112 protein-coding genes, 4 tRNA genes and 2 pseudogenes (1 of these 118 running past the window's edge) are annotated in these 115,343 nt (G+C 44.8%); 60 read left to right on the forward strand and 58 right to left on the reverse strand.

Annotated elements, in window-relative coordinates; all coding sequences use genetic code 11:
• Nucleotides 1-311, reverse strand: a 311-nt coding sequence (locus tag CBI30_RS11060; protein ID WP_143744371.1) for an IS3 family transposase, incomplete at its 3' end; no start/stop codon positions are given.
• 65 nt (nucleotides 312-376) lie between these two features.
• Nucleotides 377-889, reverse strand: coding sequence for a helix-turn-helix domain-containing protein (locus CBI30_RS07340; protein ID WP_088527665.1), 513 nt, complete (start codon nucleotides 887-889; stop codon nucleotides 377-379).
• On the opposite strand from CBI30_RS07340, the gene CBI30_RS07345 reads away from it, so the two are divergent.
• The 5 genes from CBI30_RS07345 (at nucleotide 882) to CBI30_RS07365 (ending at nucleotide 5,932) form a co-directional block, all read left to right on the forward strand.
• Nucleotides 882-2,090 (forward strand): type I secretion system permease/ATPase, encoded by a 1,209-nt coding sequence (locus CBI30_RS07345; protein WP_161492281.1) that lies wholly within the window; start codon nucleotides 882-884, stop codon nucleotides 2,088-2,090. The two genes, CBI30_RS07340 and CBI30_RS07345, sit on opposite strands and share 8 nt — an antisense overlap.
• Complete coding sequence (locus CBI30_RS07350) at nucleotides 2,087-3,214, forward strand: HlyD family type I secretion periplasmic adaptor subunit (protein WP_240553530.1); 1,128 nt, start codon at nucleotides 2,087-2,089, stop codon at nucleotides 3,212-3,214. Before CBI30_RS07345 ends, CBI30_RS07350 begins: the two co-directional genes overlap by 4 nt.
• Nucleotides 3,214-4,872, forward strand: coding sequence for a TolC family outer membrane protein (locus tag CBI30_RS07355; protein WP_088527667.1), 1,659 nt, complete (start codon nucleotides 3,214-3,216; stop codon nucleotides 4,870-4,872). Before CBI30_RS07350 ends, CBI30_RS07355 begins: the two co-directional genes overlap by 1 nt.
• Nucleotides 4,873-5,093: 221 nt before the next feature.
• Nucleotides 5,094-5,405, forward strand: coding sequence for a hypothetical protein (locus CBI30_RS11225; RefSeq protein ID WP_206075607.1), 312 nt, complete (start codon nucleotides 5,094-5,096; stop codon nucleotides 5,403-5,405).
• A gap of 155 nt (nucleotides 5,406-5,560) precedes the next feature.
• Nucleotides 5,561-5,932 carry a PilZ domain-containing protein gene (locus CBI30_RS07365; protein WP_088527668.1) on the forward strand — a complete coding sequence of 124 codons (372 nt, stop codon included), beginning with the start codon at nucleotides 5,561-5,563 and terminating at the stop codon, nucleotides 5,930-5,932.
• Between the two features lie 59 nt (nucleotides 5,933-5,991).
• On the opposite strand, the gene CBI30_RS07370 is transcribed toward CBI30_RS07365, so the two are convergent.
• A complete protein-coding gene (locus CBI30_RS07370) occupies nucleotides 5,992-6,690 on the reverse strand; it encodes a response regulator (protein WP_088527669.1) in 699 nt (232 codons plus the stop codon).
• Between the two features lie 480 nt (nucleotides 6,691-7,170).
• Between CBI30_RS07370 and CBI30_RS07375 the strand changes: the two genes are divergently transcribed.
• A complete protein-coding gene (locus CBI30_RS07375; protein ID WP_088527670.1) occupies nucleotides 7,171-10,617 on the forward strand; it encodes an Ig-like domain-containing protein in 3,447 nt (1,148 codons plus the stop codon).
• 32 nt (nucleotides 10,618-10,649) lie between these two features.
• Here CBI30_RS07375 and CBI30_RS07380 read toward each other — a convergent pair whose 3' ends face one another.
• The 19 genes from CBI30_RS07380 to CBI30_RS07470 all read right to left on the reverse strand — a co-directional run bounded on the left by CBI30_RS07380 (nucleotide 10,650) and on the right by CBI30_RS07470 (nucleotide 33,152).
• Nucleotides 10,650-11,741: an alginate O-acetyltransferase AlgX-related protein gene (locus tag CBI30_RS07380; RefSeq protein WP_088527671.1), complete on the reverse strand. Its 1,092-nt coding sequence runs from the start codon at nucleotides 11,739-11,741 to the stop codon at nucleotides 10,650-10,652.
• 39 nt (nucleotides 11,742-11,780) lie between these two features.
• Nucleotides 11,781-12,892 (reverse strand): IS3 family transposase gene (locus tag CBI30_RS07385; protein WP_088527672.1). Its coding sequence is split into 2 segments (ribosomal slippage): nucleotides 11,781-12,646 and nucleotides 12,646-12,892, totalling 1,113 coding nucleotides; the frame shifts between segments, so codons are not numbered across the junction.
• Nucleotides 12,893-13,273: 381 nt separating this feature from the next.
• Complete coding sequence (locus CBI30_RS07390; protein WP_088527673.1) at nucleotides 13,274-14,113, reverse strand: sialate O-acetylesterase; 840 nt, start codon at nucleotides 14,111-14,113, stop codon at nucleotides 13,274-13,276.
• The gene (locus CBI30_RS07395) at nucleotides 14,110-15,288 is read right to left on the reverse strand and encodes an alginate O-acetyltransferase AlgX-related protein (RefSeq protein WP_161492282.1); all 1,179 of its coding nucleotides are present in this window, start codon (nucleotides 15,286-15,288) and stop codon (nucleotides 14,110-14,112) included. Before CBI30_RS07395 ends, CBI30_RS07390 begins: the two co-directional genes overlap by 4 nt.
• Nucleotides 15,288-16,550 (reverse strand): MBOAT family O-acyltransferase, encoded by a 1,263-nt coding sequence (locus tag CBI30_RS07400; protein ID WP_240553531.1) that lies wholly within the window; start codon nucleotides 16,548-16,550, stop codon nucleotides 15,288-15,290. Before CBI30_RS07400 ends, CBI30_RS07395 begins: the two co-directional genes overlap by 1 nt.
• A gap of 177 nt (nucleotides 16,551-16,727) precedes the next feature.
• The gene (locus CBI30_RS07405) at nucleotides 16,728-17,408 is read right to left on the reverse strand and encodes an alginate O-acetyltransferase AlgF (protein ID WP_088527676.1); all 681 of its coding nucleotides are present in this window, start codon (nucleotides 17,406-17,408) and stop codon (nucleotides 16,728-16,730) included.
• On the reverse strand, nucleotides 17,408-18,043 hold the full coding sequence (locus CBI30_RS07410; protein ID WP_240553532.1) for an SGNH/GDSL hydrolase family protein: 636 nt from the start codon (nucleotides 18,041-18,043) through the stop codon (nucleotides 17,408-17,410). The genes CBI30_RS07405 and CBI30_RS07410 overlap by 1 nt, the downstream gene beginning before the upstream one ends.
• Before the next feature lie 122 nt (nucleotides 18,044-18,165).
• Nucleotides 18,166-18,825: an SGNH/GDSL hydrolase family protein gene (locus CBI30_RS07415; RefSeq protein WP_088527678.1), complete on the reverse strand. Its 660-nt coding sequence runs from the start codon at nucleotides 18,823-18,825 to the stop codon at nucleotides 18,166-18,168.
• A 29-nt stretch (nucleotides 18,826-18,854) separates the two neighbouring features.
• On the reverse strand, nucleotides 18,855-22,136 hold the full coding sequence (locus tag CBI30_RS07420) for a cellulose biosynthesis protein BcsC (RefSeq protein ID WP_088527679.1): 3,282 nt from the start codon (nucleotides 22,134-22,136) through the stop codon (nucleotides 18,855-18,857).
• Nucleotides 22,115-23,344: a cellulose synthase complex periplasmic endoglucanase BcsZ gene (gene bcsZ, locus CBI30_RS07425; RefSeq protein ID WP_088527680.1), complete on the reverse strand. Its 1,230-nt coding sequence runs from the start codon at nucleotides 23,342-23,344 to the stop codon at nucleotides 22,115-22,117. Before bcsZ ends, CBI30_RS07420 begins: the two co-directional genes overlap by 22 nt.
• Nucleotides 23,341-25,488, reverse strand: coding sequence for a cellulose biosynthesis cyclic di-GMP-binding regulatory protein BcsB (gene bcsB, locus CBI30_RS07430; RefSeq protein ID WP_276207148.1), 2,148 nt, complete (start codon nucleotides 25,486-25,488; stop codon nucleotides 23,341-23,343). The genes bcsZ and bcsB overlap by 4 nt, the downstream gene beginning before the upstream one ends.
• 198 nt (nucleotides 25,489-25,686) lie before the next feature.
• Nucleotides 25,687-27,867 (reverse strand): UDP-forming cellulose synthase catalytic subunit, encoded by a 2,181-nt coding sequence (bcsA, locus tag CBI30_RS07435; RefSeq protein WP_240553533.1) that lies wholly within the window; start codon nucleotides 27,865-27,867, stop codon nucleotides 25,687-25,689.
• Nucleotides 27,864-28,655 carry a cellulose biosynthesis protein BcsQ gene (gene bcsQ, locus CBI30_RS07440; protein ID WP_161492284.1) on the reverse strand — a complete coding sequence of 264 codons (792 nt, stop codon included), beginning with the start codon at nucleotides 28,653-28,655 and terminating at the stop codon, nucleotides 27,864-27,866. The genes bcsA and bcsQ overlap by 4 nt, the downstream gene beginning before the upstream one ends.
• The gene (gene bcsR, locus CBI30_RS07445; protein ID WP_088527684.1) at nucleotides 28,652-29,113 is read right to left on the reverse strand and encodes a BcsR/BcsP family cellulose biosynthesis protein; all 462 of its coding nucleotides are present in this window, start codon (nucleotides 29,111-29,113) and stop codon (nucleotides 28,652-28,654) included. Before bcsR ends, bcsQ begins: the two co-directional genes overlap by 4 nt.
• Before the next feature lie 50 nt (nucleotides 29,114-29,163).
• Nucleotides 29,164-29,634 carry a cellulose biosynthesis protein BcsD gene (gene bcsD / locus CBI30_RS07450; RefSeq protein WP_088527685.1) on the reverse strand — a complete coding sequence of 157 codons (471 nt, stop codon included), beginning with the start codon at nucleotides 29,632-29,634 and terminating at the stop codon, nucleotides 29,164-29,166.
• Nucleotides 29,635-29,890: 256 nt separating this feature from the next.
• Nucleotides 29,891-30,907, reverse strand: coding sequence for an AraC family transcriptional regulator (locus CBI30_RS07455; protein WP_088527686.1), 1,017 nt, complete (start codon nucleotides 30,905-30,907; stop codon nucleotides 29,891-29,893).
• A gap of 165 nt (nucleotides 30,908-31,072) precedes the next feature.
• On the reverse strand, nucleotides 31,073-32,092 hold the full coding sequence (locus tag CBI30_RS07460; RefSeq protein ID WP_088527687.1) for an AraC family transcriptional regulator: 1,020 nt from the start codon (nucleotides 32,090-32,092) through the stop codon (nucleotides 31,073-31,075).
• A 116-nt stretch (nucleotides 32,093-32,208) separates the two neighbouring features.
• Nucleotides 32,209-32,607 carry a hypothetical protein gene (locus CBI30_RS07465; protein WP_143744373.1) on the reverse strand — a complete coding sequence of 133 codons (399 nt, stop codon included), beginning with the start codon at nucleotides 32,605-32,607 and terminating at the stop codon, nucleotides 32,209-32,211.
• Nucleotides 32,608-32,651: 44 nt separating this feature from the next.
• The gene (locus CBI30_RS07470) at nucleotides 32,652-33,152 is read right to left on the reverse strand and encodes a hypothetical protein (RefSeq protein ID WP_088527689.1); all 501 of its coding nucleotides are present in this window, start codon (nucleotides 33,150-33,152) and stop codon (nucleotides 32,652-32,654) included.
• Nucleotides 33,153-33,587: 435 nt separating this feature from the next.
• Between CBI30_RS07470 and CBI30_RS07475 the strand changes: the two genes are divergently transcribed.
• From CBI30_RS07475 to CBI30_RS07510, 9 genes and pseudogenes are all read left to right on the forward strand, one after another.
• On the forward strand, nucleotides 33,588-34,229 hold the full coding sequence (locus CBI30_RS07475; protein ID WP_240553534.1) for a helix-turn-helix domain-containing protein: 642 nt from the start codon (nucleotides 33,588-33,590) through the stop codon (nucleotides 34,227-34,229).
• A gap of 294 nt (nucleotides 34,230-34,523) precedes the next feature.
• Nucleotides 34,524-34,922 (forward strand): annotated as a pseudogene (locus tag CBI30_RS11440) (PAS domain-containing protein); the annotation flags it as partial.
• Nucleotides 34,923-36,002 (forward strand): sensor domain-containing diguanylate cyclase, encoded by a 1,080-nt coding sequence (locus tag CBI30_RS07480; RefSeq protein WP_240553535.1) that lies wholly within the window; start codon nucleotides 34,923-34,925, stop codon nucleotides 36,000-36,002.
• 32 nt (nucleotides 36,003-36,034) lie between these two features.
• Complete coding sequence (locus CBI30_RS07485; RefSeq protein WP_143744374.1) at nucleotides 36,035-36,307, forward strand: HD-GYP domain-containing protein; 273 nt, start codon at nucleotides 36,035-36,037, stop codon at nucleotides 36,305-36,307.
• Between the two features lie 39 nt (nucleotides 36,308-36,346).
• The gene (locus CBI30_RS07490; protein WP_161492285.1) at nucleotides 36,347-36,655 is read left to right on the forward strand and encodes an HD domain-containing phosphohydrolase; all 309 of its coding nucleotides are present in this window, start codon (nucleotides 36,347-36,349) and stop codon (nucleotides 36,653-36,655) included.
• 175 nt (nucleotides 36,656-36,830) lie between these two features.
• Nucleotides 36,831-37,688, forward strand: a complete 858-nt coding sequence (locus tag CBI30_RS07495; RefSeq protein ID WP_161492286.1) for a phosphate/phosphite/phosphonate ABC transporter substrate-binding protein — start codon at nucleotides 36,831-36,833, stop codon at nucleotides 37,686-37,688.
• Between the two features lie 94 nt (nucleotides 37,689-37,782).
• Nucleotides 37,783-38,970 (forward strand): HD-GYP domain-containing protein, encoded by a 1,188-nt coding sequence (locus tag CBI30_RS07500; protein WP_088527695.1) that lies wholly within the window; start codon nucleotides 37,783-37,785, stop codon nucleotides 38,968-38,970.
• A gap of 147 nt (nucleotides 38,971-39,117) precedes the next feature.
• Complete coding sequence (locus tag CBI30_RS07505) at nucleotides 39,118-39,903, forward strand: formylglycine-generating enzyme family protein (RefSeq protein WP_088527696.1); 786 nt, start codon at nucleotides 39,118-39,120, stop codon at nucleotides 39,901-39,903.
• Between the two features lie 3 nt (nucleotides 39,904-39,906).
• On the forward strand, nucleotides 39,907-41,232 hold the full coding sequence (locus CBI30_RS07510; protein ID WP_088527697.1) for an ATP-dependent DNA helicase: 1,326 nt from the start codon (nucleotides 39,907-39,909) through the stop codon (nucleotides 41,230-41,232).
• Nucleotides 41,233-41,438: 206 nt separating this feature from the next.
• Here the strand turns inward: CBI30_RS07510 and CBI30_RS07515 are convergent.
• The 4 genes and pseudogenes from CBI30_RS07515 to CBI30_RS07530 form a co-directional block, all read right to left on the reverse strand.
• Nucleotides 41,439-43,029, reverse strand: a pseudogene (locus CBI30_RS07515) (gamma-glutamyltransferase family protein).
• 47 nt (nucleotides 43,030-43,076) lie between these two features.
• Nucleotides 43,077-44,069, reverse strand: a complete 993-nt coding sequence (locus CBI30_RS07520) for a Bug family tripartite tricarboxylate transporter substrate binding protein (protein ID WP_088527698.1) — start codon at nucleotides 44,067-44,069, stop codon at nucleotides 43,077-43,079.
• 175 nt (nucleotides 44,070-44,244) lie between these two features.
• Nucleotides 44,245-44,970: an LrgB family protein gene (locus CBI30_RS07525; RefSeq protein ID WP_088527699.1), complete on the reverse strand. Its 726-nt coding sequence runs from the start codon at nucleotides 44,968-44,970 to the stop codon at nucleotides 44,245-44,247.
• A complete protein-coding gene (locus CBI30_RS07530; RefSeq protein ID WP_088527700.1) occupies nucleotides 44,967-45,320 on the reverse strand; it encodes a CidA/LrgA family protein in 354 nt (117 codons plus the stop codon). Before CBI30_RS07530 ends, CBI30_RS07525 begins: the two co-directional genes overlap by 4 nt.
• Nucleotides 45,321-45,477: 157 nt before the next feature.
• On the opposite strand from CBI30_RS07530, the gene CBI30_RS07535 reads away from it, so the two are divergent.
• Genes CBI30_RS07535 through soxA form a run of 6 tightly spaced genes read left to right on the forward strand, consistent with a single transcriptional unit; the run spans nucleotide 45,478 to nucleotide 50,283 of the window.
• Nucleotides 45,478-45,927 (forward strand): (2Fe-2S)-binding protein, encoded by a 450-nt coding sequence (locus CBI30_RS07535; RefSeq protein WP_088527701.1) that lies wholly within the window; start codon nucleotides 45,478-45,480, stop codon nucleotides 45,925-45,927.
• Between the two features lie 9 nt (nucleotides 45,928-45,936).
• Nucleotides 45,937-48,192, forward strand: a complete 2,256-nt coding sequence (locus tag CBI30_RS07540; protein WP_088527702.1) for a xanthine dehydrogenase family protein molybdopterin-binding subunit — start codon at nucleotides 45,937-45,939, stop codon at nucleotides 48,190-48,192.
• Nucleotides 48,193-48,223: 31 nt separating this feature from the next.
• Nucleotides 48,224-48,673 carry a sulfur oxidation c-type cytochrome SoxX gene (gene soxX / locus CBI30_RS07545; protein WP_088527703.1) on the forward strand — a complete coding sequence of 150 codons (450 nt, stop codon included), beginning with the start codon at nucleotides 48,224-48,226 and terminating at the stop codon, nucleotides 48,671-48,673.
• 16 nt (nucleotides 48,674-48,689) lie between these two features.
• On the forward strand, nucleotides 48,690-49,175 hold the full coding sequence (locus CBI30_RS07550) for a SoxY-related AACIE arm protein (protein ID WP_088527704.1): 486 nt from the start codon (nucleotides 48,690-48,692) through the stop codon (nucleotides 49,173-49,175).
• Nucleotides 49,172-49,501: a thiosulfate oxidation carrier complex protein SoxZ gene (locus CBI30_RS07555; RefSeq protein WP_088527705.1), complete on the forward strand. Its 330-nt coding sequence runs from the start codon at nucleotides 49,172-49,174 to the stop codon at nucleotides 49,499-49,501. Before CBI30_RS07550 ends, CBI30_RS07555 begins: the two co-directional genes overlap by 4 nt.
• The gene (gene soxA / locus CBI30_RS07560) at nucleotides 49,498-50,283 is read left to right on the forward strand and encodes a sulfur oxidation c-type cytochrome SoxA (RefSeq protein WP_240553536.1); all 786 of its coding nucleotides are present in this window, start codon (nucleotides 49,498-49,500) and stop codon (nucleotides 50,281-50,283) included. The genes CBI30_RS07555 and soxA overlap by 4 nt, the downstream gene beginning before the upstream one ends.
• A 9-nt stretch (nucleotides 50,284-50,292) precedes the next feature.
• Here soxA and purU read toward each other — a convergent pair whose 3' ends face one another.
• The 4 genes from purU to CBI30_RS07580 form a co-directional block, all read right to left on the reverse strand.
• A complete protein-coding gene (purU, locus tag CBI30_RS07565; protein WP_088527707.1) occupies nucleotides 50,293-51,147 on the reverse strand; it encodes a formyltetrahydrofolate deformylase in 855 nt (284 codons plus the stop codon).
• An 86-nt stretch (nucleotides 51,148-51,233) separates the two neighbouring features.
• The gene (locus CBI30_RS07570; protein WP_088527708.1) at nucleotides 51,234-51,671 is read right to left on the reverse strand and encodes a hypothetical protein; all 438 of its coding nucleotides are present in this window, start codon (nucleotides 51,669-51,671) and stop codon (nucleotides 51,234-51,236) included.
• Nucleotides 51,652-52,059, reverse strand: a complete 408-nt coding sequence (locus CBI30_RS07575) for a surface-adhesin E family protein (RefSeq protein WP_088527797.1) — start codon at nucleotides 52,057-52,059, stop codon at nucleotides 51,652-51,654. Before CBI30_RS07575 ends, CBI30_RS07570 begins: the two co-directional genes overlap by 20 nt.
• 80 nt (nucleotides 52,060-52,139) lie before the next feature.
• Nucleotides 52,140-54,605 (reverse strand): penicillin acylase family protein, encoded by a 2,466-nt coding sequence (locus CBI30_RS07580; RefSeq protein WP_088527709.1) that lies wholly within the window; start codon nucleotides 54,603-54,605, stop codon nucleotides 52,140-52,142.
• Nucleotides 54,606-54,738: 133 nt separating this feature from the next.
• On the opposite strand from CBI30_RS07580, the gene CBI30_RS07585 reads away from it, so the two are divergent.
• Nucleotides 54,739-54,826: transfer RNA gene (locus tag CBI30_RS07585), tRNA-Leu, on the forward strand.
• Nucleotides 54,827-54,967: 141 nt separating this feature from the next.
• Nucleotides 54,968-55,294, forward strand: coding sequence for a hypothetical protein (locus CBI30_RS07590; RefSeq protein WP_206075608.1), 327 nt, complete (start codon nucleotides 54,968-54,970; stop codon nucleotides 55,292-55,294).
• On the opposite strand, the gene CBI30_RS07595 is transcribed toward CBI30_RS07590, so the two are convergent.
• The 5 genes from CBI30_RS07595 to CBI30_RS07615 are packed head-to-tail and all read right to left on the reverse strand — an operon-like array spanning nucleotide 55,291 to nucleotide 59,468.
• A complete protein-coding gene (locus CBI30_RS07595; protein ID WP_088527710.1) occupies nucleotides 55,291-55,704 on the reverse strand; it encodes an ExbD/TolR family protein in 414 nt (137 codons plus the stop codon). The two genes, CBI30_RS07590 and CBI30_RS07595, sit on opposite strands and share 4 nt — an antisense overlap.
• Nucleotides 55,705-55,706: 2 nt before the next feature.
• Nucleotides 55,707-56,399: a MotA/TolQ/ExbB proton channel family protein gene (locus CBI30_RS07600; protein WP_088527711.1), complete on the reverse strand. Its 693-nt coding sequence runs from the start codon at nucleotides 56,397-56,399 to the stop codon at nucleotides 55,707-55,709.
• Nucleotides 56,400-56,404: 5 nt separating this feature from the next.
• Nucleotides 56,405-57,097 (reverse strand): energy transducer TonB, encoded by a 693-nt coding sequence (locus CBI30_RS07605; RefSeq protein WP_088527712.1) that lies wholly within the window; start codon nucleotides 57,095-57,097, stop codon nucleotides 56,405-56,407.
• Entirely contained in the window at nucleotides 57,094-57,903 is an 810-nt protein-coding gene (gene murI, locus CBI30_RS07610; RefSeq protein ID WP_088527713.1) for a glutamate racemase, read from the reverse strand. The genes CBI30_RS07605 and murI overlap by 4 nt, the downstream gene beginning before the upstream one ends.
• Nucleotides 57,904-57,944: 41 nt before the next feature.
• Complete coding sequence (locus CBI30_RS07615) at nucleotides 57,945-59,468, reverse strand: fumarate hydratase (protein WP_088527714.1); 1,524 nt, start codon at nucleotides 59,466-59,468, stop codon at nucleotides 57,945-57,947.
• A 167-nt stretch (nucleotides 59,469-59,635) separates the two neighbouring features.
• Here CBI30_RS07615 and acs point away from each other — a divergent pair, with 167 nt between their 5' ends.
• The 8 genes from acs to nadB all read left to right on the forward strand — a co-directional run bounded on the left by acs (nucleotide 59,636) and on the right by nadB (nucleotide 70,041).
• Complete coding sequence (gene acs / locus CBI30_RS07620) at nucleotides 59,636-61,609, forward strand: acetate--CoA ligase (protein ID WP_088527715.1); 1,974 nt, start codon at nucleotides 59,636-59,638, stop codon at nucleotides 61,607-61,609.
• Between the two features lie 59 nt (nucleotides 61,610-61,668).
• Nucleotides 61,669-61,759: transfer RNA gene (locus CBI30_RS07625), tRNA-Ser, on the forward strand.
• Nucleotides 61,760-61,992: 233 nt separating this feature from the next.
• Complete coding sequence (locus CBI30_RS07630; protein WP_088527716.1) at nucleotides 61,993-62,565, forward strand: phasin family protein; 573 nt, start codon at nucleotides 61,993-61,995, stop codon at nucleotides 62,563-62,565.
• Between the two features lie 98 nt (nucleotides 62,566-62,663).
• A complete protein-coding gene (locus CBI30_RS07635) occupies nucleotides 62,664-62,966 on the forward strand; it encodes a YciI family protein (RefSeq protein ID WP_088527717.1) in 303 nt (100 codons plus the stop codon).
• Nucleotides 62,967-63,091: 125 nt separating this feature from the next.
• On the forward strand, nucleotides 63,092-63,316 hold the full coding sequence (locus CBI30_RS07640) for a hypothetical protein (protein ID WP_088527718.1): 225 nt from the start codon (nucleotides 63,092-63,094) through the stop codon (nucleotides 63,314-63,316).
• A gap of 217 nt (nucleotides 63,317-63,533) precedes the next feature.
• The gene (locus tag CBI30_RS07645) at nucleotides 63,534-65,348 is read left to right on the forward strand and encodes an NAD(P)H-dependent oxidoreductase subunit E (RefSeq protein WP_088527719.1); all 1,815 of its coding nucleotides are present in this window, start codon (nucleotides 63,534-63,536) and stop codon (nucleotides 65,346-65,348) included.
• Nucleotides 65,349-65,389: 41 nt separating this feature from the next.
• On the forward strand, nucleotides 65,390-68,284 hold the full coding sequence (fdhF, locus tag CBI30_RS07650; RefSeq protein ID WP_088527720.1) for a formate dehydrogenase subunit alpha: 2,895 nt from the start codon (nucleotides 65,390-65,392) through the stop codon (nucleotides 68,282-68,284).
• Nucleotides 68,285-68,379: 95 nt separating this feature from the next.
• Nucleotides 68,380-70,041 carry an L-aspartate oxidase gene (gene nadB / locus CBI30_RS07655; RefSeq protein WP_088527799.1) on the forward strand — a complete coding sequence of 554 codons (1,662 nt, stop codon included), beginning with the start codon at nucleotides 68,380-68,382 and terminating at the stop codon, nucleotides 70,039-70,041.
• A gap of 18 nt (nucleotides 70,042-70,059) precedes the next feature.
• Here the strand turns inward: nadB and nadC are convergent, their stop codons facing one another.
• From nadC to pgi, 4 genes are read right to left on the reverse strand one after another with little or no spacing between them, the layout of a single operon-like run.
• A complete protein-coding gene (nadC, locus tag CBI30_RS07660; RefSeq protein ID WP_088527721.1) occupies nucleotides 70,060-70,917 on the reverse strand; it encodes a carboxylating nicotinate-nucleotide diphosphorylase in 858 nt (285 codons plus the stop codon).
• Between the two features lie 12 nt (nucleotides 70,918-70,929).
• A complete protein-coding gene (gene nadA, locus CBI30_RS07665) occupies nucleotides 70,930-72,048 on the reverse strand; it encodes a quinolinate synthase NadA (protein WP_088527722.1) in 1,119 nt (372 codons plus the stop codon).
• Between the two features lie 50 nt (nucleotides 72,049-72,098).
• Nucleotides 72,099-73,484, reverse strand: coding sequence for a phosphomannomutase/phosphoglucomutase (locus tag CBI30_RS07670; RefSeq protein ID WP_088527723.1), 1,386 nt, complete (start codon nucleotides 73,482-73,484; stop codon nucleotides 72,099-72,101).
• 59 nt (nucleotides 73,485-73,543) lie between these two features.
• Nucleotides 73,544-75,034: a glucose-6-phosphate isomerase gene (gene pgi / locus CBI30_RS07675; protein ID WP_088527724.1), complete on the reverse strand. Its 1,491-nt coding sequence runs from the start codon at nucleotides 75,032-75,034 to the stop codon at nucleotides 73,544-73,546.
• Between the two features lie 143 nt (nucleotides 75,035-75,177).
• Here pgi and CBI30_RS07680 point away from each other — a divergent pair, with 143 nt between their 5' ends.
• Nucleotides 75,178-76,314, forward strand: coding sequence for an NAD(P)/FAD-dependent oxidoreductase (locus CBI30_RS07680; RefSeq protein ID WP_088527725.1), 1,137 nt, complete (start codon nucleotides 75,178-75,180; stop codon nucleotides 76,312-76,314).
• A gap of 19 nt (nucleotides 76,315-76,333) precedes the next feature.
• Nucleotides 76,334-76,423 (forward strand) — tRNA-Ser (locus CBI30_RS07685).
• A gap of 126 nt (nucleotides 76,424-76,549) precedes the next feature.
• On the opposite strand, the gene CBI30_RS07690 is transcribed toward CBI30_RS07685, so the two are convergent.
• On the reverse strand, nucleotides 76,550-77,857 hold the full coding sequence (locus tag CBI30_RS07690) for a type II toxin-antitoxin system HipA family toxin (protein ID WP_088527726.1): 1,308 nt from the start codon (nucleotides 77,855-77,857) through the stop codon (nucleotides 76,550-76,552).
• Entirely contained in the window at nucleotides 77,857-78,231 is a 375-nt protein-coding gene (locus CBI30_RS07695; protein WP_240553537.1) for a helix-turn-helix domain-containing protein, read from the reverse strand. Before CBI30_RS07695 ends, CBI30_RS07690 begins: the two co-directional genes overlap by 1 nt.
• Before the next feature lie 345 nt (nucleotides 78,232-78,576).
• Here CBI30_RS07695 and CBI30_RS07700 point away from each other — a divergent pair, with 345 nt between their 5' ends.
• Nucleotides 78,577-78,828 (forward strand): helix-turn-helix transcriptional regulator, encoded by a 252-nt coding sequence (locus tag CBI30_RS07700; protein ID WP_088527728.1) that lies wholly within the window; start codon nucleotides 78,577-78,579, stop codon nucleotides 78,826-78,828.
• 138 nt (nucleotides 78,829-78,966) lie between these two features.
• Here the strand turns inward: CBI30_RS07700 and CBI30_RS07705 are convergent, their stop codons facing one another.
• Nucleotides 78,967-79,548: a hypothetical protein gene (locus CBI30_RS07705; protein ID WP_143744375.1), complete on the reverse strand. Its 582-nt coding sequence runs from the start codon at nucleotides 79,546-79,548 to the stop codon at nucleotides 78,967-78,969.
• 240 nt (nucleotides 79,549-79,788) lie between these two features.
• Between CBI30_RS07705 and CBI30_RS07710 the strand changes: the two genes are divergently transcribed.
• The 5 genes from CBI30_RS07710 (at nucleotide 79,789) to CBI30_RS07730 (ending at nucleotide 85,029) form a co-directional block, all read left to right on the forward strand.
• Nucleotides 79,789-80,172 carry a DUF1924 domain-containing protein gene (locus tag CBI30_RS07710; RefSeq protein WP_088527730.1) on the forward strand — a complete coding sequence of 128 codons (384 nt, stop codon included), beginning with the start codon at nucleotides 79,789-79,791 and terminating at the stop codon, nucleotides 80,170-80,172.
• A 5-nt stretch (nucleotides 80,173-80,177) separates the two neighbouring features.
• A complete protein-coding gene (locus tag CBI30_RS07715; RefSeq protein WP_240553538.1) occupies nucleotides 80,178-80,645 on the forward strand; it encodes a diheme cytochrome c in 468 nt (155 codons plus the stop codon).
• Between the two features lie 20 nt (nucleotides 80,646-80,665).
• Nucleotides 80,666-81,340 carry a cytochrome b/b6 domain-containing protein gene (locus CBI30_RS07720; protein WP_088527801.1) on the forward strand — a complete coding sequence of 225 codons (675 nt, stop codon included), beginning with the start codon at nucleotides 80,666-80,668 and terminating at the stop codon, nucleotides 81,338-81,340.
• A gap of 48 nt (nucleotides 81,341-81,388) precedes the next feature.
• Complete coding sequence (locus tag CBI30_RS07725; RefSeq protein WP_088527731.1) at nucleotides 81,389-82,831, forward strand: sensor histidine kinase; 1,443 nt, start codon at nucleotides 81,389-81,391, stop codon at nucleotides 82,829-82,831.
• A 95-nt stretch (nucleotides 82,832-82,926) separates the two neighbouring features.
• Nucleotides 82,927-85,029, forward strand: coding sequence for an alkyl/aryl-sulfatase (locus tag CBI30_RS07730; protein ID WP_206075609.1), 2,103 nt, complete (start codon nucleotides 82,927-82,929; stop codon nucleotides 85,027-85,029).
• 75 nt (nucleotides 85,030-85,104) lie between these two features.
• Here the strand turns inward: CBI30_RS07730 and CBI30_RS07735 are convergent, their stop codons facing one another.
• Nucleotides 85,105-86,319 (reverse strand): CaiB/BaiF CoA transferase family protein, encoded by a 1,215-nt coding sequence (locus tag CBI30_RS07735; protein WP_088527803.1) that lies wholly within the window; start codon nucleotides 86,317-86,319, stop codon nucleotides 85,105-85,107.
• 78 nt (nucleotides 86,320-86,397) lie between these two features.
• Between CBI30_RS07735 and CBI30_RS07740 the strand changes: the two genes are divergently transcribed.
• Nucleotides 86,398-87,396: a Bug family tripartite tricarboxylate transporter substrate binding protein gene (locus CBI30_RS07740; protein ID WP_161492287.1), complete on the forward strand. Its 999-nt coding sequence runs from the start codon at nucleotides 86,398-86,400 to the stop codon at nucleotides 87,394-87,396.
• A 72-nt stretch (nucleotides 87,397-87,468) separates the two neighbouring features.
• The gene (locus tag CBI30_RS07745; protein ID WP_088527733.1) at nucleotides 87,469-88,272 is read left to right on the forward strand and encodes an enoyl-CoA hydratase/isomerase family protein; all 804 of its coding nucleotides are present in this window, start codon (nucleotides 87,469-87,471) and stop codon (nucleotides 88,270-88,272) included.
• Nucleotides 88,273-88,288: 16 nt separating this feature from the next.
• On the opposite strand, the gene hemW is transcribed toward CBI30_RS07745, so the two are convergent.
• The 3 genes from hemW to rph are packed head-to-tail and all read right to left on the reverse strand — an operon-like array spanning nucleotide 88,289 to nucleotide 90,811.
• Nucleotides 88,289-89,497 (reverse strand): radical SAM family heme chaperone HemW, encoded by a 1,209-nt coding sequence (gene hemW / locus CBI30_RS07750; protein WP_420812048.1) that lies wholly within the window; start codon nucleotides 89,495-89,497, stop codon nucleotides 88,289-88,291.
• Entirely contained in the window at nucleotides 89,472-90,062 is a 591-nt protein-coding gene (gene rdgB, locus CBI30_RS07755) for an RdgB/HAM1 family non-canonical purine NTP pyrophosphatase (RefSeq protein ID WP_088527804.1), read from the reverse strand. Before rdgB ends, hemW begins: the two co-directional genes overlap by 26 nt.
• Before the next feature lie 17 nt (nucleotides 90,063-90,079).
• The gene (gene rph, locus CBI30_RS07760) at nucleotides 90,080-90,811 is read right to left on the reverse strand and encodes a ribonuclease PH (protein ID WP_088527735.1); all 732 of its coding nucleotides are present in this window, start codon (nucleotides 90,809-90,811) and stop codon (nucleotides 90,080-90,082) included.
• 65 nt (nucleotides 90,812-90,876) lie between these two features.
• On the opposite strand from rph, the gene CBI30_RS07765 reads away from it, so the two are divergent.
• From CBI30_RS07765 to CBI30_RS07780, 4 genes are read left to right on the forward strand one after another with little or no spacing between them, the layout of a single operon-like run.
• On the forward strand, nucleotides 90,877-91,818 hold the full coding sequence (locus CBI30_RS07765; RefSeq protein WP_088527736.1) for a YicC/YloC family endoribonuclease: 942 nt from the start codon (nucleotides 90,877-90,879) through the stop codon (nucleotides 91,816-91,818).
• Nucleotides 91,819-91,839: 21 nt separating this feature from the next.
• A complete protein-coding gene (gene gmk, locus CBI30_RS07770) occupies nucleotides 91,840-92,490 on the forward strand; it encodes a guanylate kinase (protein WP_088527737.1) in 651 nt (216 codons plus the stop codon).
• Nucleotides 92,491-92,534: 44 nt separating this feature from the next.
• The gene (gene rpoZ, locus CBI30_RS07775; protein ID WP_088527738.1) at nucleotides 92,535-92,738 is read left to right on the forward strand and encodes a DNA-directed RNA polymerase subunit omega; all 204 of its coding nucleotides are present in this window, start codon (nucleotides 92,535-92,537) and stop codon (nucleotides 92,736-92,738) included.
• Between the two features lie 60 nt (nucleotides 92,739-92,798).
• Nucleotides 92,799-95,099: a RelA/SpoT family protein gene (locus CBI30_RS07780; RefSeq protein ID WP_088527805.1), complete on the forward strand. Its 2,301-nt coding sequence runs from the start codon at nucleotides 92,799-92,801 to the stop codon at nucleotides 95,097-95,099.
• A gap of 16 nt (nucleotides 95,100-95,115) precedes the next feature.
• Here CBI30_RS07780 and greB read toward each other — a convergent pair whose 3' ends face one another.
• A complete protein-coding gene (gene greB / locus CBI30_RS07785; RefSeq protein ID WP_088527739.1) occupies nucleotides 95,116-95,616 on the reverse strand; it encodes a transcription elongation factor GreB in 501 nt (166 codons plus the stop codon).
• 18 nt (nucleotides 95,617-95,634) lie between these two features.
• Here greB and CBI30_RS07790 point away from each other — a divergent pair.
• The 7 genes from CBI30_RS07790 (at nucleotide 95,635) to CBI30_RS07820 (ending at nucleotide 102,275) form a co-directional block, all read left to right on the forward strand.
• Nucleotides 95,635-95,711 (forward strand) — tRNA-Arg (locus tag CBI30_RS07790).
• Between the two features lie 608 nt (nucleotides 95,712-96,319).
• Nucleotides 96,320-97,000, forward strand: coding sequence for a GntR family transcriptional regulator (locus tag CBI30_RS07795; protein ID WP_088527740.1), 681 nt, complete (start codon nucleotides 96,320-96,322; stop codon nucleotides 96,998-97,000).
• 133 nt (nucleotides 97,001-97,133) lie between these two features.
• On the forward strand, nucleotides 97,134-98,069 hold the full coding sequence (locus tag CBI30_RS07800; protein WP_240553539.1) for a Bug family tripartite tricarboxylate transporter substrate binding protein: 936 nt from the start codon (nucleotides 97,134-97,136) through the stop codon (nucleotides 98,067-98,069).
• A gap of 24 nt (nucleotides 98,070-98,093) precedes the next feature.
• Nucleotides 98,094-99,236 (forward strand): mandelate racemase/muconate lactonizing enzyme family protein, encoded by a 1,143-nt coding sequence (locus CBI30_RS07805; RefSeq protein ID WP_088527741.1) that lies wholly within the window; start codon nucleotides 98,094-98,096, stop codon nucleotides 99,234-99,236.
• A gap of 9 nt (nucleotides 99,237-99,245) precedes the next feature.
• A complete protein-coding gene (locus CBI30_RS07810) occupies nucleotides 99,246-100,157 on the forward strand; it encodes a fumarylacetoacetate hydrolase family protein (RefSeq protein WP_240553540.1) in 912 nt (303 codons plus the stop codon).
• Nucleotides 100,150-101,106, forward strand: coding sequence for an NAD(P)-dependent oxidoreductase (locus CBI30_RS07815; RefSeq protein ID WP_088527742.1), 957 nt, complete (start codon nucleotides 100,150-100,152; stop codon nucleotides 101,104-101,106). The genes CBI30_RS07810 and CBI30_RS07815 overlap by 8 nt, the downstream gene beginning before the upstream one ends.
• 11 nt (nucleotides 101,107-101,117) lie before the next feature.
• Nucleotides 101,118-102,275 (forward strand): mandelate racemase/muconate lactonizing enzyme family protein, encoded by a 1,158-nt coding sequence (locus tag CBI30_RS07820; RefSeq protein ID WP_088527743.1) that lies wholly within the window; start codon nucleotides 101,118-101,120, stop codon nucleotides 102,273-102,275.
• Nucleotides 102,276-102,867: 592 nt separating this feature from the next.
• Here the strand turns inward: CBI30_RS07820 and CBI30_RS07825 are convergent.
• Nucleotides 102,868-103,107 carry a helix-turn-helix domain-containing protein gene (locus tag CBI30_RS07825; protein ID WP_088527744.1) on the reverse strand — a complete coding sequence of 80 codons (240 nt, stop codon included), beginning with the start codon at nucleotides 103,105-103,107 and terminating at the stop codon, nucleotides 102,868-102,870.
• Between the two features lie 262 nt (nucleotides 103,108-103,369).
• Between CBI30_RS07825 and CBI30_RS07830 the strand changes: the two genes are divergently transcribed.
• Nucleotides 103,370-103,909, forward strand: coding sequence for a retropepsin-like aspartic protease family protein (locus CBI30_RS07830; RefSeq protein WP_088527745.1), 540 nt, complete (start codon nucleotides 103,370-103,372; stop codon nucleotides 103,907-103,909).
• 251 nt (nucleotides 103,910-104,160) lie between these two features.
• On the opposite strand, the gene CBI30_RS07835 is transcribed toward CBI30_RS07830, so the two are convergent.
• The 4 genes from CBI30_RS07835 to CBI30_RS07850 form a co-directional block, all read right to left on the reverse strand.
• A complete protein-coding gene (locus tag CBI30_RS07835; protein WP_088527746.1) occupies nucleotides 104,161-104,652 on the reverse strand; it encodes a Dps family protein in 492 nt (163 codons plus the stop codon).
• A gap of 27 nt (nucleotides 104,653-104,679) precedes the next feature.
• Nucleotides 104,680-105,105, reverse strand: a complete 426-nt coding sequence (locus tag CBI30_RS07840; protein ID WP_088527747.1) for an organic hydroperoxide resistance protein — start codon at nucleotides 105,103-105,105, stop codon at nucleotides 104,680-104,682.
• A gap of 727 nt (nucleotides 105,106-105,832) precedes the next feature.
• On the reverse strand, nucleotides 105,833-106,159 hold the full coding sequence (locus CBI30_RS07845) for a hypothetical protein (RefSeq protein ID WP_072584036.1): 327 nt from the start codon (nucleotides 106,157-106,159) through the stop codon (nucleotides 105,833-105,835).
• 23 nt (nucleotides 106,160-106,182) lie between these two features.
• Nucleotides 106,183-106,368 (reverse strand): hypothetical protein, encoded by a 186-nt coding sequence (locus CBI30_RS07850; RefSeq protein WP_072584037.1) that lies wholly within the window; start codon nucleotides 106,366-106,368, stop codon nucleotides 106,183-106,185.
• A 353-nt stretch (nucleotides 106,369-106,721) separates the two neighbouring features.
• Here CBI30_RS07850 and CBI30_RS07855 point away from each other — a divergent pair, with 353 nt between their 5' ends.
• From CBI30_RS07855 to CBI30_RS07870, 4 genes are all read left to right on the forward strand, one after another.
• Nucleotides 106,722-107,285, forward strand: coding sequence for an RrF2 family transcriptional regulator (locus CBI30_RS07855; RefSeq protein ID WP_088527748.1), 564 nt, complete (start codon nucleotides 106,722-106,724; stop codon nucleotides 107,283-107,285).
• Between the two features lie 72 nt (nucleotides 107,286-107,357).
• Nucleotides 107,358-107,912: a demethoxyubiquinone hydroxylase family protein gene (locus tag CBI30_RS07860; protein WP_088527749.1), complete on the forward strand. Its 555-nt coding sequence runs from the start codon at nucleotides 107,358-107,360 to the stop codon at nucleotides 107,910-107,912.
• A gap of 42 nt (nucleotides 107,913-107,954) precedes the next feature.
• Nucleotides 107,955-108,563, forward strand: coding sequence for a DsbA family oxidoreductase (locus CBI30_RS07865; RefSeq protein ID WP_088527750.1), 609 nt, complete (start codon nucleotides 107,955-107,957; stop codon nucleotides 108,561-108,563).
• Nucleotides 108,564-108,694: 131 nt separating this feature from the next.
• Nucleotides 108,695-109,114, forward strand: coding sequence for a CHRD domain-containing protein (locus CBI30_RS07870; protein ID WP_072584040.1), 420 nt, complete (start codon nucleotides 108,695-108,697; stop codon nucleotides 109,112-109,114).
• Nucleotides 109,115-109,156: 42 nt separating this feature from the next.
• Here CBI30_RS07870 and CBI30_RS07875 read toward each other — a convergent pair whose 3' ends face one another.
• Together CBI30_RS07875 and CBI30_RS07880 are read right to left on the reverse strand one after the other, a co-directional pair.
• A complete protein-coding gene (locus tag CBI30_RS07875) occupies nucleotides 109,157-109,789 on the reverse strand; it encodes a class I SAM-dependent methyltransferase (protein ID WP_088527751.1) in 633 nt (210 codons plus the stop codon).
• Nucleotides 109,790-109,808: 19 nt separating this feature from the next.
• Complete coding sequence (locus tag CBI30_RS07880; RefSeq protein WP_088527752.1) at nucleotides 109,809-110,375, reverse strand: YceI family protein; 567 nt, start codon at nucleotides 110,373-110,375, stop codon at nucleotides 109,809-109,811.
• 222 nt (nucleotides 110,376-110,597) lie between these two features.
• Between CBI30_RS07880 and CBI30_RS07885 the strand changes: the two genes are divergently transcribed.
• Nucleotides 110,598-110,798, forward strand: coding sequence for a hypothetical protein (locus CBI30_RS07885; protein ID WP_088527753.1), 201 nt, complete (start codon nucleotides 110,598-110,600; stop codon nucleotides 110,796-110,798).
• A gap of 38 nt (nucleotides 110,799-110,836) precedes the next feature.
• Nucleotides 110,837-111,217 (forward strand): VOC family protein, encoded by a 381-nt coding sequence (locus CBI30_RS07890; RefSeq protein WP_088527754.1) that lies wholly within the window; start codon nucleotides 110,837-110,839, stop codon nucleotides 111,215-111,217.
• Between the two features lie 45 nt (nucleotides 111,218-111,262).
• On the opposite strand, the gene CBI30_RS07895 is transcribed toward CBI30_RS07890, so the two are convergent.
• Nucleotides 111,263-112,813, reverse strand: coding sequence for a cryptochrome/deoxyribodipyrimidine photo-lyase family protein (locus tag CBI30_RS07895; protein WP_088527755.1), 1,551 nt, complete (start codon nucleotides 112,811-112,813; stop codon nucleotides 111,263-111,265).
• 353 nt (nucleotides 112,814-113,166) lie between these two features.
• Here CBI30_RS07895 and CBI30_RS07900 point away from each other — a divergent pair, with 353 nt between their 5' ends.
• Entirely contained in the window at nucleotides 113,167-113,814 is a 648-nt protein-coding gene (locus CBI30_RS07900; RefSeq protein ID WP_158009068.1) for a glycosyltransferase family 2 protein, read from the forward strand.
• 4 nt (nucleotides 113,815-113,818) lie between these two features.
• Here CBI30_RS07900 and CBI30_RS07905 read toward each other — a convergent pair whose 3' ends face one another.
• The 3 genes in view from CBI30_RS07905 to CBI30_RS07915 are tightly spaced (at most 22 nt apart) and all read right to left on the reverse strand, a layout consistent with a single transcriptional unit that may run on beyond the window.
• Nucleotides 113,819-114,214: a dihydroneopterin aldolase gene (locus CBI30_RS07905; protein WP_072584047.1), complete on the reverse strand. Its 396-nt coding sequence runs from the start codon at nucleotides 114,212-114,214 to the stop codon at nucleotides 113,819-113,821.
• Nucleotides 114,215-114,236: 22 nt separating this feature from the next.
• Nucleotides 114,237-114,920, reverse strand: coding sequence for a GTP cyclohydrolase I (gene folE / locus CBI30_RS07910; RefSeq protein WP_072584048.1), 684 nt, complete (start codon nucleotides 114,918-114,920; stop codon nucleotides 114,237-114,239).
• A gap of 20 nt (nucleotides 114,921-114,940) precedes the next feature.
• Nucleotides 114,941-115,343, reverse strand: partial view of a glutathione peroxidase gene (locus tag CBI30_RS07915; RefSeq protein WP_088527757.1) — the 3' portion only. It continues 71 nt past the right edge of the window; only the last 403 of its 474 coding nucleotides appear in the window; the start codon falls outside the window, past its right edge — the gene reads right to left on this strand; its stop codon occupies nucleotides 114,941-114,943.

Consider the following 115,343-nt stretch of genomic DNA (forward strand, 5'->3'; position numbering starts at 1 on the left):
GTGACCCACTTTTGATTGGGCTTGGTAGCCACAAAGTTACGCTCCAGTAGATTGGGGGCTGTTTTACCCACAGACCCCTTATAAGACTGATAGCGCTTAGGGCGTACAAGAGACTTTAGTCCTAGTTGGCCCATGAGCTTTTGCACGGTCTTGTGGTTTAGGTATTGCTGTTGATTGCGTAGCTCTAGTAGCACCCGTCGATAGCCATAGCGGCCCTTGTGGCGATGGTAGATTGCGCTAATTTGAGTCTTAGCATCCAGATAGGGATCGGGCTCATGATGACTACTGGCTGCTCGCCAGTAGTAATACACGCTCTTAGCCAGTTTGGCGATCAGCAGTAAGTCTAATAAACGGTAATGCGGCCTTAGCTCAGTAATTACTTGGGCTTGTTCTCTTTTGCTGCTTTGCTCTGAGCTAAGGCTTCTAACTTTTTTAGGTAGGCAGCCTCCGCTTCGGCGTACTCCAAACGTCGTCGCAACTCTGCAGGTGTGAGTTCCGAGACAGGCTTTTTGAGTAATGCTTTGATATTAAATTGGGACATAGGCTGTTGTCCTCTCTGTCGATTGGCAAGGGCTGTAATACCGCCCTCATTGTAGAGTTTTTGCCATCGCAATACAGTGCTCATGCTGCGGATGCCAAAGTGGGCCGCAGCTGGTCTGGCCGATACTTGGTGTTTGGTCATGTACTGCAGCACTTCAAGCTTGAACTGGGGAGGGTGACGTTGGTGGTCTGGAGTAAGGCCACCAGGGCCATGCGCTTGATAGGCCAAAAACCAGTCTCGGACCTGCGAGTGATTAACCGCAAATAGGTGAGCAACCCGCCTTTGACCACCTGACTTTAAAAACTCTTTAACTACCTTTAGCTTGAACTGCTTGCTGTACTTGCTCATAAAACAAAACCCCCTTGGTTGGACTTGGCGTCCAACTTTTGGGGGTCAGTTCACATACGCGGTTCAATCGGGAGCCATTGCTACTAATAGCTTAAGGCATGCAGAGACCATTCAGGCGATGGGAATGGTCTCTGCTATCCGAGAGCGTTGGCTTAACTTGCATCAGAAATTTTTGGAAGCCCAGGCCGATGGCAGCATGCGATCAGGGTACATTTCTTCTATTAGCAAATTTTTTCGTTTGGCAATGCAATCGCTCATTTTAGGCCTGGGCGCTTATTTAGCTATCAAGCATGATATTTCTGCCGGAATGATGATTGCTGGATCAATTCTTTTGGGTAGAGCTTTGGCTCCAGTCGATCTGTTGATTGGAGTGTGGAGGCAATGGGGCGGTGTTGTCAGTGCCTATGAGCGGTTAAATCAGTTGCTAGCAGAAAATCCAGAAAATTCTAATCCCTTAACCTTGCCTAAGCCGGCTGGCAATATTTCAGTTGAAAACATCGTGGTGCAATTTGATGGTGTGGAGCAGGCAACCCTAAAAGGCATTCAATTTACTATCAAGGCTGGAGAGTGCATGGCCTTAATTGGGCAAAGTGGTGCAGGAAAATCAACCTTAGGAAAACTACTGGTGGGCCTTATTAAGCCGGACTCAGGGAGTGTCAGAATTGATTCGGCTGATATTTCGTCTTGGAATTTGGATGATCTAGGTAAACATATGGGTTATGTACCCCAGCGGCCGACATTATTTGCTGGAACGATTGCCGAAAATATTTCTCGATTTGGTAAATTAGATTCCGATGAAATTATTCGGATAGCCCATTTGGCAGGGGTTCATGAATTAATTTTGCATTTACCCAAGGGGTATGAGACTTCGGTGGGTGATGGTGGTGAGGGCCTTTCAGGTGGACAGATACAGCGAATCGCACTGGCCCAAGCCTTGTACGGAGATCCTGCACTCATTGTTCTTGATGAGCCCAATTCCAATCTAGATCAGTTTGGTGAAGTTTCGTTAGTGGAGACCTTAAGAAAATTAAAGCAAAATAAACAGACGGTTGTCTTTATTTCCCACAATCTCAATCTCATTCAGCATTCCGATAAATTGATGTTGATAGAAGATGGCACAATCAAATTTTTCGAGCCAACAAAATCCGCATTAGAGCGCCTTGGATCTAGACCAAAGCCAATCACTAACCCTAACCTATGAACTTATTCATAGCCGCCTTCCGATATATTAAAAATAGGTCAGTAGAGTTTGGCCATTTTATTTTGACAAAGATGTTGAGGGCGGAGACCGTTCTATTTGGATTGGGTTCTCATAGTGATTTAAGTCCTGAAATGGTGTACGCCAAAAAGGGTATGCGTATTTTGTTGTATGGACTCTTTGGTTTTTTACTTTGGGCAAGTTTGGTTCCTTTGGATAAGGGCGCTCCAGCAAGCGGTATTGTCGTTATCGAAGGAAACCATAAGCTAGTTCAGTACTTAGCTGGTGGGATCGTCGATGAGATTCTGGTTAAAGATGGCGATATAGTAAAAGCAGGACAATTGCTGGTCAAGATTAACCCCACATCAGCATTGGGTCAAGCCAATGCAATGCAAGAGAATATTGCTGGACTAGAGGCGCAGAGCCGTCAAAATAAACTCTCCATTGATTCAAAGAAGAGTCAGCTTCACATTCTCTCTAGGCAGCTTGAGGGATTACGTAATCTCGATAAGGATGGATACATACCCAAAAATAAACTGTTAGATCAAGAGCGAGAGTATTTTCGGATTCAGGATGCCTTACAGGCAGATCAAGGTCAATTTGAAAAGACCCAACGTCAAATTGCAGAGCTAAATGAAAAGCTCGGTATTTTGAACTTTGATTTATCAAACACAGAAATTAAAGCCCCTGTTAGCGGCACAGTAGTCAATCTTTCTGTGTTTACCGAGGGCGGCGTAGTATCGCCTGGAGCGAAATTAATGGAGATAGTGCCATTAGAAGATCCCCTTATGGTAGATACGCAATTGCCAACTCAATTGATAGATAAGGTTTACCCTGGGCTTGATGTGGAGTTGATGTTTACTGCATTCAATCAGAATAAGACCCCCAAAGTATATGGTACGGTTGTGATGGTATCGGCAGATCGCCTCATCGAGGAGAAAAGCAATTACCCATATTACAAAGTTCGCGTGCAGGTAACACGCGAAGATATGGGCAAGCTCGCTAAATACACCATTAGACCAGGCATGCCGGTTGAGGTCTTTATCAAGACTGGCGAGCGTACTTTGCTGAGTTATCTCTTTAAGCCGGTAATTGATCGCATGAAAACGGCTTTAAGGGAGGAGTAATGCTTTTTGAATCAGCATTTATTTCTCTAGGCTGGCAAATCCGCTTCCGGCATCCTGTATTTACAATTCAGGTATGTGGCTGGCTTTTAATTTGCTGGCTTTTTATGCCTTATACAGAAGCAAAACCGTTTCTAGTTCAAGATTTTCTTATAGAGCCAGACCCAGCTAATGTAAGCGTCAGCATCAGCCCAGGATATACCCCCCCAATATCAAAAGTAGGAGCTCAAGTTGAAGTAAAGCCAGCTCCACCCACCGAGGTAAAGTCAACTCCAGCTAAGGAAGTAAAGCCTGTCGCCATTGTAGAGGCTACACCTATTCTCAGTGCTATAGCGATCCCTAGAATTATTGATAGTAAAGTAAATGCGAGTTCATCTATCTCGGGACGGACATTGCTTGATTCCTATAATCAAGCCTTAGCAAACGATCCCATTTTTAAGGCTGCAATTAAGGATCAAGAAGCTACTGCTGCTAATCTTACGATTGGTCGATCTGCAGTGCTACCAAAACTGAGTGCAAGCTCTTTTATGTCGACCAATAGGTTGACCAATACGTATACCGGAGGGGTTTCTCAAACATTTGATAACTACCCTAGTAGTAATAATTACATTCAGATTCTGCAGCCCTTATTTGATATGAGTAGCTTTGCTAAGTATCGCCAGGGTATGTACCAAAAGAATTTTGGAGACGCGAAATTTGAAGCCGATACTTATGACTTGTTGGTGAGGGTGACGCAAGCGTATTTAAATGTGCTGTATTCCGAAGATTTAATTACTTTTCTCACTTCTCAACGTGATTCTTATCAAGCACAGATGAATGTGGCAAAAAAATCATTTCGCTATGGGGAGATGAGTAAGATCGATTATCTTGAGGCTAAATCAGCCTATGAAAACTCGCTTTATCAGTTGCTTGACGCTGAACAGCAATCTAAGGATGTCAAAAGAAAGCTGGGAGTTCTAGTTGGGGAGGGCGATATCAATTTACTGAAGATTAATAAATTGAGTGCTGGTAAAAAGTATTTAGTAACAGTACCAGGCACATTCCAGCAATTATTAGATACCGCACTCATCCAGAACCTAGAGCTCATTGCTGGAAAGCATAAGCTGGATTTTTCCAAAGAGGAAATCAATAAGACCTCAGCCAATTACTACCCCCAAATTAGTGCTGTCGCTAACTGGAGTCGTCAGAATTCTTTTAGTGTTAATACCGTCAATGTCATTTCGAATCAGGCGCTAGCGGGGATTCAGGCATCTTGGCCCATTTTTAGCAGTGGGGAGACGCTAGGGCAAACACGCCAAGCGGCCGCTTTGTATGAAAAAGCAAAGGAGGAGTACGAAGGCCTCAAGCTCAATACTGGGGTAGAGCTAGAAAAATATTACGATCAGATGAATTTATACAACAGTAAGATCGTCATACTGGAATCTACACTACAGTCTTTGCAAGAGGCTAAAAAAGCCACTGTCTACGGGGTGGCAGCCGGGATACGTTCAAATTTGGATGTTCTAGTTGCTATCAAAAATATATTCAATACCCAAAAAGACTTAGCGCAAGCGCGGTATTCCTACATCATTTCCTGCGTCAAAGTATTGCAGTTATCTGGACTATTGAAGATTAAGGACTTGGAAAATATTTCAGCACTTTATTTCTCTGGAAAGCCTTAATTTACATAGATAAAGCGGGAAGTTGACTTCCTAAATCCTTGCTTGGATATGCATTCAGGGTACCCATTTACCGCAAGAAAGATCTAAAAAATGCAAAATTTATGTATTAAGAGATTATTCATTGAATTAGGGTCTTTTTATGAGTATTTTTCTAACCAAGGGAAGCTTTCTTATAAAAATCACAAAGTTTTTATCCTCATTTACTAATAGATTAAGAATTTATGCAAACTACAATTTACGCCGATGGTATTGCTAATACCCAATTGATTGATGGGGTCGTGCGCTTTGATCTGATCAAAATGACTCCAGTTACAGAAGAAAAAATGACTGTCCAGACATCAGGCGCTATTGCTATGTCTTTGCCTGCATTCTTGCGTGCTTATGACCAATTAGGTAGTTTAATTAATGCGTTGGTGGAGAAAGGGCAGATTCAGAAGACTGCCCCCAAGGAGATTGCTTCAAGCGATTTACCAGAAACAGTTAAATCTACTAAATCTACATCCTTAAAAGATGTGTTGAAAAAAACGCAATAGGCTTTTTGTGTATCTACTGATATGTGAATAAATTGGAAAGACTGCATTTGCCAAAATCATTGACTACATGTTTATAGTCAAACATACTAGAAATTTAGTGCTAAATCAGTACTAAAACACCATTCCGAAATACATCGATTTTGCTATATTGATGTATGGTTAAAATGACTCCCTCCGAAGTGGCGCCTAAAGGTGACTTAGTTGCTCTCCGTGGTGAGGATGTATTTTCGTCGCCTACTGGCTGTGAGGGTATTCGTCGCGCTGATGCTCGTATCAATGGCTCCCTACCTGTAACGGTAAATGGTATTGCTGGTATGGCCCGCGATATTAGCGCCTCTGGTATTTTCTTTGAAATTGACGAGTGCGCTAATAATCTTGGCTCTTTAATCCAGCTTTCCGTGCAACTTGATACACCAGGCGGAGGGATTAATTTACTTTGTGAGGGCAAAGTAGTGCGCATAGAAAAGCGCGATGGCAAGCTGTGCATTGCCGCAAAAATCATCTCGCAGACAATGCAAAGCCTCTGAGAATGTATGTAAACCAATAGCCTGCTGAGATTCAGACGGCTAAGATTTATGCAGAAAACCTATGCAGCAATAACTTCAGGCGGCATATATTTGTTACAGAATACGTATAACTCTAAGCGGTTACGTACTTCAATCTTTAGGTAAATTGAGGCTAAGTGATTGCGCAGAGTGTGCTCGCTGATATGGAGTTTTTCTGCGACTTGCTTCAAGGTTTTTTCACTACTGCTGTACATTATATAAAGCACTTTTTGCTCTTTAATCGTTAAGCTGGACAAGCGTTTCTCTTGAATAGTTATCTCTTTTGGAGCATTAGCAGCAGCAATTTGCATCAATATCCTCGATGTGGCATTGCGGTTAATCCAAAGCTCACCCTCATGGATTTTTACAATCGCCTTGAGAAGGGTTTCTGGTGCCTCCATTTTAGTTAATACGCCACGCGCACCTCGCACCACCGCAAGATCATGAATGCTTAAATCACGCAAGGAAGTCAGCACAATAATTTTTGCGCCTGATTGTTCGATTAATTTGGGGATCAGATTCAGTCCATTTTCATTACAAAGATCAGGCTCTAAGATAATTACATCTGGTCTGTGTTTTAAGGCTTGTGTTAAGGCATCATTGGTGTTTGTTGCGGAGCCGCAAACATTGAAGCGCTCATCCTGATTAATGAGTGTTTGAACACCCCATGAGCTAATTTGATGTGAATCAATCACCAGAACACTAATTGGATTGAATTGGGGATTATTTTTGGTAGCCATGTACTAAATTGTATTTTATTTATTGCACTAAACAATTTTTATTTCTGCGCTAACTAAATGGGTAGATATCCTAATCCCCAGTACTGATTGCCAGATCTCTATATCGCATTATGGCGTTGTGGTCGTATGAATATGGGTGATTGGTTTCTTGGAAATCTCCTCAATGAAAAGTTGGATAATGATTTACATTCCCCTAGTGTGCGGTGCTGGATACTACATGGGGCTGCTAATAAATTTCTTGCAAATTGAGGGACACAAATACAGTAATTAGTGTATAGAAATCAATTGATTGTGATCTAATAATGGGCGATGAGGCTATATTAATTTACTCTTAAGTACTAGATAAGCCTAGTCGAAACATACTATAAATGGCGCTAAATGCATGTTGCTAACAACTAAGAAAATAGGAAGAGCAAGGCTATATATTTATTGATAGTTGATGAATATTCTTTAGTTGTCTATTAATTAGGAATTTTCTGTATGTCTGATAACAAAAATAAACCAGTCATTATTGCTATCTCTCAAATCTCAAGCAATGTAACGAATACAGTGGCTAAGGCCGGTGATGTTATTACGGAAACATTTACATCTACTGCTTCGACTCTTGAAGTCAGGATTAATGGCAAGTCAGCAACCGTCGTGCGTGGTAGTGGTAATAACTATACTGCCGTGTACACCGTTCAGGCGGGTGACGACAATGGCACAGCTGAAGTAGTAATTAAAGCCAAAGATGCGGATGGTCAGACCGCCGAAATTTCCCAAGATGGAACGGTAACGGTCGATACCAGATCCCCCACCATTAAAGCTATTACCGAAATCTCAAGTAATGCAACACAAACATTGGCTAAAGTCGGTGATGTGATTACGCAAACCTTTACCTCTACTGATGTAGTTACCAGCGTTACAATTAATGGCAACGCTGCAACCGTCGTGCGTGGTAGTGGTAATAACTATACTGCCGTGTACACCGTTCAGGCGGGTGACGCCAATGGCGCAGCTAATGTAGTAATTATTGCCCAAGATGCAGCCGGTAATACGACTACTATTACCCCAAGAGCTTCGGTAACGGTAGATGCAGATACCGTAGCGCCAATCGTAGCCATTACTTCTGCTGCTGGTTTAACTAATCAGCTCAATCAAACTATTACCGGTACGGGCCAAGCAGGTACGACTGTCACCGTATTGGATGGTGTAACTGTTTTAGGAACCGCTACAGTTGCCAATGATGGCACCTGGAGCAAAGCCGTTACTTTAGCCAATACGCAAGGCACTCATGCCATTACTGCAAGCAATGTGGATGCGGCGGGGAATGTAGGTAGCAGTGCTACTGCGAGCTTTACGGTCGATACCGTAGCGCCAATCGTAGCCATTACTTCTGCTGCTGGTTTAACTAATCAGCTCAATCAAACTATTACCGGTACGGGCCAAGCAGGTACGACTGTCACCGTATTGGATGGTGTAACTGTTTTAGGAACCGCTACAGTTGCCAATGATGGCACCTGGAGCAAAGCCGTTACTTTAGCCAATACGCAAGGCACTCATGCCATTACTGCAAGCAATGTGGATGCGGCGGGGAATGTAGGTAGCAGTGCTACTGCGAGCTTTACGGTCGATACCGTAGCGCCAACAGTGACGGCTATCTATGAACTTTCAAACAACTCAACACAAACCTTAGCTAAAGCTGGGGATGTTATTACTGAAAGCTTTACCGCTACTGATGCTGTGACTAGTGTCACGATTGGCGGCCAAAACGCAACTGTCGTCCATGGCAGCGGTAACAACTACACCGCTACTTACATGGTTAAAGCAGGCGATACCAACGGCCCGGCCAATGTAGTGATCAATGCGCAAGATGTGGCCGGCAATGCTTCTATATTGAATCAGGTAGGCTCAGTCACAGTCGATACCATCACTCCTGCGGTAGCTATTACTTCTGTCGGTGGTTTTACCAATCACATTAATCACACCATCACTGGCACGGGTGAAACTGGTGCTGCCATTACAGTATTTGATGGCAATACCGTATTGGGAACCACCACGGTTGCTAGCAATGGTACATGGAGTGATACCATTACCTTTACCAATACACAGCAAGTAGCTCACACTATTACGGCTACTAGTACAGATGCTGCAGGCAATGTAGGTACCAGCGATTCAGAAATACTCAACTTTACCGTTTTGATGGCTACAGGCAATAATCTAATGGACTACCAGCCTGCTGGCTGGACTACCCTGACACCAAGCATTCTTAATGGCTTGGTTAGTATTACCGATGCTGCTGGCGTTGATATAACGCAATATCGTATTACGGATACCAATGCTCCCAATCACCTGAGTTGGTATGCCGATGGTTTTATTGCTGCAGGACAATCGGTAACCTTTACTGCCAGTCAACTAGCCAATGGCCACGTGATGTTCAATGGCCTGAGTGCCGGTACCGATACGCTTTCTATTCAAGCTTTTGATGGTCAGAGTTGGAGTGCGGCAGTTAGTGTTAATGCAGTAGTTCGCCCAGCCGATCTACCAATGACAATCGTGAGTAACAATATCATTGCCGCAGATGAAGGCCATGCAAATGGCGGCACCCCATTGAGCAGTTTAATTACGATTGCTGATGCAGATACTGAGCAGTATGGCGATACCGTACAAGGCCTGATGTTATTGGGCACAGGCACCAATGGAGGCTACTTTACAGTTAATGGTCACAAAGAGACCAACAACACTATTATTAAGGTAGCTGCGGCCGATGTGGCCAGTGTGAAGTACTACTCAGGCACCAATAGCGCGAGTGAGCAGCTCTATGTAGCGGCCTATGATGGTTACCAATGGGACAATTGGTATGCTTGGAATCAAGCTAGTGGCCATGCCCACAATACTGCTCCACTCGTTACCGCTACGGGCAATAGCCTATCTGACTACCAGCCTGCAGGTTGGACTGCTTTGTCCACGAGCGCCTTTAATGATCTCGTAAGCGTGAGTGATGCTAATGGCGATGCGATTACCCAATATCGTATTACTGATACAAGCGCTACCAGTCATCTAAGTTTGTATGTCAATGGTGTTGTTGCTGCAGGACAAACGGCCACCTTTACCGCGAGCGATCTGGCTAATGGTTGGGTCATGTTCAAGGGTCTGAGTGCTGGTACGGATACCTTATCCATCCAAGCCTTTGATGGTCAAGACTGGAGTGATGCTGTTACGGTTAATGCAGTCGTTCGTCCAGCTGAGCAGCCCATCACTATTGCCGATAACCATGCTATTGCAGCTTATGAAGATCACGCTAGTGGAGGTACTGCATTAAGTTCATTAGTCAATATTAGCGGTGGCGCTGTTCAAGGCCTGATGCTATTAGATACTGGTGCCAATGGCGGCTACTTTATGGTTAACGGCGTGCAGCAGGCAGCCAATGCGATCATCAATGTGGGTGCTGCTGATGTCGCTAGTGTGAAGTACTATTCTGGCCCTAATGGCAGCAGTGAGCAGCTTTATGTTGCAGCCAACAATGGTTACCAATGGAACAATTGGCATGCTTGGAATCAGGGCAGTGGGCATGAAAATATCCTCAGTTTGTTAACCGATATGAGCACTCCTACAATGCTGAATGGTGTGGGTAATACCACTACGGGATCCATCCCTACGCTAGCGAACTTTTTTGAAGGTACTAGCCCACGGATTAATCTGGACTCTAAAGCCTTTAGCGCATTACTGGGAGATATCAACGGCAATGTGCAGGCCGATCAGTTTGCTTCGGGATCAGGGTCAGCAGCGGTCAAAGCGCTCTTAAGCGGTACCGTGCATCTTGCATATGACACCAGCGATGGTGCGCTGTATTACGAAGCCTCCGCTGCAAGCACCCCAATTGAAATTGCCATCATTGGTCAGGGAGCGAGCCATAACCTGCATGCTGCTGATTTGCATTTAGTCTAGATCTTTGAAGGGCGCATCTCAATAGTTTAAATTCAGAATGACCCCTTCAGTATTTTTTCATCATGATTTCGGTCCATTTCGAGTACTCGTTCAGGTATTTCCCAGATGATGAGTTTGGGCGGGGTATCTTTAAAGGCTGGACTAGTGAAGTAGGCTGTTGCTGCACCTGAAAAATCACCGCCATCAAGAGCAAAATTTCCTATTTTGGCATCTAATTGCATCTCTAAATACGGAATAAATTCCGAAGTTCTGGAGAAGGATGTTCCAATTAAGGCAATGTTGGGCAAGTTAGCATCCCCAAATAAATCATCCATACTTTTTGACTTTTCATTAGAGGGTATAGGTACAGATTTAAAGCTATTATATCTAGCCGACTCTGGCGCTGGCTGCAGACGCGTTGGTAACCAATCAATTCCCGCTAATTTCACTAAATCACCAGGTCGTATTTTGTCGACTTGAGCAACAATCTGGGTGGATTGCGCTGGGGAGGGCGTAATTTTGAGGGATTGAATGCTTTTAGCGACAGCCTTTGCGGCAATTTCTGCGCCTGGTTCGGACCAATGTGTATCTGTGCGCAAAAAGGGTGTGATACCACCCTGTTTGGCGCTATTAAGGGCACCCGTTAAATTAATGACATGAATTTCATTGTGAGTAAGTTGTTTTTCAAAATCATTCACTCTAGTTGAAAATACTGTGGCGCGATATTGCGAGCCTAAATACTCTGATTCAATGCGCGACTTGTCAGGCACCAGAACAATCAGCAGTTCAATTCCCTGGTTGGCTAGTTGATGTCCAACTTCAATTATCTCTTTAACCCTCGATTCTGCATTTAGTACTCGGCCCTGGTGTACTACTAGTTCATCATTTAAAAATAGCCAGTCGTTTTTCCCTTCTCGAACTCGTGGCCCTAAATCACGTGTAACAAGCCAACTTAAGCCACGCTCAAACTTCGCTGCATTATCTGGAAAAGGAGCATTTGCTAAGGACTTTGCAATTCCAGAAGAAACATCTCCATTGAGAAATGTAGACCAGGATATCTCTTTAGGAATTAAATTGAGGTTTTGACTAACCAGTGCATAGCCAGTGGTGACGATACCTCCAATCAGAAAGAGAGAAAAGCAAATTCCAGCAAATGGACTCGTGCTTCGGTAATCCCCCCATTTTTAACTAGGCATAAAAGTAGAAGCTGGTACTGCAAGTGCTAGTTTTTGCTTTGGTGTAATTCCACCTAAGCCCATGTTCGGTCTTTCATGATTGTATGTCCACATCCAATCGGTAGCAAAGTCTTGAACTTCATCAATCGATTCAAAGAGGTATTGATTAAGCCAATCGTAGCGTACGGTACGGTTGTATCTTTCAATGTATGCATTTTGTTGTGGCTTACCAGGTTGGATATAAGTTATCTCTATTTGATGTTTCGCAGCCCACTGCATGAGCACGCTACCCACTAGTTCCGGCCCATTATCGCAACGTATTCTTAAAGGCTTGCCACGCCACTCAATGACTTGATCTAGTGAGCGAACCACCCTGGCTGCTGGCATGGAAAAATCAATGTCGATGGCCAAAGCTTCCCGATTAAAGTCATCAATCACATTAAACAAGCGGATAGACCTGTCATCGTGCAACTGGTCATGCATAAAATCAATGGACCATGTGTCATTAATATCTTCAGGCACTGCCAATGGCACAGGCTTCTCGCGAACCAAGCGTTTATGGGGCTTGATCCGAAGGTTTAACTCTAACTCCCGATAGATGCGATAGACCCGCTTATGGTTCCAGGTAAAGCCTTTGACGTTACGCAAGTACAAAAAGCAAAGCCCAAAACCCCAGTTCCTTTGATTTTGGGTGAGGCGCACCAGCCAATCAGCAATGAGGGCATTGTCAGTCGATAGCTTCGGGTGATAGCGATAGCAAGTCTGACTAATGACAAAGGTATCGCAAGCTAAACGGATACTCATTCGCCCACTTTGAACTTGTTGGCTGGCCATCTCGCGCCTACCAGATGGCCGAGTTACTTTTTTTGTAAGACTTCTTTAAGGACATCAGCTTGGAGCTGAACCTCCGCATACATCTTCTTTAATCGAGCGTTCTCTAGCTCAAGCTCTTTGACGCGAGACATTAGTGAGGCATCCATACCGCCATACTTGGCGCGCCACTTATAAAAGCTAGCGATGCTAATGCCGTGTTCACGGCATAGCTCTGGGGCTGGCATGCCAGCTTCGGCTTGCTTAAGGATGGCCATGATTTGGCTATCGGTAAAACGGGAGGTTTTCATAGAATTTCTTTTAAATCAAACAACTTAGAAATTCTACTTTTAAGTCACATTAAGGGGTGGGGGTATTACCGAATAAGCCCCCTTAAATTAATATTTCTATTCTATTACAACATTACCCCATCAAAACGTTTAAGTAAATTATTTTTTATATACCTCAAATAGATTAAGTAATTTTTTCATTTTTTTTAGCCTATTTGCGTTATCTGGATATCTCTACCAATACTAATGATTTAATTTGAAGAAATAGGTTTGTGTTTATAAGATATCAAACATATAAATGCTTTGTAAAATAAGGCCACAATCCAGATCTATTATTAACAATCACCCTGTTGATTGTTCGACCGTAGACGATCTGCGCTAGTAAAAGTCAATTAAAACCTATTATTTTGAATACTTTAAGAACGCTTCATAATAAGATTTAGCGATTTTTAATTGTCCAGATCCCATTAAATGACATTCATCAGGAGTTCTGTCTTCGCTGTCTAGAAGTTTGTCAGAGTTAACTCCAAGAAATATCTTTTTATTATCAATCAATAAGTTCTGTGCTGTTGAAATGGGATTATTGTCAATCCAATTTGGACCACATTTGCTTGATATAGATATGAATATCGGAGCGCGAATCTTTTTCGATAGCAACGCATTATAGAGCGAATAAAAAGAATTGATATAAGCTGTAGTAGTTGTATTTTCTAGATAGTCGCTCTCACCTTGTTGCCAGATAATTTGGGTAATTTTATAAGTACTACTGAGTTGATCTATTGTTTTAGAGACCATTGTATGGAGATCTCCTTTTGCTTGCCACCGATTAATGGCAGTGCCGCCAATCCCAGTTGAAATAACAATGACGGTTTTGTATTTCTTAGATGCAATTAATAAGTCAGCAAGTGCGGTTATAAATTCACCATTCTCTCCTGTTGCCCCTAAGAGTGGAGAATTGGAGGCATAGCATTTTCCGTTAAAGTAATTAATCGCCGATTGGGGATATTTTGTACTGAACTTCTCTGATGACTCATTTGTAGAAAGTGATTGCCCCATCACTAAAATTACAGCAGTAGATTTATTTTGAATAGGACATACTACCTCCACCTTTCCATTGATAGAGGTAAGCCTACCAAAGGAGTCGAACTCTGCAGCAGTGGCGGGTAAGCTAAAAATCGATAAAGAAATTAAAACTAAGAGTAGGCCCCTATTCAAAATCGCTCGGCTATTTTGATTATTCAAGTCGGCGCGGATCCTTGTAGTATTTTCATATCATTAGTACGGTCCATTTCAATGACGCGCTCTGGTATTTCCCAAATAAGAAGTTTAGGGGGGGTACTCTTAAATGCTGGGCTATTGAAGTAGGCTCTTGCCGCACCTGAAAAATCTCCTCCATCAAGAGCAAAATTTCCTATCTGGGTATTTAACTGCATTTCTAAATAAGGGATGAATTGCGAGGTTCTAGAAAACGATGTCCCAATCAAGGCAATATTCGGTAAGTTGTTATCTCCAAATAAGTCATTTGCTGCTATTGGAGTTTTACCAGATGACATGGGCATGGATTTGAAAGTACTTATTTTTGCCGCCTCTGGCATGGGTTGAAGACTTTTAGGTAGCCAATCAATTCCGGCTAATTTGACTAAGTCGCCAGGACGGGTTTCATTCGCTTCACTTGTAATCCGGGTTATTTGTGCCGGAGATGGTGTGAATTTAAACAATTGAACTTTTTGAGCTACTGCTTTTGCAGCCACTTCAGCTCCCTGCTCATTCCAATGGGTATCAGTGCGCAAAAAGGGTGTGCCACCGTCTTGTTTGGCTTGATTGAGCCCATCGGTTAAATTAATGACATTAATTTTATTGAGGCTCAGTTTTTTTTCAAAATCTGCCACTCTAGTAGTAAAAACTGTCGCTCGATGTTGTGATCCTAAAAACTCATGCTCAATACGAGACTTATCAGGCACTAGTACGACGAGGAGTTCAATTCCTTGACTGGCTAGTTGATGTTCAACATCGATAATCTCCTTAGCCCGTAAATCGGAGTTGGATAATCGATTTGGGTGAATAACTAATTCATCATTTAAAAATAGCCAGTCATTTTTTCCTTCGCGAACCCGGGGCCCTAAATCGCGTGCAACAATCCAACTAAAGCCACGCTCAAACTTTGCTGCATTATCCGGAAATGGGGCATTTGCTAAAGACTTTGAAATTCCAGAGGAAACGTCACCATTGAGAAAGGTAGACCATGATATTTCTTTAGGGAATAAATTCAGGTTTTGACTAATCACAGCATAGCTAGTAGTAGCAATGCCGCCAACTAAAAATAGAGCAAAGCAAATTCCAGCAAGTGGGCTTGTTAATCTATCAAGATGATTAACTGGTCTTGGCTCTGATTCGGGATGTTGAGATTTTTTTTTCATTAGAACTGAAAATAGAGAAAGGGAACGGCTCCACGACTTGCAATGAGAGCAAAAGATAGCAGGAAGCCTAATACTGGCCATGCAGCCCCAGATACAATCACTAACGGGTTGATATGGCGATTCACATAAGGGATTAGTAATGGCGCAAGAATGCAAGTAACCCCCAGGAATGCAGCCAGCCAATGTACAGGCCTGATTAAATTGAGCATAGCGTCACTCAGATTAAAGTAATCAAATCCGTTCATGCCTAATTGGCTAGCATACATACGCAGTGCGTCATCAAATGAATGGGCTCGGAAAATAGTCCATGCCAAAAAGACAAATAATAGGGTTAGTATTCTTGAAATGGTAATTGAGGGTTGTGGTAAGCCAGTATGTGGCCATATTCTTGCGGTGCAAAGGGCGATGCCATGGGCAACTCCCCAAATTAAAAAATTCCAACTATCTCCGCCATGCCACAGACCTGCAATCGACATAGTCAATAAGAGATTGATATATGTATGTACCTCCCCCCCTCGATTTCCACCTAAGGGAATGTATAAGTAATCTCGCAACCAAGTTGATAAGGAAATATGCCAGCGGCGCCAAAAATCTTGAATGCTATTGGAGAGATAAGGATGATTAAAGTTTTCTGGGAAACGAAAACCCAACATCATGCCAAGGCCTATTGCCATTACGCTATAGCCTGCAAAATCAAAAAATAACTGCAAGCTATAAGCAAGACAACCAATCCAAGCATCTGAAAAACTAGGGTTTTGCAATGAAAAAGCGAGATCAACCACTGGTGCTAAGGTATCAGCAATCAGCACCTTCATACTCATGCCAATCATAAAACGACGAGAGCCGAGACAAAATTGAGACCAATCAAAGGGTCGAGAGATCAGCTCTTTTTTAACCCAGTCATAACGAATGATTGGGCCAGCAATTAAGTGAACAAACATGGATTGGTATGCAGCAAAACTAACAAAACTATGATCTACCGGAACTGTTCGTCTATATACGTCAATTAAATAAGAAATCGACTGAAGGACAATAAATGAAAGGCCAATCGGAAGAATAATCTTCTCCCAGGCAATACTTAAAGTGCTAACACCGCCCAAAGCATAGTTAACAGTCTGAACTGCAATATTAGAGTATTTAAACCAGCATAAAATACATATGCTAATGCCGATAAATAAGGCTAATGTCCAACCGCGCGCTTTCTCGGTGGATGTGCGCCCAATAGCTAAACCACCAACCCAACCCATTACTGCTAGGAACATAAACAATACTAGATAAATAGGGCTCCACCAACCATAAAAAATCCAGCTGCAGACAAGCAAAATGCTATTGCGACGCGATGCCCCTCCAAATCCATACAACATAAAGAAGAGAGGTAGAAAAAGGGTGAGAAACTCTAGAGAGGCGAAGACCAATTCAGTTAGCTTTCAGCAAATAAATTAACGGGCAATAGTATCTACTGCAAAGAAAATTCGGGGGCTATCCGATGCGGGTACGGCAAAAACACTGTAGCGCTGTCCTGCCTGTAGGAGTCCAAGATCGAGAACTTTGCCTACTGGTTTAGAACTACATGTCAGTTGCACTGAGAGACTGACAGGATTAATCAGTCGCCGTTGTAAAGTCCCGTCCTTAACCTTCTCAAATAAGGAAACAGCGCGATCGACTACTAATAAACCTGCTGATGCGCAGCCTGCAGAGCTTAGGTTATACAGCGCCAAGGAGGATTTAAGAGCATTAAAGTCATCTGGCTGCTCTTTAACGATCACTTGCTTTAGGTTGCTGCCGTTCGCTAAGGCTACTACTGTTGCGAACTCACTTGGTTTAACGGTTAAAGAAATGGGGCTAGATACTTTTCCATTGCTAAATTCACCAGTAATTTTTGCCTTAGAACCAACTGGATAGTATTTACTAGCAGGCTCATTTACACTCAGTGCAATCTTTGCTTTAGTTTCTCCTGCCATAACACTGAGATTTTCATCCATCCCATTAATAAATCGGACAAAGGCAGAATCTTGGCTTGGACCGGTTGGATATAGGGCAATATCAGCTGCGTAAGCGGTGTAACAAAAGCTTGACGCAGTAATACTAATGATCAAAGTGAAAATATTAGGTAGTTTCATTATTTTTTAGCCTGCTTAATATTGGGTAAGTTAACAATAGACTGGGTAATTGCTGCAGCCCAAGCATCATAGCCTGCGGTCGTAAAGTGCTGACCGTCAAGTGTTGACCATTGTTTTGGTTGTGAAAACTTTGTTGAGTCGATGTAGGTGCATGGTGCAACATTTTTAGCTAAAAAATTAGACATAAATTGCACTCGGTTATCAGGCTTGGCGAATTTATTGCTTTGTCTTCCGACTTCACTCCCCCATGGCGGACCAACCCAGATGCAAGCGGTTTTTGTACTTGCAATTTCTTTGGTCAACTTAGTCACATTTTCCCATGCCCAAGCCTGAGGAAAGGCTTTGCCATATGAGGCCATCGTATCGCCAATGATGACAACTACAACATCCGGTTTGTCTTTGGCAATTAATTCGGCAATAGGGGTAGTGGTTGTTTCTCCACGAATAAATACACCCTTGTCATTCCCTGTTCGTTCAGCACCACAAGGCACTGTTTTTTTTATCAGCCAATCACCCGCGCTAGCACCGCAGGCGCCGACAGAAAAGACTTTAGCCCCCTGTTTGGTTAAGTCATCATGAAGCGGATTGATCAAATACGATGAAAGAGACATATGACTCTCTCCAATAACAAGCATGGTTAGTCCAACTAGGGAAGCGGTACTCATATAAATATCTCTAAAAAGGTGGATTAAATGCAACTTATTTATTTTTTAATTCGTAGTACTTAAATAGCTGGGCGGTCGCAGTTAGGGTTAAATCAATTCTTTCTATTCTTGATAGTAGGCAGATTAAGAACGGAGTTAGTAATTGCACTACCCCAGGCTTTATAACCAAGATCGGTGAAATGTTGGCCATCTTTTGTCGCCCAAACCCCAGGCTTTGACATCGATAAAGAATCAATGTAAGTACAGGGCCCCACGTTCGAAGATAAAAAAGATGAAACCATTTCTACTCGCGCAAATGTTTTTCCATACTTACCATTTTCAGTACCCCAAGCCGGCCCTACCCATGCGCACGGCGTTTTAGTAGAGGAAATTTCCTGCGTGAGGGAAGACACTTGTTGCCATGCCCAGGCTTTTGAAAAATTTTGCTTGTAATTAGCCATCGTATCGCCCATTACGACTAAAACTAAATTGGGCTTATCTTTTTCTATTAAAGTTTTAATACCCGTCGTGCTGGCGTTTTGACCCATAAGAACCACTGGAGCTTTACCTACTCGACTAGCTCCCCCGCATTTACCAGCTGGTGAGGGTGCAAGCCAGTCCCCGGGATTGGAGCCACAAATTCCAATCGTGTGTACATTAGCACCCTGTTGAATCAGGTTGTCTTGGAGAGTATCGACAAGGTAGCCGGGTGAAGCTAAATGACTGTCACCGATGATTAATACTGTGAGTCCTACAAGTAAGGCATTAGACATAAATTTTTTAAAGCAAGTGAATGAGTGAATTACAAACCATAAGGCGATGTAAATGATTTAAGAGGCAGTGGCATTAGGCCATTGATGGATTCAAAGCTATAGCGCAAGTAAATTCCGGCACCCCATTGACGGTATGTTCCGGTAGCAGTGTTGTCTGTTTGCGCAGTTCCTCCTAAGAAGAATTTGGGAGCAACTTGATACTCGCTTCCAGCAGCTAAGTTATAAGCTGCACCACTCGATGTTTGACTTGCATACTTGAGATTGCCGCTCGCAGCTTGCAATGCTCCATTGGTTGGGAAGTAATTTGACGAGTCTTGGGAGTAGCCTTGATAGCCAACTGCAGCTTTAAGTTGATAGCTTAGCTTCTCAGATATAGCCGACCATATAATTGGAATTGTTGCAGCATTATATTGTTGTGGACTAAAGTAGCCTCCTTGACCATAGGTAAAGTTGCTTAAATTTTGTTGATAACTGAGATTGCTTAAGTTCAAACCAGCAGTTAGCTCCGCATCTGGTCGTTTATAGATATTGATGTAACTACCCGCAGAAAAGTCTCTACGGTTATTAGACGCAACATTGTGACCGTTAACTGCGTAAAACCCAGCAGAGCCATAAAATCCATAACCGCCTAAATCTTTTGATAATCCAAATCGACCACCGCTGGCCATCACGCCGCCCCATTGATTACCAGAGCCATTTGCTTTGGTACCTGCAAAAGATAAGAGACTATCCGTTACCGGCCGACTTGATACATTTACCAAATAAGATAGCGTTTTTGCGTCATCTACTGCCCCGTCTACTTTAACGCCACCTGTTAAGTTGCTATATGTAAATCCAATTGGTGTTGTACCCACATCTACGGCAACCCCCTTTGTTACATAGCCAACAGCTACACCTACACCTGTAGCTGTTTGAGATTGCGAAGTGATATTGTTAGTGCCAAAAGGGGTGGGGCTGGAGAAACTCGCATTAACTGAACCTGCATTGAGGGAAACAGGGGTTACTTGCACAATCGCTTTGCCATCACTTGCTGGAATACGGATTTCAAGCGGTGTCTCAATATCTGTTAATTTACTTGTTCCTGAATTTCCGTTTCGGCTGCGGATCTGTGTGCCCAATGTAGCAGTCGCACTACGCTCTTGTTTTATTTCATTCAGGTCTGCCATTACCAAACGTTGGGATTCTGACGTGACAGAGCCTTGATAAAAAACAGTATCAGTATTTGATGAATTATTAGATGATGCCGTTACACTTGAAGCTGGCAGTGGCACAGTTGAATCTTTTACTGTTGGTACTGAGTTACCTGTAAATTGCTTGGTGCCCAGTTGCTGATTTAGATTTGCTGCAAGGGAGTTATTTGCTGATGCAGTCATCAAAGAGAGGGAGCGCTCAAAAAGAGCTTCTGCTTCTCGGGTCTTTCCTTCGTCACGATAAATGCGAGCTACTGATGCAATAACATCTGGATCTTTTGGGGCAAGCGTGAGAACTTTTTGCAAACGCGCGTTAGCATATTCAGAATTATTCATTTGTAAAGCGAGGCGGGCGGCACTTAACTGAATATCTATGTTAGATGGATTCTTCAGAATGAGCTGTTGATATAAGTCGAGAGCTTTTTTATTCTGACCTGAAGATTGATATACCGCTGCTAATGATCCGACTACTAGTGGATCATTTGGGCGTTGAATAAGCAAGGGTGCAAGCCTATCTTCAGCGGCAACTAGGTTACCTTGAACTCGAAGCTGATCAGCCTGTTGGAGGGAATACGTAAACAAGAGATCATTAAAGCTTGAACGTTCTGCTACAGTTAATTTACGTTGTTGTAAGGTAGCTAGGACAGTGGCAGCCTCTGCATCCTCTTTAGTCCTGAGTAAAATTGCCACATATGCTAAAAGATCATCAGTTTTAGGTGGATTGTTTTTGGCAACAGCCTGACGTATTAGTCTGAGGCTTCGGTTAGGCTCATTTAATTCAACATAAGCATTTGCAAGCAAGGTTAACAAAGCTGGGTTATTTAAATCTACTGGCTCTATTTGATTCAGGAGCGCTAATCCGGCTGGTTTATCTCCTTGTTTTGAGAGGGTAAGTGCATTATCAATTTGCTCACGCACCTGAAAGGAGCTTTGTAAATCCTGCATGTCTTTTGTGCGATCTTTGCTTGGTATTTTGCTTAAAAATACTTGAGCTTGCTTCCAATTTTGTAAATCAGTGGAAAAGATGGCTGATGCAAAAAGAATATTTGCCTGATCATTGGAGCTGCGATATGGCATCGTGTACATCAAATCTTTCGCGGCTCTCTCTTGTCCAGACTTGATGTAAAGACGTGCAAGAGCAAGTCTAGCCCATGGATTATCGGGATTTAATTTAAGTGATTTATCTAGAGCAGCACGAGCGCCAACATCGTCTCCGTTTGCTAGAGATTTTTTAGCAAGTTCAAATGCATCCGAAGCTCGTAAACTACTATCGTCACCGCCTCCTACTCCCTTATTATTTTGAGCTGTGGCTACGTTAGATGATTGTTCTTTGATGCCTGCATTCAGTAGCGCCCGAACTTCAGCATCATCTGGATAAGCTTTTAAATAGGCTTCAAAAATAGGGAATGCATTTGATCTTGGCACTTTATACCAAATCAATCCCGTCCTCCACCATTCGTTGGCTTCAGAACCAACAGAAGGATCTTTTGATAATTTGGAGAGCTGCACTAATCCATCAAGGCGTGAATTCTCTTTCAAAACCATTAATTTTGCTAATTGCAACTTGATTTCAACATTATTTGGGGACTGTTTTGAGATTCGCTCTAAACCTGCTATTGCATTTGACCAGCCGTTATCGGTATAGCCTAAGCGCATGTAATATTCGAGAGCAAGATTACCCTGAGGTACTCTTCCATTTAAGAGAAGGTTATATTGAGCTACGCTTTCATCTATTTTTCCTTCTTCCCCAAGAAGTCTAGCTTTTTCTCGAAGTTGAACATTTGTCTTGGAGCTTAAATAAATATCTTGCTCTAAAAGGGCTGTAAAGCGACTGTTAGGGTCTAGCTTTTTCAATTTATCAAGTGATTCATTGACTCCAGTAATATTATTTTTTGCGAGTTGACCCAGGGCAACCCCATATAGAGCCTCGACTTCATTTGGGTTGCTCATTAATGCCCTACTCCAAACAGTAGCCGCCCGCGCATAATTTTCTTTAGATTGCCAGTAGCGAGCGCTTTCAATGAGTTTTTTACTGGCCTCGTCTTGCCCTTGTGCCATTACAAACACGGGCATAAGACTAGCAGCCAATCCCAATAGTACTAACTTATTTTTGGGGTACATACTGGATTCCAATTTAAATTAATTTGACCATTGCTTGAAAATCGATAGCGATTCTCAATCCATCCCATACCGAATAAACTCAGCACATAGTCGTAGTAGATGGGTGGAGGGCTTAAATACTGCAAGAGCTGTGCTCGCTCTGTTTGTGATTTCAATAAAACATTTTTCTTACTGGCCTTAAGAAAGGGAGCTACAGCAGCTGAAAACCCGAGCGGTGCGATACCTGAGCTACTGCCCGTTAAGGTATTCACCTTCTCAGGTGGGTTACCGCTGACCTGAATAATTTTATTCATTCCAGCAAGGGAATTTATTATTGAATTTGCAAGTGGATCTTGTGAGGAGGTCATTCCTGCCCACAAATACACTCGAATAGCGTCATAGCTTCCAAGGTCACCCTTGGTGGCATCAATGATAAATTTCCCTGTATCAGCTGATTGCGCTTGGTAATCTATCCAGTCGGGTACAAGCCCCTTTGGACTGGAAGCTGTAATCATCTTGTCTGTATTGATTGCAATCTCAGACCAGGGCCCCTTGTTATTATTTAGAGCGAGCCTTCTTAAAACGGGGATCGGCAGGTAACTAGGGTTGAGTTGCCATTGATCCGAGGAGAGGGTAAATCCAAAGGGTCCTGGCAGCAGCATCTTGCCGAGTCCCGGCAGGATAACGATGGATTTATTTTCAACTAGGGCCAATATTTTGTTTGCATCAGCTATATAGTCGCTACGCTGCCAAAGTCGGCCGGCCTCTAATAATGCATAGGCATACCAAATATCTGCATCAGATGCGGAGTTTTCATCAAGTATTTTCCATGTGCCATCTTCTGCTTTCCCCCAAGTCCAAGCAGGCAATCTAGAGTCAATATTATTGTTGGCTAAGTTCACCATGCTCCAGCGCCATAGTAGATCGAAGGTTTTCGGATCATTAGCAATTAAAGCGAAGACCATTGCATAGGATTGACCTTCTGAAAAACTCTGAAATTGTGGAGCGGCTCCTGCTATAACTCGTCCGTCTGCTTCAATAAATGAATTCTTAAAGCTATTCCAGAGAGCCCAAGAAACTGGCTCACAATTCAGTGCGGCCGAGACAGTAGGGCTTTGTAATACGCCAAAAATGAATAAGCCTATAGATAAGCATCTTTTAGCAATCCAGAGATTGCGCTTAGCCTTCAAAGGCAAAGTTAGAAAGGGTGCGCTAAATCGAGATATCATGATTGCAGACGCTTTCTTCGCACGGCTTTTAATGCTGCGTACATTAATAGTGACAGTATTAGAGCTGCTATCACACTAAATAGTATGAATAAAGAGAGATATTCCGATAAGAGCCAAGAGAGATAGTTTGCCCAAGGTAAGGACCCTGAATGGTAATTCTGCTGATCAGAAACCAGTTCTATTTGGTCTTCATTTAGGCGCACCAAACTTCCAAAAATAGGACCCATTGACCCATCTAAAGATGCAGCGATAGCTGTTAGCTTTTCAGGGTTAAAGCTGGAAATTAAAACAACACTACGGCTACTTTGTAATGGTGATTTGAATCCTGCAATAAAGGTATTTTGGTAAATATCAAAGTGAGTATTAGAGCTAAACCAGCCTCCAATATCTTTTAAACTGTTCGGTATTTTGAAAATACTGTGATTGTTGATTGGAATACTGCTTTCCCATTGCTTGAGGAGTGGCTGACTTTCACTTCCAGAAGTGATGACCAAAAGATCTTTCTCTTTTACAGAACCGATTTCACCAATGCTGGTAACGGTTATCGACGTTCCTGGGTAGCCAGTTAGTCTTCCAGTGCGACCTAATGCAGCAAGATAAGCGGAGTAGTCGTATACATTGGGATTATCCGGCAGAACAACGGCAGTTTCAGATAGATCCGCTAGACGAGAAAAAGGGAAGCCGCTATTACTAAATGCCGCTAAATTTGGCATCCGAATGAAATGCTGCATTCTTGAGATATCAATCATAGAATTGGGATTGATAGTTGCATCAATTTTTCCTTGATCGCTCGTGTCAGAACAGTCATATCGTTTGCTGGAAGACTGGGCAAATTCAGTAAGTAGAAATGATGCTACATTCGCTTGATCATTATTGACGATCGATTTTTCCGCGGGGCTTGGATAAATCATGGCTTGCGGAATAAAGACAGTGGATTTTTTTGTAATCAAACTATCAGTTTCTATGGGTAAGCCTATAGTTTGAGCCAAAGATTTGATTGCACTACTGATTTTAGATGTCCACTCACCTTGCATTGGGAGCGCAATCGTTTTTACAAGCTGAGATTTGTAAGTAACTGATAAGACGGCATTATTGTTGCCAGCTTGATTTTGATAGCTAAAATCCAAATGAAGCGGAATACCTTTCCCATTGGTGCTATATAGGGCTGGTGGAATTTGGACATTAGATGAAGTAGTGGTTTTCTCAGACTGCGGCTGATCTGCTAATGACTTCGTATCACCATTAAGTTTGCTTAATTGAACTGGACCATTAGAACTCAACCAATTTGGCGCATCATAGGACTTACGAATGGGTAGAGTAGTCGCCGGTATTAAGGCGCTAGATTGCCCCGCTAAATTTTGGCCGCCAAGAGCTAGAGCAATACTTGCTTGCTTTAGTTCAGCGCTATCTCTTCCCATGACAAATAGCAATTTTCCATACTGGTCTTTTGGATTGCTGGTAATAAATACCATTGGGCCAGTAATAACGGGCAAAGCGATACCAGGCATCGATAAGGGGGATTCAACAAAAATTACAGCATTCCCAGTGCTGGGAATATTGTTCATTGCTACTGGAAATTGGGATTCGGATTGGTTTGAGATTGAACCAAACCATGAGGAGAGGATGCCAGCCGCCTCTAATGTGGTGTTGCTTGGTTTTGCAGTAAAAATAAAAGGCAAAACCAGTTTTCTTGAATCATTTTTACTGGCAAATGGGATTGGAAAATTCGCAAGCTCATTTGGAAGGGTTAAGGGTAAAGTAGTTACCCTTAGTGTGCTCTGATTGCTGATGTTAGCCCATAATTTTGGACTTTTTGGATCTTCGCAATCTGATGCGTAGTGCCCAATAAGCTGAAAAGTAAATTGGTTATTTTCAGAAAAGAGCTCTGGCGGTATGGTAATAACAGCCTCTAAATCTTGATTGCCTTGACCTTTAGATATCTCAATAGCACTTAATGACTCTCCATTAAGATAAATATTAATTTGAGATTGTTCTGGCAATAAATCAGGAGAATACTTATAGGAAATCTTGAGTTTTGCTTCTGATACCACTTCATTATTTCGAACATTAAAATTGATAAAATTTCGACCGTCTTGACCTAATAATTGGATGGCATTTGGTGCTCCTAGTTGCTTCAAACTCAAAGTAGTAGAGTTAACTTGCTCGTGAACAATAGGGACGATATCTTTAGTTTTTTTTCCTAGAAACTACTGGGCTTGCATACGAGACACTCGCCGATAAGGTGGGGCATAGCATTGTAATGACAAGCGCTAAAGCTGGGATGCGCTTTCCAAATGGGAGCTTTCGTGACCCTGTAATTTTATTGACCATGGGTTCTTTCACTAAGCTTTGAGTTTGATGCGAGTTGACCTTGCGCGTATCGCTAGATAAATGTCTCTACTGGCATCTCTTAACAATGGCGCTAAATTAAAGACGCCATAGGTCAACACTTCTCTTAATGAGCGCAAAGGGGCATCTTTTGCGGCTTGTCCCCAGGCGTTTACCCAGTTATCTGCCCGACAAAATGTCATTTGGGTGAGCTCGCGTTGCTGCTCTACTGATAGGTTTTCAAATAAGACCCCAATAGACTTGCCCCCTTTGGAAACGGTCCCAGGGAGCACAGCCTCTTTATCCCCCCTGAAAATAGAAACCCATATTTGCTCGCCTACCGGAATTTCTACGGCTGTTAGTGGTTTTAAGCCAAGACCGTTTCGAGAGAAATCACTTGTTTCGCAAACAATGGTCTTGCCATTGGAAAGTAGGATAGTGGCTGGTAAGCTAGCATTAACACGGGGAGTTGCGCGTAGCTGTCGCGTTTCTTTCGCAACGTTGGCACTAGCGCTAATAACGATGATGTTGTAAGTTACCCATACCAAATTGATAACGAGGGTTCCAGTATCTCCATCATTCGTGGCTAATTTAATTACACCAGCCAAAAATCCCATCAGATTTAGCGCAAGCAAGAATATATAGGGCCTAGCTAATTTCCAGTCGACATATTCTTCTTCAACAATTCCGCCTTTAGAGGTTGCGTTAAATGCACCAAATTTAGGATTAATCATCGCTAAGGTAACAGGGAGAAAAATATACCAAGCTAGAGCGGTTTCATAAACCTCGCTCCAGAAGGAATGTCTAAATCGCCCCTGGATTTTTGAGTTGGTCATACTCGCGACAGCAATGTGCGGCAAAGCATAAGCTACCACCATAATGGCAGTTGAGCTAAATACTTCGGCGCCCATCAGTAGGTAGGCTAATGGCGCCGTTAAAAATACGAGACGAGGCAAGCCATAGAAAAAATGCAGCATGGCATTGGTGTAACAAAGGCGTTGCCAAATAGTTAAGCCCCGACCTAGCAAAGGGTTATCTACCCGAAATATTTGAGCCATACCACGCGCCCAACGAATTCGTTGAACAACATGTCGTGAAAGACTCTCTGTTGCTAAGCCTGCAGCTTGGGGAACTGCTAAATACGCTAAGTTGTATCCCTTACGACTTAACTTTAAAGCGGTATGGGCATCCTCAGTCACGGTTTCAATCGCAATACCACCAACTTCCATGAGGGATTCACGCTTCAGAACAGCGCAAGACCCACAGAAGAATGAGGCATTCCATAAATCATTGCCATCTTGTACTAAGCCATAAAACAGTTCGCCTTCATTAGGAACGATGCGATAGGTATCGAGATTTTTCTCAAAGGGATCGGGTGAAAAGAAGAAGTGGGGCGTCTGAACCATTGCCAACTTCGGATCTTTGAGGAACCAGCCCATTGAGAGCTGTAAAAAAGATCGAGTGGGAATATGATCACAATCAAAAATGGCCACATATTCCCCATTGATCTGACTTAATGCAGCATTGAGATTGCCCGCTTTATTATGATGATTGTTTTCGCGTGTCAGGTAAATTGCACCCACTTCATGACAAAATTCACGAAACTCTTCACGGCGACCGTCATCCAAAAGATAAATTCGCAGCTTGTCAGCTGGCCAATCCATCGATAGTGCGGCCAAAATAGTCAGCCGCACTACGTCTAGATCTTCGTTATACGTCGGAATCAACACATCAACAGTGGGCCAGTGGGTTTGATCGGTTGGCATCATCACTGCATTGCGTTTTAAGGGCATTGCAGTTTGTACATAACCCAATATCAAAACAATCAAGGCATAGATTTCTGCTAATACCAAGCCCCAACCTAAAAATGCATCGAGTGCTGTATCAAAATCGACGGAACTGGTTAAGCGCCAGTACATATAACGCAGAGACATCATTAGAGAGATGACAATCATGAGGATGATGCCTGCCTGCCCCCAAGGTAAGGTGCGAATCACTAATGCGATGCCAAATGCGAGAATTGCAAAAACGGCTTGCTCAGATAGGGTGAGGGGTGTGCTAATGACGATATAAATAGCAAATGCGCCAAACAAGGCAATGCTATAAGTGGCTATCCGATATTTCCAAAGTCGTAACTCTAAAACATGATTGCCGAGTCTTTTTAGAATAGAGGATGAATTGACAAAATTATTCAAGATAATTTCTCATTCTTTGGTGCGCGATATCCATCATTTAGAATGGTATTGATTAGCATAGCAAAATCAATGAGGTCATGTGCACCTTGACTCTCAGGCGCATAAGCTAATGCATCTTGATTGCAAGCAAGCGCCTCTGGTATAGATTGATCTTGGTGGACAATGGAAATATTTTTATTGGAAAACTGTAGAGCCATGATGTCTGCAACATCACTGGAAAGTTGCCGTGAGCGATTGAGTTGACTAATAACATACAGATAGTCAATAAAGTCGGCACGATTGAAGCAGTACTGCTCAATCAAACTATCAATCATGGGAATAGTTGCATAACTAGCTGCATCTGCCAAAGTGACCACAATGGCAATATTGGCGACTGATAAGGCTTGCTTTAAGTAAACTGAAGGCCCTGGCGGCGTATCGATAATGACAATGGCATCTTGAGGTAAACCGAGCGACCTCAATTGTTGGTCAAGTAGGAGGGGGTCTTTAGAAAGCGCACTCTCAAAAGTAATACGCTCACTTTCGCTAACGTGACCAAAGGGCAGAACAACGCACCCTGTATTACCCTGAACCATTGCCTTTGCCCAATTGCTAGCACTAAGCGTGCTTAATGCTACCCCCGCATGATGCGATGGGGGAATGCCACAATGTAAGCGCAAGGAATTTTGAGGATCTAAATCGAGGGCAAACACTGTATGACCCCGACTTCGTAGTGCTGAACAGAGATTGGCACTGATGGTTGTTTTTCCGACCCCACCCTTAGCAGAGACAATAGATAGTATTTTCACGAACGTTTCAACCTTTTGAATAGAGAGCTAATGCTTTCAGATGAGGCTGATTTAATATGGGCGGTATCCACTACTAAGGCATTCAGTGCCTTATTTAATTGGACCGGCTTAATCGCTTGAGTCTCTAAAATTGGACTTACTGGTAGAGGCTGAGTAGCTAACGGCTCAACGGCCATCACTTCTTCATCCGTAGTCACCCTAATCTCTTCTTTTGTAGTCAAAACTGTTTGAGTGATGATTTGCTCCACTACACGTTGGGGTACTTGTGCAGACTTTATGGCCGCTTTGGGATGGATTGTGTGGGCTTCCTTAGAATTATCCATTTCGTGAATTGCGGAGATTAGGGGCCAGCGCCCAAGAGACAGATTAGCTTGTTCAGTCTTAACTATCTCCTGATAGCCTTCTGGATTTTGTTCAATCGTCTTATATAAACTCTCAACATCACTTATTTGTTTCATGGGTAATTCCTTTTGCGGGGCTCAAATATATTCGATGTATCCGTGGAAAACTACATGCTGAGCTGGTATTCCGTACTTCCGAATTCATCGGTTTCTGAGATTTGACGAACGCACAAAGAGTCATTAGCGCCCATTGCGGCAAGCCATTTTTGATAGGTACCTTCTAAAAATGCTGTGACCCACAATGGGGTTTCAGAACCAAATGCACCGTTGCGTAAATTGCCATTAGTTGAGCTGTGATGGGTAATTCTTAAAGTGCCATCGTTTTCCTCAAGCTCCACCCAACCCCAGTCCATGTCCTGCCATACTGAGCACATGGCTGCTTGTAAGTCACCTAAGGTTTCGCAGGCGGGTAATGTAGTTTGCGAGCCAAATTGCATGCCAATACCATGCATTACAGCGTGGGGATTTTTTAATTCTGTCAGGCTGGATAAACCATGGGCTGTAGCAGCCAATAGGCTACGCCATTGCCTTGCAGATTGACGCTGAATTCGATAATCAATTTTTTTGGGGGATACCATGATTTATTTCTCCAAGTTGGCAAACATTGTTTTTAAAATGGACTTCAGTTTCTTAAGAACAAGCTTTTTTAGCGACCTTAAAAATGCAGTACATATCTAAAAAGTGCAAAATTACTTTTAATAAATACATATAAGAAACGTCATTTCTATGTCAAATCAGTTAGGGTGCTATATTTAATTGTGTTGAAGGTAGGTTTTTTGTAACTCCTAATAAACGAAAAAGTGTGTCTAAAAATGCACATTTTCTCTGTAATCTCTATCGGGCAAGCGTGCGCGCCAAGGTTGTTGAAGGCAGTTCACCGAAATGCTGTTGGTAATAGGCTGCAAATGCGGCCGGCTTGGTAAATCCACAGGAAAGGGCGATAGCGGTAACGGTAGTACCAGGTGGGGCACTGGTGAGGTGGTTATTCGCCATCATCAAGCGCTCCGTACGAACCCATCTCATGGGCGTAGTGTTATAGCGTTTTAAAAATGCGTAGTGCAGGTTGCGAGCGGACATGTTGCTTACACGCTCTAATGCGCTCAGAGTAATGGGTTGGTTTAAGTGGGCTTGCACGTAATCACAGACCCGATCGAGTAAGCGCCTTGCATATTTTCGGCTTGGGGTGCTACTTAACTCATCTAGAAATAATTCGGGTTGTAACATGACTATCAAATTACGATAAAAGTTGTCATCTATTGCTGTTTGATTCAGTAATTCTGGCTGCAGTGAAAATTGGTCTAGTAAGTTAGCCAATTGCCTAAAAACCGTTTCAAAAGATAATCGACCAACCTGCAGACTGAGTTTTCGGGGGGCATGTAAATCCAATATATTTTGAGAATGTTGGTTCATGCCTAGCATGCTGCGCGCAATTGACTCTAATTTTTGGGGGTTAATATTGAGCATGAGTACTGATTGCAAAGCGCTTTCACCGCTCCCAGTGCTATTAGGCAGTAATAATGCGTTTACACCAGACTGCCAATGGATTAGCCGCCCATCAATGATGAAGTTTCCTTGCCCGTAAAATGGAATCATGAGGGTGGTGTCCTCATTCGGATTGATCTTAAATCTGACAGGGGTGCTTGCTGTTGCGACCATTTTCATGCCGTTGACATTGAGCAAGCAGGATTGATGTTGAAATACCCCATGATCGGCAATGGACTCACACTCCTTCAAACCAGAAATCACTTCGTGAAGACGATCCTCCATCTCATTTACAGAGTCGTCAATTTTTGCAGAGCGCCCTCCAAAGACTAGGGGCGGCAATAAACAAGATAATTTTTTCCTATGCATTAAATTGGCAATACACTTTACAGAATAGAAATTGGCAATCAATCAAGGAAAGATATTCTTGATTGAGCTTTAAAAACTAGCCTTAATTCTGATGGGAGGCTTGAGGGGTGGCGACCTTAAAAGCGCAAGGATGCGCTTAAAAATGCAAAATGCTGGGTATTGGGATTAGCGTGCTTGGGCGCGCGCGAGCGTTGCCGATGGCATCTCACCAAATCGTGTGTTGTAGTAATCTGCAAAAGCAGCTGGCTTATTAAATCCGCAGTCTAAAGCAATAGTAGTTACCTTATCCCCCGGGATGCCACGGTTCAGTTGGTTGTGTACTAATGCCAAGCGTTCGGCTCTAACCCACTGCATGGGCGTGCAGTTGTAACGCTTAAGGAAGGCGTAGTGCAATTTACGCCTAGACATACAACTGACCCGCTCTAGATCAGTGAGGTTAATGGGTTGATTTAAGTGCGCCTGAATATATTGGCAGACTCGATCGAGCAAGCGCCTAGCATATTTGCGGTTGGGGGTTGAGGTTGATGCGTCTAAAAATAGGTTAGGGCACAACATCATGGCGATGTTTCTATAAAAAGTATCATCAATGCCAGATTGATTTAGTAATTCTGGCTGTAAAGAGAACTGATCAAGCAAGTTGGCCAATTGCCGAAAGACTGCTTCAAAGGAGACGCGACCTACCTGCAAGTCGATTTCTCGTGGAATATCTAAATTCATCAAGGATATAGAGTCAGGACTGACCCCCAGCATGGTGCGAGCAACCTTCTCAAGTCTGATGGGATCAAGATCGACCATAAGAACAGATCGGTTTGTGCTCTCAGAGCTCCCCCCGCAATTTGGTAAAAAAACTGCTTTACTGCTGGCGCGCCATTGAAGAGCACGGCCATTTACAATCAGTTCGCCCTCCCCTGAAAGAGGGATGATGAGGGTTGTTTTATTTGTTTTTCCTACCTTAGAGCGTATGGGGGTGCTGGCAGTAGCAGCAATTTTCATCCCATTGATAGTGAGTAGGGATGAATGATGACGAAATAATTTGTCGTCAATGAGGGATTCATATTCTATGAGCCCAGTGACAATGAACTTTAATCGCTCCCGCATATCGTAAACGGACTCATCGATGTGCGTTGACCGATCACCAAAAGCTAAAGCCGATAAATGAGATTTTGAGTTTTGAATAAGCTGCATTAGTAAATTAGAATGGTCTTTATATTCAAGTCAGACACATTAAGACGGGGGTAATAGTATTCGGATAAAAAAATATACTTAGCTTTTTTGGCATAGCAATCATCAGGTTAATTTTCCTATGCCAGTTTTTCTTCTAAGAGTTGAACTTCCTTCATGAGCACTTGTAAGGCATCTTTAATGGATTTGGTTGTATTAATAAATTCTTCTTGTTTTTCGAAGGTACTACCTTTTAATTCAGCATTTCTCTTTTCCACCGCCTCAACGCTGGGCATCCCCAATGCATTTAAGTCCAGATCTAACCAAGATCTCAGCACCAATAGCTTATCCAGTTCAGGGATTGCTAGGCCTCTAAGCCAGCGTCGGGCTGACTCTTGGGTGATAGGCTCTGATGTAGATGTGCGTAGATTAAACTCCTTGGCTACAAAAGCAGCTGAAGGTATTTCTCGGTATCGCAAGGCAAGGGCATTCACGAGGGACAGTGAAAAAGAATCTCGCAACGCTTGTTTCGGGGGCATAAAAAATTCGGATTTTTAAGTGTTCTGAACTATTGGAAGCGTCATTAGCTTAAACTATTTTTTATGCGAGCAGATCTGGCTACATCAGTAGCTAGGTTTGACAATTTAACGGCTTCAGCCGCTGCCTCTGTCGCAATTTTCGTCGCTTCTGCAGCTTGAGCTGAGGCTATTAGGCAGGATTCCTCGGCTTGTTCGGCTACACTAGCTGCTGCTGCTGCACTTGCCGCCGCTGCTGCTGCAGCTGCTTCGATCGCAGATTCGGCGGCGCTTGCCGCTGCATCTGCCGCTGCATCTGCCGCTTTTAAAACTGATAGAGCCGCCGCTTCAGTGGCCGCAGTAGATGCATTTCTGGCTGCATCTGCCGCTTTGATAGCCGCATTAGCAGATCGTTTGGCTGATTCCGAGGCGTGGCCAGTGAGCTCTTTAAGGGTTGTCAGCGCATTGGTATAACGCCGATTAATGATGATGTAGCCTTGACGTAAGTCACTCACCTCAGTTTCAAGTAAAACAAGCTTGGATTGAATTAGTTTAATTTCATCAGTCATGGCTACCTTGTATAAGAGTCCACATTTAGTGTGGTTTTTAATATTATTTCATATTAAGGGGGGGGCTCTCTGTAGCATACACGCTCAAAGTGTAACTATATTATTTATTGCACTTTAAAGGTGTGAAAATACATCATCATTCAGAGCGTATTTAAAATCAACGTGAGTTGGATGGGCGGGCAAGCTATTCCCAATGAAGTTTGTCGAAAGATGGCTTCTCTCATTACATTTATTAAGCCCTTTTTGCAGTATTCGGATAGCCAATCCATGGGAATGCATTAAATATTAAGTCAAATTTCAATCTAAGCAAGTTAGGCTCGTTCAATGGATATGCTGTCAACTGCCCGCCTTGGGATGGGCTGCTCGACTTGTGTGCTCACACAATTTTGTTTGCCAGCGGGCATTGCAATTGAAGGTCTGCCTCGAGTAGATGATATGGTTAAAGAGCGCATTCATTTAAAAAAAGGGGAATATCTCTATCGGCAAGGGGAGGAATTTAATTCTATTTTTAGCGTGCGATTTGGGTCAATAAAGACGGAGTATTCCTTAGTAAACGGTCGGCATCAAGTGATGGGATTTTATCTTCCAGGAGAAGTGCTTGGTTTAGAAGGTATTGATGAGAGCAGCTATCAATCAAATGCCATCACGCTTGAGGATAGTGAAATTTGCATGATTCCATTTGCAGAGTTTCAGGCCCTCACTACTCAAATTCCCGCTTTACAAGGTCAATTTCATCGAATTTTAAGTCGTGGACTCACTCAAGATCAGCGCCACTTTCTTAATTTGGGTAGTCTGTATGCAATAGAGCGGTTGGCGGGATTTTTAATTCATTTGTCATTAAGGCTTGCATTGCGGGGCTATCAAGACAGGCAATTTATTTTACCAATGGGTCGTGAAGAAATTGCTAGCTATCTTGGGGTCAAGATTGAAACAATCAGCCGAGCACTTACCAGATTTTCAGATGCAGGCTTAATTCAGATTCATCAGAGGTTCATTACTTTAGTTGACATGGGCGGACTATATGATATTGCCGGTCAAGCAAAACCCGGCTACCTCTATCTATCTGAAGCAGCTTAAGTCAGGGAAATGGGTCTAAATGAATGTGCTGATCCGCATTTATTTGATTTCCCCACTTTAAAGTTGTAATTTTATTATGTATACCACTTTATAAGAGGATGGCGGGAGGGGGTGAGCTAGATATAGTGAGCTATGAACTGTGGGGGCGTAATTAGACTCCCGTCCTATATTCAAGATTGCTTTTTTTTAGTCTTCATTAGCAGGATTTAGCTTGGACTTATCTAAATCATTATTCATGATTGTCTAAGTAGATTATTAACTTAACTTACTTTCACCTTTTCATTTCGGTTACTTATGGATGATCTTCAGCATAATCAAATAGCTCTTAAGCTTGCTCTAGAGGTCATCAATTCTTCCAGTGACATTATTGTGATTTGCGAAGCTAGTCCCATCGATAAACCAGGACCTCGAATTGTTTATGTCAACGAGGCCTTTGTCAGGGAAACGGGGTATAGCGTAGAAGAGGTAATTGGAAAAACCCCACGAATTTTGCATGGACCTAAAACAGATCAAGCAACTTCAAAGCGGATTCGCGCTACTTTAGAAAAGTGGCAACCCATTTGTGAAGATGTACTCAATTATAAAAAAAATGGAGAGGCATTTTGGCAGTCCCTCAATATTTTCCCAGTAGCCGATGAAAGTGGGTGCTTTACCCATTGGGTAGCTATCCAGCGCAATATTACTGAGCGTAAATTGGCTGAATTAGCTAACTCAAAGATGCAACAGTCCTTTGAGGTGGCCATGCAAGCAGGCGGTATTGGAATTTGGGAATGGGACATAGTAAATGACGTTTTGACCTGGGACCATGGGATGTATCAGCTCTATGGGATATCTGAGCAGAATTTTCCCAATGTTTATGATGCTTGGCAAGCAGCAGTCCACCCCGAAGATCGCTTAAGAGCTGATGAGGATATCCGTAATGCCATCGAGATTGGAGTATTTAATTCTGAATTTAGGGTAGTTTTGCCAAATCAAACCATTCGAGATATTTGTGCACATGCCATAGTGATTAAAGATGCTTTGGGTGTTGCTAAAAAGATGATTGGAACCAATTGGGACATATCCAAAATTAGAGCACGTCAAGCTAACATCGAAAAAATTGCTTTTTTTGATGATTTGACTTCATTGCCTAACCAGCGCCTATTTATGGATCGCTTGAGCCAAGCGATGCTGATCAGTTCGCGCAAGAAAAATTATGGAGCCCTGATATTTATTGATCTAGATAAATTTAAAGTGATTAATGATGAATATGGTCATTTAGCGGGGGATTGGTTGCTGGTAGAAGCCTCTAAACGGATTAAAAAATGTTTGCGCCAAACAGATACGGCATCGCGATACGGTGGGGATGAATTTATTGTATTGCTAGGAGATCTAAGCGCCAATAAAGACGACGCGAAAATGGAATTGCAAAAGATAGCAGAAAACATCAGAGATTCTTTAAGTGCTCTCTATAGTGTTCCTATTTTTGATGGCAAAACTAAAGGTAATTTCATTCGGTGTGGCTGTAGTGCAAGCTTAGGCTCGAGCTTATTTTTTGGTCAGCAGCCTGATTCAATCGAGCTTATATATCAGGCTGACGCTGCAATGTATGAGGCTAAGTCCAAGGGTGGAAATCGAGTTAAGTTTAGTAAGTCAAATTTACTGATGACCACTGAGGATGCAGGGCTAGTTGAAGATAGTTTAGAAGCAGGAAAAATACTTCTTAATACATCCAATAATCAATTAAAGTTAGCCGAAAGAAGGTATCAGAAACTGAAAAACAAATTAACTTAAGTCAAGATGAAACGATTGACTTGCTAGTTGCTTTGGCCGCATCTCGTGATGATGAGACTGGTGAGCACCTCATTAGAACCAAAAAATATAACTTGGCTTTAGTAACTCGCTTATTACAGATAGGGTTTTATTTAGATCAACTGGATGATTCTTTTATTGAGAATATGTGCCGGGCTGCACCATTGCATGATATTGGAAAAGTGGCTATACCCGATTCCATACTTAGAAAACAAAGTTGTTTAACGGAGGTAGAGTGTGCAGTCATGAAGACACATACTTCAATTGGCTCTAGCATTTTGCAATGAAACATGAGGAATGGTAAATTCCAAAATGAGGCCATTAGGATGGCAGCAGATATCGCAGTCAGTCACCATGAGAAATGGAATGGTAAGGGTTATCCAGCAGAATTATCAGGCGAGTCTATCCCACTTTCTGCTCGAATTATGGCGATTTCCGATATGTATGACGCCTTGGTATTTGTTCGTCCTTATAAAAAATCTTGGACACATGAACACGCAGTAGAAGATATTATTAGAAATAAAAATATTGCTTTTGATCCGCCGATCGTAGAAGCGTTTGTATTGGAGAGTGAAAATTTCAAAGAAATTAAAAATATGTATCGAGATAGTTGGACCATTTTTTATCTGCATTAGGATTTTGCTGCTGATGCGGGTTTACTTAACTGGGCGGCCGCACAAGGTCTGATTCAGAGTGTGTTGTCTTGCTAATGTATTGCATTTAGCATGCTTATTTTGCAGTATTCAGGTCGTCATTTCACTATAGACGAGTCATTATGCGATGAGACAGCAATGCAATTTAAATAGTGATATGAAAAAAATTTGTTTTAACTTCTTTGTAGTACTCGTTTTATGGACTCCATTCTTGACCCATAGTGAGTGCATTGGAGATATAGTAGCTAAAAAATCATACTCGGTTTATGTTGTTCCTCAAACGGCGATATCACAGCTCTACAGCTATTGGGTTCCGCTGTTAGAGTCTTTAGGTAAAAGATCAAACCAGTGTTTTGAGTTGATTGTGCCAGCAACTATTCCTATATTCGAAAAACAGTTACTAAATGGAAAAGCGGATTTTGCATTTGTTAACCCATACCATGCGGTCATGGCATTTAAAGCTCATCAATATGTCCCTTTGATTGCTGATGGAAAAAATAAATTAGATGGCTTAATTGTTGTGAGGGCGGATAGCAAGATCAATGAATTGAAGGATTTAAATCATTCGAAAATAGCATTTCCTGCACCCAATGCCTTTGCTGCCTCCTTATTAATTCGGTCTTTCTTAATGCAAAAGGGGATTAAATTTGAGCCAATATACGTTAAGTCACATAAAAATGTGTATTGGTCTGTCATGACTGGTGATGTTCCTGCAGGAGGCGGTGTAAACAACACCTTTTTTAGGGAGCCGGATGAAATAAAAAATCAGTTGAGAATTTTATATAAAACGCCCATGTTTATGCCTCATCCATTTATTGCCAATCCCCGAGTGCCACCTAGTGTCCAACAAGCTGTTCAGAATGCATTTCTTTCAATGAAAAATGATCCGGCTTTAACAGAGATATTAAATAATGTGCAAATTCCAGATCCTATAGCTGTCGACTACCGTAAAGACTATATGCCGATTGATAAATTGATATTAGAAAAGTTTGCCGTTAGTAGTGAAAACCAGTAATCAGGATACTCAGCCGCCCCCTTACCCTAAATTATTTATTTGGCTGGGCTTGTGCGTTCTTACATTAATCCTTGCCAGCAGTTTTTGGACCTCGATGAGCATTAATCAGGTTATTGAAAGTTCATTTAGGGAGTCTGGGGTAAATATTTCTGAGGGGCTGGCTAATGCCGTAGCAGAAAATCTTATTACTAAAGATTATGCCGCTCTTGAGGTTAACCTTCGTTATGCCCTCTCCAATAGCAATCTCCTTTCTGCTGCAATAACAGACAAGACTGGAAAAGCGATTATCAATTTGAAAAGGGCGGGTATTGGAATGCGTCACAATCTAGACTTTGGTAGTAAGTTCGCGACCCTAGAGGATGGAGCAGTCAAGCCATTCAATGAGAGCGAGGCAATTGGTTTAGTTTCTTGGTACCCAATTATTCGAGGTATTCATATTGGATGGGTGAGGGTAGAAGCCTCCAAAATAGACTCACAGAAAATATTAAGCACTTTGTCATTGAATGCGCTCATCATCCTTTTCTTATCACTTTCCCTAATTGTTTTATTTAGCATCTGGAAGCTACGAAATTATTTTTCTAATATCAGTACTTGGAATAAAAATATAATTGATGCAAATAAATTAAAAGAGCGCGAAGTAATTCACTCCCACATCATGATGATGGAAGCGCTGGGGCAGATGGTCGCTAAAAGGGATTCTGAAACTGGCGCGCATAACTACCGAGTAACCTATGTCGCTATTCGAATCGCTGAAGAGATGGGATATGCAGGGACTGCAATGCAGTCTCTCATTACGGGAAGTTTCTTGCATGATATTGGCAAAGTCGCTATTCCAGATTCTATCTTGCTCAAACCAGGGGCATTGTCAGATGCTGAGTGGGAAATCATGAAAACGCATGTTACTCATGGTGAGCAAATGGTAATACATATCGGATGGCTCTCCAAAGCCCAAGAGATCGTTGCTAATCATCATGAAAAATGGGATGGAACTGGATATCCCAAGGGAGTTAGCGGCTCCGATATTCCAATGTCCTCCAGAATATTTATGGTGGCAGATTCCTTTGATGCGCTGTGCTCTGAAAGGCCCTACAAAAAAGTCTTTGATTATGAAACATCAATGAACATCATTTATCAAGAAACCGAAACGCATTTTGATCCTCAAGTCGTTCATATTTTTTCCTCGATCTCAAAAGAAATTTATGAGGAGCTGGCTAGGTTAAGTCCAACTGAAATTAAGGAATTGGTAGCTAGCAGAGTAGATTTATTTTTTTATAATTACTAAGGTGCTTTTTCACTATTTGAACTCTTGTTAGGATTCAGTTATCACTATGACCTGCATCGATCTTTATTAATGTAGCCGGTCTTTTCCCATCGTATACTCTAATTTAAGACTCTTAGTACGGAGTTTTTTATATCTGAGGTGTTGTTGATGAAAAAGTTCGATATCGTTTCCATTTTCTTTGGTCTTATGCTGACAGCGATTGCGGCGTATTTCATGTTGAGGTCTTCACCTAGCCAAAGTGCTCCTGCATCATCTATACCAACAGTGCAGATTGGTAATCTCATCTGGGATCAAACCGAGATGACCATTGCTGACGTAAAGACTTTTTCAAATTCCACTGGATTTATCAGCCAAGCTGAGAAGAATGGAGGAGGTCTCTCTTATGAGTCTGGCTTTATAAAGAAACCGGGCTGGACTTGGAAAACTCCTTACGGCGTTCTTGCAAAAGATGCTGAGCCAGCAGTTCACCTCAATCAATCTGAAGCCACATCTGTCTGTCGTTATTTTGGGAAGCGTTTACCTACCGATGGAGAGTGGACAGCAGCCGCATTTGTTGAACAAAGAGCTAATCCGCCTGCGGGTTTCGTTAAAGGACAACGATACCCATTTCCGGGTGGCAGTACTGCGGCAGTTTCTCATTGCTTAAGTGGCTGTGGTGACTACAAGGGCCTTGCTCCTGTTGGCGCCCTAAACCGCGGTACAGGTCATGTAACATCCAGCACTACTAAAGCAGGTGTCAATGGTCTATTGGATATGGGCGGCAATGTATGGGAGTGGACCTCCACTGAGCGCAATGGCGGATACATTACTCGCGGGGCATCTTGGTGGTATGGCCCTGATAGACAACAGGAGGCTGATATAGAATCAAAGCTGGGGGATATTGCCGTGGTCTATATTGGATTTCGGTGTGTTGCTGATGTCATGAAACAATAAGGCATGACTACACCTGTTGTTGATCTCTCACAAATTGAAATCACCCCTGAGTACCAAGCTGTAATTGACGCCATTGAGCGTCGTGACCCCTATATTTTTGTCAGCGGTAAAGCGGGCACCGGAAAGACGACCTTAATTGGCTATCTTCGAGAAAACATCCCTGGCAATGTCGTCGTAGTTGCACCAACCGGTGTAGCAGCATTGCAAGTGAAAGGCGTCACGATTCACTCTTTTTTTCGTTTGCCTCCACGTCTGATCTTTCCAGAAGAGGATATCAAGCCCCTCAAAGACAAGCGGCTTTACAAGGATATTCGCCTACTCATTATTGATGAGATTTCCATGGTGCGCACTGATGTTGTTGATGCCATGGATTTATTTCTGCGAGCCAATGGCCCACATAAAAGCCAGCCTTTTGGTGGTATTCAGGTGATGTTTGTAGGGGACTTATTTCAATTGCCGCCAGTAGTGTCGAGTAGTGATATGCAGGTACTCGCTGATCGGGGTTACGAGGGCCCTTATTTCTTTTGCGCCATGGCGCTGCATCGTAAAGATGTCACGATGGTGGAGTTATCCAAAATCTTCCGCCAGAAAGATGCCCATTTTGCAGCCTTACTTAATCAGATTCGGATTAATGAAGATATCGATGAAGCGCTCGTTACCCTCAATGCCATTTGTTATGAAACTAAGAAAGAGGCTGATGATCAAACGATCACTCTGACCACCACCAATGCTAGAGCCGATCAAATCAATAATGCAGGCTTGCGCGCCTTAACTACTGAGCCGAAGATTTATCCTGGACAAACTACGGGTAAGTTCAATATTGATGAGCGTAATCTTCCGTCGCCTAATAATCTGGTGCTTAAGGTAGGTGCTAAGGTGATGTTTACTGCAACTGATAGTAATTTTCCCAAGCGTTGGGTGAATGGCACGATTGGTATTGTTCGAGAATTGTTACCCAATACCGTCAAGGTGATGGTGCAAAACGGACCTTACTCCAATACAGTGGAAGTGAAAGGTCATCAGTGGGAGTCCTATCGCTACGACCATGACATGATGTCGGGGCGGATTTCACCAAACATTATTGGCACCTTTGTACAAATTCCTTTAATGCTCGCTTGGGCGGTCACTATTCACAAGAGCCAGGGCAAGACCCTCGATAAGATCAAAGTGGATCTATCGTCTGGTGCCTTTGCATCGGGGCAGGTCTATGTGGCTCTCAGTCGCTGTACCTCCATCGAGGGTATTTCGCTAGAGCGACCCATTTCACCAAGGGATGTGAGTTGTGATCAAGAGGTCAAGCGCTTTTATATGAACTGCTTGCCTAGTTAGATTATTCCTCTAATTTGATAATTCGCTTCATATAATCTGCAAATAATGGTACGGTAAATACAGTATCTCCATGTGATGGGTTATAAATCATCCCCTTCCTTCTTCATAGTCGTGGCGATATCCCCTGATCTTGGTGCTGGCGAGTCAATTTCCGCCATTGCTCTTAAGTAGTTTATCTCCATTGGCGTGCAGCGATCAAAGCGAAACTAAAACCCTGCCGCCAAGCCATCGCGGCGATGATCGCTCCCAGCGATATAGGCATCTTGAATATTTTCACCTAATAAAGCAATCGCTTGGGCGCTACCAAAGTCTAGGCTATTGGCTGGCATGACTGTGACTTCATGACCCATGCTCTTGAGGCCTTCTACTGCTGCAGTAGGCATCGATGCCTCTACCGTAAGCTTACCCAGATCGTCAATTCTCCAGCGTGGCGCATCTGAGCAGGCTTGTGGATTGAGATACTCATCGACAAAGCGCATCACAAATTGAATATGGCCTTGTGGCTGCATATTGCCACCCATGACGCCAAATGCCATAGTCGGTTTATCACCTTTTGTTAAGAAAGCAGGAAGGATGGTGTGGAAGGGGCGCTTGCCTGGGCCCACTTGATTAGGATGGCCGTCAATTAAGCTAAAACTCATACCGCGATTATGAAAAGCAATGCCACCAGGAGCTACTACGCCTGAGCCAAAGCCTTTGAAGTTGGATTGAATGTAAGAAATCATCATGCCGGATTCATCTGCGGCGCACAGATACACAGTGCCACCAGCATGTGGATCGCCAGCGCTATAAGTTCCAGCCTGCTGATGATCAATCAATGCGGCACGTCCCGCTAAGTAATCCCTATTGAGAAGCGCCTCGGTAGTGACATTCATCGTGCTGCACTCAGAGACATAGGCATAGGCATCTGCAAAAGCCATGCGCATGGCTTCTACTTGCAAATGAATACGCTGCGCAGAATTGGCAGGATATTGTTTGACATTCGCTGCTTGCAAAATACCCAAAGCCATTTGCGCAGCTATACCTGATCCAGTTGGGGGGGATTTCATGGAGAGTGTAATCGCCATAATCGAAGGCCAAAGGCTCTACCCATTCAGGTTTGTTTGCCGCAAAGTCAGCCATCGTGAAACAACCGCCTGTGGCTTGTGCAAAGTCGACCATGCTTTTGGCTAAGTCACCCGAATAAAAGGACTCTCCTTCAGAATCAGCAATAGCACGTAGTGTCTTTGCTTGTGCAGGGTAGCGCCAGATTTGACCAGCAGTAGGGGCTTTGCCATCGATTAAGAAAGACTCGGCAAAGCCAGGTTGATTTTTGAGAATCGGGATGGCTTCACGCCATTGACGTGCGATCACGGGCGAAACAGGAAAGCCATTTTCCGCATAATCAATTGCGCGCTTAAAGAGTTGGGCAAAAGGCAGTTTGCCAAACTTGCGCGATAGCTCAATCCATCCTGAAACCATGCCCGGTACCGTCGCGGTATTCCAGCCAATCAGATCCATTGCTGTTTTGCCAGCAAAATACTCTGGAGTCCATGCAGCGGGTGCGCGACCGGAGGCATTCATACCATGGAGTTTTTTGCCATCCCAAATCAATGCAAAGCCGTCGCCACCTAAGCCATTCATGGTGGGCTCTACAACTGTCAGCGTGATCGCAGTAGCTAGGGCAGCATCAACGGCATTGCCACCATTTTGCAAAGCTTCAATGCCCGCTTGTGTGGCTAATGGCTGTGAACTGGCAACCGCGTTCTTGGCAAGGACTGGGGCACGGCCGCCACCAAAGGGAGGGGAAATCAACATGGATCTAATCTATTCAATAAGAGGGTGTACTTCAAGACAATGGTTACTTAGTCAATTTTAACGTTGGCAGCCTTAACGATCTTCGCCCATTTGTCTTGCTCGCTTTGGGTAATGATGGAGAGTTGCTCAGAATTAGCAAACTGTGGATGTATCCCTTGGTTTGCTAAGCGAGTTTTAAAGTCTGGATTAGTCAAAATCTTCCGGATTTCTCTTTCTAGTCTTGCGGTAATGGCGGGAGATGTTCCCTTAGGCGCATAGATTGCATACAGGTTCTCCACATCAAACTGTTTCATTCCATCTTGACCTAAGGTGGGTACATTAGGCATTAATGGTGAACGCTCTGGCGCGGCAATCGCGATTGGACGTAACTTACCGCTCTGAATATGCGGCAGGGATGCAGTCACGCTATCAAACATCATGAGGGTATTGCCGGCAATTAAATCGGGCAAGGCAAACGCACTACCTTTATAGGGGATATGTGTACCGCTCGCACCGATACGCTGCATGAACAAGGTAGATTCTAAGTGGGAGAGACTGCCATTGCCTTGGGATGCGTAATTGAAGTCACCCTTTTTGGATTTAATAAACGCAATCAGCTCTGGTAAGTTTTTGGCCGGCACGGAAGGGTTGACCACAATCAAATGCGGAATGCTGCCAACTAAGGCAACCGGTACAAAATCCTTCGTCAAATCTGCTGGAGGATTTTTAAAGAGTGAGTAAGAAATCGATTGATTTGTCAGTGCACTAAAAAGCAAGGTATATCCATCGGGTGAAGCCTTAGCAGCAGCACCTAGAGCAATCATTCCACCTGCGCCGGGCTTGTTGTCAATGACCACAGGCTGGCCTAAGGCCTCACCAAGAGGTACGCCGATTGATCTGGCAAACACATCAGTAGAGCCCCCAGCAGGAAACGGCAGAATGGCGATGATGGGTTTTTTAGGCCAATCAGCATCCGGCGCTGCAAATGCAGGAGTGCCAAGACCTATTGAAAACAGCAGGGCTGTGAGAAGGTGGCCATAGAATTGTTTGGGTATGTTCATTTCAATATTCTTTAAGTGATAGGTCTATCGTATTGGAAAAGCACTAACCAGGTGAGCTTAGATGATTGGTGCTAATAGATATTAGCTAGCATGATGCGAAATCAGGATTTGGTGCTCGCTATTAGTGCATGATGCCCAAGGTGAGGTCATATTCAATGCAAGTGGAGCATGTTTGCTAATTAAACAGGTGGTACAGAATCGGAATAGCCACCGCGCTGATCACGCCATTCATCCCCATGGCAAGACTGGCATAAGTTCCCGCCTCAGGATGAATGCTAAATGCACGTGAGGTTCCAATCCCATGTGCCCCAATACCAATCGCAAAGCCCCTTTGCCACCATGCTTTCATACCCAGCGCATTGAGAATAAATGGCGCCAAAATTGCGCCCAGTATTCCCGTGATAACAGCAAAAATAGCGGTTAATGTTGGGGAGACGCCAATGCGCTCTGCAATACCCATCGCAATTGGCGCGGTAACCGATTTGGGATACATAGCGCCGGTAATGCTGGCGTCAGCGCCAAATAACTTGGCAATATTGACTGCGCTGATGATCGATACCAGCCCGCCGGCAACCAAGGATGCCAGTAGGGGAAAGGAGCGACCCTTCAGACTAGCAAGCCCTCTATAGATAGGAATGGCTAAAGACACTGTCGCAGAGCCCAATAAGAAGTGAATAAATTGCGCACCTTCAAAATAGGTGGAATAGGGCATCTCAACGAATTGAATAATGCTGGCTACCAAGATGATGGCAATTGCTACTGGATTGGCGAGGGGGTTTTGCTTGGAGGTCTTGTAGACCCAAAGCCCAATTTGATAGGCGGCTAAAGTAATAAAGAGGGCAAATAAAGGGCTTCCAGAGAGATAAACCCAAATCTCGACGATGGAATGTTTCTCGCTCACTGATCCACCTCTTTGGGCTTGGAGCTGAAAAAACGTACCACCACAGCGCTAGTGGCGATGGTCAGAATCACACTGCCTACCAAGGCGCTCACAATTGCTAGAGCATTGGCTTTGAGTTGTGGCAGGAATAGCACCACCCCAACAGCTGCCGGCACAAATAAGAGGCCAAAGTACTGGCTAAAGCCATCGGCAACGCTGGCTAATTCAGGGTTAATCCCTTTGCGCAGTACCAGCCAAATAATGAGGAGTACTAGGCCAATCACGGGGCCGGGCAAGGTAGGCAGGGCGAATTTAGAAATAAGCTCCCCTAGACTTTGAAATAAGAGGATTTGGACGAGACCGGAGATCATGTCTTGATCTTACTGCCGAGCAATATATGTTGCAATGCAATAAATGAATTCTTGTTTAATATAAGCTCAACAAAAGCAGGATATAAAAATTATAAAAAGCTGGGGGCCATTACTGAGAAGTAAAACCCTCAAACATAAAACCAATAGGAGAGCACACATGGCTGACTTAAACGTCAATGGTAAAAAGTACAAGGTAGATGTTGATCCGGACACCCCATTGCTTTGGGTGATTCGTGACCATGTGGGTTTAACTGGCACCAAGTATGGTTGCGGTGTCGGTCAATGCGGTGCTTGCACCGTTTTGTTTGATGGTCAAGCCATTCGAAGCTGTGCGATTCCAGTTAGTGCTGCAGAAGGAAAAAAGATTGAAACCATTGAGAGCTTGGAAAAGAATGGCCAGCTCTCCAAAGTTCAAAAAGCCTGGGTCGACAATCAGGTGCCTCAGTGTGGTTACTGTCAGTCTGGCATGGTCATGGCTACCACTGCGCTGTTACGCAATACCCCAAAGCCGAATGATGCACAAATTGATGCTGCGGTCACCAACATCTGCCGTTGCGGAACCTTCCAACAAGTGCGTGATGCAATTCATGCTGTGAGCAAGGCATAAGGAGCGATCATGACTAAAAAAATTAAAACAGCAACTAACACAGCCACCAATACAGCAGCTACGAGTACTTCACGTCGCCACTTTATTGTTGGCTCTAGCGCCATTGCAACTGGATTGGCCATTGGCTTTGATTTCTCATTTATTTCTGTGGCGAATGCTGCTATGGGCACTGGCACCACTGCCATGACTCCTTTGGCGACACCTGAGATCGGTGTTTGGGTAGTAGTAAAGCCAAACGATGACGTCGTTGTGCGTATCGTGCGCTCCGAGATGGGCCAAGGAACGATTACTGGTCTAGCACAAATGGTTGCCGAAGAATTACAGTGTGACTGGAAAAAAGTCTCTTATGAGTATCCATCACCAGGTGAGAGTCTCAAACGCAAACAAGCTTGGGGAAGTTACTCTACGGGTGGCAGTCGCGGTATTCGCACTTCAGAGCAGTATGTTCGTAAAGGTGGTGCAGCTGCACGCATGATGTTGATTCAAGCTGCCGCTAATCAGTGGAATGTTCCCGTATCAGAGTGCGTAGCTAAAGACAGTGTGATTACCCATACACCATCTGGACGTAAAACTACTTTCGGTAAAGTTTCTGTTGCCGCATCTCAGTTAGAAACCCCAAAAGAAATTCCTTTAAAAGATCCTAAAGAGTGGACTTTGATTGGTAAGTCAGTCAATCGTATTGACGGCACTGCTGATAAGGTCACTGGTAAGCAGGTATATGCGATTGATTTAAAGATCCCAGGCATGTTGGTTGCGACGATTAAAGAATCTCCAGTATTTGGCGGCAAAGTCAAAAGCTTTGATGCTTCTAAAGCCTCCAGCATGAAGGGTGTCAAGAAAGTTGTGCAAGTAGGTGATTCAGCAGTTGCGGTAGTAGCTGACACTTTCTGGCAAGCTAAGACCAGCTTAGATGCAGTCAATATTATTTGGGATAACGGTGCTAATGGCGATGTCTCAAGCGCTTCTATCAAGAAGATGCTGGAAGAGGGGCTTACTGCGAATGAAACTTTTGTGGGCAACTCCAATGGTGATGTGAAGGAAGCAATTGCTAAGGCGTCTAAAACTATTGAGGCCACCTATTTCTATCCATTCTTAAATCATGCCACTTTGGAACCACAAACAGCTACTGCGAAGTGGACGGCAGATTCTTGTGAGGCTTGGGTGCCAACTCAAGACGGCGAGGCATCTTTAGCTGCTGTGATCGCTGCCTCTGGATTGCCGGCTGAAAAGTGCAACGTCTACAAGGTGAACCTCGGTGGTGGATTTGGTCGTCGTGGCGCATTCCAGGATTACACAACGCAAGCAGTCAATATTGCCAAGCAAATGCCGGGCACTCCAATCAAATTGATTTGGACTCGTGAAGAAGACATGACCCAAGGGCGTTATCACCCAGTGATGATGTGCAAAATGACTGCGGCAATTGATGACAAGAAAAATATCACTGGTCTCAATATGCGTTTATCAGGCCAGTCTATTTTGGCAGCAGTCCGTCCAGCAGTGGTAGCGGCTAATAAGGGTAAAGATCCCGTTGTGTTTCAGGGGCTAGATGCTGCTGGTGAGCATGGCATTACTTATAGCTTCCCAAATTTGATGATTGATCATGCCATGCGCAATACGCATGTGCCGCCGGGCTTCTGGCGTGGTGTGAACGTCAATCAAAATGCGATCTTTATTGAAACCTTTATGGATGAGATGGCAGAAGCAGCAGGAGTGGATGCAGTCGAGTTCCGTCGTAAGCACATGGAGAAGTACCCACGGGCCATCGCAGTTCTCAATGCAGTAGCTGATGGTATCGGTTGGACCAAGCCGGCTAAGCCAGGTGTATTCCGTGGCGTTGCGCAGATGCGCTCCTTCGGAAGTTACGTGGCCGCTGCTTGTGAACTCTCAGTCACAAATGGCAATGAAGTGAAAATTCATCGGATTGTGGCTGCAACTGATCCGGGTTATGTGGTCAACCCAGATCAAGTGGCCCGTCAAGTATCCGGTTCTTTTGTCTATGGTTTATCTGCTCTCTTTGAGGAGGAAATTACGATTGAGAAGGGCGCAGTTGTCCAGAAGAACTTTGATACCTTTAACTCCATTCGTCTCTCACAGATGCCTAAAGTTGAAACGATCATCATTCAAGGTGGTGGTAAAGACTGGGGTGGTGTCGGTGAGCCAACGATTGCAGTAGCAGCGCCAGCAGTACTCAATGCGATTTACCGAGCCACTGGTAAACGTTTGCGTACAGTGCCCTTGAAAAATAGCGGTATCAAGTTGGTATAAGTTCGATGTTTATGGGATTGGGTAAGGGGTAATGAGAAGCATACTGGTGGCGGTATTACTGGGAATGTCGATCGTTTCTCTTGCCAACCAAACCCAAGCGCAAACTTGGTCGGGGGATTCTATTGTGAACCCCCTTACTTCTTCTCCTGGGGATGCAACTAAAGGTCGAATGATTGTGGCGAGTCGTCAAACAGGCTTATGCCTACTTTGTCATAGCGGACCCTTTCCGGAGGAGCGCTTTCAGGGCAACTTGGCTCCCGATATGGGGGCTAGTGTCGGGCACCTCAGTGAGGCGCAATTGCGAGCCAGAATAGTAGATCCCAGTCGCTTTAATGCCGGCACCATCATGCCTTCTTATTACCGCACCGAAGGGCTTAATCGCGTGGCACCCAAGTTTGAAGGTCAATCTATATTAAGCGGGCAAGAGATTGAGGATGTCGTGGCCTTTCTAGTTAGCCTGAAGGTAAAAACTGTTCAATGAAATACGAAATATCACTATGACTTCATTAAAAGTAAGTTCCACTTCTCCCAATTTGACTCGAAGGCTATATTTGTCTGCACTGGGTATTTTGGGTTTGTCGAGTTGGCTTACCCCTCTCTCAGCAGGTGCTAAGCAGCCCGAAGCAATGGAGGCTATTGCAAAGATAGTGGGCTCAAATGCCATTCAGAATGGACGGGTCAAGCTAGTGATTCCACCATTAGTGGAGAGCGGTAATTTGGTGGTACTCAAAGTGGCTATCGAGAGTCCAATGTCTTCTATTGATTACGTTAAGGCCGTCCATATTATTTCTGAAGCAAATCCATTGCCTAATATTTTTACAGCGTATTTCACCCCGCGCTCTGGTCGCGCAGAAGTTACTACACGGGTGAGGTTGGCGGATTCCCAGCGCGTATGGGCAATCGCCCAAATGAGCGATGGTGGTTATTGGCAGGGTTATGCCGATACCTTGGTGACTTTGTCTGCTTGTACGGAGATGATATGAGCAAGACCTCCCGTACTGGTCTTACCGCCCCCGCGAACGCAAAGAAGGATTCGATTATTGAGATCCGAGCGATTGCTCAGCATGACATGGAAACTGGCTTTCGATATACGGAAGATGGCAAGCGTATTCCCCGGGACATTATTCGTTTGTTTACCTGCCGCTATAACGATGAAGAAGTCTTTAAGGCTGATTTTTACCCAGGCATTGGCGCTAATCCTCTCATCATATTTACTACCATTGCGGTCGCATCAGGCACGATTGAGTGCAAGTGGACGGGTGATGATGGTTATGAAGCGATCAATCAAGTAAAAATTACTGTCTCGTGAAAGCTTGGCCACTTCGCAATCGGTGGCGATTTATATTGCTTGGACTCATGATTGCGCATGTTGGATTTGCGGCTGACATTCCAAAAGATAGCCGCCAATCGAGTTATCAATTGATGACGACTGAAAATCAAGCCATGCAAGATGATCCCAACTTAAACCCTGCTCTGTTTTGGGTGATGGATGGCCACAGTCTCTGGAAGGAAAAGACGGGAAATAAGAACGTCTCTTGTGGGTCTTGTCACGGCGATTCTGGAAAAAAGATGGCTGGTGTTGCAACCCAATTTCCAAAAGTCATTAAAGGAAGACTGCAAACTTTAGAGGGGCAAATTAATCAATGCCGCTCAGCGCAGCAAGAGGCACCAGCACTTGCTTATGAAGGTAAAGAGCTTTTAGCATTAACGACATTTGTGGCCACTCAATCAAAAGGGATGCCAATCACTATTCAAGAAACACTGCAAAATAAGAAGGATCTGCAACAAGGCAAACTGTTCTTTAATGAAAGAATGGGGCAACTCAATTTATCCTGTGCTCAATGCCATCAAGACCGTGCTGGCTTGAAATTGGGTGGCAGTCTTATTCCGCAAGGGCATCCTACTGCCTACCCAATTTATCGAATTGAGTGGCAAACCATGGGATCTTTGCAAAGACGTCTTCGTAATTGCATGAGTGGGGTGCGAGCTAAGCAGTTTGAGTACGGCTCTACTGAAATGGCTCAGCTTGAGCTCTATCTCATGTGGCGGGCCAGAGGAATGCCCCTGGAAACTCCAGGGGTGAGGCCCTAAAGATCCAGGTTAATCTGAGAAGACTACAGAAGTAGCGCCATTAATCAATACGCGATCATGCAAGTAATAGCGTAGAGCGCGCGACAGGACGGTACGCTCCAAGTCACGACCTTTACGAACCAAGTCTTCTGGTGTATCGCCATGCGTTACGCGTGTCACGTCTTGCTCAATGATCGGTCCTTCATCTAGATCGCTAGTCACGAAGTGCGCAGTAGCGCCAATGAGCTTAATGCCGCGAGCATGAGCTTGATGGTATGGCTTAGCGCCTTTGAAACTTGGCAAGAAAGAATGGTGAACATTGATACAACGTCCCGATAATTTAGTGGATAAATCATCTGAAAGAATTTGCATGTAGCGCGCTAAGATCACCATATCCACTTTGGAGTCATCAACAATCTGCAGCAACTTCGCCTCTTGAGCGGATTTAGTATCTGGAGTGACGGGCAGGTGATAAAACGGTATATCCGCAAAATCAATGCTGGCATACACCTCACGTGGGTGATTAGAAACAATCCCGCAGATCAGCATCGGCAATTCACCGATGCGCCAGCGATAGAGAAGGTCTACTAGGCAATGATCTAGCTTCGAAGCCATGATCAGTACGCGTTTTAAATCTTTAACGGCGCGCAATTCCCAGGTGAGATCAAAGCGTTTGGCAATATCTACAAAGCCCACTTTAAGAGTTGTGGCATCGCTATCGCAACTAAAGCTGACGCGCATGAAAAAGCGCTTTGAGGCCTTGTCATCGAATTGCTGAGCCTCTTCAATATCGCCACCCAATTCAAAGATATAGGTTGATACGGCGGCAACAATGCCCGGACGGTTAGGGCAGGTAAGTGTGAGGTAGTAATTTTCTGTGGTCATGGCTTCAGTATGGAAAAGATGGCTGATAAGGTGTAATTTTAGACTGCTTATGCGAGGGGTTTAAAAAGGAAGCTTCAGCCCGCCGATTATTGCTGGGCTTTGGGTGCCGCGATATCGGCTGGACCCAGATAGGATTCACTCATATCTTTTACTGTAGGCAGGGGGATATCCACGCAAATGGGTTTTGGTCCTAATGCATTCAGAAAGTTGCAATCTTGCTTGGTGGCCGCCGAGGCAGCATGCTCTAGGGGTGATTTTCCGGTTGTTGCAGTAGAGATCGCGCTGGCTGCAGTTGTGGGGTTGGCTACGGCTACTGAGACAGCTGCAGTGCCTGCAGTGCTAGCTACGGTAGTGGCTGAGCTTCCCAATGCTAGCAATGGCGCAGCACATCCACTCAGATTGAAGCAAAGAGCTAGACCACCCAGGGCTATGCTCACATAAAACAAAAAAGCAGACCAGCCTGATGGGCTTGATCTGCTCAAAGAGATCGTCAAGGCGATGTGTTTATTTGCGTTGGCAAACAACGTTAAAGACTCCAGCTGCCCAAGATTCGCTTACAACTGGCTCGAATTCACTTTTTGGGGTTTTGTTGTCAGATACCACTTTGCCAGAACCCTTATTGCCAGAGAACTCTTTGTATTCAATCGGGCGGTAGCTGATGGCGGGGCAGTTGTATTCATTAATGCCGATGATCGAGTTAACTGGCTCCTTTGTTTTTGGATTCACGCCAGGCTTTTTAAAATCTAACATCGATAGGATTTGCGCTTTTTCACCAGAATCACTAATAGTGTCCAGATCCACATAAACCACCATGACCTCATTTGCCCCCAGCTCTTTCCAGGCGGCAAAGCTATTAGAGAGTGGCAACAGGGAGAGGGCGGTAAAGATAGTGAGTGCGTGTATTTTTTTCATAATAGGGAGCATGTAATTATTGTCATTAAAGTGGATTTTGCCCTACTGGGGCTTGCATGAGTCATTTTAAACTCCTCGGCTTATTTTTCCTTAATATTTAGATCCAGCTGCCGGTTTACTTTCCCAGGCTTCATTTGCAGGGGGAGATATTCATTTTGAGCCCAAAGTGCACTCATATTCCGGTAGAGCTTGCTCTGAACCCAGCCTGATTGCCCAGTTTGATAAATAAAGAGGGATTGCTCTAAATCCGAAAGATCGTAGAGCGCGCGTAGGCTAGCTGCTTGCTTCGTCTCAAAGGGATTATCGGCTCTGAGGAGTTCAAGTCTTCCCACATTAATCGTGAAGCTATCCCCCGGAAATGGCTGCGTCAAATTAAAGAGACTTCCCAGTAAGGGGGCTTTGCTAAGAGGGCGATGTTCTGAGACCGCAATATGCGCACTACCCCAGGTCCAATTTTTAGGGTTGCCACCCCACTGCGCACTCAGTTGCTCTAGCGCTTTATCCAATGCGGCATTGGAAGCATCGGCACAGCTCTCGATCTGTTCGGTTTGATGGTTATTGCACCATGGGCTACTGGGGTTTTGTACCTGCAGTGTTAAGGCTTGTCTGAACTCGCGTGGACCATAATTTTCTGTGAACAGGTAGCTCAAACGAGAAAAGAGTGTGCGTGTGAGTTGATCAGCCCAAGCATTAAAAATGAGTGCGCCAGTACTGTCTACTTTCATATCGCCATCAAAGTTTCTGATGACTTCGGAGGTTTGCTGAGCTAAGGGATGTTTTGATTGAGCAGATTTAAATAAGTCCAATAATGGGGTAGCACCCAAAGAGACGGTGTCAGCCTGCATCGATTTCATAGAAGCAAGATCATGGCTCGATTTGCCTTTAATTAACTCCACGATTCTGTTGTAACGAGTTGGTAGCTCCCAGTCGCCCGTTAATGGATTGGGATCGTTACTGGCTACTAATTTTTGATTGGCTGTAGCAATCCAGTTGGAGTCTGGGTTATTGCTACTGGGCAATTGCTCGAAAGGCACATAGCCAGTCCAGTCATATTGCTTCTCCCAGCCTAGTGCTGGCGCTACTCCATAAAGACCTTGATGTAAGGTGCGCTTAGGTGCAATGCCCGCCGTCTGAAAGGAAATATTCCCTTCCACGTCGGCCATCACTACGTTTTGCATTGGCGCATAGTTCTTGCGAAGCGCCTGCTTGAAGCTGTCTAAATCTTTGGCGTGATTCATATCTAGCAGACCTGCGACAGATTGATTTTCAACATCTAAGGCAGTCCAGCGCAGTGCTAAGACAAAGCGATCCGTATCAATTGCTCTTTTAGCGCGTGCATATGACTCCGAAATCACTGGGCCATGTCGTGTTTCTTTGACTAAAAAACGTAGCGGTGGCTCACCTTTGATGTCGATGATTTCTTGGCGAACTTTAAAGGGGAGCGGGCCCTCCGGACCGCGATAGACATCTGGTTTTTTAGGGTCTAGTTGTTCAATATATAAATCCTGTACATCTGGTCCGGTATTCGTGAAGCTCCAGGCAAACTTGTCGGTCCTACCTAAAACTACTGCTGGAATACCGGGAAGGGTGGCGCCAATGACATTGAGGCCTGGCGCCTCTAAGTGGGCCATATACCAAATAGCAGGGGCAGATAGACCCAGGTGAGGATCGTTTGCAAGCAAGGGCTTACCAGATGCCGTCAGCTTGCCATTGAGCGCCCAATTATTGGAGCCGATACCGTCTTTTCCGCCCAGCAATTCGTCGACAGCTAATTCAGTTGCGGGAAGCTTCTTGGATTTTTGATCCCTCGCCAGTGGGTTTGGATTGAAGACATTGATGTCGCGATACAGTTTGGCAAAGTCGATATTGCTCACGGGCTCACCTGGCGTATAAGCCGGCATTACTTCCCACACTTGCTTAGTCGTTAAAAATTGCGACAACTCAAGGCGCTGTAATTCTTTCTGCCAATTTCCCCCAAGATCCAAGGCCATCATCAGCATCCATGCAACGCTGTCAGTCGGCGACCAATGCCCTGGTTTGGATCCTGTTAAAAAATATTCAACAGGAAGCGCCCAGCCCAAGTGCGCATTCCCAGCATTGACGCCATCTGCATAGGATTGAAGTAATCGTTTGGTAGCAATAGGGTAGCGGTCGAATTGTTTTTCAGCGGCATGCTTAATGCCTAGCGTACGAATAAAGCGATCGATCGAGACCGTTTCTTTTCCTAGGATTTCAGAGAGTCTGCCACTCGCTAGTCGACGATTTACTTCCATTTGCCAGGAGCGTTCACTAGCATGCAAGTAGCCCAAAGCAAACAGCGCATCACTGGAACTCTTTGCCTGAATATGGGGTATATCGCTCTCGTCAAAAGTAATGGCAACGGAGTCGCCCAAACTTTTGATTACCCGCTTCCCAGAAGGATAGGTATGAGCTGAGATGAGGTAGATTATTCCGGCGGCGATGCCCAAGACAAGGGCTGCAGAACCAAGCCAAAAGATGCCCTTAAAGAGGGTTTTAAGACCTGAGCCTGGAGTGGAAATTTTCATGGGAATAGTTTAGTGGGTTTACCCCAATTTCAGCCGAACCCAGATGAAAACAGGCTTCCCGTCACCAATAGGGCTTGCATGCTAAAATTTTGCTTGTCTTGATTTATTTAGTACGACTTTATTGCTCGTGCGAGCCCGAATGGTGAAATCGGTAGACACAAGGGATTTAAAATCCCTCGCCCTAAACAGGCGTGCCAGTTCGATTCTGGCTTCGGGCACCAATCGATTGATTCTAGACATCCTTGAAATATCTCCATATTCTTTTTCTATTTCTTTGTGCTGCCCCTGCTCTAGCGGCAGAGCCTCTTATTTTTCATTGTGAGCGCACGGAGAAGAACTACACCGAAGTCTACGAATTAAAAATGAACTCTGCTTCCAAAACGCAAAAGGCTAAAGTCTTTATTGATGGCCGGGATTTGGATCGGTCGGATGAGTTGGGTCGCCAATCCATTAAAAATGTACTGATTACTGAGGCGACCGTTTTGATTTCCATGGAGGCATACTTTGCTCCAGAGCGTTTCGATGGGGTTCAGTATGGAGTGGGGTCGGTAGTCACCGTGACTACGATTAATCGTTCAAGCGGCCAGCTCAGAAAATCCGAAACTATTCAAGGCGGAATTCTCTCTGCTACAGTGGGCGAAGGAACAAAGAGTTACCAAGAGCAATGCACCGCCCTTGCAAAGCCTTAATTAGGTTCCGTTACAAATCCCAACTTAGTTAAGCCGGCACGACGTGATGCAGCCAATACTTGAGCAACGTATTCATATTTAACGGACTTATCCGCACGCAAATTAATTTCTGGTTGCGGTTCTTTCTGAGCTGCTTTTTCTGCATAGCCATCAAACGTCTTTAAATCAATCGGCGTGCTATTCCAAAAAATTTGACCTTTAGCATCAATCGACAGCTGAACGGATTCAGGTTTAACTTCATTGCGTACGCTATTGGCTTTGGGGAGCTCAACCTTGACGGCCTGCTGTATCACTGGCAGGGTAATGATAAAAATAATCAAGAGCACCAACATAACGTCCACCATCGGAGTCATGTTGATTTCCGCCATGATGGCGTCCTCGTTCTGATCGTTTTGTAGATGGAAGGACATATTTATTCTCCGGACTTCACGCGAGCGCCAGTCACAAAGTAAGCGAGAAGATCATTGCCAAAGCGATTGAGATCGGCAACTAGTAATTTATTGGCGCGATTAATGGCGTTAAAGCCCAGCACTGCTGGAATTGCGACAGCTAAACCTAGGGCGGTCATGATGAGTGCCTCACCAATCGGACCGGCAACTTGATCAATTTGCGCGCTGCCGGAGCTACTGATCGCAATCAAGGCATGATAAATACCCCAAACCGTTCCGAACAATCCAATAAATGGAGCAGTTGCGCCTGTAGAGCCAAGGAAGGTGAGCCCTTTTTGAAGTTGCGCTGCAACACCATCAATATTGTTCTTCAAGCTTCTGGCCATCCACTCGGAGTAGTTGAGTGTTTGCAAGAGTTCGCGATGATTGGTAGATTGACTCTGATGGTGAGTAGATGCAACACTCGCCGCTGTAGCAATCTGATAGTAAGGATTGTTCGCATGGTTAGTGAACACGTTCAGACCTTGGTCATAGGATGTAGCGCGCCAAAATTGATCTATCTGTGGGATCAGTTTGCGTAGATTACGCAAATCCCAAAAGCGAGCAAGTAGGATGACCCAAGTCACGATGGAGCAGGTGAGTAGGGCGAGTGCTACAAAGCGAGTGATGGCATCGCCTTCAAGCCACAAATTTGCTAAGCCAAATGGTGTATTCATAATGATTAATTCTTTAAATTAAATTTAATTAAAAGGTTGGTGGATATTCTAGCGGGAGCGCCATTGACTAAAAACGGTTTAAAGCGATAACGACGACCAATCTCACTGGCTGCTCGATCTAGTCGTGGAAATGAGCTAGAGCGCAACAAGGCTACATCTTCAACGCTTCCTGATTCATCAATAATCAATCTGACGACCACTTCACCTTGCTCTCCAGAGCGCTTGGAGAACGAGGGGTAGTAGGCATCCGCATCGGGTTGATATACGACGACCAGTTTACCAATATCGGTTTGAATTGGTGTGCCGCTAGACCCTGATGTGGTTGCGGGTGCAACTGTGGCATTGGGCGCCTGGGATTCGCTTTTAGATTGGGGCGCTGGCGGCGTTGGAGCCTGCTGTTGGGTTTGAGGTGGGGTTGGTGCTTGAGTAGACTTCTCATCTACGGTTTTCTTCTGCTGCTCTTGCTTTGGTTTTGGTGGTGGCGCGGCTGGCGCTGCTTGAGGCTGCTTGGCGGCTTCGGGACTCACTAAATTGGCCATCACCCGCGTATCGTCGAGATTATTCTCGTTATCTGGCTTCATGCCACTCTGAAAGCCAATTAAAAAAAGAAGGTGCAAGGCAATGACGATGCCGATGATGATGCGTTCGGTTTTATCGAAAGGCAGGCGAGCACTCATTTGAGTTAAGAAATTACTCATCTAAAGGCGCTCACTAACTGAGATTCAATGTGGTGGGAACTCAGATCGGATTGAATTAATTCTTGCGCCATTTGATGCAAGGTGTCTGCATCTTTGCTGCTAATCAATCGAATGGAGCCGCACTTGCTGTCATCGAGGTGCTTGCCTTGCGTTTCCAATTTTCGCTTCAGTTGTCGTACTACCGCTTCGCTGGTATCTATGAGGTTAATGGAGTCACCCAGAAGCTTGCGAATCGCTTTTCTCAAAAAAGGGTAATGTGTACATCCAAGAACCAGGGTATCGGCCCCCGCATCCTGAATAGGCTCAAGATGTTGGGCAAGCAACTCTAGCGTTTCTTCGCTGTTGGCTTGGCCTGCCTCAATCAAGGAAACCAAACCAGCGCCTGCTTGTTTAATAAATTGACAGTCATTCGGTAGTGTTGCGAGTAAGGCATTGAACTTATCGCTTTTGAGCGTGGCCTCAGTGGCAAGGACACCCACGATACCATTGGTCGATTGCATGGCTGCAGGTTTAATGCCGGGCTCTACGCCAATAATCGGAATGTGATGAAGTTCAGTGCGAATATGCGCTATCGCTTGGGCGGTAGCGGTATTGCAGGCCACCATGATTGCATCGCAACCTTGAGCTGCTAGATACTGGCAGAGCTCCATGCTGCGGGAGGCAATCCACTCACTCGATTTTTCTCCATATGGCGCATTAATGGAGTCAGCCAAATAAATATAGTCATGCTCGGGAAGCTGGCGCAGAGCCTCATCCAAAATGGATAAGCCTCCAACGCCAGAATCAAATACTCCGATGAGTGCCAAGTAAGAGTCGCTTAACTAGATATCGCTATTGAGATTTTGCTTTAAACAATCGTGACGGGAATGCCGCCAATCTTGGCTTGCCATTCTTTTGGGCCAGTCTCATGCATTGAGATGCCAGCAGAGCTCACGGCTACGGTAACCGGCATATCCTTGACATCGAATTCATAAATAGCTTCCATGCCTAAGTCAGCAAAGCCAACCACTTTGGCTGTCTGAATTGCTTTGGATACTAAGTAAGCGGCACCACCAACAGCCATCAAATAAGCAGATTTATGTTTTTTGATTGCCTCAATTGCAGTAGGCCCACGTTCCGCTTTACCAATCATCGAGATTAGGCCTGTCTGTGACAGCATCATTTCTGTGAACTTATCCATCCGAGTCGATGTTGTTGGGCCTGCTGGACCAACTGCCTCGTTACCCACTGGGTCCACTGGGCCCACGTAATAGATCACGCGATTCTTAAAACTGACAGGCAGCTCTTCGCCTTTGGCGAGCATGTCTTGGATGCGTTTATGTGCGGCATCGCGACCGGTCAAGATCTTGCCATTGAGAAGGAGTGTTTCGCCTTCTTTCCAGCCAGCAACTTCTTCGGCTGTCAGGGTATCTAAGTTCACGCGCTTGGATTTTTTGGTATCTGGAGTCCAGGTGACATCTGGCCAATCAGATAATGAAGGTGCCTCGAGTTTTGCTGGACCATCACCATGGAGATGGAAATGCACATGGCGAGTGGCCGCACAGTTTGGAATCATTGCCACTGGCAAGGATGCTGCATGAGTTGGATAGTCCATGATCTTGATATCGAGAACGGTGGTTAAACCACCTAGACCTTGGGCGCCGATACCCAGCTTATTGACCTTGTCGAAAATCTCTAGACGCAGTTCTTCAATGCGGTTTTGTGGGCCACGAGCAATTAACTCTTGAATATCTACAGGGCCCATTAAAGACTCTTTGGCCATCAGCATGGCTTTTTCTGGGGTTCCACCAATACCGATACCCAAAATGCCAGGAGGGCACCAGCCCGCACCCATGGTGGGTACAGTTTTGAGGACCCAGTCTACGATGGAGTCGGATGGGTTAAGCATGGCCATCTTGGCTTTGTTCTCAGAGCCACCGCCTTTGGCGGCACAAATGACTTCAACATCGTCACCTGGAACAATTTCGTAATGAATAACGGCAGGGGTGTTATCACCCGTATTTTTGCGTTTACCTGCTGGATCGGTCAAAACCGAAGCGCGTAGCGGGTTATCTGGGTTCATGTAAGCCCGGCGAACACCTTCATTCACCATCTCGGTGACGCTCATGGTGGCATCGCCCCACTGGACATTCATACCGATTTTCAGAAAAACGACCGCAATGCCCGTGTCCTGACAAAGAGGGCGATGACCTTCTGCGCACATGCGGCTGTTCGTCAAAATCTGAGCGATCGCATCCTTTGCAGCGGCACCCTGTTCTAGCTCATAAGCCTTACCCATAGCGGAGATGAAATCCTTAGGGTGGTAATAAGAGATGAACTGAAATGCGTCAGCAACGCTTTGAATAAGATCGTTTTGTTTGATATTTGTCATAGTTTTGAACTTAATTAAGTAAGGTTTTTTCTATTTTAAGGGTTTGCCATAGAGCAAATCTAGCGTGTTTTCACTTATCTTATTAGCTCTTGGAGATGCGTTTCCCTGATTCTGCGTTATTTTCGCAGAAAAAGACGACTGATTATTGAATAGAAGGGCTGTGAAGCATGGAACCATTAATGCAAGAAAACCGCGTATTTAACCCGCCCGCAGATTTTGTTAAGGGGGCTGCTATTCCAGGAATGGAAGCTTATTACAAGCTCTGTGCTGAAGCTGAGAATGATTACGACGGTTTTTGGGGGCGTCTTGCAAAAGAAAACATGTTTTGGAAAAAGCCTTTTACTAAAGTGCTCGATGAATCTAAAGCGCCTTTTTATAAATGGTTTGAAGATGGCACAACGAATGCCTCCTATAACTGTTTAGATCGTCAGATCGAAAATGGTCTTGGTGACAAGACTGCGATTATTTTTGAAGCAGACGATGGCACTGTTACTAAAGTAACTTATCAAGAACTGCTTGAGCGCGTTTGCAAAATGTCAAATGCACTGCGAAAAATGGGCATCAAGTCTGGTGACCGCGTCATTATTTATATGGCAATGACCATTGAAGGCATTGTTGCTATGCAAGCCTGTGCCCGTATCGGCGCAATCCACTCTGTAGTGTTTGGTGGCTTTTCAGCTCAAGCCTTGCGAGATCGAATTATTGACGTAGGTGCCATTGCAGTGATTACTGCTGATGGACAGTTCCGCGGTGGCAAATCATTGCCATTAAAAGCGATTTGCGATGAAGCTCTTTTAACTGGCGAATGCGGCAATGTAAAGCATGTCATCGTGAGCAAGCGTACTGGTATTGATGTCACCATGACCGCAGGTCGTGATGTGTGGATGCAAGAAATTGCTGCCAATGAAGCTACTGCTTGCGAACCAGAGTGGGTCAGCGCTGAGCACCCACTGTTTATTCTTTATACATCTGGCTCAACAGGTAAGCCAAAAGGCGTACAACACTCTACTGGTGGTTACCTCTTGTGGGCAATCCTCACAATGAAGTGGACCTTTGACATTAAGCCAAGCGATGTGTTCTGGTGTACTGCCGACATCGGCTGGGTAACAGGTCACTCCTACATTACATATGGCCCGCTCGCCGTTGGCGCCACAGAGATCGTGTTTGAAGGTGTTCCAACTTATCCTAATGCTGGACGTTTCTGGGACATGATCCAAAAACACAAAGCAACGATTTTCTACACTGCACCAACTGCTATTCGTTCTTTGATCAAAGCATCAAGCAATGATGAGGCGATTCATCCAAAGAGCTATGACCTATCTTCATTGCGTCTCTTGGGTTCAGTAGGCGAACCAATTAATCCTGAAGCATGGATGTGGTACTACGAGAATGTCGGTGGCTCACGTTGCCCAGTTGCAGATACCTTCTGGCAAACAGAAACTGGTGGCCATATGATTTCACCATTGCCGGGTGCAACACCAATGATTCCAGGTTCTTGCACATTGCCATTGCCAGGCATCATGGCGGCGATTGTGGATGAAGCGGGTGCAGATGTGCCAAATGGTCAAGGCGGTATCTTGGTTGTGAAGCGTCCATGGCCTTCCATGATTCGTACGATCTGGAATGATCCTGATCGTTTCGTGAAGTCGTATTTCCCAGAAGAGTTGGGTGGTACTTTGTATCTGGCTGGTGACGGCGCAATCCGCAACAAAGATACTGGTTACTTCACCATTACCGGTCGTATCGATGACGTGTTGAACGTTTCCGGTCACCGTATGGGAACGATGGAAATCGAATCTTGCTTAGTTGCTAACCCATTGGTTGCTGAGGCTGCAGTAGTTGGTCGTCCTGACGATATGACTGGTGAAGCTATTTGCGTATTCGTGGTTCTGAAGGGTGGTCGCCCAACAGGTGATGAAGCCAAGAAGATTGCGACTGAGTTGCGTAACTGGGTCGGTAAGGAGATCGGTCCGATTGCTAAACCGAAGGATGTGCGTTTCGGTGATAACTTACCTAAAACCCGTTCCGGCAAGATCATGCGCCGCTTGCTGCGCGTAATTGCAAAAGGTGAAGAAGTTACTCAAGATACTTCAACCCTTGAGAATCCAGCGATTTTGGATCAGCTCAAAGAGTCTGTTTAAGCTCTCTATAAGGATTTGAGGCAAAGCCCTTTCGGCAAACGTATAATCAACGGTTGTACGGAAGGGTGGATGAGCGGTTTAAGTCACACGCCTGGAAAGCGTGCGTAGGTTTATAGCCTACCGCGGGTTCGAATCCCGCCTCTTCCGCCAGTAGTTTGAAACCACCTTCGGGTGGTTTTTTCATGGTTTTTTGCTTAAATTTGTCTCAATTTAGCACTGAAATGCATGCTATCGTGGGGCACAACCCCCTGTTTTTAATCAAAAAATGGGGTTTTCTATATTTTTGTTGCATTGCCGCAAATAATTCTTGCAGTGCAATAAAAAACTTTTTACAATAGTGCATCGCAATAAATTTTATCCACTTAAAAAGTTAGGAAAACATCATGTTCCAGAATCAATTAAACGACCAACTCTCACAAGCTCAAACTAAAGCTGTTGAAAACGCAAAGTATTTGGCACAAGTTGCTGTTGAAAGCGCGCAAGAATTAGCTGAAATCAACCAAGCTGCTGCTAAAGATGCTTTAGTTGCTGCTCAAGAAGCTAGCGCTCAATTGTTGGCAATCAAAGATCCACAGCAATTGACTCAATTGGCTCAATCAGAAGCTGCTCAAGAAGTTGCTAAATATGCTGCTGCTTACCAAGCTAAAGTAAACAAAGTTGTGCGTAACGGCAACAAAGAAGTAGCTCAAGTAGTTGACGCTTCTATTGATGACACACGTGCTGAAATGCTTAAGTTTGTTAAAGAAGCTACTAAGACAGCTCCTGCTGGTTCTGAGGCATTTGTATCTGCATTCAAAACTGCATTTGAAACTTCACTCCAACAGTTTGACCAAGTTCGCGCTACAGCAACTGATGCTTTCGCAAACTTTGAGAAAAGTGTTGACGCTGCATTGGCTAACGTTCAAGGCCAATATGTAGTTGCTAAGCCAGCTGCAAAAAGCCGCAAAGCTGCTTAATTAGCCTTTACTGCTTTAGACGAGAAACCACCTTCGGGTGGTTTTTCACTTTCTGGTTGCCGTAATATCTCTGTACTAAAACAAAAACGGAGATAAATATGATCTTTGCAATCTTACTAATGGATCGTCCTGGTACAGCGGAGTTGCGTATTCAAGTTCGCCCAGAACATCGCGCCTATTTAGGGCAACAGGCTGATCGCATGGCTTTTGCGGGACCTTTGACATCGGAAGATGGCAAGACAACTGTCGGTAGCTTGTTGGTAATGGACTTCCCAAGCAGTGCAGACGTAGAGGCCTGGTTATCTGACGAGCCATTCACCAAGGCGGGTGTTTATGAAAAGCCCATCATTCATGTATTTACCAATAGTTGGCCGCAGAAGGTCGGGTTTCCGCCGGCATAAGGCGATATACATTCACGGCGAGATGTTTTTGTTTGGACTCCAGGGTCTGCTTTGTGGTGAAAAATAATCTCAACTTTGCCGGTTGCGTTGTCTAGTGCAGGGTCAGAATCAAGTAGACTTGAGGTATGAATTCAACTACATTGCGCCCCTTAGCTATTCTTGCTGTTACTGCCACTTTTGCCTTATCTGGCTGTGGCTCAATTGAGTCTGCAGCCCAAGATGATTGCACCTCTATTGGCTGGCAGATTGGCAGCAAGGGCTATCAGGATTGCTTTAAGGCTAGGGTCTATGAGCGTAAGTTGGATTATTCACTCCCGCCGGGCGATAAACCTTCTCCATCCGTGATCTAAATTTAGGGTTTACCCTTAGATTCATTCACTTGAGCGCCGTCAAGGACTTGGGGGCAGAAATAACCCAAAATCATTTAAGATTTTGGGAATTTCCTATATAAAGCGAAATAAAGCATTTCTGCTTATTCAGGCATTCTCAATTTAAGTATTCGGCAACATTTAACTAGATAAAAAAATAGCAGCAATCATTGCGACTAGAAATTAGAGACTACATACTATGAATCACCCAAAACCCTCTGGAGAAATCAAGGCTGTTGCGGTAGCAACTGCAGATGATTTAAGGGAAACCATTCGTCGCAAAAGTAAGTTGAAGGGTCGTCAAGCCGATGATGTTTCATTGGCAGAGGTTCGTCAACTTGTTGGCGCAGCTGTACATCGCCGTGATTTGCTGATTGAAAATTTACACAAACTCAATGATGAGTACCGTGCTTTGCATGATCGTCATTTGGTTGCTTTGGCAAAAGAAATGAATTTGCCGATGGCTGAAGTCTATGAAGTAGCAACCTTCTATCACCACTTTGAAGTGGTACGCGGTAATGATCCGGTAGCAGATATCACTGTACGTGTGTGCGATGGTATCGCCTGTGAATTGGCTGGTGCGCAAAACTTATTAGCCAAATTGCCAGCGATCTTAGGTAACCCCAATGTCAAAGTAATTGCAGCTCCCTGTGTAGGTCGCTGTGAGCAAGCTCCGGTGGCTGTAGTGCACCAGTACCCCGTTTTATTTGCAACTACCGATAAAGTTGCTGCAGCAGTCAAAAACAATCTGACTACTCAGCCAGCGGCTAAAGATAGCGCTAACTTTGATCCAGCGGCTTTGGCTGAAAAAGGCATATCTCCTCAGGGCGAAAATCAGGCGGTCTCACCTGATTATGTTGGCTACGAGTCCTATTGTGCTCAGGGTGGTTACGCCTTGGCAAAAGAAATTGTTGAAGGTAACAAAGCAAATTCGCGCGATGCAGAAAGCATCATCAAGATTATGGAAAGCTCCGGTCTTCGCGGCTTGGGCGGTGCAGGCTTTCCGGCAGGGCGTAAGTGGCGCATTGTGAAGGATCAAGTGGCTCCGAAGTTGATGGCAGTGAACATTGACGAAGGTGAGCCAGGCACATTCAAAGACCGTACTTATTTGGAGCGTGATCCCCATCGTTTCTTAGAGGGTTTATTGATTGCTGCCAATGTAGTCGGCATTGATGCTTGCTACATCTATTTGCGCGATGAGTATCACGGCTGCCGTGAATTACTCGAAACAGAGTTGGCCAAGCTTAAAGCCAACCCCCCATTTAAATTACCTTCGATTGAATTGCGTCGGGGGGCTGGTGCTTACATCTGCGGCGAAGAGTCCGCGATGATTGAAAGTATCGAAGGCAAGCGTGGTGAGCCACGCATGCGCCCTCCGTACATTGCGCAAGTAGGTTTGTTTGGCCGACCAACCCTCGAGCACAACTTTGAAACTCTCTATTGGGTGCGCGATATTGTTCAGCGCGGTCCAGAATGGTTTAGCTCGTTTGGCCGTCATGATCGCAAAGGCTTGCGTAGTTTTAGCGTCAGCGGACGCGTCAAAAATCCTGGTGTGAAGTTGGCCCCAGCGGGTATCACTATTCAAGAATTGATTGATGAGTACTGTGGCGGCATGCAAGATGGCCACAAGTTCTATGGCTATCTTCCTGGTGGCGCATCAGGCGGCATCTTGCCAGCGACGATGAACGACATTCCACTCGACTTTGATACCTTACAGCCCTATGGTTGCTTCATTGGTTCGGCTGCGGTGATGGTGTTCGGGGACAAAGACAAGGCCCGTGATATGGCTTTGAACGTGATGCACTTTTTTGAACATGAGAGTTGTGGTCAGTGCACACCATGCCGTGTCGGTACAGGTAAAGCAGCTAAGTTAATGCTGGCTCAATCTTGGGATCAAGAAATCTTAGAAGATTTGGCTACTGTGATGGTGGATGCCTCCATCTGTGGTCTAGGCCAAGCAGCACCAAACCCGATTCGCTGTATTCATAAATATTTCCCGAATGAAGTTGCATAAGGCAGTTGCTTAATAAGAGATCAGGAAAAGACGAGACCAATATGAATGCACCAGTAAATCCTAAAGAACTTGAATTACAAACAGTTGAGTTCAAGTTAGACGGACAAACCATCGTTTCTTACGAAGGTGAAACTATTCTCAAGGCTGCTAAGCGCCACGGTATTGATATTCCACACCTATGCTTCAAAGATGGCTATCGTCCTGACGGTAATTGTCGCGCATGCGTAGTAGAGATCAATGGTGAGCGTACCTTGGCGCCGAGCTGCTGTAGAAGCGCCACACCTGGCATGGAAGTCAAAGCCAATAGTGAGCGTGCCCTCAAGAGTCAAAAACTGGTACTCGAGATGTTGTTATCCGATATGCCTGATGAAGGATTTAAGTGGGTGGGCGACAGCAAGGAAGAAGAGCAACAAAATCAGCACGGTGAACTGAGTACTTGGGCAGCTCGTATGGATGTGACCGTACGCCCAGAACTCAAAGCCTTGCGCCGTGAAAAAGTGACAAGTGACATCTCCCATCCCGCAATGGCGGTGAACTTAGATGCCTGTATTCAATGTAATCGTTGTGTGCGCGCTTGTCGTGAAGAGCAAGTCAATGATGTGATTGGCTACGCAATGCGAGGTGGTCATAGTGAGATCGTATTTGACCTAAATGACCCCATGGGTGACAGTACTTGCGTGGCTTGCGGAGAGTGTGTGCAAGCTTGTCCGACTGGTGCTTTGATGCCTAAGGGCTTGATTGGCTCGCAAACCGTTGATCGCAAGGTTGACTCTGTTTGCCCATTCTGCGGAGTAGGTTGCCAGATCACTTACAACGTCAAAGATGAAAAGATTGTCAGTGTTGATGGTCGCGATGGCCCAGCCAATCACAATCGTCTCTGCGTTAAAGGCCGTTTTGGTATGGACTATATCCATAACCCACAGCGCTTAACTAAGCCACTCATTCGTAAGGCGGGCGTTGCTAAAGATGAGTCCTTATTAGAAGGTAAGCAAGACTGGTCTGAGATCTTCCGCGAAGCAACCTGGGAAGAGGCTTTAGAGGCTGCAGGTGGCGGCCTGAAGAAGCTCAAAGATCAATACGGCAATAAAGTATTGGCTGGCTTTGGCTCTGCAAAAGGCAGTAACGAAGAAGCTTACTTGTTCCAAAAACTCGTACGCACTGGTTTTGGTAGTAATAACGTTGACCATTGCACGCGCCTTTGCCATGCGTCATCTGTTGCTGCGTTATTAGAGGGCGTAGGATCTGGTGCAGTTAGCAATCAGGTGAATGACGTTGAGCACTCTAGCTTAATTATGTTGATTGGATCGAATCCAACTGCCAACCATCCCGTTGCTGCGACTTGGTTTAAAAACGCCGCTAAACGTGGCGCGAAAATTGTATTGTGCGATCCTCGCATGACAGAGATCAGCAAGCATGCCTGGCGTACGATGCAGTTCAAGCCAGATACCGATGTGGCTATGCTCAATGCAATGATCTATACGATCATTGAAGAGGGATTAGTTGATCAAGATTTCATCAACAATCGCTCCAATAATTTTGAAGCACTTCAAGAAAATATCAAAGGCTATAGTCCGGAAACAATGGCACCACTCTGCGGTATTCCGGCAGAGACTTTGCGTGAAGTAGCGCGCGAGTTTGCTACCACTAAATCAGCGATGATTTTGTGGGGTATGGGTATAAGTCAACACGTTCACGGTACGGATAACGCACGCTGCTTAATTGCCTTAGTGAGTATTACTGGCCAAATTGGTAAGCCAGGTTCTGGTTTGCATCCTTTGCGCGGACAGAACAACGTGCAGGGCGCTAGTGATGCTGGCTTAATTCCAATGATGTTCCCGAACTATCAACGTGTAGATAATCCAGAAGCACATGCGTGGTTTGAGAAATTCTGGGATACCCCGTTAGATAAAAAGCCTGGCTATACCGTGGTGGAGATCATGCACAAGATCACTGCGCCAGATAGCGATCCAGATAAGATTCGCGGTATGTATATCGAAGGTGAGAACCCAGCGATGAGTGACCCCGATTTGAATCATGCTCGTCATGCCTTGGCATCTTTAGATCTTTTGGTTGTCCAAGATATCTTCATGACCGAGACGGCTTTGTTGGCTGATGTCGTATTGCCAGCTAGTGCATGGCCAGAGAAGGTCGGTACAGCAAGCAATACTGACCGTATGGTGCAGATGGGTAAGAAGGCAATCAATCCGCCTGGAGATGCTAAGCCTGATCTGTGGATTATTCAGCAGATTGCTAAGCGTATGGGCCTCAACTGGGATTACCAAGGCGCTGATGATGGTGTTGCTTTAGTCTATGACGAGATGCGTCAAGCAATGCATGCAGCCATTAACGGTATTACTTGGGAGCGTCTTGAAAAAGAATCTAGCGTGACTTACCCGTGTTTGTCCGCAGAAGATCCAGGTCGCCCGATCGTATTTGATGATCATTTTGCAACAGCGGATGGTAGGGTCAAACTGGTTCCAGCTGACATCATTCCGGCGAATGAGCGTCCTGATGCTGAGTACCCATTTGTGCTGATTACGGGTCGTCAGTTAGAGCACTGGCATACCGGCAGTATGACGCGCCGTGCAACCGTATTAGATGCGATTGAGCCAATGGCAACAGTGTCCATGAATGGCGAGGACATGACCCAGCTAGGCGTTTCTGCTGGCGATGTGATCACTGTTCAATCTCGTCGAGGCGAGGTAGGTATTCATGTGCGTAGAGATGATGGCACCCCGCGTGGCGTGATCTTTATTCCGTTTGCCTACTATGAGGCGGCAGCGAACTTAATTACTAACTCTGCCTTGGATCCATTTGGCAAGATTCCGGAATTTAAGTACTGCGCCGTCAAACTTGCCAAAGGCGGTCGGGCCGCTCCAGTGATGGGGTACGGCACCAATGACCCTCAGCGGCAGAAGCCTGTAGCTACCTTATAAGTTGCTCAGTAAAACAACAAAGCTCCCTTATCGGGGGCTTTGTTGTTTTGGCTCTTAGAAAATGCCTAAAAATGGATTGCCCTTTAGAATTGAGCATGGCTAGTTCAAAACCCCAAACCTCACAATCTGAAACCAAAGCAGAATTACCCGTCCTCATTATTGGAGCGGGCTTAGCAGGCCTAACCGTAGCTCTACACATGGCGGAAACCCAGCCAGTGATTGTGATGGCTAAGCGTGGATTGGGTGAGGCTGCTACCGCATGGGCGCAAGGCGGTATTGTGGGAGTGGTCGATAAAGAGCGCGATAGTATTGATTCCCATGTCAATGACACGCTAGAAGCTGGCGCAGGTCTCGTAGTGGAATCTACCGCTCGATATATTGCGGAAGAAAGTGCTGAAGCCATTCGCTGGTTAGTTGAGCAGGGTGTTCCTTTTACTGCTGATGAAACTGGACCTATGGGTTTGCACCTCACACGAGAGGGCGGCCATAGTCAGCGCCGGATTGCGCACGTTGCCGACGCAACTGGCAAGGCGATTCATGAAGTGCTTTTAGATAAAGCTCGGGCCCATAAAAATATTCAATTACTAGAGCATTGGATTGCTTTAGATCTCATTACCAATCGCCATTTAGATGTGAAGACGCAGCGCACTAAACCTAATCGTTGTTATGGTGTTTATGCGCTCGATATTAAAAATAATCGAGTAGAAACGATTGAGGCTAAATCAGTAGTATTGGCTACTGGTGGTGTGGGTAAGGTCTACCGATATACCAGTAACCCCGATACCGCCACAGGCGATGGCATTGCCATGGCATGGCGGGCAGGATGCCGCGTCGGTAATATGGAATTTATTCAGTTTCATCCTACGTGCTTATATCACCCAAGCGATCGCACCTTCCTGATTACTGAGGCTATACGTGGTGAGGGTGGCTTATTGAAGTTGCCTGATGGCATGCGTTTCATGCCAGAGCATGATGAGCGTAATGAACTTGCCCCACGCGATATCGTTGCTAGAGCTATCGACTTTGAGATGAAGAAGCATGGTCTTGATTATGTTCATTTGGATGCAACGCATTTAGGTGAAGCCTTTATCAAAGAACATTTTCCGATGATCTATGCGCGTTGTCTGACGCTTGGCCTAGACATTACTAAAGATCCTATTCCCGTAGTGCCTGCAGCACATTACACCTGTGGTGGTGTTGTGACGGACCTCAAGGGGCGTACTGATTTAGCAGGCTTGTATGCTGTTGGTGAGGCAACCTACACCGGTTTGCATGGCGCTAATCGCTTAGCAAGTAATTCCTTATTGGAGTGCATTGTCATTGGCAAAGCTGCTGCTGCTGATATTTCACAACTGAAAACGCCTACCCTGCCAAAACTTCCTTTATGGGATGAGAGTCAGGTAGAAGATGCGGATGAACAAGTGGTGATTGCGCACAACTGGGATGAGTTACGTTCTTTGATGTGGAACTATGTTGGTATTGTGAGAACTAATCGACGTCTAGAGCGCGCATTACACCGGATTAAGTTATTGCGATATGAGGTTCAGGAGTATTACGCTAACTTTAAAGTGACGCGTGACTTGATTGAATTGCGTAATTTGCTAGAGTGTGCAGAACTCATTGTGAGATCAGCCTTGATGCGTAGAGAGAGCAGGGGATTGCATTACAGTCGCGATTACCCAGGCACTTGGGCAGTCTCTTATCCGACTATTCTGACACCCCAAGCAGAGGGGAATTCTGAAGGCGCTAAAACTTAACTCAGAAGTGATTGGGGTTTAGGGAACTATTCTCATTGAGAAATCGACTGCATTAATGTCTTTAGTTAGCTTGCCTAGTGAAATGCGATCAACGCCAGTGGCAGCAATGGCACGCATCTGATCTAAATCGATGCCGCCAGAAGCTTCTAGTAAAGCGCGGCCATTGGTGAAAGCTACAGCTTCTTTCATTTGCTCGGTGGTGAAGTTGTCAATCAAGATGCTCTTTGCACCAGCATCCAAAGCTTCTTTCAATTCAGAAAAGTTTTCCACTTCTACCTGAATATCCACTCCAGAATTTAAGGCCTGCGCAGCCTTAACCGCTGCAGCAACACCGCCTGCAGCAGCAATATGATTCTCTTTAATCAAAATGCCATGCCATAGTGCAAGACGTTGGTTCTGGCCGCCACCCACACGCACTGCGTATTTTTGAGCTTGACGTAATCCCGGAATAGTTTTGCGTGTATCGAGCACAGCGCAACCTTTAGGGTTAGGACTTGCCCCTGCAATCGCATCGACATGTTGACGAGCAATACTGGCCGTCCAAGACAGGGTTTGTAAGAAGTTGATACAGGGCCGTTCCGCTGAGAGAAGGGCGCGTGAGTCTGCCTCAATATCGCAGACCTTGGTATTGGGCTTCATCAAGCCACCCTCTGGGTAATGCCAGGTGACTTTAGCTGTGGGATCTAATTTTTTTAGGGCGCCTTCAAACCAGTCTACCCCACACAGCACAGCCTCTTGGCGCACGATCAGTTGCGCATGAACATGTTTACTGGGAACAAGTTGCGCAGTCCAATCGCACCTGCCAATATCTTCCATCAGCGCATCATGAATATTGCGTTGACGAGCTTGCTCTAAGGTTTCGTTGTAATCAAACATATTTTTTGTTAATTAAGCTACGCCAATATTCTTTACAAAGCCATGTTGGGCTTTTGCAAGAAGGTCGGGATGATTCTTGGTGAAGTCGAGCATACGTTCAATGCAGCCTAAGGCTTTGACTCGAACATCTTCCTCAATGAGAATTTCACCAGAGGCATTCTCAAGGCAATCTAGAATACCTTGTAAGCCATTCATGGCCATCCAGGGGCAGTGTGCGCAGCTCTTGCAGGTCGCGCTATTGCCAGCCGTAGGCGCTTCGATCAATACTTTATTAGGCGCTAATTGGCGCATGCGATGCAAGATGCCATTATCAGTCGCCACAATGTATTCGGTAGCGGTGCCTTCAACAACAGCCTTGATCATGGCAGAAGTTGAGCCCACAACATCGGCAAGATCAACCACTGCTTGTGGAGACTCGGGGTGAACCAACACCATGGCATTGGGATGTGCGCCCATCAACATTTCTAATTCAACGGCCTTGAATTCATCATGAACGATACAAGCACCATTCCATAACAGCATGTCTGCGCCGGTCTGCTCTTGTATGTAACGACCTAAGTGCCGATCCGGTGCCCACAGAATTTTTTTACCTTCGACTTTGAGTTGATGCACGATGGCTAGTGCACACGAACTGGTCACCATCCAATCGGCTTGGGCCTTAACGGCAGCACTTGTGTTGGCATAAACAACGACAGTGCGATCAGGGTGTAGCGCTCTAAATGCGGCAAAGTCAGTAGCGTCGCAACCTAAATCTAAAGAGCAGGTGGCATCTAGATCTGGCATAAACACACGCTTCTCAGGGCTCAGAATCTTGGCAGATTCGCCCATAAAGCGAACACCAGCAACAATCAGATTTTTGGCGGAGTGGTTTTTACCAAAGCGCGCCATCTCTAAGGAGTCGGCAACAAAGCCGCCGGTCTCCATTGCCAGGTCTTGAATATCGCCATCTACATAGTAGTGGGCCACCAAGGCAGCATCCCTCTCAATCAAAAGTTGCTTAATGCGAGTAATCACAGCAGCTTTTGCGGCGCCGTGAAGTTGAGGAGGGGTCTTGGCCCAAGCTTGGGCGGTGCAGGTTACTCCAGCTGCATTCTGATGAGGGTAGTCGTAGGCGGTAGTTCTTGAGGTCATGCGTAATTTTATCTCTATTGAACTAATTGGCGACGAACCACTTCAATTCGTTAAAACGGTAGCTTTGCCCCTGGCTTAGCCGCCAATAGCGCCACCTTAAACTCTGCCTGAATGCGCTTAATAGCCTCTTCGCTATCTGCTTCAAAGCGCATGACCACTACTGGGGTGGTGTTGGATGGCCTTGCAAGACCAAAGCCATCAACATATTCCACGCGTACGCCATCAATCGTATTAATGGATTCGGAAGTGGGGAACTTGGCATTCGCTTTAATGGTCTCTAGCAATGCAAATGGCTCACCTTCAACACAGGCCAATTGCAGCTCTGGAGTACAGATTGCATTAGGCAGGTTATTGAGCGTATCACTAGGATTATTCTCTTTACTCAGAATCTCTAGCAAGCGTGCGCCTGTATAGAGACCATCATCAAAACCAAACCAACGGTCTTTGAAGAAGATATGACCACTCATCTCGCCGGCAAGTGGGGCACCCGTTTCTTTGAGTTTCGCTTTTACTAATGAATGACCTGTCTTCCACATGATGGGCTCGCCGCCATGCTCTTTCACATAGGTAGCTAAATTACGAGTGCACTTCACATCGTAAATAATTTGACCGCCTGGATTTCGGCTGAGAACGTCTTTTGCAAACAGCATCATTTGGCGGTCTGGGAAAATCACTTGACCATCTTTGGTAACAACGCCCAAACGATCAGCATCGCCATCAAAGGCAAGACCTAATTCATTGTCGGTAGTCTGAAGATTCTTGATGAGATCTTGCAAGTTCTCAATGTGCGCTGGATCTGGATGATGGTTTGGAAAATGACCATCCACTTCGCAAAATAACTCTTGGACTTCGCAGCCTAGGGCTCTGAAGAGTTTTCCAGCAAATGCGCCGCCAACACCATTGCCGCAATCAACTGCGATCTTCATAGGGCGAGTAATCTTTATATCGCCTACGATGTAGTTGAGGTACATCGGGAAAATATCAAAGGTGCTTCGACTTCCTTGGCCGGCAGCAAATTTCTTAGCTTCAATGCGTTTACGTAAATCCTGAATCTGTTCACCATAAATAGCCGATGTGCCCAAGACCATTTTGAAACCGTTGTAGTTCGGAGGATTGTGGCTACCGGTAATCATGATGCCGGACTTCGGTGTTTTGCCATTAATCGTGTGATTAGCAGCAAAGTACACCATCGGTGTTGCCACCATGCCCAGATCAATCACATTAATTCCAGTAGAAAGCAGGCCTTCAGTCAGCGCCTCTATCAGACTTGGTCCGGATAGACGGCCATCGCGACCGATGACGATATCAGTCTCGCCAAGTTCACGCATTTCAGTACCAAATGCTTGGCCAATCAACTTGGCGATTGAGGGATCTAAAGTCTCATCAATAATGCCGCGGATGTCATAAGCTTTAAAAATTGATGGGGACAATTGCATTGCAAATCCTTCAGAAAAAACCCCAATCGTTTTATTAGGGTGTATTAAGTTTATTGATTCTATGAATTTAGAAAATTAATGCGGGCGGCAGTAACTGCATCAATTTCTGCGCTTGCCTGAATATTATTTTGATGGCTTGTTAAAGCCTTCTCAATCGGCTTGGCTAAGACCTTGCCGTATTCAACACCAGGCTGATCAAAGCTATTGATATTCCAGAGAGCGCCTAATGTTGCCGTGCGATTCTCGTACAGAGCAAGTAGGGCGCCAAGATAAAAAGCATTGAGCTTTGGTAGTAACAAAAGATTACTAGGGCGCTTGCCTGGGTACACATTGTTCGGATTCACATCATCTTTACCATTAGCTAGTGCTTGGGCTTGCGCTAAGCAGTTGGATAGCAAAATATGGTGGTGTGCTACAGCTTCGGGTCGATCACTCATTGGCTCACGTACGGCGATGAAATCAATCGGGATAATTTCAGTACCTTGGTGGAGGAGTTGGAAGTACGAGTGTTGCGCATTACTTCCAGCACTCCCAAACACGATCGGAGAAGAATGCTTTACTGGCTTGCCGTCACGGTCAATACTTTTGCCATTGCTTTCCATATCGAGTTGTTGCAACCACTTCGGAAACCAATCTAAAGCATCCGCATACGGAATGACTGCGTAGGCTTTGATGTCATGTTTCTGCTGCTGGTAAAGCAAAGCGAGCGCCATGATGACGGGTAGATTTTCTTCAAGAGGCGCATTCTTAAAATGCAAATCTATAGATTCAGCACCGGCCAGAAACTGCTTAAATGTCTCAAAGCCGTATTGCAGGGCAATTGGAAGGCCAACTGCTGACCATACTGAGTAACGACCACCAACCCAATCCCAGAAGGGGTAAATGTTGTCTTCTTCAATACCAAATTCTTTGGCGGCAGTAACGTTTGCAGTGACTGCATACAAAGCATGGGCAATTTGACTTTTGGTGCAGTCGTTCTCTTTGAGCCAGGCAACCACTGCTTTGGCATTCATTGTAGTTTCAAGCGTGGTGAAAGACTTGGAAACAATGAGGACACGAGTGCTATGCGGTTGAGCGTGCGCCAAGATGCGGGCTAGTTCAGCAGTATCAATATTGGCCAAGAAATGCATGCGCATGCCGCGACTTTCAATACCGGGTACATGGGCTAAAGCTTCAATAGCTAAGCGCGGGCCAAAGTCAGATCCACCAATACCAATATGAATAACATCGGTAACGCCAACCCATTTATTGCAGAGCGCATCAATGCGGCGCCACACATCATCAACTGCTGGCATGACATCTGCGCCATTGATCAAGACAGGAGTTTTAGAAAGGTTACGAAGCGCTGAATGCAGGGCGGGACGATCTTCACTGTTATTAATGTGTTTGCCGGCGAACATATCTGCAATGAATTGCTCTAAGCCACTTTGGCGAGCGCTGGCAAATAAGTTCTTCCAGTCGCTGTCGCTGATACCCTGATAGGCAGTATCCAACACTACATTGATTGCGGAATGAAGGGGCTGGGGGCTTGAGTAGGGTTGCAAAGACATTGCTAGATTCTAGCAATAAGGATGCCAAAGCCCCCTTAAAACACTGAAAATGTTACGATTTCACGAAGATGTACACATTAATAGCAAGATTGTCATAATTAATTTAGATGTTGCGGCTATCAATATCAGTAGAAAGATCCTAAATGGAGCAGGTGGATTGTGTAGTTGTAGGTGCGGGTGTAGTTGGGCTGGCTGTTGCCCGTGAGATGGCTCTGCAGGGTCGTGAAACCATTCTGCTCGAGCGTGAAGACTCCTTTGGCACTATTAGCAGTGCTCGCAATAGCGAAGTCATCCATGCAGGGATTTATTACCCCAAAGACTCTCTCAAGGCAAAGCTCTGCGTAGAAGGTAATCGCCTTTTATATGAATACTGCCGCAGTCATCAAGTGGGCACGCAGGCTTATGGAAAACTCATTGTTGCTGCCGATGCAAATCAGCTAGATGATCTGCAGGCGATTTTGTACAAAGCCCAAAACAATCAAGTTCCCGATATTAAGATGATTTCAGGGGCGCAGGCCAAAGCGCTGGAACCTCAGTTGCAATGTGAGGCAGCAGTACTCTCTAGCTCTACGGGCGTAGTAGATAGCCATGGTTTGATGCTTTCCTTACTGGGTGGCTTTGAAGATGCGGGTGGCATGGTTGCCTATCAATCCCCATTGCTCGGCGCCAAACCGATTGGCAATAATGCCGAGGGAGGCTTTGAGCTCACTATTGGTGGTACCGATGGCATGCTAATTCAGACTAAGTTACTGATTAACTGTGCGGGACTGAGTGCCCCAGCGCTAGCCCAAAAAATTGAAGGTTTATCCAAAGAGCAAATCCCCAAAGCCTATTTTGCAAAAGGAAACTATTTTTCCTTATCTGGCAAATCCCCATTCAGCCATTTAATTTATCCCATCCCCGAGCCGGGTGGCTTAGGAGTTCATCTCACCTTGGATATGGGCGGTCAAGCCAAGTTTGGACCGGATGTTGAATGGCTAGAAATCGAAGAAGAGGGGCAAATTAACTATACGGTCGATGCTAGGCGGGGAGAGGGCTTTTATGCTGCAGTCAGACAATACTGGCCTGGCCTCAAGGATGGCTCTTTACAGCCCGACTACTCTGGTGTGAGGGCAAAAATCGTACCTTCGAATGCGCTAGCTGGAGACTTTTACTTTGATGGACCGCACCAACATCAACTTCAGGGGCTGTTTAATCTATATGGCTTTGAGTCCCCGGGCTTAACCTCCTGCTTGGCAATTGCGCAGTATTTAGAGGCTCAAATCAAAAGTTCTTTATAATTCAGGACTCAAATCGCAAGGAAGAGTGGCAGAGCGGTTGAATGCACCAGTCTTGAAAACTGGCGAGGATGAAAGTCCTCCGTGAGTTCGAATCTCACCTCTTCCGCCATATACGACAGCAGAGCCCCTAACCATGGGGCTCTTTGTTTTTGAGGGCTTTCTACGCACCAGCAAAACGTTGTCTGAGCCTGCCCCCTCATGGAGTCTGAAGGGTGGCCTTAGGTAAAAATCTAAATTAAGCTTTAGCTAGAGTTTTGATTAATTCAGGACTACAAATATCATCAATATGCCTAAAGGCCCGGGAGATTCCTTCGATTTGATCCGCAGGAATTCCAAGACTTTCGAAGTGTGTTTTCCATTGTCTAGTTACTCGCCAGACGCGATCGATGATAGAGCTTGCTTGCTGTGCGGATAGACCAAAACGCTCTTTGGCGGCATAGGCATTATCTAGGGTTGCTAGTTTGCCCTGAGCTCCAACGCCTAGATGTTGATAACGCTCACTTGCGATGACTGCATGTGGCATAACATCGTAGAGTGGACTTAGGCTCCAGCCTTTAAGCTCATGATTCCATAAGAATGCATGATTACGTAGATGATCATCATCGTTACTCACAAAAAGATTCAAGATCATGCGTGCATATAGTTCTTCAATATCAGATTTAACTGTTTTAACCACGCAATATCTGCGTATAGCATCCGCGATATCCATATAGCTTTTTGTATTTGACTCTGATTCGTGGCAAGCAACTAGTGTGAGGGCGCTAACGACATGATGACGAATCTCTACTGAGCGAGCAAAAGCAGTCCAGGAGCGATCAAAGCGTTTGACCATCAACACCGTTTTATTTCCGACTTGCTCTAATTGAGTTTGCGCTACATTAAGACCAGCTAACTCTGCAAGTTTAAGTGTGGCGTATTCAATGCTAGGCACATCTAAAGCCCCATCATTGTTGCCTGGGAACTTGGCCATCCACAAAATGTTTTCATCATCACGCACACTTGCTTTTGGACGCATGCCCCCTAAACCGCTACCTACAATCAAAATTCTGGATAGTGCCTCGGAAACTGGTAAGCCCGCCTCAATCTTTTGCGCACCCTCTAGTATGTAAGACAGATTGTGGATACTTTCGTGTGCAGGGCGCTCCTCTTGATCTAGTGAAGATCGAACATCTAAGGCTCCAATGCGATCGCTACCAGCTTCAAGTAGGTAGGTTGATTCTGGAAGGCTATTGGCTGGCACCTTAAGCCTAGCTTCAATAACTCTTCTTCCCCATGAATCAGGAGCAGCATCACGAATTCCGCCAAAAGCCTCTAGGCCATTTGGTGGAACGAGGCGCTTACCTTTGAGCTCGCTTTTATTTTTGAGGCCAAGTGCGACGGGATCAACTTCTTGTGCGTTACCCCTATCTAAGTATCGCAAACCATAGGCAAATGAAGAGGCAATGAGCCTTGATCCTTCTTCATCTACTTGCAGTTGTCCTGCTGGGACAAATTCACCATCAAGATTCGCAAATACAAACAGGTCTTTAGTTGTGTTTGCCATTAGAAATCAAGCGCTTTCATTTCCGCTGTATTTAAGTCACGTATGCGTTGAGGGCGCGAACGACGCTGCAATGCAATGATCGCTGGATCAGTGCCGCTCAAGAGCTGCAATAAGGTCATGCCTGGAGCAATTGCATCCAAGTAACGCAGAAGTGCGCCAATGGCAACGCCAGGATCACCTTTCTCGATGCGTTGGGCTGTGGCGCGAGATAAACCTGCGCGAACTGCAGCCTCACCTTGGCGAACATGACGCGCAAGACGCAAGGAAACTAGGCATTGCGCCATTTCAGCGGATTGGCCAAGTTGCTTTGATGCTAGGGTTAGCTGTTGATCTACGCGCATAGTTGCCTCATGCATTTTGTTAAGTATGGGCATTAATATACCTATTTAGATGCCATTGGTCAATAAAAATGACTCATAAATAAGTCCTTAAGTGTCATAATGATTTATTTATGAGTCATTTATTGATTTAAGAAGTCGGGGTAGATGGGCTTATTTCCGTCAAGGGCCCCCAAAGGGGTGGCTTGCGTTTCCTTGACAGCCACGATCAAAGAAACGCTCTTATATGCCCAAGGTGGCGCAAGACACACTGGGCATAAAGACCCACAGCATGCCCACAAGCGCCATCCTAACTAGCTCATTTAATAAGATTTCCCGATCGGGAATATATGCCTATAATTTAAGCATTAAAGCAATCCATTTCCCGATAAGGAAATATTTATGAGCAAACTAATACATAACTCCGTAGATTTAGGCCGCTTGGTGCGTGAAACGCGCAAGCGCTTGAAGTTGACTCAGCCTCAATTGGCGCTAGCCGCTAATGTGGGCGTCAGGTTCATTGTCGAGTTAGAGGCTGGCAAGCCTACTCTGAGATTTGAAAATATCCTAAGGGTATTGCAATCCTTGGGTGGCGTATTGAGCGTTGATGGCATGGACTCATTTATTAGCCATGCACAAGAAGGAATGCTTTAAATGGATCGACAACTTCGAGTTTAGCGGGCGCTATAGAGCTCTAAATAACCGATTTTCCCTGGAACGTGGATATTAATAATGAAAAAAATCCCAGCAATCACTTGCTGGGATTTTGTCTTTCTAGTAACTAGAAAAGAATTACTTCTTAGCAGCTGGTGCGCTTACTACTGCAGCAATTGCCTCTGTGTAGACCACTTTAACTTGGTCATTAACAGCGATGTCTTTCATCAAGTCAGGATTCTGAACTTTAACTTTGAAGATATTCCCTTGAGGACCTTTTAAAGACACGATATTTTTAACTGTATCAATCGCTTCAACATTGGCAGTAGCAGTAATGGTGTTAGTAGTGATCATGCCTGGCTTGTCGCCTTGGGGAGCAGTAGCAGTGGTAGTAGTGACTTGCTCGCTTGTTGCACCAGGATTTTTAACCTTAACCAATTCAATAGCTACGGCTAGTTCGTAGACCACATCAAAACGATCGCCCACTTTAATTTCAGCAAAGTTCTTTACTTCTGGGCCAGCAACAATGGTGGATTCACCATCTTTGTTTTTGAGGGTAACGGTACGGGTTGCAGCATCAATCTTGATGACTTCGCCGTCATAAATGAGCGCGGCTTCTTGGGCAGCTATGCCAGCAATAGGAGCCTTTGGTTTGTTAAGAGCGAGATAGGCGCCGATTGCGATAGCAGCAAGAACGACAACAATGAGTATTTTTTTCATAACGGTATTAATCCTTAATAAATTGAGGCGCATCATCTTTAAACGGTAATGCGGTATTTGATAAATGCACTTGTTTTAGCACTTGTATCGATTGTATTACCCATGCCAATAATCAGAATGAATTTTCCAGGCGTATACACAAAATGCCCTTGAATACCTGACTATTTTGCTTATTTATAGGGTCGGTCTGTCACATCAATAGCCCATACTGAGAAAGGCATACAAAAAAGAGGGGTATTTATGCTTTTGAAATTCATCACCGCATTACTTCTGGTGACAGCGGCAATGTCTGCAAGTGCAGCCATGCCATCTGATTTGCTTAAGTCTTACGAGGCTGCGTCTGGTAAGGCATCTCCCGCGAAAGGCGAGCAATTTTTCAATGCCAAACACGGTAAGGAATGGAGTTGCGCCTCTTGTCATGAAAATCCTCCTAATCACGACACCAAACATATCGTTACTGGCAAGGTGATCAAACCTCTTGCTCCTAGTGCCAATCCTGCTCGTTTCACTGATGAAGCCAAGGCGGATAAATGGTTTAAGCGCAATTGCAATGATGTGCTTGGCAGAGAATGTACTGCGCAAGAGAAGGCTGATGTTCTATCTTGGTTGATGACTGTGAAATGAGTTCCATGAAAATGAAAAAAACGATATTTATTGCGACTGCCTTGCTGCTGGCGTCTTCAACTGCATTTGCTGGAAAAATGGCAATGCCTTCGGATGCGCCAGCTTCATACGAAGCCGAGTGTGCCAGTTGTCACATGGCCTATCCACCAGCACTATTAAGTCAACAGAGTTGGAAAAATGTGATGTCCGGACTAGCAAAGCACTTTGGTACGGATGCGAGCGTCGATCCGAAAACACAAGCTGAAATCACTAGCTGGCTAGTGAAGAACGCCGCCACTCGGCAGAAGTACAGTGAGACTGCCCCTGAAAATCGCATTAGTAAAACTTCCTGGTTTATACGTAAGCATGATGAGATCAAGCCAGATGTATGGAAGAGGGCGGGTATCAAGAGCGCCGCAAACTGCGGAGCCTGCCACATCGATGCCGCTAAAGGAAACTTTAGCGAGAACAATATTAAGATCCCAGCGAAATGAGTCATGAAGTGAATGAGCAAATGAATAAGCCAATGAGTAATGCAGTCGGTGCAACTGGAAAACTACGGCAAATGATCTTAGTGTGGGATATGCCGGTGCGCGTATTTCATTGGTTATTGGTGATTTGTTTTGCCGGTGCGTGGCTTACTTCCGAAAGTGAGCGCCTCCAGATGATTCATTATGCTTTTGGCTATACGGCATGCTTTCTGATATTGATACGCTTAGTGTGGGGTGTGATCGGAACGCGTTACGCGCGATTTAGCCAATTTCTAAAAAGCCCCAAGGCAGTCCTAGGGCACTTTATGGCCATGCTGCGCGGACATCCCCATCATGATGTTGGTCATAATCCTGCCGGCGGTTTAGTGATGGTTGTGCTCATGGTTTTGATTCTGGTGATTGGCTTATCCGGCTACCTCTCCGTTAAAGAAGTGTTGGGCGACTTTGCGGGTGAAATTCATGAGTCGGTCGCTAGCCTGGCATTGGCTGTCGTGATCCTGCATGTACTTGCAGCAATTATTATGAGTTTGCTGGAAAAGCAAAATCTTGTGCGATCTATGGTGAATGGAAAAAAACAGGGTATGCCAGAACAAGCAATTCGCTATCCACAATACCTAGTTGGTGCAGTCATTTTGCTTGGCTCCCTCTATTTCTTCTACCTCATTCTAAGTGGCGCTTTGCCTGCCCTGACGCAGTAAAGGCAATGTAGCGCTTCAGGGGCCAGTTGCCGTTGTACGATAGATAGCATGAAGCTTCTGATTGCCCTATATTTTTTTATTCTAGCCACCATTCAGCTTGGCTTGCTATTCGGCATTTATCACTATCACCGCTCTCAAGGTGATCTGAGGCCGAATCGGTATTGGATGAGTTCATTGGTGGTAAATATCATTGCTTTGCTGATCTTCGGAGGGGGCATCCTGGTAATTCAGGGTTTAGAAAAGCCTGAGTTTAATTTCACGATTGCAAATACCTTGTTTTATATAGCTGCGATTTTTCAGCTCCTGTTTTGCAAGTCTCTGAACGGCCCCATTAGCAAGCGATTGCAATATAGCTTTGCGCTCTCCGTCATTATTTTTGTACCAACTTTTGAATTTCTTCGCACTTACGGAAATTATGAGATTCGTACGGCATTTATGTGTGTAATATCCGTCCTATTCTTCTCGTGGCAAATTGCGATGCTAAGTGATAAGAGAAGATCGACCCCTTCTCAACAGTTAATGTATTTGCAGTATGCAACCGTAGTCGAACTATTCTTTGCATTAGGTCGTCTGGGGGTTTTAGCCTCAACTTCTTTTACCATTAGTAAGGTTGAGCAAATTCCACAACTGTTGATTTTGCTGACAATAGCGCAGTTAGTAATTAATACACTTTCATACATTGCGCTGGGCGGCTATTGGGCAGAAAAGGTTATCTTAGCAAATATAAAATCGAAGAGTGAAAACGATGATATTAAAGCTCTGCTATCTGAGCGGGAAAGCTTGATTTCTCAACTGCTAAAGGCGAATAAAACAGCCGCTACAGGAGCCTTATCTGCATCCATTGCCCATGAATTGAATCAGCCATTAGGAGCTTCCTTCTTAAATATTCAATTTTTGCAAAAGAAGCTTGCAGAGGGAAGTTTAAGTGCGGAGCAGAACCAGGAAGTATTAGCAGCACTACTATCCGATAACCAAAGGGCGGCTACCATCATCCGGTCTTTGCGGTCTATTTTTTCCGATAGCAAGATCGACATCGAGCAAGTTGAACTTGGGGAGCTGATTGAATCTGTTCTCAAAATTACCAACCCAGAAATTCAATCAAAAAATATTCAAATAGTCCTGAGGCTTGCATCGAAATCACTGGCCAAAGTCAATCGAGGGGAAATTCAGCAGGTCCTGCTGAATTTGATCAACAATGCAATTCAAGCTCTGGATGCTTCCAATGTGGCCCCAAGAACCCTCAAAGTTGAAAGCTATGATGTAGCAGAGGGCATTGAATTGCGGGTTGTCGATAATGGTATTGGCATACCCGCTGAGACCAAATCCCACTTATTTGAATTACTTGCTGGAAGCAACAAAAAGTCGGGCATGGGATTGGGTTTATGGCTTTGCCAGCATATTGTTGGTCGACATGGTGGGCGCATCTCTTATGAAGATGCTCCTGGCGGAGGCGCTCAATTTGTTGTCTTCTTCCCCAAGTCTCCTGATTGAGCTATTAGCTCTTAGGCTAATTGCCCAATGGTGTGACTCTCTTTACATTCTTAAGGTAATATTTTTACCAATACTTGCAATTCTTCAAGGCTTCTATGAAAACTAGACTATCCCTCCTTGCTCTATCTATTGCCCTTATTTCCGGTAATTCTGCCATCGCTGCCGGAGGTGGTGGCGTTGTTGCTGATCCGGGCGCGATGCAAGGTAAGCACTTTGACTCCAAGGGTAAGGCTCCTTCAACATTTACCGTTGACTTGCAAAATGGCTTGCGTAAAACCTTGCCATTTGAAGATAAGCGTGACTTTGAAGAATCCAAAAGAGGCTTTATAGCAGCTCCTACTTATAAAACCATCATGGCCGATGCCGGTAACGTTGCTTGGGACATGGGTAGCTATGACTTCTTATTGCAAGGTAAAGATTTTGATAGCGTACATCCTTCTTTACAGCGTCAAGCGATTCTCAATATGGGTTATGGCCTCTATGAAGTCGTACCTGGAAAAATCTACCAAGTCCGCGGCTTTGACTTATCCAATATTAGTTTTGTCAAAACAAATACGGGTTGGATTGTCTTTGATCCCTTAACCTCAAAAGAAACAGCTAGGGCAGCTTTAGAGTTGGTTAATGAGAAGTTAGGCAAGCGCCCAGTTGTCGCAGTGGTCTACTCCCATTCACATGCCGATCACTTTGGTGGTGTACGTGGGGTAGTGGATGAGGCGGATGTGAAGAGTGGCAAGGTCAAAATTATTGCCCCAGCTGGCTTTATGGATCACGCGGTGGCAGAGAATGTATATGCCGGTAATGCCATGACACGCCGTTTGTATTTCCAGTATGGTGTTTTATTACCACGTAGCCCATTTGGTCACGTTGACCAGTCGATTGGTAAAAATACTGCAGCTGGTAACCTTGGCTTAATTGAGCCAACTATTCTCATTAATGAGCCATTTGAAAAAATGACGGTAGATGGCGTGGAGATGGAGTTCCAAAACACGCCTGGTACAGAAGCGCCAGCGGAGATGAATACCTATTTCCCGCAGATGAAGGCTTTCTGGGCCGCTGAAAATATCACTGGCACCATTCATAACATTTACACCTTACGTGGCGCATTAGTACGTGACGCCTTGGCATGGTCCAAAAACATCAACAATGCCTTATATCGCTATGGCAATGAAGCGCAGGTAATGTTCGCATCACATTCCTGGCCGCGCTGGGGTAATGATCGTGTACAAGAAGTGATGCGTACGCAGCGTGATAGCTATGCACACTTGAATAACGAAGTTCTCCATTTGGCAAACAATGGTGTGACGATTAATGAAGTGCATAACATATATAAGCAACCGGAGAGCTTAAAGTCTCAATGGGCAGCGCATAGCTACCATGGCTCAGAAGAGCACAACAGCCGTGCCGTCATCAATCGCTACTTGGGTTACTGGGACGCTAATCCTGCAACCTTGATTCCCTTGTCACCAAAAGATTCGGCGCCACTCTATGTGGAGATGATGGGTGGCTCAGGCAAGATCATGGCAAAGGGCAAACAACTTTACAAGCAAGGTAAATACCGTGAAGCGATGGAGATCGTAAATAAATTAGTTTACGCAGAGCCAAACAACACAGCAGCTAAAGACTTGCTTGCAGATATCTTTGAGCAAATCGGCTATCAAAAAGAAAGCCCGAGCGTGCGTAATAGCTTCTTGGGTGCTGCCTATGAATTACGTCATGGCATACCATCTGGGGCTTCACCAAAATCCAATGGCCCTGACATGATTAGAGCAATGACTACAGAGCTATGGTTGAATGCCTTGGCTATCAGCATGGATAGCAAAAAAGCTGCCGGCATGAAGTTCACTATCAACTTGAGCACTCCCGATAATGGCGAGAAGTTTGTCGTGGAGATGAGTAATTCTGCGCTGAACAATATTAAGGGTTACCAGGATAAAAATCCCAATCTGACAATCACCGTGAACCGTAGTGACTTAGAGAAAGTCATGGGCGGTCAAACCACTTTTGAAAAACTACAGGCCGAAGGAAAAGCCAAGTTTGATGGTGATCGCAAAGCATTTGAGCAACTGCGAAGCACGTTGACCACCTTTACTCCAGACTTTGAGTTGATGCCTGGTACGAAGGGTAAAGCAGCGCCCCCTGCTAAATTAAATAAAGATCCGTTTGAGGCTCCTCCAATCGCCAATTCAGATGGCGCTTAAATAAGGTCGGGCAGTAAGTAAGCAAAAAATGGGCTCCTTGGAGCCCATTTGTTTTTCCTGAAACAAGTCGATAACTCAGACTGCGAAAGCGCCACCATCGGTAAGAGCCTTCAAGTGATCACCAGAAATGCCTAACTCCTTGAGCACCTCATTGGTATGCTCGCCAAGAAGTGGAGGATGTCTAAAGACTTGTTGTGGGGTGCCCATCATTTTGACTGCAAAACCAATATTAGGAACCTTGCCTTCAATAGGATGATCAATCTCCATGCGCATCTGGCGATGTTTACCATGTTCGCTATCAAATGCTTGAGGGTAGGTATTAATTGGCCCTGCTGGAATGCCATCGGCCAGAAGTAACTCAACCCATTCTTCGCTGGTTTTGGTAGCGAAGGTCTTTTCGAGTTCTGCCGCCAGAATTAAACGATTGGCTAAGCGGAGGGGATTGGTTCTAAAAAGAGGGTCGTCAAATAATTCAGGGCGAGCAATTTTTTCACAGAGGAGTTTCCAGAGCTTCTGGTTAGTAGCCCCCATCACAAAGTAGCCATCAGAGGCTTTCATTGCCTGATAGGGCGCACTCATATGATTAGCAGTACCTAGCTTATATGGTTCAACTCCAGTGCCCCAGTATTGCGCTGTATCCCAGATTGAAAAGGCTAGTGCAGAATCAAACAGGGATGCATCGATAAATTGACCTTCACCAGATTTAGTTTTGCCAATATAGGCCGACAAAATTCCATAAACGGCAAAAAGTGCGCAGCCAATATCGGCTACTGGAACGCCTGCTTTGACTGGCGGGCCATCTGGATAGCCTGTGACACTCATCACGCCAGACATCGCTTGCGCCATGAGATCAAAGCCTGGGCGATCTGCCCAGGGGCCGGTTTGACCAAATCCCGAGATGCTGGCATAGACCAAGCCTGGATTGATGTCCTTAAGTGATGGATAGTCAACACCCAGTCTTTTCATGACACCCGGGCGATAGTTTTCGACCAAGATGTCAGCGGTCTTCACTAATTCAAAGAATACTTTTTTACCGGCTTCTGTTTTGAGGTTAAGGGTCACGCTACGTTTATTGCGATTCATATTCAGAAAGCCCATGCTGTCTGAGCCCTTCATCTTGAATCCCATTGCCCCACGTGTTTGATCACCAGTGCCTGGAGGCTCGATCTTGATGACATCAGCACCTAGGTCAGCCAAGAGCATGCAGCAGTAGGGGCCAGCCATTACTTGACTCACGTCAAGAACTCTGACGCCAGCCAGGGGTAGAGGCTTGCTAATAGGTGTTTTCATCATTGTCTCAATTGTTTTTATATGTTTAGATTGCAATGCTAATTGATAGCCATGAATATAAAACAAAATGGAGGCCGTATGAACAATAAATCCCCTCAGTGGATTTTGCGTAGCTTTGCTTATTTAGCATTAGGTGCGTGTGGCGCATTGCCACTTTTTGCAAGTGCTCAGCAAAATTTTCCCACTAAACCAATTCGTTTGATTGTGGGTTTCGCTCCTGGCGGCGGAACCGATATCGTAGCGCGTGCAATCGCTCCAAAGATGGGTGAGATCTTAGGTCAGAGCGTGATCATTGAAAATAAGTCTGGTGCCGCCGGAACTATCGGTGCTGACTTAGTTGCTAAGTCAAATCCAGATGGATACACCTTATTGATGGGTCACTCCAACTCCAATGCGATTTCTCCATTTGTACTGAAGAATGTTCCTTACAACCCTGCGACGGATTTCACTCCAATTACGTATTTGGGATATGTGCCTAATGTGTTGGTTGTGAAATCTTCTCTGCCGGTGAATACCGTTGCACAGTTAATCTCCTTGGCCAAGCAGAACCCAGGTCAAATGACGTACGGGTCCTCTGGCATTGGTAGTACGCAGCATCTAGCGGGTGCCTTGTTCTCTAAGATTGCTGGCGTAGAAATGAACCACGTGCCCTACAAAGGTAGCGGTCAAGCAATTGTAGATTTATTGGGCGGCCAAATTACGATGAACTTTGATACCTTGCCACCAAATTTGCAGCAAATCAGGCAGGGGAATTTGAAAGCATTGGCAATCTCTACTCCTAAGCGCTTGGCATTGCTTCCGAATGTACCGACCTTTAATGAAGTGGGCATCGTTGGCTTTGATGTCACCAATTGGTACTCCGTCATGGGTCCAAAAGGAATGGATCCTGCTTTAGTCAATAGGATTGATCAAGCAGTCAAGGCAGCTACGAATGATCCAGAGATTAAGAAAACATTGGATGCTCAAGGCTTGCAACCAGAAGGCCCAGCAACACCGGCAGCATTTAATCTCTTCTTAGCGGGTGAGTTGGCAAAGTATCAGCGCTTGGTAAAGAGCTTAAATATCAAGTCTGAATAATTTCTGCGCTGAGCTATTTGGTTATAGTGTTTACAGACCCTCTCTCTTGAATGAGGGAGGGTTTTTCATTTGATGACAACAGATAAAGACCTCCATCCAGATCGCCTTGCCGAAGTTCGCTTAGAGCTTCGCAATGGCATTGCACACATTACTTTTGATCATGTTGTTGCCCGCAATGCGATGACGGTAGGCATGTATCAAAGCCTTAAAAAGATTTGTGAAGAGTTGACCCAAAGCTCTGTAGCACGGGTCGCTATTTTGCGCGGTGCTGGCGGCAAGTCTTTTGTGTCGGGAAGTGATATTGCTCAGTTTGCAGGCTTTCAAAATGGCGATGATGGCATTCGCTATGAAGGGGGTATTGATGGCTATCTGTCCCCCTTGGCCATGCTGCCTTTTCCTACAATTGCAGTTATTGACGGGATGGCGGTAGGCGGAGGTCTTGCTATTGCTAGTTGCTGTGATTTTCGAATCTCTACACCAGATGCGCGCTTTGGAGTGCCGATTGCCAAAACACTTGGTAACTGCTTATCTGCAGGAAACGTAGCCTGGCTGGTTGCGCACCTCGGGGTGAATGTTGTTAAGCGCATGTTGTTATTGGCAGAGCTAGTAGCCGCTCCCGAACTACTTAAACAAGGCTATCTTTTAGCTACTTATCCTGCAGAAGATCTTGAGCATGAAGCTCATCAGTTGGCTAAGCGTTTGATGAGCTTGGCACCCATCACGCAAAAGTCCAGCAAGCAAACCCTAGCGCGGATTATCAAAAATAACTTACCGGATTGCAGTGATCTGATTCGGGAATGCTACGGCAGTGAAGATTTTAAGAATGGAGTAACTTCATTCTTAAAAGGTGAGCCACCTGTTTGGACAGGAAAGTAATCCCAATTCCTTGGGCTTACAAAAACATCTCTTGTAGGTTATTAAGGTAGCGCAGGCCCTGTTCTGTGGCTTTAAGTTTGTTGGGATTTAAGTCTAACAAACCCTTTTTGCTGGCCTCATCCAATCCTTTTGATACGACGTTCAGTGGCAAGCCAGTGCGCTCACCAAAGGTAACGGTATCTACGCCATCAGTTAGGCGTAGGACATTGAGCATGAACTCAAAGGGAAGATCTTTGGCGGAGATGTCTCTTGCTTCAATCAACGCATTGCCTTTGGTTTCCATCGCCTGCATATAGGTTTCTGGATGACGCTCTCGTACTTGCCGGGTAATTTTGTCGGGAAAGGAGATCTTGCCGTGAGCTCCTGCACCAATGCCAATGTAATCGCCAAAACGCCAGTAGTTCAGATTATGTTTGCACTCCTGATCTTTCTTGGCGTACGCAGATACTTCATAGCGCCGATAACCAGCCGCTTCTAGCAGGGCTAAGTTTTGCTCAAAAATCGCATCAATCTCATCTTCGCTTGGAAGCTTTGGTGGAAAGCTGGCGAAGTACGTATTGGGCTCTAAGGTGAGATTGTAAAAAGATAAATGGGGGGTCTTAAAAGAGAGGGCAGTTTCAATATCAGCTTTAGCGGCTTCCAAGGTTTGATTTGGTAAGCCAAACATCAAGTCGAGATTGACGGATTTAAAGTGCTGTAGCGCAATCGCAATAGCGCGCTTTGCTTCTTCCCCATTATGAATTCTTCCCAATGCTTTGAGCTGTTCATCTTGAAAGCTCTGAATACCTAAAGAGACACGGTTGATTCCAGCTCGAGCAAAGCCGGCCAATTTTTCTGCCTCGACTGAACCTGGATTGACCTCCATCGTGATCTCGCAATCCGGCTCTAAGTTCACACGTGCCCGAATAGCAGAGAGCAATTCATTCATCCCATTGGCAGATAGCAAGCTAGGAGTGCCACCACCAATAAAGATGCTGTGTACCTGCCGACCCCAAACGCGAGGCAACTCGGTTTCCAGATCAGCAATCAGTGCTTGGATATAGCGCGCCTCATCAAAACCCTGCTTACCTTCTTTGATCTGATGGGAGTTGAAATCACAATAAGGACATTTCTTTTCACACCATGGGAAATGGATGTAGAGAGATAACGGAGGTAGGGCGGTGAGTTTTGACTGGGTTGCCAAAATAGGTTTGAGTGTATTAAGCACGGCTTTGGAGTTGTGCAATAAGTTCACGCAAGGCTTGACCTCGATGACTAATCAGGTTTTTCTCAGATGGCTCTAACTCTGCGGCAGTGTTACCAAGCTCTGGCAAAAAGAAGTGTGGATCATAACCAAAGCCATGACTGCCTCTAGCTTCATCAATCACTTGACCGTACCAACGGGTTTGCACAATTAGCGGTTCTGGATCATTGGCGCTACTGACCATGACAAGAGCGCAGACATAGTGCGCCCCACGGTCAGTCTTGCCTTGCAGTGCAGAAATGAGCTTCTGATTATTGGCAGCGTTGTCACCGTTGATGCCGGCATAGCGAGCGGAGTAGACGCTAGGCTCACCATTGAGAGCATGAGCACAAATTCCGGAGTCATCAGCAAGCGCGGGTAAGTCACTGGCAGCGCTGGCATGGCGAGCCTTCGCAAGGGCGTTCTCTACAAAAGTCTGATGAGGCTCTTCTGCCGCTGGAATGCCTAACTCACCTTGAGGAATCACCTGAAAATGAAAGGGTGCCAAAAGTTCTTGGAATTCGCGAACCTTATCAGCGTTGTTAGATGCGAGAACGAGCTTTTGCACAATCAAACCCTTATTCTTTATTTGAAAGCTTCTTTTTGTAGCTGAGTTAAATCACGAATACCTTCTTGCGCAAGATCTATCAATGCATTTAATTCATCGCGGGAGAAAGCGGCGCCTTCAGCAGTACCTTGCACTTCGATCATGCCGCCTTTGCCTGTCATGACGACATTCATATCGGTATCGCATGAGGAGTCTTCTGGGTAATCTAAGTCCAATACTGGCACACCCTGGTAAATGCCAACAGAGATCGCTGCAACACTATCGATAATCGGATCGGACTTGAGTGCACCGCTATCGAGGAGGGTGTTGATGGCATCGCGTGCCGCCACATAGGCGCCTGTAATGGCGGCTGTTCTCGTGCCACCATCAGCTTGCAAGACATCGCAGTCAAGATGAATAGTGCGCTCACCCAATACTTTTAAATCAAAGACGCTGCGCATGGCACGGCCGATCAAACGCTGGATCTCCTGTGTGCGACCAGATTGTTTGCCGCGAGCAGCTTCACGATCGCTGCGGGTGTGAGTGGCACGGGGGAGCATGCCGTATTCGGCAGTAACCCAACCTTCGCCTGAGCCCTTTTTATGTGGAGGCACTTTTTCCAAGACACTGGCAGTACACAAAACCTTAGTGTCACCAAAGGCAATCAGGACTGAGCCCTCCGCATGCTTGGTAAAAGCGCGACTAATACTGATTGGGCGCAATTGGGTAGGGGTGCGGCCACTAGGGCGGGTGCAATTAGAGCTGCTCATCTGGTTTGATCCTGGATTGGTCATAAAGGGTTGGGTGGAATTCACAATGAATCTACAATGTCCATATGATATCGAGCATGACTGGTTATGGCAGCGCTTCTCGCCAAGTCTCCCTAGGAGCTGGCGTAGTTGCTGATCTGCAAGTGGAATGTCGGGCTGTCAATAGCCGCTTTCTGGATTTGGGCTTTCGTCTTCCGGACGAGTGTCGCGGGGCTGAGCCTGCCTTACGAGAAATGGCGACTCAAAGCCTATCCCGTGGCAAGGTCGAGTTCCGTGCTGCCTGGCGGGTTAATTCAGGTGCTGCTGGTGCTGCAAAGGCTAACCCCCATGCTTTAGGTGCCCTCAATAAAGATCGCCTAGATGCTTTGTATACCCTTCAAGAGCACGCTCAAGTAGCCTTTCCCAATGCAGAAGCGCTGTGTATTGCCGATATTTTGCGTTGGCCTGGCATTGTTTCTGAACCTAGAGGTGAAGAAGAGGGTTGGATCGCTGCTACCGTTGAGGCTGGGCGTGCAGCTTTAGCCGCCCTCATGGAAAGTCGCCATGCCGAAGGCAAGGCCCTAGCCACTGTTTTGACCAATATTACTGCGAAGATGCGAGAGATCGTTAAAACGATTGAGCCTAAGGTGCCCGTCTACGTTGCCCAATATCAAGAGAAGCTCACAGAACGTTTGGCCGAAGCCTTGGCTGCTCAAGAGCAGGGAAAGGGTAACGGCGGGTCTGGTACCGAGCTGATGGAACGTATTCGTCAAGAGGTAGTGCTTTACGCTGTTCGTATCGACGTAGCAGAAGAGTTTGCGCGCCTTAAGACCCATCTTCAAGTGGTGGATACAGCACTCGCAGGCAAGGGCCCAGTAGGCAAGCGTTTGGATTTCTTGATGCAGGAGTTAAACCGCGAAGCTAACACCTTAAGCTCCAAATCAGTTTCTGAAGAATGTACGCAAGCAGCCCTAGAGCTCAAGCTCTTAATTGAGCAGATGCGTGAACAGGTGCAAAATTTAGAGTAATTGATATTTAGATAAATCACGATGGCGAGCCCTAAACTTAAACCTAATCTCTCTCCTGCCTATCAAGGTAGTATGTTGATGATCGTTGCCCCATCAGGCGCTGGCAAATCATCTTTAGTTAACGCCTTATTGCAGGAGGACGCAGCACTCAAGCTATCGCTTTCGACTACGACGCGTGCACCAAGGCCGGGTGAAGTAGATGGCAAGGACTATCGTTTTATTGCCAGAGAAGAATTTATTATCGAGCGTGATGAAGGTCATTTTTTAGAGTATGCCGAAGTGCACGGCAATTTCTATGGCACTTCACGTGCCTGGATCGAAACCCAAATGAAAACCGGGCGCGATGTGATGTTGGAGATCGACTGGCAGGGTGCCCAACAGATTCGTCAAATGATCTCGGAGGTGCAATGGATATTTATCTTCCCGCCATCCTTTGAGGCTTTAGAAGAGCGCTTACGCAAACGAGGGCAGGACGATGAGGCAACCATTCAAAGAAGATTGGCGGCAGCGCATCTAGAGCTTCAACATGCCCATGAGGCAGATTTTATTGTGATCAATGATGATTTTGAGCAGGCATTGATTGATTTGCGCCATGTAGTGGCAGCCAGCCGCCTGCGCTCAGGCCCGATTATGGCCCGTAACCCTGCGCTTTTAAGGCGCCTTGGGGTCTAATCAGTTATCCTATAGGTATTGAAGCTAAATTAAGTGAGTTCAGCATGGCCCGTATTACTGTAGAAGACTGTCTAAAAACCATTCCTAATCGTTTTGAGCTCGTATTGGCTGCGACCTATCGCGCACGTCAATTAGTTCAAGGTCACTCCCCACGTGTCGAGGCCAGAGATAAAGCAACTGTTGTTGCGTTGCGTGAAGTTGCTGCTGGTGTAACTGACCGTGACATGTTGACCAAAGTACCTTTGTAATACAGGGGTTCCGTTGTGGAGCTCCCCTTAGGCGACCCAAACACTTCGAAATCCAAAGGTCTGGTCTCGCCTGAAGAGGCTTCTAAAGGTAGTAATTCCTCGATCATCGCCACTCTGTTGGCGCAATCTAGTCGACATTTGTTTGGGCCTACATCAGCGCCTAAACTTCCCCTAAAGCACCATGTTGTCTCCATTGAGGGACTCATTTCCAAGTTAGCTTATCTGAAGCCAGATGAGGTGGCTTTAATCAAAAAGGCCTTTCATTTTTCTGATGCCGCCCACTTGGGTCAGTATCGGCATAGTGGTGAGCCCTACATTACCCATCCCGTTGCGGTAGCTGAGCTTTGCGCTACTTGGCGCTTGGATGCACCATCGATCATGGCAGCCCTCTTGCACGATGTGATTGAGGACACGGGTGTTACTAAAGCAGATTTGCTGGAAAAGTTTGGTAGTAAGGTTGCTGAATTAGTTGAAGGCTTAACTAAGCTCGATAAATTAGAGTTTCAGAGTCACGCAGAAGCGCAGGCCGAGAGCTTTCGCAAAATGTTCATGGCCATGGCGCGCGATGTGCGCGTCATTCTAGTTAAGCTGGCAGATCGTACGCATAACATGCGAACCTTGGATGCTGTTCCCATGCAAAAGCGCCGTCGGGTTGCTGCCGAAACCATAGAGATCTATGCTCCGATTGCCCATCGATTGGGTTTAAACATCATTTATCGTGACTTGCAGGATCTAAGTTTCCGTTATTCCATGCCGATGCGTTTTAGAGTAATTGAGACTGCGGTTAAAAGGGCGCGCGGCAATCGCAAAGAGATGGTGGAGAAGATTTTGCAGGTCACCCGCATGGCGTTCTCTAAGCTCAATTTAGAAGTCGATTTACGCGGTCGAGAAAAAACCCTCTTTAGCATCTACAGCAAAATGCGCAGCAAGCATTTGAGTTTTTCTCAGGTACTAGATGTATATGCATTTCGTGTCACCGTTCGCACAATTGATGAATGTTATCGTGCATTAGGTATTTTGCATTCGATGTATAAGCCAATGCCTGGCAAGTTTAAGGACTACATCGCGATTCCTAAGATCAATGGGTATCAATCCTTGCATACAACCTTGTTAGGCCCTTCTGGCGTGCCAGTAGAGTTCCAGATGCGCACTGGCGATATGCATGCTGTTGCTGAGGCGGGTGTCGCGGCGCATTGGGCTTATAAGGACGGCAAGCCGGATATGAGTGAGGTGCAAAACCGCGCGCATCAATGGCTACAGTCTTTGATCGATATTCAAGATAGTAGCGGCGATTCACAAGAATTTTTAGAGCACGTCAAAATTGATTTATTTCCAGATGCGGTTTACGTCTTTACTCCGAAGGGGCAAATCAGAGCTTTGCCACGTGGGGCTACCGCTCTCGATTTTGCTTACTCAATTCATAGTGATGTAGGTAACACTTGTGTAGCTGTCAAGATTAATGGCATGCAGCTACCGCTACGTAGCGAGCTAAAGAATGGCGACATTATTGAGGTAGTGACCTCTGCAAACTCTCAACCCAACCCAGGCTGGCTAGCATTTGTGAGAACTGGTAAAGCGCGAGCCTCTATTCGCCATTCACTTAAGACTAAGCACTACGCTGAGTCTCTGCAGTTAGGTGAGCGCTTATTGGCTAGTGCACTGCGTCAACAAGGTGTTGATGCTGGGTTGCTATCCCCAGCAGTTTGGGAAAAGCTCCTCCATTGGACTGGGGATAAAACCCGTGAAGAAGGGTGTGTCAATATTGCGCTAGGGCGAAGATCCGCCCAAGAGTTAGCAATTCGATTAAAGATTTTGATTGACGATGGGGGTGGTACAGAGCAAATGCGCTTGGGTGCAACTGACTGGGTTTCTCCTCAGCAAGAAATCGCCTCCCACAACCATCAGCGTCAAGCCATCCTCGTGGATGGACGTGAAGGCAACTCCATCAGCTTCCAAAGCTGTTGTCACCCCATTCCAGGCGATAACATTATTGGCTACCTCGGCAAGGGTGAGGGCTTGCAAGTTCATACCAATGACTGCTCAGTAGCCCTCAGAATGCTGTCAAAAGACAGTGACAAATGGGTAGAAGTGGAGTGGGCTAAAGAGGTTAATCGTGAGTTTGAGGTTGACCTTGCGATTGATACTCACCAAGGTAAAGGAGTGCTGGCTAGGGTGGCAAGCAGCGTGACTTCTGCAGACTCGAACATCATGAATGTATCAATGGACGATCGTTATAAAGAGGATGCGGTCACTATCCGCTTCACAATCCAGGTCTCAGACCGCCTGCACCTCTCTAAGGTCATGCGTAGTTTGCGTGCCAATCATGATGTGATGCGCGTGACCCGAGTACGAGGCAACTAAATAAGCACAGCCCGCATTATTGGTACTGAACGTCTAGGATTTCTATTTCAGTAGGTCCGTTAGGTGTCTGAATTTTGACGCAATCCCCTAAGCGCGCCTTAATCAAGGCCTTAGCAATGGGGGATACCCAGCTGACATGCCCGCAATCTAAATCGACTTCGTCGACTCCTACGATCGTGATTCGAGTCTTCTTGCCTAAATCCGGACCTTCAAGGCTTTCATAGGTGACGGTAGCCCCAAAAAAGACTTGTTCAGCATCGGCATCGCCAGATTTTCGGGCCTGGTTATCAACTACCACGGCGAATTCTAGGCGTTGATTGAGGAAGCGAATTCGGCGATCGATCTCCCGAAGGCGCTTTTTTCCGTAGATATAGTCGCCGTTTTCTGAGCGATCACCATTGGAGGCGGCCCAGTGCACAACCTTGACAACCTCAGGCCGGTCAAGGTTCAGGAGCCGTAAAAGTTCGCATTTAATACGTTCGTGGCCAGCGGGTGTGATGTAGTTCTTCTCTTCCATGGCATAATTATGGCTGTTGCGGCTGTAGCTCAGTTGGATAGAGTACTTGGCTACGAACCAAGGGGTCGTGGGTTCAATTCCTGCCAGCCGCACCATACTACATAAGGGTCTCCCGTCAGGGAGGCCCTTTCTATTTGTACTACTGAACCAATTTTGTACTACTGAATGAGTATTGAATGCTTTATTGAAGCCAGCTAAGCCTTATTCTATAGGCCCTATGCTTCTAAATTTACTTTTTGCTTGTACTGCTGAATTATTTGCCTAATTAGAGCTTTTGCCTGCTTTTAGGACTATTTCAGACATTCAAAGAAGGGAATTTTAGCGCTGTCGAGCATCTCAGTTCGGCCAATCCCTGCCATTTCTTTATCCAAACCTCTACGCTGGATCTTTCTAACTACCGGAGGATTTGGAATGTGGGTTTCAATTGAGTGCACTCATAGGCAGTTACGCTTATTCAGGTTGGTAATGGATTACCGAGTAGTTGTGGTTCTACTAATCATTTGGATGATTTGGGGCATCTTGAGGTTCTTGAAGATCTTTTAAGAAGATGAAATGATGTGATTCCTGCATTTGTTACTAAATAAGCGACATTAAATCAAGTCATCACCGTTCATTGAGGCGCTTTGTCTCGAGGACACTGCTTTTAGTGGTGCTGAGGTTTTGATTTATATTAGAACTTAACTTCATTTTTTTAAGCTTACTAATGCCAAGCAACTCCAAGGGTGGTCTCAAGCTTCTCAACAAAGATACCCTTTGGGATAAGGCCTATTTGTCTTTAAGAAGTGCATTATTGGCAGGTAAATTTGCCCCTGGCGAGCGAATTATTTTGAGAAAAGTGGCCCAAGACTTGGGAATTAGTCTTACCCCCGTCCGCGACGCAGTCAATCGTTTAGCGGCAGAAAATGTCCTTGAGCGGGGTGGAGTGGGACAAGGTGGTGGCGCCTCAGTCCCCTTATTTACGTCGAGTGAGTTCGATCAATTAATGACGATACGAAGCAGTTTGGAGCCCCTAGCCGGAGAGGCGGCAGCTAAAAACGCAAGCAAATCAGAAATCAATGAAATTTCATCTCTTTTGAACGATATGAGAGATTTGGCAGAAACCGGAAATCTTGCCTCTTATTTGAATGCTCACTACAAGTTTCATTTTGGGATCTATAAGTTAGCCAAACAACCCATTCTTGTTCAGGCAATTGAAGGGGCCTGGCTCCGTTGTGGACCAACCTTAAATCTGGCTCTTCCAGACTATAAGCCAGGGCAAAAAAGACATAAATACCATTTGGCCGCTTTAAATGCGCTTAAAAAAGGCGATGGCCCAGCAGTAGCTAGAGCCATCAAAGCAGATATTGATAGCGCTCGCCAAGACATCTGCAGTTTGCTGGATTAATTTTAATGGAAATATTTGGATAAATTGTTTTCAAATGAATGTTGTTTGTTATAACATTGTCGGGATTCTTGATTAAAGGGGGTTATGTATGTACGTTTTTAACAAAACAATTAGTAAATTTGTGATTTCTGTAATGAGCTCATTAATGGTTCTTGGATCAGCGGCAGCCGCTGATTTCCCCATTAAGGAAATTAAGCTAGTAGTGCCCTGGAATGTAGGGGGATCAAATGATATTTCAGCTAGATTGATATCTAGAATCTTGGCTGATGAGGGGGTTACGGTCGTTGTAGATAATGTTCCAGGAGCAACGGGAACGATTGGAATGACAAAAGTGGCTAATGCAGAACCTGATGGCTACACCATCGGAATGGGTACAAGTTCCACAATAGCAATGATTGCGCAAGGTTTAACCCCGCTTAAAAACGAACAGTTTGCACCAATTGCGCGTGTTACAACTGATCAACTCTTGCTGCTGGTGCCTAAGGACAGCCCAACAAAAGACTTAACTAGTTTTGAAGCAATGGTTAAAAAGAATCCAGGAAAAATATCAATCGGCACTCCTGGTAGCAATAACTTAAATCATATCTTTGCGGTGATGACTGGAGATGTGGTGAATTCAGAAATCATTACCGTTCCATACACGGGCGGAGCTAAGGTCATTGTCGATCTTGCTGGTAAGCAAATTACAGCGGCAGTTTTAAAGCCGTCTGAGAGTAAGGCGCAGATGGATTCAAATATGGTTATGCCTTTAGGGGTATTCGCCAATGAGCGGATTAAATCATTGCCTAATGTCCCTACATTCAAAGAAAAGGGCTTCAATGTTTTTCCATATGGACCATTAGTCCAAATGGCCTATCTTGTCGCTCCAGCAAAGACGCCTCCAGAAATTCAAGAAAGACTCATTTCTATTTTCAACAAGGCAATTCAAGATCCGCGCTTTAAGGCTGCTTCCGAGGATGGTGGTGCGAAAGTCGATAGTCTCACTGGTAAAGCTTTAGGTACTGAGATTGTTTCAGTAACCAATACGTTGGCTATTGTTGGCAAAAAAGTTTTTACTGAAAAAAAATAAACATTTGAAATTGAAAGTAGATTGATGAGTCAAATTAAAAAAGTTACCTGCCACGTTGTTTCTGCTCCTGTAGAAAAGCCTTTTACCTCCTCCAGAGGGTGGATTTATAAAACCCGAGGTTCTTGCATTGTCGAAGTAGAAACAAATGATGGCATGGTAGGCTGGGGCGAATGCTATGGGCCGTCGGCTGTCTCAAAGGCCTTTATTGATAGCCAATTTGGGCCTCGAATTATTGGTAGAGATCCATTTGACGTAGAGGTAATTTGGGAGGATTTGTACAACCGCATTAAGGATTACGGCACTAAAGGCATGGCGATTTCTGCTATTAGTGGTATTGACATTGCATTGTGGGACATTATTGGTAAGTCTTGTGGTCAACCAATTCATAAATTAATTGGTGGCTCGTATCGAGATGAGGTAACGGCATATGCTACGGGTCTGTATTTTATAGATATGGATCGATTGATTGAAGAAGCGGTTGAAGAGGCGATTGAATTTAAGCAAAATGGCTTTACTGCTATTAAGATGAAAATTGGCTTAGGCGACTTAAAGTTGGATATCAGGCGTGTAGAGGCGGTACGAAAAGCGGTAGGAGATGATATGCGACTGATGGTTGATGCTAATCACTGCTTTACCGTACCTCAAGCCATTAAGATTGGACGAGAGCTTGAGAAATTAGACATTGAATGGTTTGAGGAGCCTATCTCTCCTGAAGATTTAGATGGCTATGTTGAAGTGACTCGCGCTCTTGATATGGCTGTAGCTGGTGGAGAAAATGAATTTACCCGATGGGGCTTTAGAGATATTGTGGTGCGTAAGGCCATGGATATTGTTCAACCCGATGTTTGCGCTGCGGGTGGTATTAGCGAATGCCGCAAGATTGCAACCCTTGCCAGTGCACATGGCGTAGAGTGCGTTCCACATGCGTGGGGATCGGTAATAGGGGTTGCTGCAACTCTGCATTTCTTGGCAGCACTTCCAGATCAGCCGCCGAGTTTTAAGGGCAACCCTCCACTATTTGAGTTTGAACAATGTGAAAATCCATTCCGCGATTTACTTTCAGTTGAGCCTATCATTCAGCGTAATGGTAGGGTGAGCGTTCCCAAAGGCCCAGGGCTCGGGATTGAAATTAATCGGCATATCCTTGATCAATACCGAGTCGCATAGGTTGTTGTTATGCGTTATTTAACATTCATTAGGGGTGAGCAGGCACCTGCAGTAGGCGTTCTGTTAAGTGACTCTTTGAGCGTGCTCGACCTTTCCCATGCCAGCTGTAGCGAAATCGTGGCTGGTCAAGGGTCTAATTTGCTAAATATGGTTAGGTCAGGTTTACCTGCCTTAACTACGAAAATCACCAGCAAAATTAAGAGCGGTAGTTATGATCCGGCGGCTGTGTTGCGTCTCGATGCCATTGCAATCTGCGCGCCAATTCCCAGGCCAGGAAAAGTGGTTGGAGCTGCATATAACTTTACAGATGCATTGGATGAGCGTTCAATGCCTTACCCAGCTGAGCCAGTTATTTTCATTCGATCTGGAAATACTGTCATCGGCCCAAGTGATGCCATCCTCATTCCGCCAGATGTCGGCAATGTAGGTTACGAAGCCGAATTAGCTGTCATTATTGGGAAGCGCGCATTATTCATAGAGCCAAAAGAAGCAATGGACTATGTCGCAGGTTACACAGTACATAACGATATTAGTGGCAGTGGCTTGATTAAGGAAGATAAAGGTAACTTCGTTCGTGGTAAGAATATGCCAGCTTCTGCTCCCTTTGGACCATTTCTGGTTACTGCTGATGAGGTGGTGAATCCTTATGCTATCCAAATTAAATTGGATGTAGATGGTAGGGTTCTACAGGATGGCACCACAGGCACAATGCTTTTCAAAATTGCTGAATTAATTTCTTATATTTCCAAGCAAATGCCTCTTGAGCCCGGCGATATCATTGCAACAGGAACTCCCGCGGGCCTCGCGATGGTTCAAGAACCCACTGCCTGGCTCGAACCAGGTCAAACGGTCCGTGTCGAACTTGAGGGGCTAGGTATGCTTAATAATCCAATAAAAAAGGGAGTGCCATTTCTTGAATAAAAGATTTAAGGTTCTTTTAACCAATCCGATCTATCCGGAGTTTCATCAAATGCTCTCCGAGGACTGCGACGTAATAGTAGCGCCTGATACAAAGCCTGAGACCTTAAAGGGGCTTATTTCAGACTGTGATGGCTTGATAGTGCGCTGTCAGCTACCCCAAGATATTTTTGATGGGGCGCACCAGTTAAAAGCAGTCGTGCGACATGGTGTTGGGCTAGATTTCATTCCCGTAGATGTGGCAACTCAAAAAGGGATCCCTATTGCGAACTTACCGGGCTCAAATACAAATGCCGTTGTGGAGTATTGCCTGGCTGCCATTTTTCATTTCCGTCGTCGCTTAGGCTTAATTGACTCAGAGTTACGTGCTCGAGGATGGGCAAAAGCCCGCCCGCTAGCTGATCCCTCAAGCGAAATAGCAACGACTACCCTGGGTATCATTGGGTTCGGATCTATCGGAAGCAAATTGGCAAATGCCGCAACTGGCCTGCAGATGCAAACAATTGCACTGACTAGGCGACCAGAAACATTGCCCAGTGGAGTACGCTCAGCTACCAAAACAGAATTGTTTTCTCAATCTGATGTAATAGTAGTTTGCTGTCCCTTAAATGAGGAAACTCGAGGCTTGGTAGATCAGGCCTCAGTCTCCATGATGAAGCCAAATGCCATCCTAATTAATATTGCCCGTGGACCTGTAGTAGATACACAGGCAATCATCGGCGCACTAAATGCAGGAAAAATTGCTGGTGCTGCCATGGATGTGCATGATCAGCAACCATTATCTGGCGAGGAAGCGGTATTCGATTGCCCGAATTTATTGCTCACACCCCACATCGCCTCGATTACTGCTAGCAGTATGCGCGGTATGAGTAAGGGATCAGTTCAGACAATTCTAGCGATCCTTAAGGGTAATCGCACTGATAATGTTGTCAATCCAGAAGTATTTGTTTAATCGAGAACCTCATGACTAGTAATCCACTACGTATTGTTAAATTAGAAGCTGTTCCTATTTCGTTTCCCGTTCCTGAAAATAAATCGGTCCGGCTAGGTATTGGTAAATCTGTAAAACGTGATTCGGTACTCGTTCGTATTGAAACTGAGGATGGTCATGTTGGCTGGGGTGAGGCACATCATGGACGTGCTCCAGGAGCAATTGCAAAGTTAATTGATACGACAATGCGTGAGCTAGTACTAAATAGCGACGCAATGGATATCAACGGCATCTGGGCGCGCGTTTATAAGATGCAGATTTCTAGCCACGGTACGGGCGCAGCAGCAGTTTTAGCATTGAGTGGGATTGATATCGCCTTGTGGGATATTCGCTCTCAAATCATGCAACAACCTTTATATCGAATGTTAGGCGGCGCCTCCAAAAAGATTAAAGCATATGCAGGCGGTATTGCTTTGGGATGGCAAGAGCCAGCATCATTGGCGAAAGAGGCACAAGAACATATAGCAACTGGATATCGGGCTCTAAAGTTACGGGTTGGCGATACAGCAGAGAAAGATATCCTCAGAGTGCAGGCGGTCCGTAAAACAGTAGGGGAAGAGATTGATATATTGGTTGATGCAAATACCAATTACACCTTAGCAGATGTGCGAAAGGTGATGCCTGCATTTGATGAGGCAGGAGTAAGTTGGTTAGAGGAGCCATTCCCTCCACAAGATCGAAAGGCTTATCGTATGGCCCGTAATCTGGGGCGGGTTCCATTTGCAGCTGGAGAAAACCATTACACACGATATGACTTCTCAACCTTATTGGACGATGATAATGTGCAGTTTATTCAGCCTGATTTATCAAAGACTGGTGGCGTTACTGAATCTCTAAAAATTGCTGCGATGGCGAGTGCTAATAAATTAACAATTAATCCTCATACTTCTGCTACTGCAATCAATATGGGGACGACTATTCATTTTTTATCTGCCATTGATAATCCTGGATATTTTGAAGGGGACGTTACATCGCTTAATCCCTTTAGGGATGAGATGATGGATAAGGTTGCATATGAGCTCGATTCAGACGGTTTTGTAAAGCCATATGAAGGTATTGGCATTGGCATGACAATAAACTTAGACTTTGTTAAGGATCACCCTCTGATCGATGGTCCTTGCTACGTCTGATGGCTTAGTTTCACAACTAGGCCTGAACTTTTTTGGAATGGAAAGCTAGTTTGGGGTAATGAGCTTATTGTTCGGTAGGTGAGTACTGGGAAGCCTCAATATTCAACAGCAAAAAGAAAGTTTGCATAAAGTGACCATAAATCTGTACTACTGAAAAGATATCAAGCCAATATAAACAATGGGTTAGGAGGATCTAACCTGTAATTCAGTAGTACAAATTAATACTCGTAAGTCATTGTTTTATAAAGGTTTATTGTGTTGCGACGTATGGGCTACGAACCAAGGGGTCGTGGGTTCAATTCCTGCCAGCCGCACCATACTACATAAGGGTCTCCCGTCAGGGAGGCCCTTTCTATTTGTACTACTGAACCAATTTTGTACTACTGAATGAGTATTGAATGCTTTATTGAAGCCAGCTAAGCCTTATTCTATAGGCCCTATGCTTCTAAATTTACTTTTTGCTTGTACTGCTGAATTATTTGCCTAATTAGAGCTTTTGCCTGCTTTTCGGACTATTTCAGACGTTCAAAGAAGGGAATTTTAGGACTGTCGAGCGTCTCAGTTCGGCCACTAAGAGCCATCCCCCTCTTTTTTACTTAGTCTGGTAGCGCTCAGTCAGCGGGCAGAGTAGATCGCATACACCCACATCTAATTCAGTTGCAACCTTAACCATGACGGCTAAGGTTGGGTTGCCTAAATTACCCTCGATTTTACTTACGAGCGTCCTGTCTATCCCAGCCTGGTCAGCAAGTTTTTCTTGTGAAAGGGATCGATCTTTTCTAAGTCTTTTGATATTGAGGCTTAGACATATTTTATATTTTGTAATGGACATTTCCTATTATGGGGGGGGTGGCAACCTTTTTTCATTTATATTAAAAATATATAAACATGTTTATATTCAACGGTTTATAATCAACTGCTTATAATCAACAGATCATACAAAGCACCCAAAATCGTTAGCCACACTATTAAGCCAAAATCACATAAATGCGCCACATGCTCCTGCATGTTGATTGGTTTATTGCTGTTAAGTAACTTTAGCCTTGCGGTAGCCCAAAATAATTCCAGCTTTCGTTTGCCTCCAGTAATGGCCGATGTCCCGGCTTTACCCCCCCCCTATAAATAAACCCATCTCTTTTATTTCCTATGATGGCTCTAATTGGGCGGATGGAAAAAATCAGACTAAAGATCTTCACGAGGCTGCCAGTAACCCAGGGAAGAAAATATCACCAGCGCAAATCAAAAACGGTGATTTCGTGGTGCATGTATCACCGGATGGCCATTACTATATTTCTGGAGGTGTCAACGGTTTTCCAGTGATGTTTATGGTAGATAGTGGCGCTGCTTATTCCTCAATACCCCTGCGTCATGCCCGGAACGCAGGCATCAGGGTAGGTATCTCCAAATCTGTGAATACTGCTAATGGCCTTGTTGATGTAGGCGAAACATCAGGCAATATCATTACTCTTGGCACTCTAGGTATTGCCAATGTACATCTCTTGGTAATCAGTAATTTAGAAACCGCACTTTTAGGCGCAGAAGTTTTAAACACTTTAGATATTTCTTATGCGGTGGGTGTGATGACGATTAAGGCAATCGATAAAGTTAAACCTAATACGCTACCTAAGAATTAGTTGTTTACTCTTAGGAATGCGCATATTAGCTAGGACCCAATAGGCTGTTGTGGGTCGAGAGGTGCCCATTTGACTGAGGCGACGTAGATGGCTTAAATCGGCCAGAAGCGGTCGGTAGAGCAGATGATTGAAGACTTTGTATTGACGGAGTAATTCTCCCCGGGGAGTAAAGAAAATAGCCCATCAATTGAATTGGGCTATTTTCTTTTAGGCCTAATATCAATCTATCTTTTTAAACGACGCCGATGGAGTTACTCTTCCAATAAACTTCTTAGCATCCAAGCAGTTTTCTCGTGAATATCTTGTCGTTGAGTTAGTAGATCCGCTGTAGGTTGATCATTCGCTTTTTCTACTAAAGGGAAAAGTTTGCGAGCAGTTTTCGCAGTAGCCTCTTGAGCCTTCACAAGATACTTGACCATATCCATTGCTTTAGGTACCCCATCCACTTCTTTGATGGAGGTAAGCTTTGAGAATTCCTTATAAGTACCCGGTGCTGGTTCCCCAAGCGCCCTGATTCGTTCTGCTATTAAATCAAGCGCTGCCCATTGCTCAGTGTATTGAGTCATAAACATAGTGTGAAGGGTGTTAAACATTGGACCTTTCACATTCCAATGAAAGTTATGAGTCATCAAATAGAGAGAGTAGCTGTCCGCCAAAAGCTCTGATAATCCTTTAGCAATGGCCTTGCGATCTTTTTCACTAATGCCAATATCTATTATGGTTTTAGTTAATTTGTTACTCATAAGTTCCCCTTCATTGGAAATAATGATTTATATGACGGAAATATCAACTGCAATATTGCCACGAGTAGCGTTGGAATAGGGGCAAACCTGATGAGCCGCATCGACTAAGTCTTTAGCAGCCTTTTTTTCTAAGCCTGGTAAGGCTATGGCCAACTTAACAGCGATACCAAATCCTTGTGGGATTGGACCGATATCAACACTGGCGTCAATTGAAGCATCATCAGGCACCTTTACTTTTTTCAATCCTGCTACGTGCTTAAGCGCTCCCATAAAACAAGCTGAGTAACCAGCTGCAAATAATTGCTCTGGATTAGTGGCTGTACCAGCGCCACCCATAGCTTTAGGTGCTGATAGAGTTACATTCAGCAGGCCATCATCGCTAACTGCCTTGCCATCTCGGCCACCAGTAGTGTGGGTGTGGGCTGTGTACATTATTTTATCCAGCGTATTCATGATACTTTTCTCTCTAATTAAATATTTTTAACGAATAAAGTGCTTGGCGATATCAAAGACAGTTAATCCAGCTCCAAGAGCATTGATGCAAACTCCTGCGTATAACTTCATTGGATTCTTTGATTGGATAAAAGTTGACATATCTTTCTCCTATTTTCTGGTGCAAAAGAAGGTAGCTAAATCCTTTTCAAACTCGTGATTGAGAAAGTACAGGCCTTCAGATAAGTGGTGATGATTCTTCATTTCTCGCTCCTTTAGTTTTTTAATGGCGATGAAGTGATTCTGGGGGATATTGAGATATCGGTCCAATGAATTAAATTGAATTTAATGATCGATAATATCGATAACAAGATTTGGATATGATCATACTAATCATTCCGATCTCAACGCACCCCTTAAGACTTTGAATGACAATGTAAAAAATGTTTATGGAACTGAGGATGTGGCCAATCATTGAGAAGATACGCTTTAAATACGACTGCATTATGGTTTTGTATTGGTATACCCTTATTAGCCGTTTCAACGCAGCCAATAAGGCGAACCCTCGATAGTTCTCTCGAAGTTCTGGCAGTAATTAGCTCCACCTCTGGGGTAGGTTCAATTATGGTTATTTAGGATAGAGCAGTAATCCTATCAAGAGGCGTACTTTAATGGGACAACTCGCGTAGCTTTTTTTGCGCTGGTCAAGCATCGATTTAAGCGACGCTTACTAAGTCAGTATTGAGGATTACGTATTCATCTTGGGGTCAACCATAACGCAAGCCTTCATTCCCTTTAACTCCATGGCCTTGAGCCACTCAGGTTTTATTTTTGGATTCATTATTAATTCATTCACTTGTCGATTAGAGGCATTTTTAGCGACGAATTCAGCTTGACATCCACAGTAAGCCGTGAAGTCTTCTTCAGTAAGGGTCTTACCCTTAAGATCTTTATGCTCAGCCACTTGTTCACTTATGCAATTTTTTTGATAATCCTTAGAAATTGCCTGAGCAAAAGATGGGTTGGCTACTACTAACAAAAAAGCTAACGATAAAGCGGTTCGAAATATTGGCATTGTGCGTTTCCTTTTCATGCAATTTATATGGTGGAAATTCTTCCATAAACATCAAGGTCGGACTCATCAACCTCCAAAAAGTCATCTTCGATCACAGAAGCTCCTTCTAAGTTTTCGATATATTCCCGGATAGCGTAGTAAGGAGGCATCTGTGCTTCATTGTCATCCTGGGGATCCCAGACTTTGTAACGAAAAACGGTTAATTTCATGTGATTTTTGGTTAAACGTAACTTATGAGCCTAAAAGATGATTCATATGGCGCCTCAAGTAAGCCTTGCGAGCCTCGACTAAAACTATGACCAAATTACTCAGAAACTGTTTGAACTGTCTCATTTAAAGCTCCTTTGGTTAAAAATACTAGGGTTACTACTTAATTAGTATGCGCTTTAAGTGCCTAGATTGCAGGGCAGCAAAAACCCCTCTATTAGTAGTTTTATACGTAATAACCCTAATAGGTTCAGAATTAAATTGTCTCCCGACCCGTATTTAAGGTCCTTAAGTCGCCCTCGGGCGACTTCTTTTTAAGTCATTTCTACCGTGTCGTTAATAAAAGGAAAGTGTCATGTTGAAGTACATCAATAGGTCGCTTGAACAAACTATCAATACCTTGATTGATATCACCGCCTATTCACGATTTGGCGTTCCGGTTAGAGCAATTGACATCGCTAAACGTCAGCACCTTTCTTTAAGTCGTATGGAAATAGTGCTCTCCGCGCTTAAGTCTGCCTATTTAATACGAGCCGCCAAAGGACGAAGGGGCGGGTACTACTTAGCTAAAGACCCACAAAGCATGACGATGAAAGATGTGTTTTTAGCAGTCAATCACTTTAGATCCAGAAAAGCAGTTATTGCAGATTTTGCTAAAGAGATCGTAGAATCGTTTGAATCTCATATGCGTGATTGTCTATCGAAGATTGCAGTAGCATCATCTTCAAAAGATGCGAGAACAAGACCCTTTCAAATTGAGATCATTCCAGCCTGGGACTCGCAAAAGTATCAATTACAAGAAATCTCCAAAAAGGGTAAATGGGATACTCAAAGCGTTCTGATTACAAAAGCCGAATTACAAAAAGCAGAAAAGCTCGGACCCAACTCTATATTTGATTTTAGTAATTACATTCAATAATAAAATGAGATTGATGAAAAAGATGCGACAGTTTTATGATGAAGTTATAAGTTATATCCGGGCTTATCTCAGATGAGCGGTGTAATCGAGCGTAGTCATGCTTCTTATTCCGTCTATTTAGAGCGTGAGTTACGCTCAGATCATGCCGGCGAAACGGGTGCTATCTATATCTACAAAGGCATTATTGCCATTGCAAAATTACGTAAAGATCAGGAGCTCATCAGTTTTGCCAAGCATCATGGAGCCACTGAGGCTGAGCATTTACAGTTAATAGAGTCTATTTTCGAGGCCAAGCATCGAAGTCGTTTGCTTGTTCCTTGGCGCATTGCGGGATGGTTAACTGGGGCAATACCAGCGCTATTTGGAAGAAAAGCAGTTTATGCAACGATTGATGCTGTTGAGACATTTGTAGAGCAACATTACCAGCAACAGATTGAATATCTGCAAAAAAATGGTAGTCATGATGATTTGCTTAAGCTCCTCATGCGTTGCCAAGCCGACGAAATAAATCATAAAAATGAAGCAAGATCAAAAGTTGTGAGCCCTAGGCCCTTAACTCTAAGGCTTTGGTGTGCTTTAGTAAGGAGTGGATCGGCAGTAGCTGTTTTATTAGCCAGGCAGATTTAAAGAATATGATATTAGTAGTTAATTAAACGAGGTAGAGAAGCAATGATTCAGATTCAGATCTGGGCTGACTTTGAATGTCCATATAGTTACTTTCAGACTATCGTTCTTGAAAAGCTCGAAACAAAGTATCAAGACAGACTGGAGATAGTATGGAGAGCATTTGAATTAACCCCAGTTGAGGGCAATATATCTCCCTCACAATCCTACATGGATAATCTTGAGGCCGCTAAGTCTGAGCCCATTGTTATGCAAGAGAATCTTAAGCTTTTAACGCCAAAATTTCTAACCTATACATGGCTTGCGCAAGAGAGTGTTTACTTTGCTAATTCTCAAGGGAAATCATTAAAACTTGCTAGAGCCTTATTTGACGCATTCTTTTTGCAAGGAATGGATATTGGTAGCGAAGCGGCGGTAATGCAGATTGCTTCTCAAGAAGGTATTGATATTGAACGCCTAAAACAAGCTGTTGATAACGGCGAATTGACCAAACACGTTATGGCCGATGAGCAAGAGTTCAAGACTTACGGGTTTCAAGGGCTTCCAGCAATGCTTATCGGTGAAAAGAATTTTTCTCCTCGTAGTTTCATGCCTGTAAATGGATATCAAACGTTTGATGAGCTATCTGAAATCATTCAGGGCCTTGTTATGTAATGATGCTCTTAGTCATTAAAGATCAGATTGGTCCAATTTAAGGCTTTTCCTCAAAAATTTAATCTGCCAACATATCTCATTAAGCTAGTTGTGATAGTCTAAACCCAGGACTAAACCAATAGGAGATACAAATGAAGATAACTCATGTTTTAGCAAAAGTTGTTTTGGGATTGTGTGTTGGCGTCGCTTCATTAGGTGCTTTTGCACAGTCAATGAAAGTAACTCTTACTGGCTCTCAAGAGGTGCCACCAGTAATGACCTCAGCTTCTGGGGTAGGCGCAATCATGGTTGCTCCAGACGGAGCGGTGTCGGGAACCATCACAACGACAGGTATCGAGGCAACCATGGCACATATTCATGAGGCGCCGATGGGCCAAAATGGCCCAGTTATTGTTCCATTTACCAAGACTTCAGATAATGTTTGGACTGCCCCCGCTGGTGCCAAGTTAACGGATGCCCAGCTCCAAAGCTTGAAGAGCGGCAATCTTTATCTCAATGTTCATAGTGCCACCAATAAACCTGGTGAAATAAGAGCCCAACTTAAGCCTTAGATTAAATATTCTTAGCTAAGGCCACTAAGAATGATTGAAGAACTACTTTTTCCAAACGCTTGCCAGCCATGGCTGTTGTTCAATTGGTAGTCCACTTGGCCTATAGTAATGTTCGATTTCAGTAAATTTTGCATCGGTCATAAAAGATCTCCAGCTCTCTAAATCATGATATGAGCCAAATCGGTCTCCGTACCAAACTTCTTCGTTATTACCCCGAGGGTTTGAGCTAAAAAGAATACCGTTGGGTTTTAAGCATGCCCATAAATTACTTAGTACTTTGGGTAATAGCTTATTGGGAATATGAAATAGTGAAGCGTTGGCAAAAATACCGTCAAATGTGTTATCTGGCAAAGATAAGTTAAAAAAATCTTGGACTAAGATTTCGCAACCGCTTTTCGTTTTAGCTATTTGAGCTGCTTCTTTGCTACCTTCAAGCCCAACAGCAACATGACCAAGCTTAGCAAAGGTTTGTAGATCTCTTCCCGGACCACATCCAAAATCCAGAATATGAAACGGTGGCTCAGTCTTGATTGTGCTTAATAGGGCATCAATATTTTGACTGACATCATGATCTTTTGTGCCCTCATAATAAGTAACAGCATTTTGATCATAATGCGCGATAGTCGTTTGTGAGATTAAAGCGGATTCACTTATGAGATTTTTAAATGTAGACATAATGAGTTTGAAACTAAGGCTATTCTTTTGATGCCTCAATTACTATATTTAAGCTTATTTCATCTCCAACAAATGGTACGTATTTTCCCAGATTAAATTCTGAGCGACTTAACTTCGCGCTTGCGTTAGCGCCACACATGTATTTCAAAGTAATAAAGTTACGACTACAAGCAAAGTTGCTTACTTCAATATTAATAGGCTTGGTAATGCCTTTAATAGTCAGCTCGCCTGAGAGCGATGTAATAGCCTGATTGTTAAATATAACCTTATCAGAAGTGAATTTGGCTACAGGAAATTTTTCAGAATTAAAGTAATCTTCGCTTCTAAGTAACTTGTTAAAGGTATCGGAGCCTGTGCTAACTGAGCCAGTCTCAGTAGCAATTTCTATGGTGCCGCCATCCATTTGATCATTGAGTGTAATGGTTCCATTCACCCTGTCAAAACGACTAGTTTGAATCGAGTAAGCTAAATGCTTGTAGCTAAAGCTAACAAAGGTGTGCTCAGGATCGGTAACATAAATTTCTGCTGATTGTGCCGAGGAGGTGACCAAGGTCAGGAGTAAGGCGCTTATATAAAAAAAGTTCATTAGGCATTTTAGGTGTTGATGTGAGTATGCGCTGAATCAGCGCCCCTATCCTCAATAGAGTCCTAAATACCTTCTTTTTAGTCTTTCCGACAGTTGAGGTATCAATTCGGGCTTCAAAAAGCTGGCATGGCAAGCATAAAATCTACTTATATGAGTTAATTCATGTAATTGACGCTGATACCAAGCTCAATACCAATATTACAAAAGCAAAAGCCGTTAGCGATGCCTCTCCGAAATTCACCAAGTCAGATACGAGACTTAGATGATCTCAGTCAAATAAGTCATATTGTTGCTGACAAGCGCAGGGGTCAACGCTCATTAGCCAAGAAATCAAGGCGTAATCGACATTACGAAAAACAATTTATTCGTAATACGCTCACGCGTGCATCTATTAATCCATCTGAAGGGCCGATAGAGTCTTGAGTTGCATCACTGTATTAAATAACTTAATAGGAAGAATCATGTTTAGTCACATTATGTTGGGCGCAAATGATTTAGAAGTTTCAAGGGACTTCTATGATGCCGCTTTAGGAGCTTTGGGTATCAAAGCCGGGAGCTTTAGTCATGACAAATACTTTTATCGCGGTCCTGGCGGAGTCTTTGCTATTACTAAGCCTATTGATGGTAACGAAGCTACTCATGCCAATGGCGGCACAATCGGCTTTAGTGCCAAATCAATCGCTGATGTAGATGCATTCCATGCCATCGGTGTTGCTCATGGAGGTACTTCCTGTGAAGGTGACCCTGGCTACCGAGAGGGTGTCGCTGGCACTGTATATATTGCTTGGCTCAGAGATCCTGCTGGCAATAAAATCTGCGCAATGCATAGGCCACCGAAATAAGAGCTTACCTCGCTAGGGTTAGGTTGGGTTGTTAGGCGAGATTGGCTAAAACTCAAGGGTCAGCTGTGGGCTTGCCTCTGTAGTTTTAGCTGAAGATTTTTTACGTATGGAACCGCCTGCCCGAGAAGCATGTTTATCGACAACTGATTTTTTGCCAGCCCGAACCTCCGATAGGTTACGTCTAGCATGTAGGCGATCTTTAGATAGCTTTGTAGCAACAGCAATATCTACTAATGGTTGGGGGATGTCTCTACCAATATTGTTTTGTACTTCTTGAGGCATATTCCAGGGTTCAAAAAGCCACATATCAGGTACTTGGCGCATATAGGGAAGCCATTTTCTTACGAAAAAGCCCTTTTGATCATGGTCTTGCGCTTGCTTGATCGGGTTGTAAACGCGTGTCACATTGATTCCGGTCGTACCCGATTGCATTTGTAATTGGCTCCAATGGATTCCGGGTTCATAGTCCAAAAATTGGGTAGATAACCAATCTCCTACAGGTTTCCAGTGCAACCAAAGTGGGTAGGCCGCAACTGAGACTAGCATTGCGCGCATTCTAAAATTGAGCCATCCTGTTTCTCGCAGCATGATGACGCAAGCGTCCACCATGGGCCAACCCGTCTTACCATCCTTCAAGGCATTGAAGTAGTCGTCGTTAAATTCATTTTCGCGTAATGCATCATATCCACGGTGCATATTTCGCCACTCGATTTCAGGCTCGCTCTCCAACTTTTGAATAAAATGACAATGCCAATACAAGCGACTCATAAAAGCAGTTAAACCTGACTTTCTTCTACTGGCATCTGGAGACATTTGAAGCAGCTCTTCATTTGTTGCTTGCACTACTTCCCTGATGCTAAGACACCCATAAGTTAGATACACAGATAGTCGAGAGCATGCATCTGGGGCTGATAGAGGCGATGAAATCCCACCTCGGTACCACATACTTCGCTGCTTCAAAAAACTATTAAGGGTTCTAAGTGCAACCGATCTTCCACCGCGTTGTCTTAACGGTGGATTATGTCCTAGGTGCGCAGGTGCCTGCATCGTAGATGGTGTCAGATAATGAGCGCTAGGGTTCGGCACTGGCACACTAGAAAGCGGAGCTTTCCAAAATTGAATGGGTGGTAGTTCACATAAAGGTGCTTCCATGTGTTTTTGCCAATTAGCTTGCCATTCATTACGATTTTTTAGTCCTCTAGTAACTCCAAACTGGGTATATTGACCCCAATGAATGCCACGAGACTGACACCATTTACTAACGTCTCGATCTCTGGAGTAAGTCAATCCATTGCCAGTTTCCTGATGAGAATGCAAACCCTGAAAAGGATTAGCTTCCCAGATGTTATTTAGCACTTCAGTAACTTCACCTACATGGATTTCGATAGTGCCGCCGCGTAAACGAAGCTGGGTATCGAGGTCGTGAAGGGACTCCCGAATAAACTCAAAATGTTGGAGGGCAACATCAGGCTGCATCCATAACGTTGGCTCAAGCACGTAAATGCAGCGAATTGGCCCTATCTTTGCAGCCTCGACAAGAGCGGCATGGTCCTCACAGCGCAAGTCACGCTTAAACCAAACCAGTTGATAACTCATAATTAATTAGTAGAGAAGATGAATTCAGACTAATAATAGTTCGAAATTAAGCTCATTGAAATACAAAATTTCATCATATAAGCCTTTGGGAAACTTTGCCTAGTCAGTGACTCTATATTCGATTTAAAACTTACAAAAAAGCGCCTTTCAAATAAAAAGTGAAATTTGAGTATTTAAGCGTTACTTTGAGTAACTCTGGGCAAAAAATGTGTAATGTAATCTCTACGCTTTTTCATGCTACTTCAACTAAATTTGATGGTTTTTGTTTATGTGCTGAGCTAGCCCTGACTAAAATTAAGGTATTTACTGCTTATGTTAGTCTTGCGCACTTTTGTGCTTTAATGCCTTCCAATATGATCACCGTTGTTATTGCTTCCTACAGATACGGACACCTTGCAGCGCATTGCATTGAGTCCCTGCTATCTCAAACTAAAGCTCCCTCTAGAATTCTATTTGTCGACGATGGGGCAGATGATTGCAGGCACCTCCCTAATTTATATCCTGATATTGAGTATATTTTGAGGCTTCAGAATTTAGGTACGGTAGATAACTTTCATGATGTGCTGATGAGGGTGGACACGGAATATGTTCTGTTCATTGGAGCTGATAATTGGCTGAGATCTGATGCGATTGAATTACTTTCAAATGCCCATGCTGATATTGTCACTTATGACATTGTGGTTACTGGGGAGCTAAAGGAAGAAATTCATGATCGCGTGCCTGGGGAGACTAAACCTCACCAAGGAGATCTCTACTGGGATCGAGGTGGAAAGCACCATGGCTCGATGATGTATCGCACGGCCTTAGGCCAGCAAGTCGGCTACAAAAGAAGGTATGTGGATGGTGTGCACCCACAAGAGGATTGGAATCTTTGGGATAAGATGCGCGAGCAGGGCGCTTCTGTAGCCAGTCTGAATGAAGGCCTTTTGTACTATAGAAGGCACCGTGAAAATTTTCTAAAGTATGACCATCTCGTGGATGCTCTTGAGGAAGAGACTTAAGGGTCTAAGCCAGTGCTGTTCTCATGCTGCTTAGGCTGCTTTCATCAACGAATAGCTTGATCCCTAACACTCCTGAGCCCCTCAGTGCCGGTGTTTTCCTAAGGCTAATTTCTAGAGACTCAATCTCAAGATAGCTTGCACATGCTTCAACTATTCTGGTGGTTAATCTTTCTTGGGTCTCATAATGCCCATCTGCGGCCAATCGATCAATTTCAATTACAAGTGGGTCGTAGTCAAACACCCTATTCATGAAATCTTCTGAGATCAAGATGAGCTTTGGATTAATCCAAAGCGTTAGATTAAGTAAATGCTGATCAGGAATAGCATCCCCTGGAGCATACGTACCAATTTGAGTATTTAGTCGGAGATCTTTTAATTCTATGCAGGCCGTTGATGACATTTGGTGCTCTCGGGTAATTTCATTAATTGGGTTTAATCAATGATAAAAATTCTCGACGCAAATTGGGGTCCTTTAAGAAGGAGCCACGCATCACGCTATTGATCATCTTCGAGTCTGGGTCCTTAACGCCACGCCACTGCATACAGAAATGATCCGCATCCATCACGATCGCAACACCCGTCGGCTTGACCTTCTTCTCAATCATATCGGCCAGCTCAACTACCGCTTCCTCCTGAATTTGAGGTCGACACATTACCCATTCGGTAAGTCGTGAATATTTTGATAGCCCAATAAGAGCTGAGTTTTTATTGGGTAAAATGCCAATCCAAACTCTACCCATAATGGGGCAAAGGTGATGAGAGCAGGCGCTTCTTACGGTAATTGGGCCAATTATCATCAACTCATTTAAGTGGCTGACATTAGGAAACTTGGTTAGCGCTGGCTGCTCAACGTAACGACCATTAAATACTTCCTTTACAAACATCTTGGCAACCCGCCTACTTGTATTTTGAGTGTTATGGTCACTCTTAGTGTCGATAACAAGACTTTCTAAAACGGATTGCATTTTTTCTGCAACCTCGTCGATAAGCCCATCTAGCTCACCAGGTTTAATGAAATCAGCAATATTGTCATTTGCGTGAAATCTAGCTTTCTTTACTTTAATCCTTTTGCGAATTATTTCTGATAGTGGGGTGCCATCGTTCATAAATTATTTCTTATCATGCTTTAGAGGAGTTTTTGAATGTCAGTACGCATGCTCTTCGGTGTAGTGGCCGATGCAAACCTATTTACAGGGATGCCGTCCCTACCAATAAGAAACTTAGTAAAGTTCCACTTAATTGCTTCTGTTCCCAGTATCCCGGGAGTAGCAGCTTTGAGATAGTTAAAAAGAGGGTGAGCGTTAGACCCGTTCACATCAACTTTCTTAAAAATAGGAAAGCTTACGCCATAGTTTGTTTTACAAAACTGTCCGATCTGTTCAGAGCTTCCTGGCTCCTGACCGCCAAATTGATTGCAGGGAAAGGCTAGGATTTCAAAATCATTCCCACGAAACTCTTCATATAGAGATTGAAGTTCTTGATATTGGGAGGTGAATCCACATTTGCTTGCCACATTGACTGCAACCAGC

The organism is Polynucleobacter aenigmaticus, from assembly GCF_002206635.1.
Classification (GTDB): domain Bacteria; phylum Pseudomonadota; class Gammaproteobacteria; order Burkholderiales; family Burkholderiaceae; genus Polynucleobacter; species Polynucleobacter aenigmaticus.

Coding starts and splice junctions, on each gene's coding strand:
- CBI30_RS07340 (WP_088527665.1), bottom strand. CDS start 889: ATGAGCAAGTACAGCAAGCAGTTCAAGCTAAAGGTAGTTAAAGAGTTT.
- CBI30_RS07350 (WP_240553530.1), top strand. CDS start 2,087: ATGAACTTATTCATAGCCGCCTTCCGATATATTAAAAATAGGTCAGTA.
- CBI30_RS07355 (WP_088527667.1), top strand. CDS start 3,214: ATGCTTTTTGAATCAGCATTTATTTCTCTAGGCTGGCAAATCCGCTTC.
- CBI30_RS11225 (WP_206075607.1), top strand. CDS start 5,094: ATGCAAACTACAATTTACGCCGATGGTATTGCTAATACCCAATTGATT.
- CBI30_RS07365 (WP_088527668.1), top strand. CDS start 5,561: ATGGTTAAAATGACTCCCTCCGAAGTGGCGCCTAAAGGTGACTTAGTT.
- CBI30_RS07370 (WP_088527669.1), bottom strand. CDS start 6,690: ATGGCTACCAAAAATAATCCCCAATTCAATCCAATTAGTGTTCTGGTG.
- CBI30_RS07375 (WP_088527670.1), top strand. CDS start 7,171: ATGTCTGATAACAAAAATAAACCAGTCATTATTGCTATCTCTCAAATC.
- CBI30_RS07395 (WP_161492282.1), bottom strand. CDS start 15,288: ATGAAAAAAAAATCTCAACATCCCGAATCAGAGCCAAGACCAGTTAAT.
- CBI30_RS07400 (WP_240553531.1), bottom strand. CDS start 16,550: ATGTTCCTAGCAGTAATGGGTTGGGTTGGTGGTTTAGCTATTGGGCGC.
- CBI30_RS07405 (WP_088527676.1), bottom strand. CDS start 17,408: ATGAAACTACCTAATATTTTCACTTTGATCATTAGTATTACTGCGTCA.
- CBI30_RS07410 (WP_240553532.1), bottom strand. CDS start 18,043: ATGCTTGTTATTGGAGAGAGTCATATGTCTCTTTCATCGTATTTGATC.
- CBI30_RS07415 (WP_088527678.1), bottom strand. CDS start 18,825: ATGTCTAATGCCTTACTTGTAGGACTCACAGTATTAATCATCGGTGAC.
- CBI30_RS07420 (WP_088527679.1), bottom strand. CDS start 22,136: ATGTACCCCAAAAATAAGTTAGTACTATTGGGATTGGCTGCTAGTCTT.
- bcsZ (WP_088527680.1), bottom strand. CDS start 23,344: ATGATATCTCGATTTAGCGCACCCTTTCTAACTTTGCCTTTGAAGGCT.
- bcsR (WP_088527684.1), bottom strand. CDS start 29,113: ATGAAACAAATAAGTGATGTTGAGAGTTTATATAAGACGATTGAACAA.
- bcsD (WP_088527685.1), bottom strand. CDS start 29,634: ATGGTATCCCCCAAAAAAATTGATTATCGAATTCAGCGTCAATCTGCA.
- CBI30_RS07455 (WP_088527686.1), bottom strand. CDS start 30,907: ATGCATAGGAAAAAATTATCTTGTTTATTGCCGCCCCTAGTCTTTGGA.
- CBI30_RS07460 (WP_088527687.1), bottom strand. CDS start 32,092: ATGCAGCTTATTCAAAACTCAAAATCTCATTTATCGGCTTTAGCTTTT.
- CBI30_RS07465 (WP_143744373.1), bottom strand. CDS start 32,607: ATGCCCCCGAAACAAGCGTTGCGAGATTCTTTTTCACTGTCCCTCGTG.
- CBI30_RS07470 (WP_088527689.1), bottom strand. CDS start 33,152: ATGACTGATGAAATTAAACTAATTCAATCCAAGCTTGTTTTACTTGAA.
- CBI30_RS07475 (WP_240553534.1), top strand. CDS start 33,588: ATGGTTAAAGAGCGCATTCATTTAAAAAAAGGGGAATATCTCTATCGG.
- CBI30_RS07490 (WP_161492285.1), top strand. CDS start 36,347: ATGGCAGCAGATATCGCAGTCAGTCACCATGAGAAATGGAATGGTAAG.
- CBI30_RS07495 (WP_161492286.1), top strand. CDS start 36,831: ATGAAAAAAATTTGTTTTAACTTCTTTGTAGTACTCGTTTTATGGACT.
- CBI30_RS07500 (WP_088527695.1), top strand. CDS start 37,783: ATGAGCATTAATCAGGTTATTGAAAGTTCATTTAGGGAGTCTGGGGTA.
- CBI30_RS07505 (WP_088527696.1), top strand. CDS start 39,118: ATGAAAAAGTTCGATATCGTTTCCATTTTCTTTGGTCTTATGCTGACA.
- CBI30_RS07510 (WP_088527697.1), top strand. CDS start 39,907: ATGACTACACCTGTTGTTGATCTCTCACAAATTGAAATCACCCCTGAG.
- CBI30_RS07520 (WP_088527698.1), bottom strand. CDS start 44,069: ATGAACATACCCAAACAATTCTATGGCCACCTTCTCACAGCCCTGCTG.
- CBI30_RS07530 (WP_088527700.1), bottom strand. CDS start 45,320: ATGATCTCCGGTCTCGTCCAAATCCTCTTATTTCAAAGTCTAGGGGAG.
- CBI30_RS07535 (WP_088527701.1), top strand. CDS start 45,478: ATGGCTGACTTAAACGTCAATGGTAAAAAGTACAAGGTAGATGTTGAT.
- CBI30_RS07540 (WP_088527702.1), top strand. CDS start 45,937: ATGACTAAAAAAATTAAAACAGCAACTAACACAGCCACCAATACAGCA.
- soxX (WP_088527703.1), top strand. CDS start 48,224: ATGAGAAGCATACTGGTGGCGGTATTACTGGGAATGTCGATCGTTTCT.
- CBI30_RS07550 (WP_088527704.1), top strand. CDS start 48,690: ATGACTTCATTAAAAGTAAGTTCCACTTCTCCCAATTTGACTCGAAGG.
- CBI30_RS07555 (WP_088527705.1), top strand. CDS start 49,172: ATGAGCAAGACCTCCCGTACTGGTCTTACCGCCCCCGCGAACGCAAAG.
- purU (WP_088527707.1), bottom strand. CDS start 51,147: ATGACCACAGAAAATTACTACCTCACACTTACCTGCCCTAACCGTCCG.
- CBI30_RS07575 (WP_088527797.1), bottom strand. CDS start 52,059: ATGAAAAAAATACACGCACTCACTATCTTTACCGCCCTCTCCCTGTTG.
- CBI30_RS07580 (WP_088527709.1), bottom strand. CDS start 54,605: ATGAAAATTTCCACTCCAGGCTCAGGTCTTAAAACCCTCTTTAAGGGC.
- CBI30_RS07590 (WP_206075608.1), top strand. CDS start 54,968: ATGAACTCTGCTTCCAAAACGCAAAAGGCTAAAGTCTTTATTGATGGC.
- CBI30_RS07595 (WP_088527710.1), bottom strand. CDS start 55,704: ATGTCCTTCCATCTACAAAACGATCAGAACGAGGACGCCATCATGGCG.
- CBI30_RS07600 (WP_088527711.1), bottom strand. CDS start 56,399: ATGAATACACCATTTGGCTTAGCAAATTTGTGGCTTGAAGGCGATGCC.
- CBI30_RS07605 (WP_088527712.1), bottom strand. CDS start 57,097: ATGAGTAATTTCTTAACTCAAATGAGTGCTCGCCTGCCTTTCGATAAA.
- CBI30_RS07615 (WP_088527714.1), bottom strand. CDS start 59,468: ATGACAAATATCAAACAAAACGATCTTATTCAAAGCGTTGCTGACGCA.
- acs (WP_088527715.1), top strand. CDS start 59,636: ATGGAACCATTAATGCAAGAAAACCGCGTATTTAACCCGCCCGCAGAT.
- CBI30_RS07630 (WP_088527716.1), top strand. CDS start 61,993: ATGTTCCAGAATCAATTAAACGACCAACTCTCACAAGCTCAAACTAAA.
- CBI30_RS07635 (WP_088527717.1), top strand. CDS start 62,664: ATGATCTTTGCAATCTTACTAATGGATCGTCCTGGTACAGCGGAGTTG.
- CBI30_RS07640 (WP_088527718.1), top strand. CDS start 63,092: ATGAATTCAACTACATTGCGCCCCTTAGCTATTCTTGCTGTTACTGCC.
- CBI30_RS07645 (WP_088527719.1), top strand. CDS start 63,534: ATGAATCACCCAAAACCCTCTGGAGAAATCAAGGCTGTTGCGGTAGCA.
- fdhF (WP_088527720.1), top strand. CDS start 65,390: ATGAATGCACCAGTAAATCCTAAAGAACTTGAATTACAAACAGTTGAG.
- nadB (WP_088527799.1), top strand. CDS start 68,380: ATGGCTAGTTCAAAACCCCAAACCTCACAATCTGAAACCAAAGCAGAA.
- nadC (WP_088527721.1), bottom strand. CDS start 70,917: ATGTTTGATTACAACGAAACCTTAGAGCAAGCTCGTCAACGCAATATT.
- nadA (WP_088527722.1), bottom strand. CDS start 72,048: ATGACCTCAAGAACTACCGCCTACGACTACCCTCATCAGAATGCAGCT.
- CBI30_RS07670 (WP_088527723.1), bottom strand. CDS start 73,484: ATGCAATTGTCCCCATCAATTTTTAAAGCTTATGACATCCGCGGCATT.
- pgi (WP_088527724.1), bottom strand. CDS start 75,034: ATGTCTTTGCAACCCTACTCAAGCCCCCAGCCCCTTCATTCCGCAATC.
- CBI30_RS07680 (WP_088527725.1), top strand. CDS start 75,178: ATGGAGCAGGTGGATTGTGTAGTTGTAGGTGCGGGTGTAGTTGGGCTG.
- CBI30_RS07690 (WP_088527726.1), bottom strand. CDS start 77,857: ATGGCAAACACAACTAAAGACCTGTTTGTATTTGCGAATCTTGATGGT.
- CBI30_RS07695 (WP_240553537.1), bottom strand. CDS start 78,231: ATGCCCATACTTAACAAAATGCATGAGGCAACTATGCGCGTAGATCAA.
- CBI30_RS07700 (WP_088527728.1), top strand. CDS start 78,577: ATGAGCAAACTAATACATAACTCCGTAGATTTAGGCCGCTTGGTGCGT.
- CBI30_RS07705 (WP_143744375.1), bottom strand. CDS start 79,548: ATGAAAAAAATACTCATTGTTGTCGTTCTTGCTGCTATCGCAATCGGC.
- CBI30_RS07710 (WP_088527730.1), top strand. CDS start 79,789: ATGCTTTTGAAATTCATCACCGCATTACTTCTGGTGACAGCGGCAATG.
- CBI30_RS07715 (WP_240553538.1), top strand. CDS start 80,178: ATGAAAATGAAAAAAACGATATTTATTGCGACTGCCTTGCTGCTGGCG.
- CBI30_RS07720 (WP_088527801.1), top strand. CDS start 80,666: ATGAATAAGCCAATGAGTAATGCAGTCGGTGCAACTGGAAAACTACGG.
- CBI30_RS07725 (WP_088527731.1), top strand. CDS start 81,389: ATGAAGCTTCTGATTGCCCTATATTTTTTTATTCTAGCCACCATTCAG.
- CBI30_RS07730 (WP_206075609.1), top strand. CDS start 82,927: ATGAAAACTAGACTATCCCTCCTTGCTCTATCTATTGCCCTTATTTCC.
- CBI30_RS07735 (WP_088527803.1), bottom strand. CDS start 86,319: ATGAAAACACCTATTAGCAAGCCTCTACCCCTGGCTGGCGTCAGAGTT.
- CBI30_RS07740 (WP_161492287.1), top strand. CDS start 86,398: ATGAACAATAAATCCCCTCAGTGGATTTTGCGTAGCTTTGCTTATTTA.
- CBI30_RS07745 (WP_088527733.1), top strand. CDS start 87,469: ATGACAACAGATAAAGACCTCCATCCAGATCGCCTTGCCGAAGTTCGC.
- rph (WP_088527735.1), bottom strand. CDS start 90,811: ATGAGCAGCTCTAATTGCACCCGCCCTAGTGGCCGCACCCCTACCCAA.
- CBI30_RS07765 (WP_088527736.1), top strand. CDS start 90,877: ATGATATCGAGCATGACTGGTTATGGCAGCGCTTCTCGCCAAGTCTCC.
- gmk (WP_088527737.1), top strand. CDS start 91,840: ATGGCGAGCCCTAAACTTAAACCTAATCTCTCTCCTGCCTATCAAGGT.
- rpoZ (WP_088527738.1), top strand. CDS start 92,535: ATGGCCCGTATTACTGTAGAAGACTGTCTAAAAACCATTCCTAATCGT.
- greB (WP_088527739.1), bottom strand. CDS start 95,616: ATGGAAGAGAAGAACTACATCACACCCGCTGGCCACGAACGTATTAAA.
- CBI30_RS07795 (WP_088527740.1), top strand. CDS start 96,320: ATGCCAAGCAACTCCAAGGGTGGTCTCAAGCTTCTCAACAAAGATACC.
- CBI30_RS07800 (WP_240553539.1), top strand. CDS start 97,134: ATGAGCTCATTAATGGTTCTTGGATCAGCGGCAGCCGCTGATTTCCCC.
- CBI30_RS07805 (WP_088527741.1), top strand. CDS start 98,094: ATGAGTCAAATTAAAAAAGTTACCTGCCACGTTGTTTCTGCTCCTGTA.
- CBI30_RS07810 (WP_240553540.1), top strand. CDS start 99,246: ATGCGTTATTTAACATTCATTAGGGGTGAGCAGGCACCTGCAGTAGGC.
- CBI30_RS07820 (WP_088527743.1), top strand. CDS start 101,118: ATGACTAGTAATCCACTACGTATTGTTAAATTAGAAGCTGTTCCTATT.
- CBI30_RS07825 (WP_088527744.1), bottom strand. CDS start 103,107: ATGTCCATTACAAAATATAAAATATGTCTAAGCCTCAATATCAAAAGA.
- CBI30_RS07830 (WP_088527745.1), top strand. CDS start 103,370: ATGTCCCGGCTTTACCCCCCCCCTATAAATAAACCCATCTCTTTTATT.
- CBI30_RS07835 (WP_088527746.1), bottom strand. CDS start 104,652: ATGAGTAACAAATTAACTAAAACCATAATAGATATTGGCATTAGTGAA.
- CBI30_RS07840 (WP_088527747.1), bottom strand. CDS start 105,105: ATGAATACGCTGGATAAAATAATGTACACAGCCCACACCCACACTACT.
- CBI30_RS07845 (WP_072584036.1), bottom strand. CDS start 106,159: ATGCCAATATTTCGAACCGCTTTATCGTTAGCTTTTTTGTTAGTAGTA.
- CBI30_RS07850 (WP_072584037.1), bottom strand. CDS start 106,368: ATGAAATTAACCGTTTTTCGTTACAAAGTCTGGGATCCCCAGGATGAC.
- CBI30_RS07855 (WP_088527748.1), top strand. CDS start 106,722: ATGTTGAAGTACATCAATAGGTCGCTTGAACAAACTATCAATACCTTG.
- CBI30_RS07860 (WP_088527749.1), top strand. CDS start 107,358: ATGAGCGGTGTAATCGAGCGTAGTCATGCTTCTTATTCCGTCTATTTA.
- CBI30_RS07865 (WP_088527750.1), top strand. CDS start 107,955: ATGATTCAGATTCAGATCTGGGCTGACTTTGAATGTCCATATAGTTAC.
- CBI30_RS07870 (WP_072584040.1), top strand. CDS start 108,695: ATGAAGATAACTCATGTTTTAGCAAAAGTTGTTTTGGGATTGTGTGTT.
- CBI30_RS07875 (WP_088527751.1), bottom strand. CDS start 109,789: ATGTCTACATTTAAAAATCTCATAAGTGAATCCGCTTTAATCTCACAA.
- CBI30_RS07880 (WP_088527752.1), bottom strand. CDS start 110,375: ATGAACTTTTTTTATATAAGCGCCTTACTCCTGACCTTGGTCACCTCC.
- CBI30_RS07885 (WP_088527753.1), top strand. CDS start 110,598: ATGCCTCTCCGAAATTCACCAAGTCAGATACGAGACTTAGATGATCTC.
- CBI30_RS07890 (WP_088527754.1), top strand. CDS start 110,837: ATGTTTAGTCACATTATGTTGGGCGCAAATGATTTAGAAGTTTCAAGG.
- CBI30_RS07895 (WP_088527755.1), bottom strand. CDS start 112,813: ATGAGTTATCAACTGGTTTGGTTTAAGCGTGACTTGCGCTGTGAGGAC.
- CBI30_RS07900 (WP_158009068.1), top strand. CDS start 113,167: ATGATCACCGTTGTTATTGCTTCCTACAGATACGGACACCTTGCAGCG.
- CBI30_RS07905 (WP_072584047.1), bottom strand. CDS start 114,214: ATGTCATCAACGGCCTGCATAGAATTAAAAGATCTCCGACTAAATACT.
- folE (WP_072584048.1), bottom strand. CDS start 114,920: ATGAACGATGGCACCCCACTATCAGAAATAATTCGCAAAAGGATTAAA.